Source organism: Rhodococcus sp. M8 (genome assembly GCF_015654185.1).
Taxonomy (GTDB): Bacteria; Actinomycetota; Actinomycetes; order Mycobacteriales; family Mycobacteriaceae; genus Rhodococcus; species Rhodococcus aetherivorans.
Genome location: NZ_CP064065.1, coordinates 3,946,432 through 4,059,205, shown reverse-complemented (window position 1 = coordinate 4,059,205; position 112,774 = coordinate 3,946,432). Strand labels below are relative to the sequence as shown.

Annotated in this window: 109 protein-coding genes and 9 pseudogenes (2 of these 118 running past the window's edge); 61 read left to right on the top strand and 57 right to left on the bottom strand. The window is 70.8% G+C overall.

Annotated features, from left to right (window positions below):
* The 3 genes from ISO16_RS18430 to ISO16_RS18420 all read left to right on the top strand — a co-directional run.
* Positions 1-1,134, top strand: partial view of a cation:proton antiporter gene (locus ISO16_RS18430; RefSeq protein WP_072633926.1) — the 3' portion only. Its footprint begins 102 nt before the window's first position; only the last 1,134 of its 1,236 coding nucleotides appear in the window; its start codon lies off the left edge, out of view; it ends in the stop codon at positions 1,132-1,134.
* Between the two features lie 310 nt (positions 1,135-1,444).
* Positions 1,445-1,915, top strand: a complete 471-nt coding sequence (locus ISO16_RS18425; RefSeq protein WP_072633925.1) for a DUF6325 family protein — start codon at positions 1,445-1,447, stop codon at positions 1,913-1,915.
* A gap of 350 nt (positions 1,916-2,265) precedes the next feature.
* Positions 2,266-2,538, top strand: a complete 273-nt coding sequence (locus ISO16_RS18420; RefSeq protein ID WP_006940466.1) for a hypothetical protein — start codon at positions 2,266-2,268, stop codon at positions 2,536-2,538.
* 30 nt (positions 2,539-2,568) lie between these two features.
* Here the strand turns inward: ISO16_RS18420 and ISO16_RS18415 are convergent, their stop codons facing one another.
* The 3 genes from ISO16_RS18415 to ISO16_RS18405 are packed head-to-tail and all read right to left on the bottom strand — an operon-like array spanning position 2,569 to position 4,972.
* Positions 2,569-3,987 (bottom strand): DUF2252 domain-containing protein, encoded by a 1,419-nt coding sequence (locus ISO16_RS18415; protein WP_072633924.1) that lies wholly within the window; start codon positions 3,985-3,987, stop codon positions 2,569-2,571.
* Between the two features lie 13 nt (positions 3,988-4,000).
* On the bottom strand, positions 4,001-4,540 hold the full coding sequence (locus ISO16_RS18410) for a potassium channel family protein (protein WP_072633923.1): 540 nt from the start codon (positions 4,538-4,540) through the stop codon (positions 4,001-4,003).
* Positions 4,541-4,570: 30 nt separating this feature from the next.
* Entirely contained in the window at positions 4,571-4,972 is a 402-nt protein-coding gene (locus tag ISO16_RS18405) for a DUF7144 family membrane protein (protein ID WP_006940472.1), read from the bottom strand.
* Positions 4,973-5,260: 288 nt separating this feature from the next.
* Here ISO16_RS18405 and ISO16_RS18400 point away from each other — a divergent pair, with 288 nt between their 5' ends.
* Positions 5,261-5,710: a DUF6325 family protein gene (locus ISO16_RS18400; RefSeq protein ID WP_072633922.1), complete on the top strand. Its 450-nt coding sequence runs from the start codon at positions 5,261-5,263 to the stop codon at positions 5,708-5,710.
* Between the two features lie 60 nt (positions 5,711-5,770).
* Positions 5,771-6,049 carry an SHOCT domain-containing protein gene (locus tag ISO16_RS18395; RefSeq protein ID WP_072633921.1) on the top strand — a complete coding sequence of 93 codons (279 nt, stop codon included), beginning with the start codon at positions 5,771-5,773 and terminating at the stop codon, positions 6,047-6,049.
* Positions 6,050-6,064: 15 nt separating this feature from the next.
* Here ISO16_RS18395 and ISO16_RS18390 read toward each other — a convergent pair whose 3' ends face one another.
* Complete coding sequence (locus ISO16_RS18390; RefSeq protein WP_006940476.1) at positions 6,065-6,826, bottom strand: crotonase/enoyl-CoA hydratase family protein; 762 nt, start codon at positions 6,824-6,826, stop codon at positions 6,065-6,067.
* Between the two features lie 534 nt (positions 6,827-7,360).
* Between ISO16_RS18390 and ISO16_RS18385 the strand changes: the two genes are divergently transcribed.
* The 4 genes from ISO16_RS18385 to ISO16_RS18370 all read left to right on the top strand — a co-directional run bounded on the left by ISO16_RS18385 (position 7,361) and on the right by ISO16_RS18370 (position 10,141).
* Complete coding sequence (locus ISO16_RS18385) at positions 7,361-7,609, top strand: WhiB family transcriptional regulator (RefSeq protein WP_006940478.1); 249 nt, start codon at positions 7,361-7,363, stop codon at positions 7,607-7,609.
* Positions 7,610-7,724: 115 nt separating this feature from the next.
* Positions 7,725-8,672: a crotonase/enoyl-CoA hydratase family protein gene (locus tag ISO16_RS18380; protein WP_170914010.1), complete on the top strand. Its 948-nt coding sequence runs from the start codon at positions 7,725-7,727 to the stop codon at positions 8,670-8,672.
* Positions 8,673-8,739: 67 nt separating this feature from the next.
* A complete protein-coding gene (locus ISO16_RS18375) occupies positions 8,740-9,138 on the top strand; it encodes a nuclear transport factor 2 family protein (protein WP_029546954.1) in 399 nt (132 codons plus the stop codon).
* 25 nt (positions 9,139-9,163) lie between these two features.
* Complete coding sequence (locus tag ISO16_RS18370; RefSeq protein ID WP_072633919.1) at positions 9,164-10,141, top strand: NAD(P)H-dependent flavin oxidoreductase; 978 nt, start codon at positions 9,164-9,166, stop codon at positions 10,139-10,141.
* 48 nt (positions 10,142-10,189) lie between these two features.
* Here ISO16_RS18370 and ISO16_RS18365 read toward each other — a convergent pair.
* The 11 genes and pseudogenes from ISO16_RS18365 to ISO16_RS18315 all read right to left on the bottom strand — a co-directional run.
* A pseudogene (locus tag ISO16_RS18365) lies at positions 10,190-11,335 on the bottom strand (MFS transporter); the annotation flags it as partial.
* A gap of 6 nt (positions 11,336-11,341) precedes the next feature.
* Positions 11,342-12,415 (bottom strand): SagB/ThcOx family dehydrogenase, encoded by a 1,074-nt coding sequence (locus ISO16_RS18360; protein ID WP_006944594.1) that lies wholly within the window; start codon positions 12,413-12,415, stop codon positions 11,342-11,344.
* Positions 12,412-13,479: an ATP-grasp domain-containing protein gene (locus ISO16_RS18355; RefSeq protein WP_072633917.1), complete on the bottom strand. Its 1,068-nt coding sequence runs from the start codon at positions 13,477-13,479 to the stop codon at positions 12,412-12,414. The genes ISO16_RS18360 and ISO16_RS18355 overlap by 4 nt, the downstream gene beginning before the upstream one ends.
* A gap of 78 nt (positions 13,480-13,557) precedes the next feature.
* The gene (locus tag ISO16_RS18350; RefSeq protein ID WP_006944596.1) at positions 13,558-13,722 is read right to left on the bottom strand and encodes a hypothetical protein; all 165 of its coding nucleotides are present in this window, start codon (positions 13,720-13,722) and stop codon (positions 13,558-13,560) included.
* Between the two features lie 134 nt (positions 13,723-13,856).
* Positions 13,857-14,144, bottom strand: coding sequence for a putative quinol monooxygenase (locus ISO16_RS18345; RefSeq protein WP_029546949.1), 288 nt, complete (start codon positions 14,142-14,144; stop codon positions 13,857-13,859).
* Positions 14,145-14,190: 46 nt separating this feature from the next.
* The gene (locus tag ISO16_RS18340; protein ID WP_029546948.1) at positions 14,191-14,949 is read right to left on the bottom strand and encodes an SDR family NAD(P)-dependent oxidoreductase; all 759 of its coding nucleotides are present in this window, start codon (positions 14,947-14,949) and stop codon (positions 14,191-14,193) included.
* Between the two features lie 28 nt (positions 14,950-14,977).
* The gene (locus ISO16_RS18335; RefSeq protein ID WP_072633916.1) at positions 14,978-16,135 is read right to left on the bottom strand and encodes an acyl-CoA dehydrogenase family protein; all 1,158 of its coding nucleotides are present in this window, start codon (positions 16,133-16,135) and stop codon (positions 14,978-14,980) included.
* 52 nt (positions 16,136-16,187) lie between these two features.
* Positions 16,188-16,850, bottom strand: coding sequence for a TetR/AcrR family transcriptional regulator (locus ISO16_RS18330; RefSeq protein WP_043798285.1), 663 nt, complete (start codon positions 16,848-16,850; stop codon positions 16,188-16,190).
* Positions 16,851-16,890: 40 nt separating this feature from the next.
* Complete coding sequence (locus ISO16_RS18325) at positions 16,891-17,652, bottom strand: 3-hydroxyacyl-CoA dehydrogenase (RefSeq protein WP_072633915.1); 762 nt, start codon at positions 17,650-17,652, stop codon at positions 16,891-16,893.
* A gap of 27 nt (positions 17,653-17,679) precedes the next feature.
* Positions 17,680-18,873 carry a thiolase family protein gene (locus ISO16_RS18320; protein ID WP_029546945.1) on the bottom strand — a complete coding sequence of 398 codons (1,194 nt, stop codon included), beginning with the start codon at positions 18,871-18,873 and terminating at the stop codon, positions 17,680-17,682.
* 78 nt (positions 18,874-18,951) lie between these two features.
* Complete coding sequence (locus tag ISO16_RS18315; protein WP_006944628.1) at positions 18,952-19,752, bottom strand: crotonase/enoyl-CoA hydratase family protein; 801 nt, start codon at positions 19,750-19,752, stop codon at positions 18,952-18,954.
* Between the two features lie 221 nt (positions 19,753-19,973).
* On the opposite strand from ISO16_RS18315, the gene ISO16_RS18310 reads away from it, so the two are divergent.
* Both ISO16_RS18310 and ISO16_RS18305 read left to right on the top strand, forming a co-directional pair.
* Positions 19,974-20,942 (top strand): NADPH:quinone oxidoreductase family protein, encoded by a 969-nt coding sequence (locus ISO16_RS18310; RefSeq protein WP_006944629.1) that lies wholly within the window; start codon positions 19,974-19,976, stop codon positions 20,940-20,942.
* Between the two features lie 49 nt (positions 20,943-20,991).
* Complete coding sequence (locus tag ISO16_RS18305) at positions 20,992-21,774, top strand: enoyl-CoA hydratase (protein WP_072633914.1); 783 nt, start codon at positions 20,992-20,994, stop codon at positions 21,772-21,774.
* A gap of 9 nt (positions 21,775-21,783) precedes the next feature.
* Here the strand turns inward: ISO16_RS18305 and ISO16_RS18300 are convergent, their stop codons facing one another.
* From ISO16_RS18300 to ISO16_RS18285, 4 genes are all read right to left on the bottom strand, one after another.
* On the bottom strand, positions 21,784-22,431 hold the full coding sequence (locus ISO16_RS18300) for a TetR/AcrR family transcriptional regulator (protein ID WP_072633913.1): 648 nt from the start codon (positions 22,429-22,431) through the stop codon (positions 21,784-21,786).
* 150 nt (positions 22,432-22,581) lie between these two features.
* Positions 22,582-23,244, bottom strand: coding sequence for a histidine phosphatase family protein (locus ISO16_RS18295; RefSeq protein WP_006944632.1), 663 nt, complete (start codon positions 23,242-23,244; stop codon positions 22,582-22,584).
* A complete protein-coding gene (gene pheA / locus ISO16_RS18290) occupies positions 23,241-24,155 on the bottom strand; it encodes a prephenate dehydratase (RefSeq protein WP_072633912.1) in 915 nt (304 codons plus the stop codon). The genes ISO16_RS18295 and pheA overlap by 4 nt, the downstream gene beginning before the upstream one ends.
* A 71-nt stretch (positions 24,156-24,226) precedes the next feature.
* Positions 24,227-24,931 carry a hypothetical protein gene (locus ISO16_RS18285; protein WP_170914009.1) on the bottom strand — a complete coding sequence of 235 codons (705 nt, stop codon included), beginning with the start codon at positions 24,929-24,931 and terminating at the stop codon, positions 24,227-24,229.
* A gap of 82 nt (positions 24,932-25,013) precedes the next feature.
* On the opposite strand from ISO16_RS18285, the gene ISO16_RS18280 reads away from it, so the two are divergent.
* Positions 25,014-25,841, top strand: a complete 828-nt coding sequence (locus ISO16_RS18280) for a DUF2470 domain-containing protein (protein ID WP_075288585.1) — start codon at positions 25,014-25,016, stop codon at positions 25,839-25,841.
* A 74-nt stretch (positions 25,842-25,915) separates the two neighbouring features.
* The gene (locus tag ISO16_RS18275) at positions 25,916-28,879 is read left to right on the top strand and encodes a serine/threonine-protein kinase (protein ID WP_072633910.1); all 2,964 of its coding nucleotides are present in this window, start codon (positions 25,916-25,918) and stop codon (positions 28,877-28,879) included.
* Between the two features lie 224 nt (positions 28,880-29,103).
* On the opposite strand, the gene ISO16_RS18270 is transcribed toward ISO16_RS18275, so the two are convergent.
* A complete protein-coding gene (locus ISO16_RS18270) occupies positions 29,104-29,373 on the bottom strand; it encodes a hypothetical protein (protein WP_006944638.1) in 270 nt (89 codons plus the stop codon).
* 72 nt (positions 29,374-29,445) lie between these two features.
* Between ISO16_RS18270 and ISO16_RS18265 the strand changes: the two genes are divergently transcribed.
* The 4 genes from ISO16_RS18265 to ISO16_RS18250 all read left to right on the top strand — a co-directional run bounded on the left by ISO16_RS18265 (position 29,446) and on the right by ISO16_RS18250 (position 32,309).
* Complete coding sequence (locus ISO16_RS18265) at positions 29,446-29,742, top strand: hypothetical protein (protein ID WP_072633909.1); 297 nt, start codon at positions 29,446-29,448, stop codon at positions 29,740-29,742.
* A gap of 155 nt (positions 29,743-29,897) precedes the next feature.
* Complete coding sequence (locus tag ISO16_RS18260; protein WP_072633908.1) at positions 29,898-30,068, top strand: response regulator transcription factor; 171 nt, start codon at positions 29,898-29,900, stop codon at positions 30,066-30,068.
* 38 nt (positions 30,069-30,106) lie between these two features.
* On the top strand, positions 30,107-30,904 hold the full coding sequence (locus ISO16_RS18255; protein WP_442800831.1) for a CPBP family intramembrane glutamic endopeptidase: 798 nt from the start codon (positions 30,107-30,109) through the stop codon (positions 30,902-30,904).
* A gap of 85 nt (positions 30,905-30,989) precedes the next feature.
* Positions 30,990-32,309 carry an LCP family protein gene (locus tag ISO16_RS18250; RefSeq protein ID WP_442800800.1) on the top strand — a complete coding sequence of 440 codons (1,320 nt, stop codon included), beginning with the start codon at positions 30,990-30,992 and terminating at the stop codon, positions 32,307-32,309.
* Positions 32,310-32,414: 105 nt separating this feature from the next.
* On the opposite strand, the gene ISO16_RS18245 is transcribed toward ISO16_RS18250, so the two are convergent.
* Genes ISO16_RS18245 through ISO16_RS18230 form a run of 4 tightly spaced genes read right to left on the bottom strand, consistent with a single transcriptional unit; the run spans position 32,415 to position 35,232 of the window.
* A complete protein-coding gene (locus tag ISO16_RS18245) occupies positions 32,415-33,329 on the bottom strand; it encodes a DUF5926 family protein (protein WP_072633906.1) in 915 nt (304 codons plus the stop codon).
* A 9-nt stretch (positions 33,330-33,338) separates the two neighbouring features.
* Entirely contained in the window at positions 33,339-34,112 is a 774-nt protein-coding gene (locus ISO16_RS18240) for a glycerophosphodiester phosphodiesterase (protein WP_065923220.1), read from the bottom strand.
* Positions 34,109-35,095 carry a DUF4328 domain-containing protein gene (locus ISO16_RS18235; protein WP_072633905.1) on the bottom strand — a complete coding sequence of 329 codons (987 nt, stop codon included), beginning with the start codon at positions 35,093-35,095 and terminating at the stop codon, positions 34,109-34,111. The genes ISO16_RS18240 and ISO16_RS18235 overlap by 4 nt, the downstream gene beginning before the upstream one ends.
* Entirely contained in the window at positions 35,095-35,232 is a 138-nt protein-coding gene (locus tag ISO16_RS18230) for a hypothetical protein (protein ID WP_206531166.1), read from the bottom strand. Before ISO16_RS18230 ends, ISO16_RS18235 begins: the two co-directional genes overlap by 1 nt.
* A gap of 370 nt (positions 35,233-35,602) precedes the next feature.
* Here ISO16_RS18230 and ISO16_RS18225 point away from each other — a divergent pair, with 370 nt between their 5' ends.
* Positions 35,603-36,529 carry an LLM class F420-dependent oxidoreductase gene (locus ISO16_RS18225; protein WP_029546935.1) on the top strand — a complete coding sequence of 309 codons (927 nt, stop codon included), beginning with the start codon at positions 35,603-35,605 and terminating at the stop codon, positions 36,527-36,529.
* 13 nt (positions 36,530-36,542) lie between these two features.
* Here ISO16_RS18225 and ISO16_RS18220 read toward each other — a convergent pair whose 3' ends face one another.
* From ISO16_RS18220 to ISO16_RS18210, 3 genes are all read right to left on the bottom strand, one after another.
* On the bottom strand, positions 36,543-37,139 hold the full coding sequence (locus ISO16_RS18220; protein ID WP_006944648.1) for an Rv1733c family protein: 597 nt from the start codon (positions 37,137-37,139) through the stop codon (positions 36,543-36,545).
* A 150-nt stretch (positions 37,140-37,289) separates the two neighbouring features.
* The gene (msrA, locus tag ISO16_RS18215; RefSeq protein WP_006944650.1) at positions 37,290-37,958 is read right to left on the bottom strand and encodes a peptide-methionine (S)-S-oxide reductase MsrA; all 669 of its coding nucleotides are present in this window, start codon (positions 37,956-37,958) and stop codon (positions 37,290-37,292) included.
* Between the two features lie 9 nt (positions 37,959-37,967).
* Positions 37,968-39,071: an acyltransferase family protein gene (locus ISO16_RS18210; RefSeq protein ID WP_072633904.1), complete on the bottom strand. Its 1,104-nt coding sequence runs from the start codon at positions 39,069-39,071 to the stop codon at positions 37,968-37,970.
* 285 nt (positions 39,072-39,356) lie between these two features.
* Here ISO16_RS18210 and ISO16_RS18205 point away from each other — a divergent pair, with 285 nt between their 5' ends.
* From ISO16_RS18205 to ISO16_RS18185, 5 genes are all read left to right on the top strand, one after another.
* Positions 39,357-39,980 carry a superoxide dismutase gene (locus ISO16_RS18205; RefSeq protein WP_006944654.1) on the top strand — a complete coding sequence of 208 codons (624 nt, stop codon included), beginning with the start codon at positions 39,357-39,359 and terminating at the stop codon, positions 39,978-39,980.
* A gap of 181 nt (positions 39,981-40,161) precedes the next feature.
* On the top strand, positions 40,162-40,689 hold the full coding sequence (locus tag ISO16_RS18200; RefSeq protein WP_006944656.1) for a hypothetical protein: 528 nt from the start codon (positions 40,162-40,164) through the stop codon (positions 40,687-40,689).
* 258 nt (positions 40,690-40,947) lie between these two features.
* On the top strand, positions 40,948-41,655 hold the full coding sequence (locus ISO16_RS18195) for a TMEM165/GDT1 family protein (protein ID WP_006944658.1): 708 nt from the start codon (positions 40,948-40,950) through the stop codon (positions 41,653-41,655).
* 125 nt (positions 41,656-41,780) lie between these two features.
* Positions 41,781-42,200 (top strand): MarR family winged helix-turn-helix transcriptional regulator, encoded by a 420-nt coding sequence (locus ISO16_RS18190; RefSeq protein WP_029546932.1) that lies wholly within the window; start codon positions 41,781-41,783, stop codon positions 42,198-42,200.
* Positions 42,197-43,423: an MFS transporter gene (locus tag ISO16_RS18185; RefSeq protein ID WP_072633903.1), complete on the top strand. Its 1,227-nt coding sequence runs from the start codon at positions 42,197-42,199 to the stop codon at positions 43,421-43,423. Before ISO16_RS18190 ends, ISO16_RS18185 begins: the two co-directional genes overlap by 4 nt.
* A gap of 41 nt (positions 43,424-43,464) precedes the next feature.
* Here ISO16_RS18185 and ISO16_RS18180 read toward each other — a convergent pair whose 3' ends face one another.
* Together ISO16_RS18180 and ISO16_RS18175 are read right to left on the bottom strand one after the other, a co-directional pair.
* Entirely contained in the window at positions 43,465-44,247 is a 783-nt protein-coding gene (locus tag ISO16_RS18180; RefSeq protein WP_006944669.1) for a class II aldolase/adducin family protein, read from the bottom strand.
* 109 nt (positions 44,248-44,356) lie between these two features.
* Positions 44,357-45,490, bottom strand: a complete 1,134-nt coding sequence (locus ISO16_RS18175; protein WP_029546930.1) for a PucR family transcriptional regulator — start codon at positions 45,488-45,490, stop codon at positions 44,357-44,359.
* Positions 45,491-45,663: 173 nt separating this feature from the next.
* On the opposite strand from ISO16_RS18175, the gene ISO16_RS18170 reads away from it, so the two are divergent.
* Together ISO16_RS18170 and ISO16_RS18165 are read left to right on the top strand one after the other, a co-directional pair.
* Complete coding sequence (locus ISO16_RS18170) at positions 45,664-46,431, top strand: SDR family NAD(P)-dependent oxidoreductase (RefSeq protein WP_006944673.1); 768 nt, start codon at positions 45,664-45,666, stop codon at positions 46,429-46,431.
* A 70-nt stretch (positions 46,432-46,501) separates the two neighbouring features.
* Positions 46,502-47,317 (top strand): alpha/beta hydrolase, encoded by an 816-nt coding sequence (locus ISO16_RS18165; protein ID WP_072633902.1) that lies wholly within the window; start codon positions 46,502-46,504, stop codon positions 47,315-47,317.
* A gap of 1 nt (position 47,318) precedes the next feature.
* Here the strand turns inward: ISO16_RS18165 and ISO16_RS18160 are convergent, their stop codons facing one another.
* Positions 47,319-48,911: a TM0106 family RecB-like putative nuclease gene (locus tag ISO16_RS18160; protein WP_044476388.1), complete on the bottom strand. Its 1,593-nt coding sequence runs from the start codon at positions 48,909-48,911 to the stop codon at positions 47,319-47,321.
* Positions 48,912-49,018: 107 nt separating this feature from the next.
* Here ISO16_RS18160 and ISO16_RS18155 point away from each other — a divergent pair, with 107 nt between their 5' ends.
* From ISO16_RS18155 to ISO16_RS18135, 5 genes are all read left to right on the top strand, one after another.
* Positions 49,019-49,693, top strand: coding sequence for a DUF6474 family protein (locus ISO16_RS18155; RefSeq protein ID WP_006944681.1), 675 nt, complete (start codon positions 49,019-49,021; stop codon positions 49,691-49,693).
* 7 nt (positions 49,694-49,700) lie between these two features.
* Positions 49,701-50,186, top strand: coding sequence for a hypothetical protein (locus ISO16_RS18150; protein ID WP_029546928.1), 486 nt, complete (start codon positions 49,701-49,703; stop codon positions 50,184-50,186).
* A gap of 31 nt (positions 50,187-50,217) precedes the next feature.
* Positions 50,218-50,820: a copper resistance CopC family protein gene (locus tag ISO16_RS18145; RefSeq protein WP_029546927.1), complete on the top strand. Its 603-nt coding sequence runs from the start codon at positions 50,218-50,220 to the stop codon at positions 50,818-50,820.
* Positions 50,821-50,836: 16 nt separating this feature from the next.
* A complete protein-coding gene (locus ISO16_RS18140; RefSeq protein ID WP_072633901.1) occupies positions 50,837-51,784 on the top strand; it encodes a CopD family protein in 948 nt (315 codons plus the stop codon).
* Between the two features lie 169 nt (positions 51,785-51,953).
* Entirely contained in the window at positions 51,954-52,682 is a 729-nt protein-coding gene (locus tag ISO16_RS18135) for an ABC transporter substrate-binding protein (protein ID WP_072633900.1), read from the top strand.
* Here the strand turns inward: ISO16_RS18135 and ISO16_RS18130 are convergent.
* Entirely contained in the window at positions 52,635-53,393 is a 759-nt protein-coding gene (locus ISO16_RS18130) for a DUF998 domain-containing protein (RefSeq protein ID WP_230304384.1), read from the bottom strand. The genes ISO16_RS18135 and ISO16_RS18130 overlap by 48 nt on opposite strands.
* Before the next feature lie 204 nt (positions 53,394-53,597).
* Here ISO16_RS18130 and ISO16_RS18125 point away from each other — a divergent pair, with 204 nt between their 5' ends.
* From ISO16_RS18125 to ISO16_RS18110, 4 genes and pseudogenes are all read left to right on the top strand, one after another.
* Positions 53,598-54,515 (top strand): helix-turn-helix transcriptional regulator, encoded by a 918-nt coding sequence (locus ISO16_RS18125; protein ID WP_072633899.1) that lies wholly within the window; start codon positions 53,598-53,600, stop codon positions 54,513-54,515.
* A 280-nt stretch (positions 54,516-54,795) separates the two neighbouring features.
* Positions 54,796-56,108 (top strand): annotated as a pseudogene (locus ISO16_RS18120) (ISL3 family transposase).
* A gap of 56 nt (positions 56,109-56,164) precedes the next feature.
* Positions 56,165-56,545: a PLDc N-terminal domain-containing protein gene (locus ISO16_RS18115; protein WP_029546925.1), complete on the top strand. Its 381-nt coding sequence runs from the start codon at positions 56,165-56,167 to the stop codon at positions 56,543-56,545.
* A gap of 29 nt (positions 56,546-56,574) precedes the next feature.
* Positions 56,575-58,236: an alpha/beta hydrolase gene (locus ISO16_RS18110; RefSeq protein ID WP_195886170.1), complete on the top strand. Its 1,662-nt coding sequence runs from the start codon at positions 56,575-56,577 to the stop codon at positions 58,234-58,236.
* 47 nt (positions 58,237-58,283) lie between these two features.
* Here the strand turns inward: ISO16_RS18110 and ISO16_RS18105 are convergent, their stop codons facing one another.
* From ISO16_RS18105 to ISO16_RS29095, 4 genes are all read right to left on the bottom strand, one after another.
* Positions 58,284-58,928 carry a UdgX family uracil-DNA binding protein gene (locus ISO16_RS18105; RefSeq protein WP_139310930.1) on the bottom strand — a complete coding sequence of 215 codons (645 nt, stop codon included), beginning with the start codon at positions 58,926-58,928 and terminating at the stop codon, positions 58,284-58,286.
* A gap of 40 nt (positions 58,929-58,968) precedes the next feature.
* Positions 58,969-62,157: an acetyl-CoA carboxylase family protein gene (locus ISO16_RS18100; protein WP_072633895.1), complete on the bottom strand. Its 3,189-nt coding sequence runs from the start codon at positions 62,155-62,157 to the stop codon at positions 58,969-58,971.
* Positions 62,158-62,188: 31 nt separating this feature from the next.
* Positions 62,189-62,815, bottom strand: coding sequence for a TetR/AcrR family transcriptional regulator (locus ISO16_RS18095; protein ID WP_072633894.1), 627 nt, complete (start codon positions 62,813-62,815; stop codon positions 62,189-62,191).
* A 77-nt stretch (positions 62,816-62,892) separates the two neighbouring features.
* On the bottom strand, positions 62,893-63,051 hold the full coding sequence (locus ISO16_RS29095) for a hypothetical protein (protein WP_442800799.1): 159 nt from the start codon (positions 63,049-63,051) through the stop codon (positions 62,893-62,895).
* Positions 63,052-63,167: 116 nt separating this feature from the next.
* Between ISO16_RS29095 and ISO16_RS18090 the strand changes: the two are divergent.
* Both ISO16_RS18090 and ISO16_RS18085 read left to right on the top strand, forming a co-directional pair.
* Positions 63,168-63,840: pseudogene (locus ISO16_RS18090) on the top strand (MFS transporter); the annotation flags it as partial.
* A 148-nt stretch (positions 63,841-63,988) separates the two neighbouring features.
* Positions 63,989-64,294: a DUF1540 domain-containing protein gene (locus ISO16_RS18085; protein WP_006935328.1), complete on the top strand. Its 306-nt coding sequence runs from the start codon at positions 63,989-63,991 to the stop codon at positions 64,292-64,294.
* Between the two features lie 12 nt (positions 64,295-64,306).
* Here the strand turns inward: ISO16_RS18085 and ISO16_RS18080 are convergent, their stop codons facing one another.
* Complete coding sequence (locus tag ISO16_RS18080) at positions 64,307-64,900, bottom strand: TetR/AcrR family transcriptional regulator (RefSeq protein ID WP_072633893.1); 594 nt, start codon at positions 64,898-64,900, stop codon at positions 64,307-64,309.
* A gap of 98 nt (positions 64,901-64,998) precedes the next feature.
* Between ISO16_RS18080 and ISO16_RS18075 the strand changes: the two genes are divergently transcribed.
* A complete protein-coding gene (locus ISO16_RS18075; protein ID WP_072633892.1) occupies positions 64,999-66,474 on the top strand; it encodes a flavin-containing monooxygenase in 1,476 nt (491 codons plus the stop codon).
* A gap of 86 nt (positions 66,475-66,560) precedes the next feature.
* On the top strand, positions 66,561-67,331 hold the full coding sequence (locus ISO16_RS18070; RefSeq protein ID WP_029546918.1) for a DUF427 domain-containing protein: 771 nt from the start codon (positions 66,561-66,563) through the stop codon (positions 67,329-67,331).
* 10 nt (positions 67,332-67,341) lie between these two features.
* Here the strand turns inward: ISO16_RS18070 and ISO16_RS18065 are convergent, their stop codons facing one another.
* Genes ISO16_RS18065 through ISO16_RS18055 form a run of 3 tightly spaced genes read right to left on the bottom strand, consistent with a single transcriptional unit; the run spans position 67,342 to position 71,448 of the window.
* The gene (locus ISO16_RS18065; RefSeq protein ID WP_083662364.1) at positions 67,342-68,451 is read right to left on the bottom strand and encodes a CapA family protein; all 1,110 of its coding nucleotides are present in this window, start codon (positions 68,449-68,451) and stop codon (positions 67,342-67,344) included.
* A 54-nt stretch (positions 68,452-68,505) separates the two neighbouring features.
* The gene (locus ISO16_RS18060) at positions 68,506-69,837 is read right to left on the bottom strand and encodes a diguanylate cyclase domain-containing protein (protein ID WP_006935339.1); all 1,332 of its coding nucleotides are present in this window, start codon (positions 69,835-69,837) and stop codon (positions 68,506-68,508) included.
* Between the two features lie 57 nt (positions 69,838-69,894).
* Positions 69,895-71,448 carry a succinic semialdehyde dehydrogenase gene (locus tag ISO16_RS18055; RefSeq protein WP_072633890.1) on the bottom strand — a complete coding sequence of 518 codons (1,554 nt, stop codon included), beginning with the start codon at positions 71,446-71,448 and terminating at the stop codon, positions 69,895-69,897.
* 112 nt (positions 71,449-71,560) lie between these two features.
* Between ISO16_RS18055 and ISO16_RS18050 the strand changes: the two genes are divergently transcribed.
* Positions 71,561-73,045, top strand: coding sequence for an adenylate/guanylate cyclase domain-containing protein (locus tag ISO16_RS18050; protein ID WP_072633889.1), 1,485 nt, complete (start codon positions 71,561-71,563; stop codon positions 73,043-73,045).
* Positions 73,046-73,202: 157 nt separating this feature from the next.
* Here the strand turns inward: ISO16_RS18050 and ISO16_RS18045 are convergent.
* Positions 73,203-73,441: pseudogene (locus ISO16_RS18045) on the bottom strand (type II toxin-antitoxin system Phd/YefM family antitoxin).
* A 409-nt stretch (positions 73,442-73,850) separates the two neighbouring features.
* Between ISO16_RS18045 and ISO16_RS28750 the strand changes: the two are divergent.
* A complete protein-coding gene (locus tag ISO16_RS28750; RefSeq protein WP_230304383.1) occupies positions 73,851-74,258 on the top strand; it encodes a hypothetical protein in 408 nt (135 codons plus the stop codon).
* A 575-nt stretch (positions 74,259-74,833) separates the two neighbouring features.
* Here the strand turns inward: ISO16_RS28750 and ISO16_RS18030 are convergent.
* Positions 74,834-75,448: a TetR/AcrR family transcriptional regulator gene (locus tag ISO16_RS18030; RefSeq protein ID WP_072633888.1), complete on the bottom strand. Its 615-nt coding sequence runs from the start codon at positions 75,446-75,448 to the stop codon at positions 74,834-74,836.
* A gap of 165 nt (positions 75,449-75,613) precedes the next feature.
* Between ISO16_RS18030 and ISO16_RS18025 the strand changes: the two genes are divergently transcribed.
* The 3 genes from ISO16_RS18025 to ISO16_RS18015 all read left to right on the top strand — a co-directional run bounded on the left by ISO16_RS18025 (position 75,614) and on the right by ISO16_RS18015 (position 79,205).
* Entirely contained in the window at positions 75,614-77,380 is a 1,767-nt protein-coding gene (locus ISO16_RS18025) for a CocE/NonD family hydrolase (RefSeq protein ID WP_072633887.1), read from the top strand.
* A gap of 98 nt (positions 77,381-77,478) precedes the next feature.
* Positions 77,479-78,261: a cyclase family protein gene (locus ISO16_RS18020; protein WP_072633886.1), complete on the top strand. Its 783-nt coding sequence runs from the start codon at positions 77,479-77,481 to the stop codon at positions 78,259-78,261.
* Positions 78,258-79,205: a fumarylacetoacetate hydrolase family protein gene (locus ISO16_RS18015; protein WP_072633885.1), complete on the top strand. Its 948-nt coding sequence runs from the start codon at positions 78,258-78,260 to the stop codon at positions 79,203-79,205. Before ISO16_RS18020 ends, ISO16_RS18015 begins: the two co-directional genes overlap by 4 nt.
* A gap of 36 nt (positions 79,206-79,241) precedes the next feature.
* Here the strand turns inward: ISO16_RS18015 and ISO16_RS28745 are convergent.
* The 6 genes and pseudogenes from ISO16_RS28745 to ISO16_RS29090 form a co-directional block, all read right to left on the bottom strand.
* Positions 79,242-79,400, bottom strand: a pseudogene (locus ISO16_RS28745) (type II toxin-antitoxin system Phd/YefM family antitoxin); the annotation flags it as partial.
* Between the two features lie 324 nt (positions 79,401-79,724).
* Positions 79,725-79,910 carry a hypothetical protein gene (locus ISO16_RS18005; protein WP_072633884.1) on the bottom strand — a complete coding sequence of 62 codons (186 nt, stop codon included), beginning with the start codon at positions 79,908-79,910 and terminating at the stop codon, positions 79,725-79,727.
* 264 nt (positions 79,911-80,174) lie between these two features.
* A complete protein-coding gene (locus tag ISO16_RS18000) occupies positions 80,175-80,504 on the bottom strand; it encodes a type II toxin-antitoxin system PemK/MazF family toxin (RefSeq protein WP_072633883.1) in 330 nt (109 codons plus the stop codon).
* On the bottom strand, positions 80,501-80,722 hold the full coding sequence (locus ISO16_RS17995) for an antitoxin MazE family protein (RefSeq protein WP_040780843.1): 222 nt from the start codon (positions 80,720-80,722) through the stop codon (positions 80,501-80,503). Before ISO16_RS17995 ends, ISO16_RS18000 begins: the two co-directional genes overlap by 4 nt.
* Positions 80,723-80,832: 110 nt before the next feature.
* On the bottom strand, positions 80,833-81,030 hold the full coding sequence (locus ISO16_RS17990) for a hypothetical protein (RefSeq protein WP_195886169.1): 198 nt from the start codon (positions 81,028-81,030) through the stop codon (positions 80,833-80,835).
* A 747-nt stretch (positions 81,031-81,777) separates the two neighbouring features.
* Positions 81,778-82,209, bottom strand: a complete 432-nt coding sequence (locus ISO16_RS29090; protein ID WP_083662426.1) for a substrate-binding domain-containing protein — start codon at positions 82,207-82,209, stop codon at positions 81,778-81,780.
* Positions 82,210-82,496: 287 nt separating this feature from the next.
* Here ISO16_RS29090 and ISO16_RS17980 point away from each other — a divergent pair, with 287 nt between their 5' ends.
* The 6 genes and pseudogenes from ISO16_RS17980 to ISO16_RS17955 form a co-directional block, all read left to right on the top strand.
* Positions 82,497-83,927 (top strand): Mu transposase C-terminal domain-containing protein, encoded by a 1,431-nt coding sequence (locus ISO16_RS17980; RefSeq protein ID WP_170914008.1) that lies wholly within the window; start codon positions 82,497-82,499, stop codon positions 83,925-83,927.
* Between the two features lie 505 nt (positions 83,928-84,432).
* Entirely contained in the window at positions 84,433-85,599 is a 1,167-nt protein-coding gene (locus ISO16_RS17975) for an integrase (protein ID WP_442800798.1), read from the top strand.
* Positions 85,600-85,779: 180 nt separating this feature from the next.
* Positions 85,780-86,907 carry a tyrosine-type recombinase/integrase gene (locus ISO16_RS17970; RefSeq protein ID WP_072636903.1) on the top strand — a complete coding sequence of 376 codons (1,128 nt, stop codon included), beginning with the start codon at positions 85,780-85,782 and terminating at the stop codon, positions 86,905-86,907.
* The gene (locus ISO16_RS17965; RefSeq protein ID WP_072636904.1) at positions 86,904-87,230 is read left to right on the top strand and encodes a helix-turn-helix domain-containing protein; all 327 of its coding nucleotides are present in this window, start codon (positions 86,904-86,906) and stop codon (positions 87,228-87,230) included. The genes ISO16_RS17970 and ISO16_RS17965 overlap by 4 nt, the downstream gene beginning before the upstream one ends.
* Positions 87,227-89,347, top strand: coding sequence for a hypothetical protein (locus ISO16_RS17960; protein WP_072636905.1), 2,121 nt, complete (start codon positions 87,227-87,229; stop codon positions 89,345-89,347). Before ISO16_RS17965 ends, ISO16_RS17960 begins: the two co-directional genes overlap by 4 nt.
* Before the next feature lie 78 nt (positions 89,348-89,425).
* Positions 89,426-90,097: pseudogene (locus tag ISO16_RS17955) on the top strand (hypothetical protein); the annotation flags it as partial.
* An 89-nt stretch (positions 90,098-90,186) separates the two neighbouring features.
* On the opposite strand, the pseudogene ISO16_RS17950 reads toward ISO16_RS17955, so the two are convergent.
* The 4 genes and pseudogenes from ISO16_RS17950 to ISO16_RS28740 all read right to left on the bottom strand — a co-directional run.
* Positions 90,187-91,896 (bottom strand): annotated as a pseudogene (locus ISO16_RS17950) (acyl-CoA dehydrogenase); the annotation flags it as partial.
* A 518-nt stretch (positions 91,897-92,414) separates the two neighbouring features.
* Complete coding sequence (locus ISO16_RS17945; RefSeq protein ID WP_072633873.1) at positions 92,415-92,720, bottom strand: XRE family transcriptional regulator; 306 nt, start codon at positions 92,718-92,720, stop codon at positions 92,415-92,417.
* 5 nt (positions 92,721-92,725) lie between these two features.
* Positions 92,726-93,079, bottom strand: a complete 354-nt coding sequence (locus ISO16_RS17940) for a type II toxin-antitoxin system RelE/ParE family toxin (RefSeq protein WP_072633872.1) — start codon at positions 93,077-93,079, stop codon at positions 92,726-92,728.
* 565 nt (positions 93,080-93,644) lie between these two features.
* Positions 93,645-93,806 carry a hypothetical protein gene (locus tag ISO16_RS28740; RefSeq protein WP_230304382.1) on the bottom strand — a complete coding sequence of 54 codons (162 nt, stop codon included), beginning with the start codon at positions 93,804-93,806 and terminating at the stop codon, positions 93,645-93,647.
* Positions 93,807-94,500: 694 nt separating this feature from the next.
* Here ISO16_RS28740 and ISO16_RS17930 point away from each other — a divergent pair.
* From ISO16_RS17930 to ISO16_RS17915, 3 genes and pseudogenes are all read left to right on the top strand, one after another.
* Positions 94,501-95,976 carry a glyceraldehyde-3-phosphate dehydrogenase gene (locus ISO16_RS17930; RefSeq protein ID WP_072633870.1) on the top strand — a complete coding sequence of 492 codons (1,476 nt, stop codon included), beginning with the start codon at positions 94,501-94,503 and terminating at the stop codon, positions 95,974-95,976.
* A 222-nt stretch (positions 95,977-96,198) separates the two neighbouring features.
* A complete protein-coding gene (locus tag ISO16_RS17920; protein ID WP_230304381.1) occupies positions 96,199-96,456 on the top strand; it encodes a hypothetical protein in 258 nt (85 codons plus the stop codon).
* A gap of 29 nt (positions 96,457-96,485) precedes the next feature.
* Positions 96,486-98,428, top strand: a pseudogene (locus tag ISO16_RS17915) (indolepyruvate ferredoxin oxidoreductase family protein); the annotation flags it as partial.
* A 19-nt stretch (positions 98,429-98,447) separates the two neighbouring features.
* On the opposite strand, the pseudogene ISO16_RS17910 reads toward ISO16_RS17915, so the two are convergent.
* A pseudogene (locus ISO16_RS17910) lies at positions 98,448-98,744 on the bottom strand (transposase); the annotation flags it as partial.
* A 342-nt stretch (positions 98,745-99,086) separates the two neighbouring features.
* On the opposite strand from ISO16_RS17910, the gene ISO16_RS17905 reads away from it, so the two are divergent.
* Complete coding sequence (locus ISO16_RS17905; RefSeq protein ID WP_072633869.1) at positions 99,087-100,925, top strand: AMP-dependent synthetase/ligase; 1,839 nt, start codon at positions 99,087-99,089, stop codon at positions 100,923-100,925.
* A 19-nt stretch (positions 100,926-100,944) separates the two neighbouring features.
* Entirely contained in the window at positions 100,945-101,322 is a 378-nt protein-coding gene (locus tag ISO16_RS17900; RefSeq protein ID WP_006931544.1) for a DUF5313 family protein, read from the top strand.
* Positions 101,323-101,459: 137 nt separating this feature from the next.
* Here the strand turns inward: ISO16_RS17900 and ISO16_RS17895 are convergent, their stop codons facing one another.
* Positions 101,460-102,212 (bottom strand): FadR/GntR family transcriptional regulator, encoded by a 753-nt coding sequence (locus ISO16_RS17895; RefSeq protein ID WP_006931543.1) that lies wholly within the window; start codon positions 102,210-102,212, stop codon positions 101,460-101,462.
* Positions 102,213-102,358: 146 nt separating this feature from the next.
* On the opposite strand from ISO16_RS17895, the gene rraA reads away from it, so the two are divergent.
* From rraA to ISO16_RS17880, 3 genes are all read left to right on the top strand, one after another.
* Entirely contained in the window at positions 102,359-102,856 is a 498-nt protein-coding gene (rraA, locus tag ISO16_RS17890; RefSeq protein WP_029546851.1) for a ribonuclease E activity regulator RraA, read from the top strand.
* Between the two features lie 199 nt (positions 102,857-103,055).
* Entirely contained in the window at positions 103,056-103,460 is a 405-nt protein-coding gene (locus ISO16_RS17885) for a hypothetical protein (RefSeq protein ID WP_072633868.1), read from the top strand.
* Between the two features lie 131 nt (positions 103,461-103,591).
* On the top strand, positions 103,592-103,798 hold the full coding sequence (locus ISO16_RS17880) for a hypothetical protein (protein ID WP_006931527.1): 207 nt from the start codon (positions 103,592-103,594) through the stop codon (positions 103,796-103,798).
* Between the two features lie 74 nt (positions 103,799-103,872).
* Here the strand turns inward: ISO16_RS17880 and ISO16_RS17875 are convergent, their stop codons facing one another.
* Positions 103,873-104,097 (bottom strand): RNA-binding S4 domain-containing protein, encoded by a 225-nt coding sequence (locus ISO16_RS17875; protein ID WP_006931525.1) that lies wholly within the window; start codon positions 104,095-104,097, stop codon positions 103,873-103,875.
* A gap of 95 nt (positions 104,098-104,192) precedes the next feature.
* Here ISO16_RS17875 and ISO16_RS17870 point away from each other — a divergent pair, with 95 nt between their 5' ends.
* The 3 genes from ISO16_RS17870 (at position 104,193) to ISO16_RS17860 (ending at position 108,680) form a co-directional block, all read left to right on the top strand.
* Positions 104,193-105,557 (top strand): cryptochrome/photolyase family protein, encoded by a 1,365-nt coding sequence (locus ISO16_RS17870; RefSeq protein WP_072633867.1) that lies wholly within the window; start codon positions 104,193-104,195, stop codon positions 105,555-105,557.
* Between the two features lie 241 nt (positions 105,558-105,798).
* A complete protein-coding gene (locus tag ISO16_RS17865; RefSeq protein WP_006931521.1) occupies positions 105,799-107,163 on the top strand; it encodes a TIGR01777 family oxidoreductase in 1,365 nt (454 codons plus the stop codon).
* Positions 107,164-107,174: 11 nt separating this feature from the next.
* Positions 107,175-108,680, top strand: coding sequence for an SDR family oxidoreductase (locus tag ISO16_RS17860; protein ID WP_083662362.1), 1,506 nt, complete (start codon positions 107,175-107,177; stop codon positions 108,678-108,680).
* Between the two features lie 50 nt (positions 108,681-108,730).
* On the opposite strand, the gene ISO16_RS17855 is transcribed toward ISO16_RS17860, so the two are convergent.
* From ISO16_RS17855 to ISO16_RS17845, 3 genes are all read right to left on the bottom strand, one after another.
* Positions 108,731-110,590 (bottom strand): BCCT family transporter, encoded by a 1,860-nt coding sequence (locus tag ISO16_RS17855; protein ID WP_050036230.1) that lies wholly within the window; start codon positions 110,588-110,590, stop codon positions 108,731-108,733.
* Positions 110,591-110,820: 230 nt separating this feature from the next.
* Positions 110,821-111,402 (bottom strand): lipocalin family protein, encoded by a 582-nt coding sequence (locus ISO16_RS17850; RefSeq protein ID WP_072633865.1) that lies wholly within the window; start codon positions 111,400-111,402, stop codon positions 110,821-110,823.
* Between the two features lie 29 nt (positions 111,403-111,431).
* Positions 111,432-112,103: a fasciclin domain-containing protein gene (locus ISO16_RS17845; protein ID WP_072633864.1), complete on the bottom strand. Its 672-nt coding sequence runs from the start codon at positions 112,101-112,103 to the stop codon at positions 111,432-111,434.
* Positions 112,104-112,250: 147 nt separating this feature from the next.
* On the opposite strand from ISO16_RS17845, the gene ISO16_RS17840 reads away from it, so the two are divergent.
* A protein-coding gene (locus ISO16_RS17840) for a dienelactone hydrolase family protein (protein ID WP_072633863.1) crosses the window boundary here: on the top strand, positions 112,251-112,774 show its 5' portion. Its footprint extends 106 nt past the window's final position; 524 of the gene's 630 nt are visible here — the first part of the coding sequence; it begins with the start codon at positions 112,251-112,253; its stop codon lies off the right edge, out of view.

Here is a 112,774-nt window from a genome sequence, read left to right as displayed (position 1 = left end):
GTCGGCGGCCTCGTGCTGGGCGCACAGGCTGCCGGGCTGATCGACGTCGAGGCCACCAGCGAAACGGTGAAACTTCTCGCCGAGGTCACCCTCGCCCTCGTGCTGTTCTCCGACGCCGCCCGCGTGGACCCGACCGCTCTACGAGCCGAAATCTCACTTCCTGCACGCCTTCTCGGTATAGGACTACCGCTGACCATCGCGGCCGGGTTCGGCGCCGCGGTGCTCGTGCTGGGCGACCTCTCCTGGCCCGAGGCGCTGCTGCTCGCCGTGCTCCTCGCGCCCACCGACGCCGCTCTCGGGCAGGCGGTGGTCACCCTGCCGATCCTGCCGTCGCGGGTGCGCCAGGGACTCAACGTCGAAAACGGCCTCAACGACGGCATCTGCGTACCGCTGTTCCTGATCGTGCTGGCGATCGCACGCGCCGAGTCCGGGGCAATCGGCGGCGGTGCAGCCGTACGGCTGGTCACCGAGCAGATCGGCTACGGCATCGTCGCCGGGGTAGGTGCCGGGGCGATCGCGGCGGCGGTGCTGATCCTCGCCGGGCGGCACCGCACGATCGACCCGTTGTGGGTTCAGATCGTGCCGGTGGCCGCCGCCACGCTGGCCTACACCGTCGCCGTGCCCCTCGGCGGCTCGGGATTCATCGCCGCGTTCGTCGGCGGGCTGACCTTCGGGGCGATCCGGCGCCGCGCCGAGGGGGAGGTCTCCCACCTGACCGACGAGGCCGGGGATGTGTTCAACGCCGTCACGTTCATCGTCTTCGGGGCGGTGTTGCTCAGCCCGGCCCTCCGGCACCTGTCGTGGCCGGTGCTCGCCTACGCCGTGCTGAGCCTGACCGTCGTCCGCATGGTCCCCGTCGCACTGTCGCTGCTCGGCACCCACGCCCGCACCCCGACCCTTGCCTTCCTCGGTTGGTTCGGCCCCCGCGGACTGGCCACCATCGTCTTCGTCATCCTGATTCTCGAAGAACCCGGTACCCTGCCCCACGAGGACCTGCTGCTGCTCACCGCCGTCGTCACCGTGGGCCTGTCGGTCCTCGCCCACGGGGTCACCGCCGCCCCCCTCGCCGACCGGTACGCCGCATGGTTCCGCCGTCACCCCCGTCCCGAACAGCAGCCGGCACACGAGGCGTAGACGGCGCGGCACCGGATCTGTGTCCGGAACATCCGATCTGCCTTGCTCGGGTCCATTTCCGGCACGGTAGGTCATCGGATCGAGCGGCCTTCACCGGATCCCCTTTCCGGGCGCAGCCATCAGGTCTAGCGTCGACTCTGTCGGAAAACACCGGCAGACCGACTTGCCAGGTCGTCATCGGACTCTCCGACAAGCCGGCCATCCGAGACGAGGCGGCTCGTAGAAGAACCGCCCGTCGGACGTGGGACCCACGAACGATCTGTCGCCCTTGGTATTCCACGGACGGCAGCTCGGCAGAGGAGATGACGAGATGACCGAACAAGTCCAACAACAACTCGGCGACGACATCGACGAACTCGGTCCGGTGGACTGGATCGTGGTGGAGTTCCCGGGCAGCAGGTTCAGGGGCGAGATCGCACCCGCGCTCGACGACCTCGTCGAACGCGGAACAGTACGCGTACTGGATCTGCTGTTGCTGAAGAAGGACGCCGACGGATCGCTCGAAGCATTCGAGCTCGCCGACCTGGACGAGAGCGAGATCGGCGCGCTCCGCTCCTACGAAGCCGAGCTGGCGATGTTGCTCAGCGAGGAGGACGTCGAAGCGGTCGCCGCGGCCGTCGATCCCGGCAGCACCGCGGCCCTGCTGGTGTGGGAGAACCTGTGGGCCGCGCCGTTCGCATCGGCGGTACGCAGGGCCGGCGGACAGCTGGTGGCCAGCGGCCGCATCCCCGTACAAGCCCTGCTGGCCGCAATCGAGGCCGACGAACAAGAAGGAGACTGACATGCCCCTCGCAGCCAGGCGTATGCGTCGCGCCGCGGTGATCGGACCCGCGCCCGTGGCTCGTACGGCCACGACCGTCGCGACGGCGGCGGTGGTCGCTCACGGTGTCCGCCGTCGTTCCGACCGCCGGGAAGATCGACGAGAGGACCGCAGAGACCGGCGCTGACCCTGCGGCCGAAACACGAATCGGCTCCCCGACGGCGTGCGCACCGTCGGGGAGCCGCCCGGACCGCAGAGGGCCGATCGCGCCACTCCGGCCCCACCGATCCGGCAGTGACATGGCAGCAGAATCCGCAAGTACGGACGGGGAGGGAACGTCGTCCGTAGAACCGACAGTGAAAGAGGCTCCCATGACTGCCACGACGTCAGCTGCGACAGCGCCTCGGCCCGCCCTCGAACGGCTGCGCGAAGCCGAACACCTCGTCCTGGACCTGCCGATCATGGGCCGCATCAGCATTCCGCCACCCGAGCAGCTCGCCTACCTCGCGGGTATCGGCACCTTGGTTGCCCTCGAGCTCCTCGAATGGCCGGTTGCAGTTGCTCTCACCGCGGGTCACCTTCTGGCCGAGGCGCATCACCACCGCCTCCTCCAGGGAATCGGCGAGGCATTGGAAGAGGCATGACCTCCCGTTCGGTGAGGGGGCCCGTCAGGATCAGATACCTCGCCGGGCAGTGATCCGCCCCTCGGAGATCGCACCGAGGAGGGCGGCGTGGTCGCGTGTGTTCTGTTCGGCGTAGGCGATCGCGAATGCCGTGATGGCGTCGTCGAATTCGGTGCCGGAACCGAGATACTCGGCGATCGCGATGCGGTCGCCGGATCGGGCGTGCCCATACGCCAGTACCCGTCCGCACAGCCGCCCGTACAGCGTCATTCCGGTGGGAGTCATCGCCTCGACGACCGCCGAGCCCTTGCCGTCCCGCAACTGACGCAGGTAGAAGTCTCGCCGGACCCCGTCCGGTCCGGGGCCCTGCTGCCAGCCGAGGAAGATGTCGCTGGCCGCCTGCATCAAACGTTGGCCGTTGACCACACGTTCACCCTCGTTGGCAAACGTGGGGCCGTCCACGTAGTACGAGAGAACGGACCGTTGGGCCTCCTTGGCCTGCAGGAAGAGCGGGTCGTCGTCACCCGTGCCGCGCAACAGGAAGATCCAGGCCCGGGTTCCGACGCTGCCGACGCCGACCACCTTGCGCGCCGCCTGCACGAACTCGAACTGTTCGAGCAGCACCCGACGGTCCCATTGGAGCGTCGACCGATAGTCACGCAGGCGCTGATGCAGTTCCTGGTACAGCTGTTCGAGGTCCGCGGCAGCGAAGACCTCCTCGATGGGGACGATGAGCGGCGGGGTGCTGATGATCCGGCGACGGCCGTCGACCACCTCGGTCAACTTGGACAGCGCTTGGACGCTGTCCCGGTGGCGCGACTTCTCGAGCGTCTTGCGCAGGCGCTTCTTCATGGACGAGTCGAGTTCGTCGCGCAGTTCCGTGAGTTCGGTGCTGGGCTCGATGTGCGAATACCACACCGCCAGATTTCCCCGCTCCGCCTGCCGGGCAATCGTCTCGCGATACTCAGCTGCGCAGGCGCGGGCGATGCGCGCCTGCTGCTTGCCCGTGAAAGTGTTGTCCCGCGCGGCGATCACGAGGCTGGTGACCAGTCGCTTGACGTCCCACTCGAACGGGCCGGGGTAGGTCTCGTCGAAGTCGTTGATGTCGAAGGTCAGCTTGCGTTCCGGGGTGGCGAAGATTCCGAAATTGCTCATGTGCGCGTCCCCGCACAGCTGGGTGAGGACGGTCGTGGTCGGCCCGCGGGACAGATCGTCCGCCATCACCAGAGCCGCACCCCGGTAGAAGGAGAACGGCGTTTCTGCCATGCGGCCGTAGCGCACCGGAACCAGCTCCGGCACCCGGGACGTCGCCTGCCGCTCCAACAGGTCGAGCGGATCGGGGCGACGGCTCGTATCGAACTCGGCGAGTGCGGACAGCGGGGTCCCGCTGCGGGCGGCCCGCCCACGTTCCGCCCGCTCCTCCCTGGTGGGGTGTTCGACCACTCGCTCGCTTCTCGAGGTCTCGGTCATCCGGTTCTCCCTCTCACGTCTTCTTCTGCTGTTGGCGCCACTTCACGGCGGCGGTCAGGAAACGGAGGCCGAGCGCGAGGAGGACGAGGTTGCCGACCATCTGCGCCGTGACGAGCGCGCGCGCGGCCTCGGTGGTGGCGACGATGTCTCCGAAACCCACCGTCGCGAAAACGGTCACGCAGAAATACAGGGCATCGATCCGCGAGAGCGGCACGTCGAACGATTCCGGAACGTTGTAGGACAGGACGTGATACACGGTCGCGTACCCGACCAGGTAGACGGCGACCGTCAGCAACAGGGCCTGGATCGCCTGCACCGCAGGGTACGGCGACCGTAGCACCTGCCGGATCTGCCATGCGCACACGGCGCACACCACCAGGGATCCACCGACCAGCAGTGCCACGGCGGAGATATCGTCGAAATCCTCGAGCGGCAGCACGAAGTACGCGATCAACAACACGATCGTGGTGAGCGCCGGCCGCAGCACAGCCAGCCACAGCAACCGGCGGCCACCCACCCCCGGCAGGCTCGGCCCGGCCTCACCGTCGGTCATCGGCGACGTCCCAACCCGGCGGTGCCGCGGTCAGTAGTCCCGTCGGGGGTTCCACGTGGCCACCGCCCAGATGACGACCACATCGAGCGCAATGATGAGCACCGACCACCACGGGTAGTACGGCAGCCACATGAAGTTGGCGAGAATCGACAGCGACGCAAGCACGATGGCCGCCACCCTCGACCAGGTCGCGCCGGTGAACAGCGCGAAACCCACCAGAGCGATCACCGCACCGAGCACGATGTGGATCCATCCCCAGGTGGTGAAGTCGAACTTGTAGGTGTACTCGATCCCGACGACGAACAACTCGTCCTCCGCCACGGCGGCGATCCCCTGGAAGACCTGGAGGATGCCGATCGTGACGAGAATGATCGCGGCGCCCATGGAGGTACCGGCCGCCACATCGTGTTTGACACTCGTGTCCTGGGACATGCCAATCGCCTTCCCTTCGATTCGGCCCGACGTACGGTATTGTGCGCGCGCCACCGGCCGCCTCGCATAGAGTTGATGATCTTCGCCGGACCTCGACCGCCCGACGACCGGCATTCCAGGGATGCGAGAGGCCTTTGGTCACCACATCGACCGAAGCGAGGGCATTCCGGGACCGAGCGGAGCAGGATGGTGGCTGCCGGGGTCGGTCGCGTGCACCAGCCACCGAGTCGACGCGGGTGGACACGACCCGACGGCCCCGTTCCCGGTACAGCGAAAAGAGGTAAACCCGTGAACGATGCCGACATCGACGAAATAGGTCCCATCGACTATCTCGTCGTCGAGTTCCCGGCAGACCGTCAGCCCGACGGCTCGGCCCTGCCGCTGCTGCGTGACCTCGTCGCGCGCGGGATCATCCGCGTGCTCGACCTCGCCTTCGTCCGCAAGGACACCGACGGCTCGCTGAGCGGGATCGACATCTCCGAGGTCGGACTCGAGGGCGACATCGACGTGACCCTCTTCGCCGAGGCGGCCACCGGCCTGCTCGACGACACCGACCTCGGTGAGGCCGGTGCGGCTCTCGAACCGGGATGCTCAGCGGCGATCGTCGTCTACGAGAACACCTGGGCCGCACCCTTCGCGTCCGCCCTGCGCCGCAACGGAGCCCAACTCGTCGCCTCCGGCCGCATCCCGGTTCAGAGCATCCTCGCATCACTCGAGGCGCTCGAAGCCCAGACCTGAACCACCGCAGCAGGATCCGATTCCGACTACGCCGAACGCCCACCCGAGGAGAACACTGTCATGCCCGGACTGATTCGCGGGGTCGCCCGCACCGCCGTGGTGGCCGGAACCGCCACCGCTGTTTCCAACCGGGTCTCCCGGCGCCAGGGCCGGCGCTGGGCGGCGGAGGAACAGCCCCAGTACGCGCCACCACCGCCGGCCGCCGCTCCCCCCGCAGAGAGCGGCGCCGGCGGCATGGACCGGATCACCGCCCTGAAGGAACTCGCCGAACTGAAGACGCAGGGTGTGCTGACCGAGGCCGAGTTCGAGGCCGAGAAGGCCCGGATCCTCGCGTCGTAGCGGTTCCCGGAGCCGTCACTCCGCGCGCCACACCGGCGCGCGCTTCTCGGCGAACGCGCGGGCCCCTTCCTGCGCGTCCGCGGAGGCGAACACCGGCTCGACGAGTGCACGCTGCGACGCGAACGCCTCCGCGTCGGTGTACTGCACGGCCGACGCCATGATCTGCTTGGAGGCACGGACGGCGAGCGGTCCGTTGCCGCTGATGCGGGCGGCGAGCGCCCGCGCGCCGTCGAGGGCCGCGCCCGGCTCGGTGAGGGTGTTGACCAGGCCGTGCGCGTGCGCCACCTCGGCGGTGAGGGGGTCACCGGTGAGCACGATCTCCATGGCGAGCTGGTAGGGCAGCACCTTGGGCAGGCGCAGCAGACCGCCGGCCGCGGCGACGAGCCCGCGTTTGACCTCGGGCAGGCCGAACTTGGCGCCCCGGGCGGCGACGACGAGGTCCGCCGAGAGGGCGAGCTCGCACCCGCCGGCGAGTGCCCAGCCCTCGACCGCGGCGATCAGCGGCTTGGTCGGCGGCCGCTCCGTGAGCCCGGCGAATCCCCGTCCGGGCAGCGAGGGCCGCTCGCCCCGGGTGAACGCCTTGAGGTCCATGCCGGCGCAGAAGGTGCCGCCGGCGCCGGTGATGATCCCGACGACCAGGTCCGGTCGCGCCTCGAACTCGTCGACGGCGGCGGCGAGCGCCTTGGCGACCTCGAGATCGACGGCGTTGCGCGCCTCGGGCCGGTTGATGGTCATGACGGCGATGCCGTCGCCGAACTCGGTCAGTACAGCGCTCACGTGGTGTCTCCTCGGGGTCCTCGGGGTTCCGGCCGGGCACGGGGCGGAACGTCCCGTCGAGTCGATCACCGGACCGGCGCCCGAGACAAAGTCCGAACGGGGTATCGACCCATAGCCGAAACCTATGTAGGGAGGCCGGGGTCATGAGGTACCCGTCACTGTTCGCGCACGGACGGGAAGAACCCGGCCGCGGGGCGTGTTGGACCCGACCGATCGACGACGGCCACGACACGGAAGGAGGCATGCGATGTGCACATCACCCCCGGCTGCGCCGGTGCGGCATCACGTCGCGGGCATCCTTCCGCCGACCGGGCCCCGACATGCGGGGCCGCCGGCGGCACCACCCGGCAGCTGCTGACCGCCGGGCGGACACCCCTCGTCCGGTGACCGCCGCTCCGACTTCGTTTACGGCACCGAGAACCCATCTGCCACAATCGGATTCGAGACACCGCACTGGGTGGCTGCGACTCCGTCGCGAGTCCTGCGCCGCCCCGACCAGACCTGCATCCCCATCCTCGGAAGGAGGACCTGCCCGTGACCACGATGCTCACCGACCTGCTCGCCCCGTCGGACGCCACGCCGGACTGGGACCTGGCCGCGTGCCGCGGCGACGCGACGCCGGACGCCTGGTTCCCGGACCCGTCGGAGTCGTTCGACTACGCCCGCAACGTGTGCGCCCGCTGCCCCCTTGCCACCGCGTGCGCCACCTACGCCACCGAGACCCGGCAGTCCGGCATCTGGGGCGGCCGGGAGTTCCGCCGCGGCCGCGTGACCCGCGGATAAGCCCGCACGCCACGCCCTGCGCCCCCGTCGCCGACTCCCGTGGTGACGGGGGCGCCGCGTTGTGCACGGCCCTGGCACCTACCGATCGTTCAGTAAACATGTCATGCTGGCCGGCGTGGAACACATCGCACTCGCCGTGGCCGACGGCATCGCCACCATCACCCTCGACCGCCCCGACCGGCTCAACGCCTTCACCACCACGATGGAGCACGAGCTGATCGCGGCCTACGACCGCTGCGACGCCGACGATTCCGTGCGCGCCGTCGTACTCACCGGCGCCGGGCGCGCATTCTGCGCCGGCGCCGACCTCTCCGGCGGTGCCGACACGTTCGCGCAGCGACTCGACGAGCCGAGCGACGACGCGACCGCCGACGTCCGGCGCGATGACACGGCCGCCGACGTCCGGCGCGATGACACGGCCGCCGACGTCCGGCGCGACGACGCGACCGCCGACGTCCGGCGCGACGGTGGCGGCCGCGTCGTGCTGCGCATGTTCGAATGCCGCAAGCCGATCATCGCGGCGATCAACGGCCCGGCCGTCGGCGTCGGCATCACCATGACGCTCGCGGCGGATTTCCGCCTCGCCGCCGACGACGCCCGCATCGGCTTCGTGTTCAACCGCCGCGGCCTCGTCCCCGAGTCGTGCTCCACCTGGTTCCTGCCCCGCCTGGTTCCGCTGCAGACTGCCCTGGACTGGGTGTATTCGGGACGGATCCTCGACGCGGCCGAGGCCCACACGGCCGGGCTCGTCTATGCGCTGTATCCCGGGGCCGAACTGCTCGAGCGGGCGTATGCGCTGGCCCGCAGCCTCACCGAGCACTCGGCCCCGGTGTCGGTGGCGCTCTCGCGGCAGATGATGTGGCGCACGCTGGGCGCCGAGCACCCCATGGTCGCGCACCGCATCGAGACGCGCGGCATCAACCTCCGCGGCGTCGGACGCGACGCCCGCGAGGGCATCTCTGCGTTTCTCGAGAAGCGTCCCGCAGCGTTCCCGGACAGCGTGTCCGCCGACCTGCCGGACCTGTTCCGCGACGATCTGCCCGTACCGCCGTTCCACGCATGAACGGTCACCATTGACTGTTTAGTGGCGCGGCCCCTACGCTCGAAGCGACGAACACAGAGAGGGAACCATGACCACTCGTACCCGGCCCCCCGTCGTCGAACGCTGGCATCACATCGTCGAGCACGAGGACATGGCCGCCCTCGAGGACCTGATCGCCGACGACGCCGTATTCTCCTCCCCCGCGGTGTTCACACCGCAGGAAGGCAAGGCCAAGACCGTCGCCTACCTGCGGGCGGCGCTCACCGTATTCTCAGGTACGGGATTCCGCTACGTCGACGAGTGGTACAACGACGACTCGGCGGTTCTCGAGTTCACCGCCGATCTCGACGGCATCCACGTCAACGGCATCGACCTGATCCGCTGGGACGACCGCGGCCGGATCATCTCGTTCAAGGTCATGGCCCGTCCGCTGAAGGGCCTGCAGGCCCTCATCCCGCTCATGGCCGCCCAGCTCGGGCAGTCGTAACACCGAATTTACCAAGGAGATTCGCATGGCCCTGCCTTCGATCCTGCAAGACCGGCTGCGCCTGCCCGTCGTGGCGTCGCCGATGTTCATCGTCTCCGGTCCGGACCTGGTGATCGCCCAGTGCACCTCCGGCGTCGTCGGCTCCTTCCCCTCGCTCAACGCCCGCCCCCAGGCGATGCTGCGCGAGTGGCTCACCCGCATCACCGAGGCCCTCGCCAAGCACGACGCCAACCACCCCGAGGCGCCGTCCGCGCCCTACGCGGTCAACCTCATCGTGCACCGCTCCAACGACCGCCTCGAAGAAGACCTCGCCACGATCGTCGAGTTCGAGGTCCCGGTCGTCATCACCTCCCTCGGCGCCCGCACCGACGTCAACGACGCCATCCACTCCTACGGCGGCATCGTCCTGCACGACGTCATCAACAACACCTTCGCCCGCAAGGCCGTCGACAAGGGCGCCGACGGCCTCATCGCCGTGGCCGCCGGCGCCGGCGGCCACGCCGGCGCCCAGTCACCGTTCGCGCTGATCCAGGAGATCCGCGAGTGGTTCGACGGCCCGCTGCTGCTGTCGGGCTCGATCGCGCACGGCCGTTCGATCCTCGCGGCCCAGGCCGCCGGCGCCGATCTCGCCTACGTCGGTTCGGCGTTCATCGCCACCGCCGAGGCCAACGCCGACTCCGCGTACAAGCAGATGATCGTCGACTCCGGCGCCACGGACATCGTCTACTCCAACCTGTTCACCGGCGTGCACGGCAACTACCTGCGCGGCAGCATCGAAGCCGCGGGGCTCGACCCCGACAACCTTCCCCAGTCCGACCCCTCGGCCATGGACTTCGGCACCGGCGAGAAATCCGGGTCAGCTCCGAAGGCGAAGGCCTGGCGCGACATCTGGGGTTCCGGGCAGGGTGTCGGCGCGGTCGACGCCGTCGTCCCCGCCGCCGAGCTCGTCGACCGGCTCGCCACCGAGTACCGCGCGGCGCGGGAGCGGCTCGCCGGCCTGTAGGCGCACCGTCCGGCTGACCGCGGTCGCCACGACCACCCCGCCGAGGAGCGCGGCGAGCATCCACGCGGTGCTCGCCGCGCCGACGGCCGTCGTCAGCACGCCCACCGTCAGCGGGGCGAACATCGCCGGCAACGAGGTGACCAGCCCGGTCGCCGCGCCGACCCGGCCCCGCACCTCGTCGGGCACCAGTTCGGCACAGCGTGCGGTCACCACCACCGACCACGACGGGGTCACCGCCAGCAGGGCGGCATAACCGGCGGCGGCGACGACCGGCGACCCCGTGGCCGCCGCGAGGACCGCCAGGACACCGAGGCCCGCCGAGAGCACGAGCAGACGGTGCGCCGGGATCCAACGGCGGAGCCGCGGCACCGCCAGCGCCCCGAGCATGCCCCCGCCGTAGGCGACGGCGAGCGCGATCCCGACTGTCGAGGACGGCGCGCCGCTGCCGGCCAGGAGCACGACCACCACCAGACCACAGCCGTTGACCACGAACTCGGCGACGGCCGTCAGCGCCGCGGTGGTGCGAACGAACGGGTGGGATGCGAACCACCGCAACCCGTCCCGGATGGCGGCCCACGGCCGTTCCGCGGCGGAACCGGGGACGCGCGGCGCCTGCAGCGGGGTGCGCACCCGGGCCGCGGCCGCTCCCGCCACCACGAACGACACGGCATGGCCCGCGAAGGGCAGCGCGGCGCCGAGACCGTAGAGGGTCGCCGCGAGCGGCGGGCCGGCCACCCCGGTCGCGTACCCCCGCGCCTCGAAAAGCCCGTACGCCGTGCCGATCTGCTCGCGCTCGACCACCTGCGGCACAGCCGCGTCCTCGGCGAGTCCGCGCACCGCCCACCCCGCCCCGAGCACCGACACCGCGACGAGGACGGGCACCGGATGGAACAGACCGCGCCACGCGCAGCCCGCGAGCACCGCGGCGGCGGCCGCCGAGCAGGCGTCGACGGTGATCATGACGCGACGGCGATCGAAGCGGTCGACGATCCAGCCGGCCGGGACCGTCGCGGCCGTGAAGGCACCCATCGTCACGGTCGAGACCAGCCCGACCGTCGCGGCCGAACCGCTGACCGCGAGCACCCACAACATGATCGCGACGCCGTAGCCGCGGCTGCCGAGCTGCGCGACCGCCTGACCGGCGCACAGCCGCGCGAAGTCGGGGTTGCGGAGCGCACCACCGCCGGCGGACAACGGGCGTCACCCGAGTCCGGCGGCGGGGCGGCCCAGCGCGGTGACCGCCAGGGCCGGCTCGGCGGTGGGATCGCAGCCGAGCAGGTCCTCGAGCTCGCGGTCGCGCATCGCCGTCGCCGTCACCGCGCCCAGGCCCAGCGCGGTGGCGGTGAGCAGGACGGTCTGACTGACGTGGCCGAGTTCGATGAGGATGTCGCGGTAGGCGCGGGAACGTTCGTACCGCCACCGGGTCCGGGCCGGTACCGCCGTGTAGATCAGCAACGCCGCGCAGTCCGACAGCCACGGCTGCTCGCCGAGCGCCGCGCCCAGCACGGAGCCGGGCACGCTGTCGCCGATCCGTTCCAGCCCGCCGCGCAGCGGCGCGTAGTGGAAGAACCCCGGCGCGAGCCCGTCGACGCGGTTCGCGTAGAGGTACAGCTCGATGGGGGTGCGGGCGCCGGCGGACGGGCTGGTCTTCAACAGCACCTGCCCCACCTGCGGATGGTCGATCACTTCGACGGGTCCCGTCGCAACGCGGGCGACGGTGCCCACCGCGTCCAGGGACACGGGGTCGGCGGTGAACTGCCGGACCGAGCGGCGCTCGAACAGGGCGTCGACGAGTCCCGGGCGCCGCCACGCGGACGAGTCCGGCCGGTCGCCGGGCACGGGAATCATCGGATGCTGCGGGTAGGACTTGGCCGGCGCAGGGGCGGGCTGCTCGCTCGCCTTGGCCGCCGACCGCAGCTCGTCGTCGAGCACGTCGGCGAACCGGACGTCGGAGCCGGTGCGGGCCGCGAAGTGCAGGTAGCGGGCCGAGGGGCCCCACGTGCCCCACTCGGCGAGCATCTGCTGTTGTTCGACGTGCTCGGCCGACCCCTCGGCGACGAGGACCTGCGCCTCGAGCAGCCGGCGAGCGATTCCGAGCGGCAGCTCCCCCAGTTCGGCGATGCTGTCGAGTTCGCGCCACGACGCGAACCAGCGCAGCACCCGCTCGCTGTCGGGGGTGAGCGCGAACTGCCGGTGGTGCAGGTAGTCGTCCCACACCAGCGTGCCGTCACGCCAGAACAGCACCGCATACTCGGCAACGGCGACGCGGGTCATCGGTTCTCTCCTCGGGGGGCGGGGGCGGGGGCGGTCGCGGCGGCGATCAGGGCGCGCACCGCGTTCGTGGTGTCGGTGTCACCGGCGCCGTGTTCGGTCCAGCGCCAGTCGAATTCGGGGTTGACCTCGAGAAACACCGGGCCGCCGGGCGTGTCGAGCAGGTCGAAGGCGGCGAGGTCGAGCCGGAACCGGTCGAGGAGCGTCCGCAGCGATGCGGCCACGTCGTCGGGAATGTCGCAGCGCCGCACGGTGATCGACTCCGGCCGGGTCCACAGCGACTCGGGGGTGGGCCGGGTGACCGCGTAGCCGATCAGCGTTCCGCCCACGGCGTGGATCCGCAGCTCCCGGTCGGCGGCCACATACTCCTGCACGAGCACCGGTGCGCCCGTGCGGTGTTCGCCGTCGAGCGACGCGCGGCTGACGCGCTGCGGGTAGACGCCCCGCAGGCGGCCGGGTTGCGGTTCGACGCAGTGCCGGCCGAGGCTCTTGACCAGCAGGTCGCCGGGCCCCGGCAGGGCCCGGGCCGCGACGTCGAGCCGCGTGGTCACGAGGGTGGCGGGCACACGCAGCCCGGCCGCGCGGGCGGCGGCGAGCTGGGTCAGGCGGTCGGGGGTTCCGGGCCGGGCCCCGGAGTTGAGCGTGTGCAGGCCGGGGTGCGCGGCAAGGGCGGCGACGAGCGCCTGCCACTGGTCGCGCACGTGCTGCACTGCGTCGGGGGTGGTCTGCGCGGTGCGCAGTGCGTCGACGTCGAAGTAGCGCAGCCAGCACACCCGGGGCCGGAACGTCTGGCCGTCGCGGGTGAGCAGGCCGGCGAACGGATCCCACTGCACGTCCGTGTCGGCACACCGGTCGCTGTCGAGACGCACCAGCGCGATGCCGCGGGCGGCGAGCCACAGCGACAGCTCGTCGATCTCGCGGTCGGCGGCCCGGGTGAGGACGAGGACACACGGCGCCGGATCCGTCGCCGCGGGATGCCCGACGCGGGCCTGGAAGTCCCGGGATTCGGCGGAGGCGGTGGTGAGGTGGGGGTGCGAGCGCAGCAGCAACGGCAGCGCAGCGGTCATGAGGGGTTCCTTCGGTGGCGGTCGTCGGGACGGTACGGCCGGGGCACCGTGGTGCCCCGGCCGTTGCACGCCCGCCGATCAGCCGCCGTGGCAGCCCTTGCAGCCGGGCCGCGTCATGGCCTCGACGTAGTCGCTCGCGTAGGCCGCGAAGGTGGCGTCCTCGATCGCCGCGACGCTGCGCAGCGCGGCTTCGTCACCGGCGTCGAGGGTGAGCAGGGTCCGGGCCATCTCTTCGATGTTCATGGCGTCCGCCTTTTCTGGGAGGTTCCGCCGTTCCCGGGACCGGGTAGGCGGGCGTCGATCCGACGTATCGATCGTCGGCGACGGCGCCGCCCCCGGCCAGGCACCCCAGGGCGGGATCTGCCCACCCCTGCCGGTCAGACCTCGTTGTAATAGGTCAGCTTCGGCGCACCCGCGAGCAGCGGACCGAGATCGGTGATCGCACCGGGCCCGGCCCGGAACTCGCGGTACGCGGCGTCGTGCTGCTCCGACTCCCACTTCTCCACGACCACCCAGCGGGCCTCGTTCGAACGGTCGGCGAGCACCTCGAGGCCCAGGCAGCCGTCGAACGCGCGGGTTTCCTTCAGAACACGATCCATCAGCGCGCGGGCCTCCCCGAGCACGTCGGGCTTGAACTCGAGCTCCAGGAATGCGGTCAGTGCCATAGCTTCTCCTCGTGGACGAACTTGCGGGACAACACTTCCGGCGACGTCAGAAGATCGAGTAGCCGCCGTCGATCAGGGTGGACGATCCGGTCTGGAACGCGGACGCGTCGCTCGCGAGGTACACGGCGATGCCGGCGAAGTCCTCGGGAGTTCCCCACCGGCCCAACGGTACCCGGGAAATGACGTGCGTGGTGAACGATTCGGAGCCCTGGAGCGGTCCGGTCATGTCGGTGGCGATCCAGCCGGGCAGCACGCTGTTGACGCGGATGCGGTGCCGGGCGAGTTCCACCGCGCACCCGTTGGCCAGGGCCAGGACCCCTGCCTTGGTGGCGGCGTAGGCCTGATTGCGCCCGGCGCCCTGGATCGCACCCAGGCTGGAGGTGACGATCACCGATCCGCCGGTGCCCTGGTCGACGAGCACCCTGGCCGTCTCGCGCAGGGTGAAGTACGCCCCGTCGAGGTTGGCGGCCGTCACCTTCCGGTAGTCCTCGGTACTCGACTCGACGAACTTGACGAGGGGCACGCCGATTCCGGCGTTGACCACGACGACGTCGAGGCCGCCGAGCTCCGCGACCGTCGCGGCGACACCGTCGCGCACGGCCTCCTCGTCGGACACGTCCACCGATCGGGTCACCACGCGGGCCCCGGTCGTCGCGAGATCGGCCGCCGCCTTCTCGAGGCGTTCGGCGCCACGGCCCCACAGCGCCACGTCGGCACCTGCGGAGGCGAGCCCGCGCGCCATGCCCAGCCCGATTCCGGCCGAGCCGCCGGTGACCAGTGCCCGCTTGCCGGACAGATCGAACATGGTGTCTCTCCTTCGGATACGGGGTGGATCAGGCGTGTTCGGCGGCGATGTCGCGTCCGATGATCTCCTTCATGATCTCGGTGGTGCCACCGTAGATGGTCTGGATGCGGGTGTCGACGTAGGCGCGGCCGATGGGGTACTCCATCATGTAGCCGTAGCCGCCGTGCAACTGCACGCACCGGTCGACGACGCGCTTCTGCAGCTCGCTGGCCCACCATTTGGCCTTGGCGGCGTCGACCGCGGTCAGCTCGCCCGCGTTGAGCGCCAGGACGCACCGGTCGATGTGCGAGCCGGTGACCTCGATCTCGGTGAGCATCTCGGCGAGGGCGAAGCGGGTGTTCTGCAGGTCGCCGATCGGCTTGCCGAACGCCCTGCGTTCGAACACGTAGTCCTTGGTCCACTCGTACGCCGCCCGCGCGGCCGCGATCGCGGCGACGGCGATGGAGAGGCGCTCGAGGGGCAGGTGCTCCATCAGGTGGAAGAATCCCTGCCCTTCGGTGCCGAGCAGGTTCGCGGCCGGCACCCGCACGCCCTCGAAGGACAGTTCGGCGGTGTCCTGCCCGGCCAGGCCCACCTTGTGCAGCTTGCGGCCGCGGGAAAAGCCCGGCATGTCGCGTTCGACGACGAGCAGGGAGAATCCGCGGGCACCGGCGTGCGGGTCGGTGCGGGCGACGACGATGACCAGATCGGAGTGGATACCGTTGGTGATGAACGTCTTCTGCCCGGTCAGGATCCAGTCGTCGCCGTCGCGCACGGCGGTGGTCTTGACGGCTTGCAGGTCCGAGCCGGTGCCGGGTTCGGTCATGGCGATCGCGCCGATCAGCTCCCCGGCGGCCATGCCGGGCAGCCAGCGCCGCTTCTGGTCCTCGGTGCCGAGGTCGGCGACATAGGGGATGGCGATGTCGTCCTGCAGGCTCATGCCGGAGCCGAAGGAGGTTGTGCCGGTGCGGGCGATCTCCTCGGCGACGACGCAGCGGAACCGGTAGTCGGTCACCCCGGAGCCGCCGTATTCTTCGGGGACGCCGAGGCCGACGATGCCGGACTTGCCGGCGGCGAGCCAGGCGGAGCGGTCGATGAGCCGCTCGGTCTCCCACCGTTCGTAGTGCGGTTCGACCTCGCGGGCGAGGAATTCGCGCACGGTGTCCCGGTACGCCTCGTGGTCGGCTTCGAAAAGGTTGCGGTGCATCGGTTCTCTCCCAGGAGGGCGAAGGACGGTCGGGTCGGCGGGCGATCGGCGCTCAGTTCCTCCGCACCGGCGACGAGCCGCTGGGCGGGTCCGGCGCGGCCCGGTATCCCACGATGCGCAGGGCGATGACGGTGTAGCGGGCGGTGACTTGGTCGGGGGTGAGCGGGCCGCCGAGCCGGAACCAGCGGGCGATGGACTGGCACATGCCGAGCAGGGCACGCACGGATTCGGCGATGTCGTCGACGGCGAAGACGCCGCGCTCGACCCCGTCGTCGACGAGGTCGAGGGCCATGAGCTCGAGGCGCTTCCGGGTCGCGGCGTAGTTGCGGCGGTTCTGCGGGGACACGTGCCGCAGTTCGGAGTCGAGTGCGGACTGCGGGGCGCGGTGCGTCGAGTTCAGCACGATCGCCTCGACGAAGTTGGTGAAGCGCCGGACGGGGTCGTCACCACCCTCGCCGACGGCGGCGAGGGCGCGTTCGATCAGGTCCCGGACGGCGGTGTCGAGCAGGGTGACGAGAACGGCTTCCTTGTTCTCGTGGTGGTAGTACAGCGCGGGCACCGTCACCCCGACCCGGCGGGCCAGGTCGCGGACGGTGGTTCCGTGGAAACCGTTCTCTCCGAAGGCTTCCAGCGCGTGATCGAGGATGGGGCCGAGCTGCAGGGGCTCGAACTCCCGCCAGTTCGCGAACCTGGGGGGTGCGGGCTCCACAGTCATCGGCCCCGTCCTCTCATGCGTCGATCAGCTCACGCGGCGCTCAGCGCGGGGCCATGCGGATGGCGCCGTCGAGGCGGATGACCTCGCCGTTGAGCATCGGGTTGGAGACGATGTGCGCGGCCAGGGCGCCGTACTCGGACGGGTCGCCGAGGCGGGCCGGGTGGGGCACCTGCTGGCCGAGCGAGGCCTGCGCCTCCTCCGGCAGGGAGCCGAGGAGCGGGGTCTTGAACAGGCCGGGGGCGATGGTGACGACGCGGATCAGCAGCGCCGCGAGATCGCGGGCGATCGGCAGGGTCATGCCGACGACGCCGCCCTTGGACGCGGAGTAGGCGGCCTGGCCGATCTGGCCGTCGAACGCGGCGACGGAGGCGGTGTTGATGATGACGCCGCGCTCGCCGTCGATCGGCTCGGTCCTGGCGATGCGCTCGGCGGCCAGGCGGATCACGTTGAACGTGCCGACGAGATTCACGTTGATGATCTTGGTGAAGTCGGCGAGCGGGAACGCGCCCTTCTTGCTCACGGTCTTGATGGCGTTGCCGATGCCGGCGCAGTTGACCGCGACGCGCAGCGGGCCGAGCGATTCGGCGAGGTCGAGGGCCTCGACGACGGCGGCCTCGTCGGTGACGTCGGCGGCGGCGAAGCGGACGCGGTCGCCGAGCTCCTTGGCGACGGTCTCACCGTTGGAGGAGGGCAGGTCGATGATGACGACCTGCGCGCCGTCGGCGAGCAGGGCCTTGACGGTGGCCAGGCCGAGGCCGGATGCACCGCCGGTGACGACGGCAACGCTGTCGTTGACGATCATGAGATTCCTTTCGGATGTGGTTGCGGGTCAGAGACGTTCGATGATGGTGGCATTGGCCATGCCGGCACCCTCGCACATGGTCTGCAGGCCGTACCGGCCGCCGGTGGCCTCGAGGTGGTTGACCAGCGTGGTCAGCAGCCGGGTGCCCGACGAGCCGAGGGCGTGTCCGAGGGCGATCGCGCCGCCGCGCGGGTTGAGCCGGGCCGGATCCGCCCCGAACTCGTGCGCCCACATCAGCGGCACCGGGGCGAACGCCTCGTTGACCTCGTAGGCGTCGATGTCGTCGATGCCCAGACCCGAGCGGGCCAGGATCTTCTTCGTCGCGGGGATGGGGGCGGTGAGCATGAACATCGGATCGTCGCCGGCGACGGCGAAGGAATGGAACCGCGCCCGCGGGGTCAGGCCCAGCTTGGCCGCGGCCTCCTCGCTCATGATCAGCACCGCCGACGCCCCGTCGGTCAGCGGCGACGAGTTGCCCGGGGTGATGTGCCAGCCGGCCTCCGGGAAGCGCGCGGCGTACGCCTCGGTGTAGAACGACGGCTTCAGCCCGGCCAGGGCCTCGGCGGTGGTGGCGGCGCGCACCGTCTCGTCGACGGTGTGCCGGACCTGCTCACCGGCGGCATTGGTGACCGTGATCGGGACGATCTCCTTGTCGAAGAAGCCGGCGGCGATCGCCTCGGCGGCCCGCTGGTGCGACTGCGCCGAGAACGCGTCGAGGGCCTCGCGGTCGAACTTCCACTTCGCGGCGATCAGCTCGGCGGAGATGCCCTGGTTGACCAGGCCCTCGGGGTAGCGGGCGGCGATACCCGGGCCGGAGGCGTCCTGCCCCATCGACGACGTACCCATCGGCACCCGGCTCATCGACTCCACACCGCACGCGATGACGATGTCGTAGGCGCCGGCGATGATGCCCTGGGCGGCGAAGTGGGCGGCCTGCTGGCTCGAGCCGCACTGCCGGTCGATGGTGGTGGCCGGCACCGACTCGGGGAAGCCGGCCGACAGCAGGGCGGTGCGGGAGATGTTCAGGGCCTGCTCGCCCGCCTGGTTGACGCAGCCGCCGATGACGTCGTCGACGAGGGCGGGGTCGAGGTCGTTGCGCGAGGTGATCTCACGCAGCACGTGGGCGAGCAGCTCGACGGGATGGGTGCCGGACAGGGCGCCGCCGGGCTTGCCCTTGCCGACCGCGGTGCGGACCACGTCGACGATGACAGCGTTGGTCATGAGGAGTTCCTTTCGAGGGTTGGAGCGGCCCGGGTGCCCCGGAGGGGATCGACGAGACCCCGGGCCGAGATCAGGGGGTCAGCGACCCTTCCAGACCGGCTGCCGCTTCTGCGCGAACGCGGTCGGGCCTTCCTTGGCGTCGTCGCTGGTGAACACCACCTTCACCGCGGCGGCGTTGGCCTCCCACACACCCGGCTCCCAGTCGGCGCCGTGCGCGGTCCGGTGGATCATCGACTTCGATTCGCGTACCGAGAGCGGAGCGTTCGCGGCGATGGTCTCGGCCAGCCCGAGCGCCATCTCGAGCGCCGTGCCGTGCGGTGCGACCCGGTTGACCAGGCCCAGTTCCTTGCCCTGCGCAGCGGAGATCGGCTCACCGGTCAGCGCCAGTTCCAGCGCGACCTTGCGGGGGATCTGCTGTTGGAGCCGGATCACCCCGCCCGCGGCGGCGAAGAGACCTCGCTTGACCTCGGGCAGGCCCAGCTGGGCCTCCTCGTCGACGACGGCGAGGTCGGACGCGAGCACCAGCTCGGTGCCGCCACCGAGCGCGAACCCGTTGACCGCGGCGATGGTCGGCTTGCTGATCCAGTGCTGGGCATAGCCGGCGAAACCCCATTCGGGGTGCCCGTCGGCGGCGATGCTCTCGCCCGTGGCCAGGGCCTTGAGGTCGGCGCCCGCGCAGAACGCGCGGCCCGCACCGGTGAGCACAACGACGCGCACGTCGTCGTCCGCCTCCGCCTGCTCGAGCAGCGTGCCGACCGCCGTCGCCAGCGCTGCGTTCACGGCGTTGAGCGCCCGGGGGCGGTTGAGCGTGATGACGGCGATGCCGCCACGCCGCTCGTACTGTGCGGCAGGTTCGGTAACGGTGGACTCGTCGGCCATGTGCGCCCCTATCGGATACAGTCGGCGTTACTTATCGATCGCTAAAGGACTATCACGGATCGATCGATCGGTCAATGGCCTGATCTAACTAGCGTCCGATCAGACGGTTCTGGTATGGATGAGGCCGTACGCGTGAGCCGCGACACGGATTCCCGAAGACACGGGCCCCCGAGACACGGAGCCCCGAGACAGGCTCGGCCACCAGGACGGCAGGAGAACTCATGCAGGCGGTACAACTGACCGAAGCAACCGGGCCCGACGGCGTACGACTCGTGGACCTTCCCGAGCCCGACGCGGACGGCCTCGTCGTCGTCGATCTGCACGCGGCCGGAGTCTCGTTCCCAGACCTGCTGCAGACCACAGCGAGCTACCAGGTCGTGCGCCCCCTGCCGTCCGTGCTCGGCGTCGAAGGCGCCGGCACCGTGCGCACCGCCCCGGCCGGCAGCGGCCTGAGCCCGGGGCAGCGCGTCGCCGTCCTCGCCACCGGCGGCGCCTGGCAGCAGACCGTCGCGGTGGATCCGAAATCCGTCTTTCCGCTTCCCGATTCGGTGTCCCTGACGGCCGGAGCCGGATTCCTCATGAACTACCTGACCGTCCACTTCGCCCTCGACGAACGAGCCCGCTACCGCGCCGGCGAGACGGTGCTCGTGCACGGCGCCGCAGGCGGGGTCGGCGTCGCCGCCCTGCAGGTCGCGGCCGCGCTCGGACTCGAGACCATCGCGGTGGTGAGCACCGAGGAGAAGGCCGCGGTCGCGAAGGCCAACCGCGCCACCCACACCGTCGCCGTGGAGGGCTTCAAGGACCGGGTCCTCGAGCTCACCGGCGGACGCGGCGTCGACATCGTTCTCGATCCCGTCGGCGGCGACCGGTTCACCGACAGCCTGCGCAGCCTGGCACCGAACGGACGGGTCGTGGTCCTCGGCTTCACCGGCGGTGAGATTCCCACCGTCAAAGTGAATCGTCTTCTGCTCAAGAACATCTCGGTCCTCGGCGCCGGATGGGGCGAATACGTGCGTACCTTCCCCGGCTACACCGCCCAGCAATGGGCGCAGCTCGAGCCGCTGCTGCGCTCCGGGGCACTGCAGATCCCCGAACCCACCGTCCACCCGATGACGCACGCCGCCGAGGCGCTGCGGTCGCTCGCACATCGCTCCGCCACCGGCAAGGTCGCCCTGGCGCTGCGCCCCTGACGTCCCGAGAGACCCTGACCGTCCCGAGAACCCCACCCCCGGAGGACCCATGACCATCGATCCCGTCGGCGTCGACGTCACCGTCGACGACGGCATCCTGCGCGTCACCCTCAACCGGCCCGCACGGATGAACGCCGTCACCACCGCCACCCTCGAGACCGTCGCCGACGCCTTCGAGAAGCACGCCGGCGACGACGCCGTGCGCGTCGCGGTCCTCACCGGCACCGGTCGCGCCTTCTGCACCGGCGCCGACCTCGCCGGCAAGGACCTGTCCGCTCCGCCGTCGGCCGGGACCATCGACGCCGCCAACCGCACCGTCGCCGCGATCCGCGCCTTCCCTCGCCCGGTCATCGGCGCCGTCAACGGTCCCGCCGCCGGCGTCGGCGTGTCCCTCGCCCTGGGCTGCGACCTCACCGTCGCGGCCGAGTCCGCCTACCTGCTGCTCGCCTTCACCCGCATCGGCCTCATGCCCGACGGCGGCGCGACCGCACTCGTCGCCGCGTCGATCGGCCGTGCCCGTGCCCTGAAGATGGCGCTGCTCGCCGAACGGCTGCCCGTCACCGAGGCACTCGCGGCCGGGCTGATCGCCGAGGTGCACCCCGACGACGACTTCGCCGCCGCCGTCGACGCGCTCGCCACCCGGCTCGCCGCCGGACCGGTCGAGGCCTTCCACGCCACCAAGGACGCGATCAACGACGCGACCCTCGGCGAGCTCGACAGCGCGTTCACCCGCGAGCGCGCCGGGCAGCTCGAGCTGCTGGCGTCCGCGGACTTCCACGAGGGCGTGAGCGCCTTCCAGGAGAAGCGGACGGCGGTGTTCGGCCGGGGCTGAGCCCGCCCGTCAGGGCTTCGAGGGAGGGGTGGCGCCGACCGTCTTGAGGGCGATCGCGACGTACTTGCGCGCCACCTCCTCCGGGCTCAGGGAGCCCTCGCGGTGGTACCACCGCGGGATGGACTGGCACATGCCGAGCAGCGCACGGGTCGTCTCGGCCGGATCCTCGACGTCGAACGCCCCGCGCCGGGTCCCGTCCTCGACGATCTCGAAGACGAGCTTTTCGATCTCCTTGCGCACCGCGCGGTAGCGCTGCCGGTTCTCGGGGCTGAGGTAGCGCACCTCGCCCTCGAGGGCGGCGAGGCGGGGACGGTTCGTCATGCGCAGCACGATCGCCTCGATGGCGTTGGAGAGCCGCTGCACCGGATCGTCGCCGCCGTCGGCGTCGGCGGCGTAGGCCCGGGTCATCACGTCGCTGGTCGAGAGCTCGAGCAGCGCGATGAGCAGGCCTTCCTTGTTCTCGTGGTGGTAGTACAGCGCGGGAACGGTGACGCCGACCCGGCGGGCGATCTCCCGTACCGAGGTGCCGTGGAACCCGGTCTCGTAGAAGGCGTCGAGCGCCGCGGAGAGAATGGGAGTCAGCTCCATCGGCTCGAGGCGACGCCAGTCCGGCGCAGCGACACCGTCCGCGACGGTGTCGTCGGTGGAAGTTCCCATTGCCGTACCCAACCTATCGATCGCTACATTCGGACGGCTCGAGGATACCTGTGCGCCGGCCCCGGCCGGGACGCCTGCGCACTCGGGGGCTCCCCGCGAGCGATGGACGCGCGCAGGAAGCACCACGGCGCGGGGACGACGAGGTGGGGGCTAACCCATCGGATCGTCGGCGCCGGCGCGTCCGGTGTCGTGGAACGGCGCCTGGAAGGTGCCCCAGCGCACGCACTCCCAGCCGCCGCCGGGCAGCGGGACCAGTTCGACGCTCTGGGTGTTGGCGAGGTGGTTGCTGGTCGCGAAGCTGCCCGGCACCCGGCCGAGGTGCGCGGCGACGAGGCGGATGGCGGCGCCGTGGCTGACCACGACGACGTCCCCCGAGCCGTCGTCGAGGTAGTCGGTGCGCAGCGACTCGACCACCGGCAGGTACCGGTCCAGGACGTCGAGGCCGGATTCGCCGCCGGGCACCCGGTCGCGCAGGTCGCCGGTGTGCCAGGACTCGTACACCTTCATGAACAGCGCGTGGGATTCCTCGTCGCTGCGGTCCTCGAGCTCACCGACCTGCACCTCGTGCAGGCCTTCGCGGACGACGGTGGTCACACGGGCGGCGAGCTCGACGTGCTCGGCGGTCTGCCGGGCGCGCAGGGCCTGCGAGGCGAACAGGGCTGTCGGCGGCTGCTGCGCGAAGCCCTGTCCGAGGGTGCGGGCCTGCGCAACGCCGAGGTCGGTCAGTTCGGCGCCCGGCAGCTTGGTGTCCAGGCGACGTGCGACATTCGCCACCGTCTGCCCGTGCCGGACCAGGATCAATCGGCCGCTCAACGCTCTTCCTCCCCGCGCCGCAGCCGTTGCAGCCACTGCGCATCCTCTTCGTCCGATACCGGGGCCACACCGTGCTGGGACACCGCCGCCCAGGAGCCGAGGAACCGCACCTGCGCGAAGCGGTGCAGCGCCTTGAGCGCCTCGGCGACGAGCGCGTCGTCGATGTGGCCGACACAGTCCAAGTGGAAAAAGTAGGTCCCGTATTCCTGGCGGGTAGGGCGGGACTCGATGCGGGTGAGGTCGATGCCGCGGGTGGCGAACTCGGTCATGGCCCGCACGAGGGAGCCCGGTTCGTTCGGCAGCTGCAGGATCACGGAGGTGCGGTCGATGCCGGTGCGCGCCGGCGTGGGGGCGGGCCGGGTGGCGAGCACGAACCGGGTGCGGGCGCCGGCGTGGTCGGCGACGCCGTCGGCGAGGACCGGCAGGCCGAGCCGCTGCCCGGCCAGGGCGGTGGACACGCCGGCGTCGGCCTTGCCGGCGGCGACGTCCTCGGCGGCGCCGGCATTGGACGAGGCGGCCACCACGTCGGCCTTCGGCATGTGGTCGACGATCCACTGGCGCACCTGCGCGGCGGCCACCGGATAGGCGTGCACGGTGCGGACCTCGTCGAGCGTGATGCCCGGCCGGGCCACGACGGTGAAGGCGACGTCCAGCTCGGTTTCGGCCACGATCTGCAGGCGCGGGCCGACCGCGAGGGCGTCCATCGTGGGGGGCACCGAGCCCTCCACCGAGCTCTCGATGGGCACCACTGCGCCGTCGACCGCGCCGTCGCGCACGAGTTGCAGCGCCGCGGGCGGGCTGGCGGCCGACACCCGCTCGACCGGGCCGCCGAAGGTGCCGGCGTCCTCGAACCGGGCGAGGGCCATCTCCGTGAAGGTTCCGGTGGGGCCGAAGTAGGCGATGCGGGGCACGCCTAGAAGGGTACGCATCGAACGTGTCCGGGCCCTGTCATCGCGGCAACGGGGTCATCGCGGCAACGGGGTCATCGCGCCGCCAGGCCGAGGGCTGCGAGGTCGCGCGCGACGCCGGCCGGGTCGTCGACCTCGACGGCGAGCAGGATCTCGCGCACGGCCGCGGCCGCCTCGGGGATCAGGGCGGTCAGCCGGCCGGGGTCGGGCGCGGCGAGGGCGGCGCGCACGTCGTCGCCGCGCAGGGCCGCGACGGTGGCGGCGAGCAGGGCGAGCACCTCGTCGGCGTCGCGGGCTCGGGCGACGTAACCGGTGCCGGCGTGGGCGAGGACGGACAGGAAGTCGGCGATCTCCCCCACGTCGCGTCCGGTGGGCAGGCCGGGGCTGTGTCCGGCGCCGACGAGTGCGCGGGCCGTCACGGGCAGGTCACCGGCGTCGACGTAGACGGTCAGAGGGGCGGGTACCGCGACGGCGAGCGCGTCGTCGAGGTCCGCCGCGGTGCAGTCGAGCTGGTAGCGGACCGGGACCGGGCGCAGGCCGGCCAGGCGCTCCGCGTCGGGGGCGACGTCGAGTTCACCGACGATCCGCACCGCGCCGGTGGTCTCCCCGAGGGCCTCGGTCAGCGTGGACACCGGCACCACGAGGTCGCCGATCGCGTCGAGCGCGGGGGCGGCGAGCGCGTCGGCGAGGGTCGGATGCCGGCGGGTGAGCAGGGCGGTGAGCAGGCCGCGGGGCTCCTCGCGGGACGGCGGCATTCCGAGGGTGAGCGGGATCGGCACGTCTCCAGGCTAGTCGCCGGGGTGTTGCGACCCCGCTCACCATGACTTAGGTTTGCCTCACCTACCATTCGAGGAGGATTCGATGCCGGCCACCACCGCCCGTTCCGCGCCCACGACCGCCGAAGCGGTCCGCACCGCCGTCGCCCGCACCGGCTCCGCCGCAGTTGTCACCGGCTCCGCCGCAGTTGTCACCGGCTCCGCCGCAGTTGTCACCGGCTCCGCCGTACTCGCCACCGACGGGGCCGCGCCCGTCACCGCGGTGCTGCACCACCTGCACAGCGACGGCGACCTGCTCGTCGTCGTCCCCGACGACTGTGCCGCCGTTGCGCTGACCTGGCAGCGCGGCGCCGCGGGCCTGCACTCCGTGCTGGAACTGACCGACCACTCGCCGCTGCGGCTGCGCAACCCCGTCCGCTCGCTCATCTGGCTCAGCGGCACCGCCCACGCCGTCGCCGAACCCCGCCGGCTCGCCGCCGACATCGCCGCGACCGTGCCCCACCCCGCGCTGCTCGACGTCGGGCACCGCTCCGAACTGCTGCGCCTACGGCTCACGTCCGTCGTCGCCGCCGACACCACCGGCGCCGAGTCCGTGGAGGTCGCCGACGTCCTCGCGGCCGCGCCGGACCCGTTCGCGGCCGTCGAGTCCGCATGGTTGCAGCACCTCGAGCAGGACCACGGCGACCTCGTCCACCGCATCGCCCGGCACATCCCCGTCAACGACCGGCGCGGCCGCATCCGGCCTCTCGGCCTGGACCGTTACGGCCTGCGCCTGCGACTCGAGTCCGGCCGCGGCGACCACGACGTCCGGATTCCGTTCCCCGAACCCGCCGACGACGTCGAGTCCCTGAGCCGCGCCCTGCGCCGCCTCGTGGGCTGCCCGTTTGCCAACGGGCTGCGCGCGAGGCACTGATCGGGCCCCGCGCTTCGGCGGTATCCTCGAGTCAGCACTCTCCCGAGCGCGTCGCACGCCGAAAGCCGGGAACCATGGCCGATTTCGATCCGGAAGCCACCCGCCCCGCGGGGCAGGGGATCGCGGCGGAACTCGCCGCGGCGGGGTTCGACGACGCCCTCGTCGTCGGCCGGGGCGGCTTCGGCGTCGTCTATCGGTGCCGGCAACGCTCCCTCGGGCGCACCGTCGCGATCAAGGTGCTCTCCTCCGACCTCGACGCCGAGAACCGCGAACGGTTCCTGCGCGAGGGGTTCGCGATGGGCGGGCTGTCCGGCCACCCGAACATCGTCAACATCCTCCAGGTGGGCGTCACCTCCACCGGCCGGCCGTACATCGTGATGCCCTACCACCCCAACGACTCGCTGGCGGTGCGGGTGCGCCGGGACGGGCCGATGCCGTGGTGGGACGTCGTCCGCGTCGGGGTCAAGCTCGCCGGCGCCCTCGAGACCGCCCACCGCGCCGGCACCCTGCACCGCGACGTCAAGCCCGCCAACATCCTCGTCACCGAGTACGGCGAGCCGCAGCTCACCGACTTCGGCATCGCCCGCATCGCCGGCGGCTTCGAAACCGCCACCGGCGCCTTCACCGGATCCCTCGCCTTCACCGCACCCGAGGTGCTCGAGGGCAAGCCGCCCACCCCGGCCTCGGACATCTACGGTCTCGGCGCGGCCATGTTCGCCCTCATCACCGGCCGCGCCGCGTTCGAGCGACGCACGGGCGAGGAGATCATCGCGCAGTTCCTGCGCATCACCAGCCAGCCCATCCCGGACCTGCGCCCCCACGGCATCCCCGACGACGTGTGCGCCGCCATCGAGCACGCCATGTCCGTCGACCCGGCCCGCCGGCCCGCGACCGCGGCCGACTTCGGCCGCGAGCTGCAGCAGACCCAGGCCCGGCACGGCCGCCACGTCGACGACATGGCCCTGCCCGGCGAGCTGCGGTTCCACGACCAGCCGACGGGCCGGCACCCCCTCGCGAAACCCGTCACGGCCACACCCGTCACGGCCACCGCGGCACCCGTCAAACCCGCACCGCCGGGACCGAACGGTCCCCCACCGCCACCGCCGCCCGGCCCACCCCGCCCGAGCGAACCCCCCGCGCGACGAACCGTGCGGCTGCCGGTGCTGCTCGCCGTGCTCGCCGTCGCGCTGCTCGCCGTCGCGGCCACGGCGGTCTACGTGGCGACACGGCAGGCCGGCGACGCCGGGACCGCCGCGGCCGGCGAGACCACCGAGGTCGCCCCGACCGCCGCGTGGCGCCCGCTGCGCGACGCGCCCACCGCCCGCCAGCAGACCGCCGCCACCGTCGCCGACGGCACCGTGTGGGTGTTCGGCGGCTTGGACGACTCCGGCTCCTCCCTCGCCCACGAGGGCTACGACCCGGCCATCGACACCTGGAAGGCCGGGCCCGACCTGCCGATCCCGCTCAACCACGCGACGGCCGTCACGTGGGACGGCGTGCCCGTCGTCCTCGGCGGCTGGATCCCGGACGGCCCCGACCTCACCGCCACCGCATCGAACCGGGTCTTCGCCGTCCGCAACGGTGAATGGGTGGAGATGCCACCGATGCCCCGGGCCCGTGCCGCCGGCGCCGCCGTCACCATCGGAAACAAGATCTACGTGTTCGGCGGCCAGGCCGACGACACCCTGATCCGCCCCACCGACGTGTTCGACGGCACCGCCTGGACCACGGTCGCCGACCTGCCGACCCCGCGCGAGCACCTCGCCGCCACCACCGACGGCACCTACGCCTACGCCGTCGGCGGCCGGGACCTGTCCGCCGACAAGAACGTCGCCACCGTCGAGCGCTACGACCCCGCCACCGGCGCGTGGACCGCCCTGCCCGACATGCCCACCCCGCGCGGCGGGCTCGGCGCCACCTACATCGACGGCCGCATCGTCGCCGCCGGCGGCGAGGAACCCACCCGCGTCCTCGCCGACGTCGAGGCGTTCGACCTGACCACCGGCACGTGGTCCGAGCTGCCGGACCTGCGGACCCCGCGGCACGGTCTGGTCCTCGGCGCGGTCGGCGACACCGTCTACGCCATCGACGGCGCCACCGGCCCCACCCACGCCGAGTCGACCTCCGTCACCGAGGCGCTGCAGATCCCGCCGCGCCGCGTCCAGCCCGGGCCGGCGTGGCGGCAGCTGCGTGACGCCCCCACCGCCCGCCAGCAGACCGCCGCCACCGTCGCCGACGGCACCGTGTGGGTGTTCGGCGGACTCGACAACAACGGGTCCACCGCCCGGGTGGAGGGCTACGACCCGGCCATCGACACCTGGAAGGTCGGACCCGATCTCCCCCTCCCGCTCAACCACGCGATGGCCGTCGAGTACGCGGACGAGCTGGTGGTGCTCGGCGGCTGGGTGCCCGAGGGCGCCGACCTCACCGCCCGACCGTCGGATCGGGTGTTCGCGCTGCGCGACGGGCAGTGGACCGAACTACCGGCCATGCCGCAGGCGCGTGCCGCCGCGGCCGCCGTCACCATCGGGGACAGGATCTACGTGTTCGGCGGTCAGGCCGACGACACCCTCCTCGCCGCGACCGACGTCTTCGACGGCAGCGGCTGGAGCACGGTCGCCGACCTGCCGACCCCGCGCGAGCACCTCGCCGCCACCACCGACGGCACCTACGCCTACGCCGTCGGCGGCCGGGACTTGGCCGCCGACAAGAACGTCGCCACCGTCGAGCGCTACGACCCCGCCACCGACACCTGGACGCAGCTTCCCGACATGCCCACCCCCCGCGGCGGGCTCGGTGTCACCCACCTCGACGGCCGCATCGTCGCCGTCGGCGGCGAGGAACCCACCCGCGTCCTCGCCGACGTCGAGGCGTTCGACCTGACCACCGGCACCTGGTCCGAGCTGCCACCGATGGGCGTCGCCCGGCACGGTCTCGTCGTCGCGACCGTGGGCACCACCGTCTACGCCGTCGACGGCGCGCAGCGGCCCACCCACGCGCAGTCCACCGCGTTGGCGGAGGCACTGGACTTCTGGTGAGGAAAGGCCGCTTCGCGGCCGGTGTGTCCTTCGGGTTGCCCCAGCCGCCCGAAGAACACACCGCGGCCCTACCTCCTCCGCGCCACATGACGCGGCCGACTGGAGGTCATCGTGGTCGGCCCACCGACGACCCGCCAGGCATGGACGGGAATGTCATCTCCGACGAACGACCGACGAGGACCCGTTCGAAGCTTGCACACCGCTCCGCGCCCGCACTCCGAGGGTCAGGGCTTCGGCGTGGCGGAACGTGCCCGCCACCAGCCCACCGCACCGGTGACGAGCAGCGCCCCCACGAGCGAGCCGATGATCCCGCTCGGCCGTAGCGACAGTCCGTCGCCGGCCAGAAGACTGACGAGTAGCCCGCCTACGAAGGACCCGGCGAGCCCGGCAGCGAAGGCGAGGGTCCAATCGATCCGCCCCGCCGACCTGCCCAGCAGCAACTGGGCCGCGGCGCCGACGACCATGCCGAACACGAGGATTCCGATGAGCAACATGGCGACAGCATAGACGCTGAGCCCGAATGCGAATGATTATCGGGGCGAACGTCTTTCGGGACTCTCGCCGCTGTGGTGTTCACCGCGGCCGACCGGAGGGACCCCGGACAGCGCACGTCGAGTGCGGCCCACCCGTTCGCCTCGACTGTCGCTGCGCTGGGAGACGTCCGTGAACTCACCCGTGCGCGGGAACTGCTCGACGGTGTGCCCGCGAGCGACGAGCACGGGGTCCCCTGGCCGGTCTACACGCGTATGGCGCACGCCCTGCTCGTGGAGAGGTCGGTCGGGTCCGCCCGTGCGCTCGACCTGGCCGATCCGCTGCGGCACACCACGAACGTCCCCGTCGTCACGGCACTGACGGCGAAGTGATATCGCCGTGCTCGTCACCCGAAGCGCGCTGTCGAGGTGTCGGCAACCTCTCCGGCGTGCAGGCTCTCGCGTTCGTCTAGGCGAGCCGCCTTGTCACCGCACGTCTCGTCCGGGCCGACGAGACGCTCGCGACTGCTGGGGTCCCCGCCGCTCGGCTGTCCGCCCGGGAGCGGGAGATACTCGCCTACCTCCGCACCCCGATGACAGCGGAGGAGATCGCCGCCGCGCTGTTCGTGTCCGTGAACACCGTGCGAACCCACCAGCGCTCGATCTACCGCAAGCTGGGCGTCAACTCCCGTCGGGACGCGATCAAGATCAGGATGTGAGAGGCACGCCACGACGCGGCACAATCGCGACCGTGACGATCCGTACCTGGCTGACGCCACCGCCCCGGCCACCCGCCGAGCACCTCGACCCGACGGCCCGCCGCGCCCTGTGGGTCGAGGTCACCATCGTCCTGCTCGTCACCTTCGGCCTGAGCGGGCTGTCGTCGATGCTGTCGCTGCTCGAATCCGCACTCGCACCGGAGCCGCTGTCCGACCAGACCGTCGCGCTGAACGTCCCCCGCTCGTCGCAGCAGTTCATCGACCTGGCCCGGCAGGTGCTCGGCATCGTCCGGTTGCTGGCATGGGCTGCGCTCGGGGTGTACCTGCTGTGGCGCAGCGGCATCGGCCCGAAGGCGATCGGCTTCGCCCGGGACCAGCTGCGCCGCGGCCTGCTCCCCGGCGTGGGGCTGGCCGCGCTCATAGGAATCCCCGGGCTCGGCCTGTACCTGGTGGCACGGGCGGCGGGCATCAACCTCACCGTCGCGCCCAGCACCCTCGAGGACTATTGGTGGCGGCTGCCGGCGCTGGTGCTGTGGGCGATCGCGAACTCCGCCGCCGAGGAGGTTCTCGTCGTTGCGTACCTGATCACCCGACTGCGGCAGCTCGGCTGGTCGGAGAACTCCTCGCTGCTCGCCTCGTCGCTGCTGCGCGGCAGCTACCACCTCTACCAGGGCCTCGGCGGCGGGCTCGGCAACGTCGTCATGGGTCTGGTGTTCGGCCGGTACTGGCAGCGCACGTCGCAGCTGTGGCCGCTGGTGGTGGCGCACGCGCTGATCGACAGCGTCGCATTCGTCGGCTACCAGGCGCTGCGCGGGCACGTGTCCTGGCTGCCCTAGCCCGGGCTGCGTACATTGGGAGGTCGTGAACGGCGACCATCCCGACCCCCGGCCCCGGCCCCGGCCGCCGCATCAGCCTCCGCAGATGCCGCCGCCGCGCCGCCCGGCACCGATGGGCCGGCCGGCGCCGCCGTCGTCGCCGTCGCCGGAGGGACCGCAGATCATCCGTCGCGACGGACGTCCCCCCGCCCCGCAGCAGGCCTGGTCGCAGGCGCCCACACCGCAGTACCGGCCGCCGGCACCCCCGCCGCGGCAGCCGCGGCCGGCCCCGCCGCCACACGAACCTCCGAGGCAGCAACCGCCGAGGCAGCAGCGCGACTGGGCGCCCAGACAGACCCCCGAACCGTACGACGAGCCGCGCCGCGCCGCGGCGCCCCCACCGCCGGCCCCGCCGCCGCGGCGTCGGCCCACCCCGCCCGCGCCCGAACCGGCCCCGCGCCGTCGCCCCGTCGGCGCCCGTCGCCTGCTGCGCCGCACCGCGATCGTCGTGCTGGTGCTGATCGCCCTCGTCGGCGCCGGTGCCGTCTACCTCGACGGCAAGCTCACCCGCGTCGACGCGCTCGCCGACTACGACGACCGCGTCGGCGACACCCCGGGCACCAACTGGCTGCTTGTGGGGTCCGACAGCCGCACCGGCCTCAGCACCGAGCAGGAGCAGGAACTCGCGACGGGTGGGGAGACCGGCCCGGACCGCACCGACACCGTCATGCTGATCCACGTGCCCAGCGGCGGCGGGGCCACCACGATGGTGTCCCTCCCCCGCGACTCGTACGTCCCGATCCCGGGCCACGGCCAGGACAAGCTGAACGCGTCGTTCGCGCTGGGTGGTCCGGCGCTGCTGGTGCAGACCGTCGAGGGCGCCACCGGCGTGCACATCGACCACTACGCCGAGATCGGGTTCGGCGGCTTCGCCTCGATCGTCGACGACCTCGGGGGTGTGGACGTCTGCCTGCCGCAGGCCATCGACGATCCGCTGGCGGGGATCTCCCTGCCGGCCGGCTGCCAGGAACTCACCGGTCCGCAGGCCCTCGGCTTCGTGCGCACCCGCGCGACGGCGCTGGCCGACCTCGACCGGATGAACAATCAGCGGCTGTTCATGTCCGCCCTGCTCAGCAAGGCCACCGGCCTGAGCACGCTGCTGAACCCGGTGCGGATGTGGTCGCTGGCCTCCGGGGTCGCCGGCTCGTTGCGGGTCGACGAGAGCGACCACATGTGGCACCTGGCCCGGCTCGGGTGGGCGATGCGCGGCGAGACGGTGACCGCCACCGTCCCGGTCGGCGGCTTCGAGGACGTCTCCGGGATCGGCAATGTGCTGCTGTGGGATCGGTCGCGGGCCGTGCCGTTCTTCGACGCGTTGGCCCAGGACCAGCAGATTCCGCCGGAACTGCTGACGCCGCCGTCGTGAGCCCGCTCGCCCCGAGCCGAGCGAATGTATCGCTCATCTCCGTAGGCCGACGGAACGATACATTCGCTCGGCCCGGGGTCGGGCCGGGGTCGGCGACGGGACGGGTCAGCGCAGAGTGACCTGACGACTGCGCAGGCCGTCGCGCGAGCGCCGCTCGGCGGCGGTGAGCGGCGCGTCGACCGCCAAGGCATCGGCGAGCCGGGCACCGAACTCGGCGGTCGGGCCGACCCACTCGTTGGGGTGCCGCTCGGGGTCGAGATCGAACACCGGCACGAGCAGGCCGTGGGTGCGGAACGACCCGGCGAACCGCGAGCCCTCCCCCAGGTGCAGTCCGCCCGCGGCGTGCACCCGCGACAACGCGGACATCAGGGTGTCCTCGTCCTCCGGACGCACCCAGCGCAGGTGCGCCTTCTCACCGGCATCCACCCACCAGGCGGCGACGACGCCCTCGCCCTCGAGCCGTGCGGACGGCATGATCGCGTCGTTGGCGTGCTTGACGGTGTGCGCGACGTCGGGTGAGACCTCGACGCCCTCGGGGATCCACCAGTCGAAGTCCTGGTGCACGGTGATCTCCGGGACGACGTCGACGTCGATCAGATCGTGCAGGCGCGGCTCGTCCGGTCCGGGTTCGGCGACGGCGAGCGACGAGCCGGCCTCCGCCTCCCGGGCCCACGCGATCGCCGCGCCGAGCTCGGCGGCCGGGTCGGGGCCGGCGGCGGCGAGCTGCAGCCCGACGTACGCGGTGGTCTCGTCGCGCTCCTCGCGGGCGAGCGCGGCGACGGCGCCGGGCAGCACGGTGGCCGCGCGGACGGCCCGGCCGGGCGTGGTCAACGGCAACGTGAACACCGCCGACGGAACGAACTCGCGCAAGGCCACCAGGTCGCACTCGAGGGCGAGACCCTCGAACGGCCGGGTGACCGTGGCAGCCTCGGCCTCCCGGGCGAGCCGGCGCTGCTCGAGCTTCGCGGCACGGTTGCTGCCGGGCTTGGGTCCGCTGTTTCTCTTACTCTTCTTGGCCACGGCGCAAAACTACACGCCGCGCGAAGCGCCGAGCAGAAGCTTGGTGCGCCCCGGATGATTGGTGGCCACCCAGCCGACGCCGAGGTCGCGGCACAGTTCGACGTCGGCGGGATCGTCGACGGTCCAGCAGTAGGTGGCGCGGCCCGCGGCAGCCGCCTTGTCGACGAGCTCGGGGTGCTGGCGCAGCGTGAGGATCGAGGGGCCGATCGCGGTGGCCCCGACGGTGGTGGCGGCGCTGCCCCCGAGATAGCGGGAGGTGTCGCCGAGGAGCACCGTCGGCAGCAGCGGCGCCGACCGCCGCACCCGCCACACCGCGGCCGCCGAGAACGACATCACGACGACGCGGGAGAAGTCCGCGGAGGCGGGGGTGGCGAGCCGGAAGCGGGCCAGCTCGGCGAGGAGTTTGGCCTCGACGAGCCCGCCGTAGCGCACGGGGTGCTTGGTCTCGACGAACAGCTTGACGGGCCGGCTGGTCCAGTCGAGGGTCAGCTCGATCAGCTGCCGCAGCGTCAGCAGGCGCGCCGGCTCGCCGGGGGTGCCGTAGTCGAGCTCCCCGAGCTGGGCGAGGGTCATCTCGCTGACCAGGCCACTGCCGGTGGAGGTCCGGTCGACGGTGCGGTCGTGGATGCACACGAGATGCCCGTCGCGGGTGAGCCGCACGTCGCATTCGAGGCCGTCGGCGCCTTCCTGCAGCGCGAGTTCGTAGGCGGCGAGGGTGTGCTCGGCCCTGGCGGCGGAGGCCCCGCGGTGCGCGACGACGCGGGGTTCGCCGGCCGCCGTCACGAGGCCACCGCCTCGTCGGTGCGCGCGCCGACCGGTTCGATCGGCGCGATGGGTTCGTACTTGGGGCCGGTCGCCACGGTGCGGCGGGGCAGGCGGCGGGGACGGCCCCGCAGGTCCTCGTCGTCGAACAGCCGCACCACATGCAGTGCCGCGACGGCGACGGCCGCGGCGAGGGCGGCGGTCACCGCGGCGAGCAGCACCCCGTCCGCCTGCGCCTGCAGGGTGTCCCTCTGCCGCCACAGCACGTTGACGACGAACAGCACGCCGCCGAGCACCCACAGCACCCACCACGTGCGCACTGCTCGCCGTAGCCGCGGGTCGTCGGGACCGGTGATCTCGGTGAGGAAGACGCCGGGCATCGCGAGGTTCACGCCGGGCACGAGGCACCCGAGCAGCAGCGAGATCCGGCCGCGCGGGTCGGCGGCACCGCGGGCGGCGAACAGCCGTCGCCGCACGCGGATCAGCCGCAGCGTCGCCGCGACCCCGGCGGCGAGGGCGACGGCAGGGCCGCACAACTGGGTGGCCCACACCAGGGCGTCGGACGCCGCGAGAGCGAGCGGGTCGACGAGGCGTGTGCGGTTGTACAGCAGCAGCCCGTAGCGGACGGCCTCTGCGACGGCGGCGAGGCCGAATACGACGGCGGTTCCGGCGAGCAGGGTCGGGGCGAGATCCGCGAGGGTTTCCTCACGCGACGGGGTCGACGGCTCGCCGGCCGGGCGAGGATCGGCAAGGCCCCAGCGCGGCACCTCGTGGTAGCGCGGAGCCGGGCCCGCCGGCCGCCGTCGCGGCCGGGGACCGTCCTGGCCGGAGCGGGCCTGCGGCGGCCGTGCCACCCAGCGGAAGTTGCGGCGCCCCGGTGGAACGGGGGCCGCGGTGTCGTCGGGGGACAGCAGCAGCCCGCGGCAGCCCGGGCACCACTGCCGGGGCTGCCAGGACACGGGCCAGCGGTGTCCGCAGCGGACGCAGATCTGGTAGGCGGCCATCAACAGATCTTCGCCGAGGCGTCGCCGTCGTGCCCGAGATCCCGTTCGCCGGCCTTGCGCACGTCGAGCAGCACGACCTCGGGACCGATCGGCGGCACGTCGGCGACCGTGACGGTGGGCACGTCGGGGAAGCTCACACCGTCAATACTGGCACGCCGCTGCGGCGCATGCAGCGACCACCGGGGATCCCGCCCGCCCCATGGAGAAGGGCCGCCCGCCCGATTCGCCCCGTCCCGGCGGGGTCGGGTGAAAACGCCTCCGCCCGGGAGTTATCCACAGTTTCCACAGCTTCATCCACAGAGGGCTCAGTTTCCACAGCGGCACATCGCCTCACTCCGGGAACATTTCGGCGGTGAGCGGCCGGGCTGCTCGCGTCATTCGTTGCCCCACAGGCATCTTCTGCACCACCACCGCGCACGGTTCACGGCTTCCGGCGCACCGTCGGCGGCGAGTGCGTGCTTCGACGCAGACCGACGCGGTCTCCGGCGAACTGAAATGATCGACGGCATGGAACTACGGATCTTCACCGAACCTCAGCAGGGTGCCACCTACGACGACCTGCTCGCCGTCGCGCAGACGGCCGAGCGGCTCGGCTACGGCGCCTTCTTCCGTTCCGACCACTATCTCGCGATGAACTCCGCCGGCCTGCCCGGCCCGACAGACGCCTGGATCACGCTGGCCGGCCTGGCCCGGGAGACCTCCACGATCCGGCTGGGCACCCTGGTGACCTCCGCGACGTTCCGCCACCCCGGCCCCCTCGCGATCACCGTCGCCCAGGTCGATGCCATGAGCGGCGGCCGGGTCGACTTCGGGCTCGGGGCAGGCTGGTACGAGGAGGAGCACCTCGCCTACGGCATCCCCTTCCCGTCGCTGAAGGAGCGCTTCGACAAGTTCGAGGAGTCGCTCGCCGTGATCACCGGGCTGTGGCAGACGCCGGTCGGGGAGACCTTCTCGTACGAGGGTGCGCACCACCGCATCGTCGATTCACCGGCGCTGCCCAAACCGCACCAGCGCTCCGGTCCGCCGATCGTGATCGGCGGCGGGGGCAAGCGCCGTACTCCGGCCCTCGCGGCCCGGTACGCGGACGAATTCAACATCCCGTTCCAGTCGGTGGAGGCCACCGCGGCCCAGTTCGCCCGCGTGCAGGACGCGTGCCGCGCGGCCGGCCGCGACCCTTCCGAGCTGACGTACTCGAACGCGCTCGTGCTGTGCTGCGGTAGCGACGAGGCGGAGATCGCCCGCCGCGCCGCCCGGATCGGGCGCGAGGTGGACGAGCTGCGGGAGAACGGTCTCGCCGGCACGCCCGCCGAGGTGGTCGACAAGATCGCCCGCTACGCCGAGGCCGGGTCGCAGCGCATCTACCTGCAGGTGCTGGATCTGGCCGACCTCGACCACCTCGAACTGGTGGCGCGGGAGGTCATGCCGGAAGTGTGACGACGAGGCGCGGTCAGTGGCTGCTGGTGGAACCGAGGAAGGCCGCGATTTCGCGGCTCCATTCCCGGTTGCGGGTGCGATCCAGCCGCCACCGGCCGTAGCCGAACACCGCGGCGGCGAGCAGGGCCGCGGCGAACCAGAGCGAAAGCCCGACCAGGACCGAGGAGATCTTCGCGCTCGTCGCGCTCAGCGGCGCGAGCGCCTGTTCGCCGTTCGGATCGACCCAGATCTGCACGTCGGCGCCGGCGGGTGTGCCGTAGTCCACCGTGACGTCACCCCGGCGCTTCTCGTCGCCCCAGGCCCAGGTGGCGGGCGCGGACGCGGAGGCCACCATCGTGAGCTCGCCGGCAGTGGCGTCCGTGGTCTCGGCCGCAGCCTGCGTCTTCGCCGTCACGAGGGTGCGTTCGGCGGTCTGCTGCACGGCGAGGGCCGACTGGGTGTCCCAGGTGCGGGCGCCGACCCAGCCGGCGAGGGGGATCGTCGCCAGGACCAGGAGCAGCACCGCCACGGCGAGTCGCGCCTCGGCACGGTCGGTGCGCCGGATCAGCGGGTGGCGGCCGCGCAGCCCCCGCCGCAGGACCCGCAGGTATCCGCTCGTGTTCCGCATCATCTCGGCCTCGATCCTCTCCCCCGTGACAACTCCCTCTTTCCAGAGTGATACGCACAGCTAACGACGGCAAGGCGTTCCGGCCAACGTCACACAACCCGGAAGTCGCCGATGCCGATCCGTTCGGGACCGAGCGCGGCGCGGGGCGTGGCGTCAGGCGCCGAGGCCGACCGGGCAGCTCACCCCGGTGGCGTGGACGGGGCAGTAGCCGTTCGGGTTCTTCGCCAGGTACTGCTGGTGGTAGTCCTCGGCGTAGTAGAACTGCGTGAGCGGCGCGATCTCGGTCGTCACGGCGCCGTAGCCGGCCGCGGCGAGCCGGGCGCCGAAGTTCTCGGCGGTGGCCTCGGCGATCTCGATCTGCCCCTCGTCGAACGTGTAGATCGCCGAGCGGTACTGGGTGCCGTGGTCGTTGCCCTGCCGCATGCCCTGCGTGGGGTCGTGGTTCTCCCAGAACTGCTTGAGGACGCCCTCGTAGGAGATCACCTTCGGATCGAACACGACCAGCACCACCTCGGTGTGCCCGGTCCGGCCCGAGCACACCTCCTCGTAGGTGGGATTCGGGGTGTATCCCCCGGCATATCCCGCGGCCGTGGAGTACACGCCCTCGAGCCCCCAGAACTCCTTCTCCGCACCCCAGAAACAGCCCATGCCGAGAACGGCGGTCTGCATCCCTTCGGGAAACGGCGGCATGATGCGGTGCCCGTTGACGTAATGGGTGTCGGGAACGGGCAGCGGCTCGGCGCGGCCGGGCAGCGCCTGCTCCTGCGTGACCATCACCGACTTCGAACCCGCACGGGCGAGGATGTCGTCGAACCAGGACATGCCTCGATGCTACGCGCGCGGCTTCTCCACGGGTTCCGTCTCGGCCGCCACCTGGGGCGACGGGCGTGGCGACAACCACCGGGCGGTGATCCAGCGGGCGGCCGGCACCTCGACGCCGCGGTAGAGCAGTTCGGCGACGGCCGCGCACACCACCACGAAGGCGAGCACGGCACCGGTGCGGCCGAGGTGGGCGACCGTGTTCTCGTACACCCGGTAGAGCACCAGCGTGTGCACCAGATAGATCGCGTAGCTGCGGGTGGCGGTCCAGTGCAGCACCCGCGAGCGGGCGAACCGGCCGTCGATGCGGGAGAGCAGGACCACGCACGCGGTGACCACGACGATGGTCCACAGGTAGCGGCTGCCGGCCCAGTAGACCTGGTAGTCGGTGGCCAGGTGCACCACCTGGACCTGGGCGAGCAGCGCGACGATCAGCCACCGCCGGGACGTCAGCCGCGCCCAGCCGAGGTACACGATCTGGCCGAGGAACACGGTCGGCATCGTGGCCGCGACCTTGGACAGGAACGGCACCGTGTACGGCTCGGGCAGGTACAGGTTGTACAGCAGCACCAGCATGCACACCACGGCGCCGAGGACGGGCACCACGATGGGCCGGGTCCGCAGGAGCGGCCGGGCGGCGACGCAGTACAGATAGAACGTGATCTGCACGGCGAGGGTCCAGGCGACCCCGAGGACCGCGACCTCGGGCTTCAGGAAGAACCCGCCCAGGAAGAAGCTGAGCACGGCCTCGACGCCGGAGACGCCGGTCTGGCCGCTGAACATCCCGTTGATCCCGAGCCGCACCAGCAGGATCGCGGCGAGGATCGCAACCCAGAACGCCGGCAGCAGCCGCGCGCTGCGGGCGACGAGGAAGCGCCGCGGTTCGTCGCGGATCGCGGAGCGGGTGATGAGCAACCCGGTCAGGGTCATGAACATCGCGACCCCGAGGAAGGACAGGTGCTGATTGAGGCCGGCGCCCTCGACGAGCACCCGGTACACGACGTCGATGACCCACCAGCCGGTGCCGAGGTCGTCGATGAGATAGAAGGAGATGTGCGAGTACAGCACCGCCAGGACGGCGACGGTGCGGAGCAGGTTCACACCGGGCAGGTCCACACGTGGCGCCGGGGCGTCGTGCGTCCCGTCGCTCGCGAGGGGCCGAAACACCCGACGATGTTAAGGGCCCGTTCACCCGCCGGCCGAATTGTCCGGCGTTTCCGCAGGTAGGTCGTCGGTCCCTTTTCGGACGCCGCCGCGACGCCCTCCGCCGCCACCGCCGCCCCGCACAACCGGCTGCGCGGGCGGTATTGCAGAGGGTGTACTTATGGGTTTGGGTGGAAACCCAGAAGTACTTGAAAATCACGCACGGGCCCCGCCGGGCCCGAAGAGAAGGGATCCTTCGTGGCTGAGTACACGCTTCCGGACCTGCCCTACGACTACGCCGCGCTCGAGCCGCACATCTCGGCGAAGATCATGGAGCTGCACCACAGCAAGCATCACGCGACCTACGTTGCCGGCGCCAACACCGCCCTCGAGAAGATGGCGGAGGCGCGGGAGAACGGCACGATGGCGGCGCAGGCCACCAAGCTGGAGAAGGACCTGGCCTTCCACCTCGGTGGCCACACCAACCACTCCGTCTTCTGGAAGAACCTGTCGCCGGAGGGTGGCGACAAGCCGGACGGCGAGCTCGGTGCCGCGATCGACGATGCGTTCGGTTCGTTCGACGCGTTCCGCGACCACTTCTCGGCGAACGCGAACTCGATCCAGGGCTCCGGCTGGTCCATCCTGGCCTGGGACTCCATCGGCCAGCGGCTGATCATCGTCCAGCTGTACGACCAGCAGGGCAACATCCCGATCGGCCTGACCCCGCTGCTCATGCTCGACATGTGGGAGCACGCCTTCTACCTGCAGTACCAGAACGTCAAGGCCGACTACGTCAAGGCCTTCTGGAACATCGTGAACTGGGCGGACGTGCAGGCCCGCTTCGACCGCGCCCGCACCCAGACCGCCGGTCTGCTGGTCTAGTCGCGTCGCACTTCGCGAAGGGGATGCCGGATTCCGGCATCCCCTTCGCGGGTTCCGGAGGGGCGCGCGACGGGGCTGGCACTCGGGGGCTCTTGTGTGCCAGCGGACGAAACGGTCATTCTTCACCTACCCAACGGCGTGTATCGGTCATCGACTGTCGTCACACCGAGGAGGTAGCGGGATGAGTGGGAACGAACAGATCGGCCTCGCCGCCTTCCACACCGGAGGATCCCTGCGGGGATTCGTGGTTTCGGGGCGGTGGCCGGAGAGCACGCGGGAATGGGCGCAGCTGCTCGCGGTGACGGTGCGGGTGGCGTCGCTGCCCGGCCTGCTGACCACGTCGACGGTGTTCGGGGTACGGGAGGAACTGCCCGACGACCCCGCGCCGGGCACGGTGGGCCTGGTGCTCGCGGAGGGTCCGGTGATCGGCGACGAGGCGGTGGAACCGGGCCGGTTCGCTGCGCACCAGCCGCCCGCCCTGATCATGCTGCACCCGCCGTCGGAGACGCGGCCGTCGCTGCCGGAGTGCACGGGCGCGGCGTCGGGGTGCGTGCTGCTGCCGGGGCTGCCGCACCTGGGCCTCGAGCACCGGGCCGCGTGGGTGGAGGCGGAGGCCGACGGGACGGTGACGTCGCTGGTCAGCCGGGTCGGAGTCGATCCCAACAGCGATCCCGACACCGCGGTTCTGGCCATGCTGCTCGCCGCCTGACCGGAACCCGCACCTCGAAGTTCGGGTTTCCAAACTTATTGCCGCCTTTGCCTTTTCGTGCAGCCCACGTTATGGTTGCCTAAGCGAAGGGGAGTAGCCCACAATCGCCCGGTCGACATACTGGCGTTCAGCCCGGCCCGGCGAACCGGATTCCGCACCGGTGGGCGAGACCTTCGGCCGCGACGCACCCGCGTCGCCCGGCCGGAGGAAGGTCCCCACCTCCTCCACACCGACACGCGAGGAGGAGGAACCCCCGGTATGTGGTCCGCCCTGGTCCTGAGTTTCGCCGTCGTGTTCGTCGCCGAACTCGGCGACAAGTCGCAGCTCATGGCGATGACGTTCGCCTTGCGCTACCGCTGGTGGGTGGTCCTGTCCGGCATCCTCGCGGCCACGACCGCGGTGCACCTCGTGTCCGTCGCCGTGGGCCACTACCTGGGCCTCGCGATCCCCACCTCGGCAATGGCGATCGTCGGCGGCCTGGCCTTCCTGTTCTTCGGCCTGTGGACGCTGCGCGGCGACTCCCTCGACGAGGACGAGCAGGGCAAGGCCGCCCGCGTCACCCGTTCGGCCTTCCTCGCCGTCCTGTCGGCCTTCTTCCTCGCCGAACTCGGCGACAAGACCATGCTCGCCACCATCGCCCTGGCCGCGGACAACGACTGGGCCGGCGTGTGGGTCGGCTCGACGATCGGCATGGTCGCCGCCGACGCGCTGGCCATCGTCGTCGGCGCCGTCCTCGGCAAGCACCTGCCCGAGAACGCGATCCGGCTGGCGGCGGCGGCGCTGTTCTTCGGGTTCGGCGCCTGGATGCTCGGCGAAGGCCTGGCCCCCGGCACGCCCGCCGGCCCGGTCGCGGGCGGGGTGACCCTCGCCGTCGCGCTCGCCGTCGTGACCGGCCGGGCGCTGCTGCGCCGCCGGACCGAGGTCGCACGGGTCCCCGTCGCCGTCGAGGAACCCGCCGAGCGGTAGAGCACCGCGCGAGCGCACCTGCGTCCGCCTCCCCAGGAGTATGCTTGCCGATAGGCAAGTAAATGGAGGTGGGCATCACGACCGCACACGACCGCTTCGACGAGGAAGACGTCAACCGCCTGCGCGTGGCGCTCGGCCGCATCGCGCGCCGCGTCGACCGCCGCACCGCCGGCGCAGGTGGACTCACCCGGTCCCAGTTCTCGATCCTCGCCACCGTCGCCCGGCGCGAGACCGTCGGCGTGCGCGAGCTCGCCGAGATCGAGGGCCTCAATCCGACCATGCTCTCGCGGATGCTCGGCAAGCTCGAGGACGCCGGACTCCTGACCCGTTCCCCGGACCCGGACGACAAGCGCGTCGTCCGCGCCCACATCACCGAGGCCGGTGCCCGTACGTTCGCCGACCTGCGTCGCATGCGCACCGCAGTGTTCACCGAGCACCTCGCGGAACTGTCCCCCGAGCGGCTCCACGCCCTGCACGACGCCCTGCCGGCGCTCGAAGCGCTCGCCGAGCAGATGTGCCGTCGCTCCGCGGAGGAGCGCCGATGACCGTCCTCACCGACCTGCGCGGCCAGACCTTCGCCGCCTTCCGCGGCGCCAACTTCCGGCGCTACATCAGCGGCCAGGCGGTCTCCCTGATCGGCACGTGGATGCAGACGGTCGCCCAGTCGTGGCTGGTGCTCGAGCTCACCGGCTCCGGCACCGCGATCGGCCTCGTCCTGGCCCTACAGACCGTGCCGATGCTGCTGCTCGGCCCCTACGGCGGGGTGGTCGCCGACCGCGTCGACAAGCGCCGGCTCATGATCGGCCTGCAGTCCGCGATGGGTGTGCAGGCCCTGATCCTGGGCCTGCTCACCGTCACCGGTGCCGTCCAGCTGTGGCACGTGTACGTCCTCGCCGTGGTGCTCGGACTCAACCAGTGCTTCGAGAACCCCGCCCGCCAGTCGTTCATGCTCGAACTCGTCGGACCGGAGGACCTGCGCAATGCCGTGAGCCTGCAGTCGGTGCTGGCGTCCGTCGCGCGCCTGATCGGCCCGGCCGTCGCGGGCCTGATCATCGCCGTCGGCGGTCTCGGCGTGTGCTTCCTGCTCAACGCGCTCAGCTTCGTCGCCGTCGTCGCCTCCCTGGCGAGCCTGGACCTGTCCCTGCTGCGCCCGTCGCCACCCGCCGCCCGCGCCCGCGGCCAGCTCCGCGAGGGGCTCACGCACGTGCGGCAGACCCCGGCACTCGCGGTGCCGCTGCTGACGATGGCGCTGGTGGGCTGCCTGGCGTACGAGTTCCAGGTGGTGCTGCCCGTGGTCGCGCAGCAGACCTTCGGTGCCGGCGCCGAGACCTACGGCTTCCTCACCGCCGCGATGGGCGCCGGCGCCGTCGTGGGCGGGCTCGCCGTCGCCACGTGGGGTCGCACCGGCACGACCGCCGTGGTGGCCACCTCCGCGGTGTTCGGCGTGGTGCTGCTCGCGGCCGCGGTGGCGCCCACGCTCGAGCTCATGCTCGCCGCGATGGTGCTGGTCGGCGTCCTCAGCGTCGCGTTCACCGCCACCACCAACAGCTCCCTGCAGCTCGCCGCGGCCCCCGGCATGCGCGGGCGCGTGATGGCGCTGTTCGCGGTGGCCTTCCTCGGCTCCACCGCGATCGGCGGCCCGATCGCCGGGTGGGTCAGCGAACAGTGGGGCGGCCGGGCCGGACTGCTGCTCGGCGCCGCCGCGTGCCTCGTCGCCGCGGGCGTCGGCGCGACGCGCCTCGGACGCGACGGCGGGCCGGAGTCGTGACCCCGGCCGCCCGGTGCCGGGCGGCCGCGCCAGGGCCCGCTTCAGTCGAGCAGATCGGGCTGGGCGGCGACGATGCGTTGATACAGCGGCTGGAACTGGAACCATCCGGCGTACTCGAGTCCGACCTGGTCGTACGTCAACTTCGCGGTGGCGGCGTCGAGGGGGCGGGGGGTGCCGGCGGCCATGGCGATCAGTTGGGCCTGGCACGACCGTTCCATGGTGATGAACCACCACGCGGCCGAGTCGACCGTCTGACCCACGGTGAGCAGCCCGTGATTGGCGAGCACGACGGCCTTGTTGTCGCCGAGGGCGGTGGCGATACGTCGGCCCTCCTCGACGTCGAGCACCACACCGGTGTAGTCGTCGAACACTGCGTGATCGTCGTAGAAGGCACAGGCGTCCTGCGTCAGCGGCTCGAGTCCGATCTTCAGGCTCGACAGCGATTTGCCGTAGAGGGAGTGCGCGTGCGCGGCGGCCACCGCGTCCGGACGCGCAGCATGGACCTGGGAATGGATGGCGAAGGCCGCCCGATTGACGGGCCGGTTCCCCTCGACGATCTCGCCCTCGTGGTTGACCAGGATCAGATCGCTCGCCCGGATCAGGCTGAAGTGCACTCCGAAGGGGTTGACCCAGAAGTGGTCGGAATGCTCGGGATCGCGAGCTGTGATGTGGCCGGCGACGCCTTCGTCGAAGCCGCATGCACTGAACAGCCGGAACGCTGCGGCCAGGCGCTGCTTGCGGTGCAGGCGCTCCTCGTCGGCCGAGCCGAACGTCGGTGGCCGTGGCACCTCGATCCCCGGACCTGTCTGCGCTGCGTCGGTCATGAGCATTCCTTCCCGAGGGCCGATCTTGTGTCCCGGTTCATACTCGGCCTTCGCTTCGCCCGTGACCATCGGCAACAGAGCCGAACTTCGGGCATCCTGTTCGGCAATTTCACGAGAGCGCCGGCGCGACCATCGACCGGACGAGCCCGTCGACCGTGCGCAGATCCCACCCGGTCAACTGCTGCCAGCGTTCGAGCCGGTACGCGAGCGAATTGGGATGCAGGTGCAGTCTCCGGGCGGCCGCGCTGGCAGAGAACCCGCTCTGGGCGAACGCCGAGACGGCTTCGGCCAGGTGCGGGTGCCGGGCCGCGATCTCCGCGCCCTTCGCCAACATCGGCGCCAGCTCTTCCCGGTGTTCGAAGAGGATCGCCGGCAGCCAGCACTCGTCGAAGTCGGCGGTCTGTGCCCGGCCCCGCACCAGCGCGAGCGCGCGCCGGGCGTCACCGATGCTCGTTGTCGCCCCCTCCAGGCCCCGACGGGCGAGCCCCAATCCCACCGACATGTCGGGGCGCACGTGCCGGATCGCGTCGACGACCACCGAACTCGCGACCGTCTGGAAGACGGTGACGACCGTGGTGCCGCGTCGGCTGCACAGCGCCGGCGCCGGTCCGTCGTCCAGCGCGTGCTGCAGTCCCTGCAGCTGCACATCGGACCACGCCTCGGACGGCGTGCATGCGGCTCGGAACATCCCGTCCGGGTCCAGCCCCAGCGCAGCGGCCAGCGTTCGGGCCTCCTCCGTCGGGTGTCCCTGCTCGAGCAGTTCGAACAGCAGCGCGCGGCGATTGGCCCGTACCGCCTGCGCCGTGCGGGTGGCGTCGTCGTGTCCCATCGCCACCGCGGTCGTCCCCGCATGGACGAGGTCCCACAGCAGCCCCCCGGCGTGCAGCAGTTCCGTGGTGGGCTCCGGCGCGTGCTCGACGAGAGCGCGCCACAGTTCTCGCGACCCGATGTGGAAGGACTCGATCACATTCGCAAGGGTCAACCCCTGCAGTGCCCGTTGCCTGCCGAGTTGCCGGGCACGCTCGAACTCGGGGCCGGCCGGGTGCGTGTCTGCGGGACGATCCGCGAGCAACCGGAGGGTGACGAGGAACTGTTGCCGGGTCGATTCGCGGTGTTCGTCCGGCGGCACCACCAGGTAGGTCGGCAGACGTTCGCGGATCCGGTCGACCGCCTCGGCCGACAACGCGTCGAGGTCGGCGATCACCGCGTCACACAACCCGGCAATCGAACTGTCGGATTCCACGGTGCCCCTCCTCCGCTACCGGGCGTTACCGTGGTCGACGCTAGTCGCCGCACGACAGCTCCGGCGCGGGGCGGCCCGACCACCGCTGCCGATCCGCACGAGCTAACGCGCGCTAAGGTGCGAGCGTCGACAAGGCGCACGCCGGACGGTGGCGCCACGAAAGGAGCACGGCAGTGGAAATTCAGGGAACCGCCGCACTGGTCACCGGCGCGGCCTCCGGTCTCGGCGCAGCCACCGCCCAGCGTCTCGCCGACGCCGGCGCGACCGTCTTCGGCCTCGACCTCGCGCAGTCCATCGAGCGCGTCGGCGACAAGGCGCCCGCCGGCGTCACCCTCATCGCCACCGACGTCACCAGCGCCGACGACGTGCAGGCCGCCGTCGATCAGATCGTCGCCTCGGGCCTGCCGCTGCGCCTCGTCGTCAACTGCGCCGGCGTCGGCTGGGCCGGCCGGGTGCTGTCGAAGAACGGCCCGCACGACCTCGAGCTGTTCCGCACCGTCATCACCGTGAACCTGCTCGGCACGTTCAACGTCCTGCGCCTGGCCGCCGACGCGATGTCCAAGACCGAGCCCGTCGACGAGTACGGCCAGCGCGGCGTCATCATCAACACGGCCTCCGTCGCCGCGTTCGAGGGCCAGATCGGCCAGATCGCCTACTCCGCCTCCAAGGGCGGCGTCCACGGCATGACCGTCCCCGCGGCCCGCGACCTGGCCCAGTACGGCATCCGGGTCAACACCATCGCCCCCGGCATCGTCGACACCCCGATGCTCGCCGGCGTCACCGACGAATACCGCAAGGGCCTCGAGGCGGGCGTGCCCTTCCCGTCCCGCCTCGCCCAGCCGTCCGAGTATGCCCAGCTCGTGCAGATGATCGCCGAGCACGACTACCTCAACGGCGAGACCATCCGCATGGACGGCGCGCTGCGCATGGCGCCGCGATAGGCGGCTCCGCCGCCGTGGTGTCCTTTCGGATCCGCCCGGATCCGAAAGGACACCACGGCACACTGGTGCCATGCGCCTGGTGTGGCTCGTGGTCGCGGTCGTCGCGGTGCTCGCGTCGGCCCTGTGGTTCGGGCAGCGCCGGCTGATCTACCTGCCCGACAGGTCCCCGCCGCCAACGGCGCAGTCGCTGCTGCCCGGCGCCCGCGACGTGCTGCTGACCACCTCCGACGGGCTCGAACTCGGCGCCTGGTACGTCCCGCCCCGCGGCACGGCGCGGGGCTTCACGGTGCTGCTCGCCTCGGGCAACGGCGGCAACCGCGTCGACCGCGCGCCGCTGGCGTCGGCGCTCGCCGAGGCCGGCTTCGCCACTCTGCTCTTCGACTACCGCGGCTACGGCGGCAACCCCGGCCGCCCGAGCGAGGACGGCCTCGCCCGCGACGTGCGCGCCGCCCGGCAGTACCTCCTCGAGCACGAGAACGTCCGACCGGACCGGCTGCTCTACCTCGGGGAGAGCCTGGGCACCGGGGTGACGACGGGGCTCGCCGCCGAGTATCCGCCCGCCGGCATGCTGCTGCGCTCGCCGTTCGTCGATCTGCCCACCGTCGGCCGGCACCACTACCCGCTGCTGCCCACGGGGCTGATGTGGGACCGCTTCCCGGTCGCCGAGACCGTCGCGCGTCTCGACGTGCCGATCACCGTCGTCTACGGGACCGCGGACACGATCGTCCCGCCCGGGCAGAGCGAGGCCGTCGCCGGCGCCGCCCGCCGGCTCGTCGAGAAGGTGGCCCTGCCGGGCGCCGAGCACAACGATCCCGTGATGTTCGGCCCGCCGGTGGTCGACGCCCTGATCCGGCTCGCCGAGGCGGTGACGCCCCCGCAGGAGTGATCTACAGGTCGGAGATGTGCGGGATCTCGTGCACCGCACGCTCGCTCATCCACTCGCGGAGCACCTTCGTGGCGATCACGTCGTCCTCGTTGTACTCGAGCAGGCGACGTCGCTGCTGCGGGTCGGGGTCCCCGTCGTAGCCGACGGCCTCGCGGTACCAGCTCATCGACGCCTCCCCACCGGCCTCCTCGTCCCGCCAGCGGTGCCCGGCGATCGGCGCGATCTTCTTGAGTCCCTTGCCGTTCGGGCACACGAACTGATCGGTGACGACCTGGTAGATGTCCACCCACTGCGGCGAGTCGATGAACTCGCGCACCTCGTCCTCGCTCGGTACCCCCGGGAAACCGGCGAACCGGCGGGCCGAGCCGAGCAGCCACTTGTCCTCCGCGGTACGCGAATAGCAATAAGCGGCAAAGGTTTTCCCACTCGCGGCGGCGGCGGCCCGTTCCGCGGACAGCCACGTCCAGAACTCGGCGAAGGAGCGGGCCTCGTCGTCGGTGGGCACCGGATCCCAGCTGACGAACGCCCGGTACGCGGAGATCCCGCCGACGTTGAGCAGCGTGCCCCACAGGTACGCGCCGTGCTCGTGGTAGCTCTCCATGTCGATGTCGATCTCGATGTCCGCACGCCGCACGTGCACGTGGTCGTGCCGCCGCACCAGCGGCGCACCCGCCAGCCACGCCTTGGCCACCACGACGGTGTCCTCGAACGAGCCCTGCGGCCAGGTCTCGGGCGGGTCCCCCTCCCAGCGGGCCAGCTGGTCGATCGTGTGCACGCCCAGCTCGCGCAGCACCGCCGCGCGCTGCCCCGGCGCGACCAGCGACACGTCGTGCGTCGCACTCAGCTGCTCACGGCACCGCGGCCACCACGGGCAGGTCTTGCACTCCCCGATCTGCAACGGTTCCGTCGGCGTCTCGCCCCGGGCGATCGCGAGCCGGTCGGCCAGCCGCGCGTCGTAGTCCTCGAGGACCGCACTCAGGTCGTGCACCAGGATGCAGTCCCCGCCGTACCCGATGGCGCCGCCGACCTGCGCCGGGCTGGCCAGACCGTGACGCTCGAGCATCCGGTACAGGTGGGCCACCCGCATCTGGTCGCGCACCTGGCTGCGCACCTTGCGGGTCTCGTCGACCACCGGCTCCCACGCGAACAGCCCCGACGTCGTCGCGCCCCGGCCCGGGTCGGTGACCTTGTGATTGACCACGATCACCGGGATGTAGCCACCGCGTTCGACGTCGCGCAGCAGGATCTCGGCCCGGCCCCGCCGGCCCGAGTCCGGCTCCGACGGCAGGACCGCGCCCCAGATCCGGTTCGCGCCGCGACGGCATGCGTCGAGGGTGGCTTCGGCGCGCCGCCACGCCGGCCCCTCGGGGTCGATCCGCGCCCAGTCGCCGGGGTTCGCGTCGAACAGCCGCTGCCGCACGGCCTCGCGGTGGGTGGCCGCCGCCTCCTGCCGCTGCTTGGCTCCCGGGTGCTCCGGGGCCGCGGCCAACTCGTCCGGAAAGGCCGCGTCCAGATGGACCCGGTGCCGGCAGCGGGTCAGCGCGCTCGCCTCGATCAGGACCGGCGAGGTCCGTCTCTCGCTGGATACGTTCACAGTGAAGAACAGTATTCGTCCACCTAGGGTCAACCGGAAACCCCCGTCACGGATAGGCTGACCCGTGGCGCCGTGGGCGCCGTACACCGAATGGAGGGTCCTGTTCGATGGCGTTGTTCAAGAGGCGGAAGCGCCGCGCCACCCGCAAGGCGGAGGCGAAGGCTCTCAAGCACAAGGCGAGGCTCGAGGCCAAACTCAACGCGAAGAATCAGCGCAAACGCGACAGCCGCCTGACGAAGGCCGAGATCAAGGCGGCCAAGGCCCAGCTCAAGGCCGACAAGGCGCTGATCGAATCGCAGACCCGGGTCGAGAAGCAGCAGCTCGCCACGCTCAAGGCCCAGGAGAAGGCCGCCGCCCAGAAGGGCTTCACCGCGGCGAAGGTGCGGCGCTACCTCGCCGTCGTGCGGCTGCTCGCGCCGGTGCTCGTGCCGCTGGTGTACCAGGGCGTGACCGCGCTGCGCGGTCAGCTCGACGCCGCGCGCGCCCAGCGCATGGGGGTCGCCGTCGACCAGCTCGGCGAGTACACCGGTCACGGCGCGCACCTGAGCGCCCGCATCGCCGGGGCCGAGAAGTCGCTCGGCGAGATCCTCGAGCGCCATCCCAAGGACGCCGAGACCCAGAAGTTCGCCGACGCCATCCGGGGCCGGCTCTCCGACCTGACGGCCGCGGTGCACGCCGCCGAGCAGATGCCGGCACCGCGCCGCAAGGCCGCGCACGCCGGCATCTCGCGGGAGCTGGACGGCATCGAGGCCGACCTGCTCGCCCGCCTCGGCGTGCGCTGACACCAGCGTGACGCCCGGCTCGACCCTGCGCGGCGCCGCCGCGGGAGCGCTGACCGCCGCCCTGGCGGTCGCCGCGCACGGCGGCGCCGGCGGCGGCGTGCCCGGCAACGCGGCGGTGGCGTTGCTGCTCGCCGTCGCGGCCGGGGTCGGGCTCGTCGCCGCCCACCTCCGCGCGGTGCCCACCGCGGTGCTGCTCGCGGCCGGGCAGGGGGCGACGCACCTGGTGCTGGCCGCGGTCACGACCGGCCACCTGCACGCGTCGGCGCCGATGCTCGTCGCACACACCGTCGCGGTCGTTGCGTGCGCGGCCCTGCTCGAGGCGGCGCAACGCCTGTACGGGCCGCTGACCCGGGCGGTGCGGGCGGCATGGACCGCGGCGCCCCCACGCATCGAGGCAGCCCGGACGGTGCTGCCGGTCGTGGCGGGCCGGACCGTCGCGTCGGCCCGGCCGGCACCGTGCATCTCCCGGCGGGGGCCGCCCGTCGCGGCGTGACCGCGACCCACCCCACCGGAGAGAGAAACCCATGAACATCCCGAACACCGTCGCCGCACGCCGGCGACAGACCCCACTCGTTCTCGCCCGGCTCGCCGGGCTCCTCGGCCTCGCCCGGCTCGCCGGGCTCCTCGGCGCGGTCGCGGCGGCATTGCTGTTCGCGGCCGGCCCGGCCGCCGCGCACTCGGTCGTCATCGCCAGCACACCCGCGCCGGGCGAGCAGATCGCGCAGGGCCCCGAGCGCGTGAGCCTGACCTTCAACGAGGCTCTGCAGGAGTCCTTCGCCGCGCTGACCGTCGTCGGCCCGGACGGCAACCTGTGGTCCAAGGGTGATCCCCTCGTCGAGGACGCCACGGTCTCCGTGGCCGTCGGCGATCTCGGCCCGGCCGGCGAGTACACCATCGCCTACCGCGTGACCTCGGCGGACGGCCATCCGGTCACCGGCACCCAGGTCTTCACCCTCACGCAGGACGGTCCGGGCGCACCCGGCGCGGCGGCCGCCGCCGGTGCCGCGGCGCCCGCGGCGGACAGCGACGAGGACAGCGGCCCGGCCGTGTGGGTCTTCGTCGTCGTGGGCGTCGCCGTCCTCGCCGGCGTGCTGTGGTTCGTGCTGCGCAAGCCGAAGAAGGCCTGACGCCGGTGGCGGGGCGTTGACGACGAGCGGCACCGGCACCGCCGCGCACCGGGCGTGGCTGCTCACCGCCGGCGTCGGCGCCACCGCGGGCGTCGCCGCCGGATGGCTGCTGGCGAACCCGGCCGCGTCGAGCTGGGTGCGGGCGCTGTCGCTGTGCGTCGGCGCGACGGTGCTCGGCCTGGCCACGCTCGGTGTCATGGTGCGCGACGAGCGGCGGCCCCCCGTCGCCCCCGGCGACGTCTGGCGTGCGATCGCCGGTCTCGGCGGGCTCTGGGTGCTGACGGAGGTCGTGCAGCTCGTGCTGCAGGCCGCGGACATCACGAACGTCCCCGTGTCGCGGCTCGGGGTGTCGCGCTTCGCGGAGTACCTCGGCAGTGCGGGCGCCGGCCGGATCGGCGTGGCCGCGCTGCTGTGCGTGCTGGTGTGCACCCTCGTCGCCGCCCTCGCGTATCGCCGGTCGGCGGCGTGGCCCACGGTCCCGGTCCTCGTCGCCGCGGCGCTGGCGCTCATCGCCCGGCCGGTCACCGGCCACATGTCCCAGCAGGCCCTCGGATCGCTGCTCGACGCGGCGCACGCCCTGGCGGCGGCGCTGTGGTTCGGCACGCTCGTCGCGCTGGCCCTGACCGTCCGGTCCCGCGGCGCGTGGGCCCGGCTGCTCCCCCGGTACTCGGTGCTCGCGGTGCGATGCGTCGCCGTGCTCGCCGCGACGGGCGTCGTCGACGCGGCGGTACGGCTCGGCTCGGTCACGGCGCTCGTCGACACCGGATACGGCCGCATCGTGCTGGCCAAGACGCTGACCCTGACGGCACTGCTGGTGCTGGCGTGGTGGTGGCGGCGGACGTGGGTGCCGGCCGCGGCCGCGCACCGGGTCACCGCGGAGGCGTCGCTGCGCAACGCGGTACTCGAGGTCGCCGCGACGTCCGTCGCGTTCGGGCTCGCTGCGGCGCTGGCCACCAGCGCCTGAGCTGGCCCCGCGGCGTCCCGGCGGCTGGATTGCGGGAGTGTGACCGCGCACAATGGGAGGTGTCGAGAAGAGTGCGACGAAACGGACAGGCACAACGGACGGGACGGTTGCCGATGTCCGAAACCGGTGCTGTGACGACCCGCGTCCGGCCGCACCCGGGCCGCCAGTGATGACCACCCGGACCTCCGCACTGCGGGTGGGATCGGCGATGCCCGATCCGCCGTTCGAGTTCTACGAGCGTGGCGGGCCCGTGGGGTTCGACGTCGACCTCACCCGGGCCCTCGCCGGGCACCTCGGGCTGCTGTGGGAATTCGTCCCGCACGAGGGCGACGACTTCGAGACGATCTTCGACGAGCTGGCGGCGGGGCGCTTCGACGTCGTCGCCTCCGGCACCACCGTCACCGAGCCGCGCCGCGAGCGGGCCTCGTTCTGCGCGCCGTACTTCGTGTCCGGGCAGTCCCTGGCAGTCGACACCGCCCGTCACCCCGCGGTGCAGGGGGTGGCAGACCTGACGGGCCTGACCGTCGGGGTGCAGCAGGGGAACACCAGCGAACCGGTGGTGAAACGCCTTCTCGCCGAGGGACGGATCGGCGGGATCCGGGTGTACGCGTACCACGAGATCGACCGTGCCCTGGACGAGCTGTCGACCGGCGGGTGCGACGCCTTCATGAAGCTCGGTCCCGTCCTGACGTGGCTGACCCGCGACCGGACACACGTCGACGTCGTCGAGTACGACATCACCCGCGAGGAGATCGCCCTGGCGGTGCGCCTCGGCGATGCCGCGCTGCGCGCCGATCTCGAGGAGGCGCAGCGCGCCCTCACCGCGGACGGCACGCTCGGCGCGCTGGTCTCACGATGGCTCTCCCCCGCTCGGGGCGACGGCACGTCGTCCTCCTGACGCACCGCGAAGCGATGCCGGCCGGGTGCGGCGGACGAGCAGAACGACCGCCAGCACCGCGACCCACAGCACGAACGCACCGAACATCACGCGTTCGACCGCGCCCATACCAGGGGTCGGCTCGGCGGCGGCGACCGCCGGCACGTACCGGCCCGTCCATGCTCCGAACGCCAGGATCGTCGCGACCGTGACCGCCGAGTACACCCGGAACCAGGTTCCGAAGGCAGCGGCCGCGAACCCGATCATCGCGCACCACAGCGAGACCGTCACCGCGCTGAGAACCAGGTGCATGGTGTCGGCGAGCGGCATGGCGGCCCCGGCCTCGATGTCCTCACGTCCGGTCATCGGAAACGGCAGCCACAGGGGTCCCACGAATCCGTAGGCCACCAGGAGAACTCCCGCGATGCGCAGGGGGCGGACGCCGCGGCCCGTCCGCCACACGCCGATCCCGAAGGCGACGATCAGCACGTCGTACACGAATCCCACAGCGGTCAGGGGCGCCCGGGTCGGCGCACCGACCGACGTCAGCTCGCTGATCGCCTGATCGAACCGGCTGTAGCCGTCGTAGAGCGCAGCCGCGAGTATCTCGTGCGCAACCACGTACAACAGCGACGACACGACCCCGCAGGCGAGCAGCACCGTCGACGCGGTGCTCGGACGGTGCGACCCGTCGCGCCGGGCCTGGGATGTGTGCGGAGCAGGGGTGGACACCGTCGACCTCCCCGGACGCCGACTCGGCGGTGCGGGCGCCCGATGGGTCCAGCATGATCCGGCCGGGGAGGCGACGCCAGAGACCTTCGGCCCCGATCCCCGCGGAATGTGAGCTATCCGTCGCCCGTATCCCCCGCCACGGCCGGTGCAGCATGCCACGCTGACGCACCGAGCCACGGACGCGCCGGGGCGGAAGGGACGAGGGTGTATCGGAAGATCGAACTGCGGGGCCGGCAGGGCTTCGAGGCGATGGCCTCCGATGCCGGGAGCCGCACCGAGCTGTCCGTCCCCGACGTGACGCAGTTCCGGTTCCGGATGGAGATCTGCAACGTCGGGGCGATCAGTGTCGGCCGGGTGCAGATGTCACCGCATTGTGCTCTGGCCGGCGTCGTCGAGGACGGCGAGGTCGCGAACCTGTTCCTGATGCTCACCGGCGAGCGGGTGGTCGACGACGGCACCACCCGGGTACACGTCAAGAGCGGCCGGATCGTCCTGCAGGTCGGGTGGAATCGATACGAGGCCGCGGATGCGGACGGCTCGGACCTGCTCCTGGTGCGCATTCCCCGCCACCGGCTCGAGGAACGCGGACTCGATCTCGAGGAGACGGCCGTGACGTTCGGGCCGGCCAAGCCCACCCTGTCGACGCACGCGCTCAACGCGGTGGGAATGGCCATGCTCCGCGAACGCGGTCGTCACAACACCACCGCGGCCCCGCGCGGCGTAGAGAACGCCCTGATCGAGCTCGTGGTGGGGCTGCACCACGAATCGCTCGGCTACGGCGCCGATTCCGGCGAACTGTGCGGCAGCGCGTACACCCGCGCCCTCACCCTCGTCCGGGCCCATCACAGCGACCCGAGGCTGACCCCGACCGTGATCGCGGAGCGGCTGCAGATGTCGTTGCGGAGCCTGCAGCGCGCCTTCACGGCCCACGACACTACGGTCGCGTCCCAGATCCGGCGACTGCGCGCGCACCGCGCCGCCGTGCTCCTCCAGGAACCCGCCTATGCCCGCACCACGGTCGCCGAGATCTCGGCGATCGCCGGTTTCGCGTCCAGCGCCGAGCTGCGTCGCGCCCTTCGCGCGGTGCGCGGCGTGAGCCCGAGTGAGCTGCGACCGCACTGAGCTCGACCGCACCGGGCTCGACCGCACCGGGCTGCGACCACGCTGGGCCTCGACCCGCACCCCGGAACGATCGTGGTGCATTTCGCGTCACCACGGTGCATTCTGCGCCGCCGTGTTCCGGTGCCCGGCGAAGACCGTGTACCTGTTTGCGTCCGGGTGTCCTTTCCGGCTCTACTGACGTAACCGTGGGTGGGGTCCGGCCGTGGTGGAAGCGCACGCCGTTGCCGCAGTAGCGTTCTGGCTTGTCTAGGGTCAGTTCGCTACAGGTGCGGAGAACGGCGTGCGCGCAGCCAGGATATGGCGTCGGGTGTTGGGTGTCGACCACACGGTCATCGACGCGGTCGGTTTCGACGAGCAGGCCGGGGCGGTGGTGGTCTCGGTGCGGCCGCAGGCCCGCGCCCGTCACCGGTGCGGGGTGTGCCGGCGCCGTTGCCCGCGCTACGACGGAGGAGCCGGACGGCGCCGGTGGCGGGCCCCGGACTGGGGTGCGGTGCCGGTGTTCGTCGAAGCCCCGCTCCGCGGGTGCGGTGCGCCGAACACGCGGTGGTGGTGGCGGCGGTGCCGTGGGCCCGGCACGGCGCCGGGCACACCTATGGTTTCGATGCGACGGTGGCGTGGCTGGCCACGCAGACCTCCCAGACGGCGGTGTGCGCGTTGATGCGGATCGCCTGGCGCACGGTCGGGGCGATCGTGGCGCGGGTGTTCGCCGACGGCGACGCCGGCGCCGACCGGCTGGCCGGGGTGCGGCGGATCGGGATCGACGAGGTGTCCTACAAGAAGGGCCACAAGTACCTGACCGTGGTCGTCGACCACGACACCGGGCGGTTGGTGTGGGCCGCTCCCGGTCACGGCGCCGCGGTGCTCGCCGGGTTCTTCACCGCGCTCGGGCCGGACCGTTGCGCCGAGATCACGCATGTGACCTCGGATGCGGCCGGCTGGATCGCGGCGACGGTGGCCCGGTGGTGCCCGGCCGCGGTGCGCTGCGCCGACCCGTTCCACATCGTGGCGTGGGCGACCGGTGCCCTCGACGTGGAGCGGCGGGCGGCGTGGAACCGGGCCCGGGGCCCGCGTCCGGCGGCCCGTCCCTGGGCCGGGGCGGGATACAAATCGCGCACCCGCTCGGCCGGGGATCCGGCCACCGCGGCGGTGAAGAACAGCCGCTGGGCGTTGCTGAAGAATCCCGAACACCTGACCGCGGCCCAGCGTGATCAGCTGGCCTGGATCGAGGCTCACGACGCCCGGTTGTTCCGGGCCTGGCAGCTCAAGGAACAGCTACGGCTGATCTTGAAGCTGCCGTCTGCGGTGGCCCCCGATGCGCTCGATGCGTGGATCGAGGACGCCGCCGCCAGTGGCCTGCCGGCGTTCGTCGGCCTGGCCCGCAGTATCACCGCCCAACGCCCGGCGATCCTGGCCACGATCGAACACCGGTTGTCGAACGGGCGGGTCGAATCGGTCAACACCAAGATCCGGCTCATCGTCCGCCGCGGCTTCGGGTTCCACACCCCCGAGGCTGTCATCGCCCTGGCGATGCTCAGCCTCGGAGGCGACCGACCCCGACTACCCGGTAGAACAAACCCACGGATCAGTCAGTAGAGCCTCCTTTCCGTCCGTTTCCCGGGCACCTCCGAACCGTGAAAGGCGTGTGCGTGATGCTGGATTCGTTGTGGGACCTGTTGTGGTACACCCTGGTCGTCTTCGCGTTCGTCGCGTACCTGCTGATCCTGTTCCAGGTGCTGACGGACCTGTTCCGTGACCGTTCCACGTCCGCCGTGGTCAAGGTCGTGTGGATCATCTTCCTGGTCGTCCTCCCGTACCTGACCGCCTTCGTCTACCTGCTGGTGCGGGGCCGCGGCATGTCCGAGCGGCACGCGGCCGCCCACGAGGCGGCCCAGCACGCGGCCGACGACTACATCCGCAAGGTGGCCGGACGATCCCCGGCGGCCGAGATCGCCGAGGCCCAGGCACTGCTCGAGGCCGGGACGATCACCGGCGACGAGTTCGACCGGCTCAAGGCCAAGGCCCTGCGCTGACTACCACCGCTGACGTCGAGCCCGGCCGGGTGGTCACGCCGCGCGCTCGGCTGCTCGGCTACGGGCGCCGGTTCCACCCGATCGGTCTGGGCTTCGCGCTGGTGTTCTTCGTCTGGTCGATGACGCCGTCGTTGCTGCCGCGGGTGTGGTATCTACAGGGCGTGGCGTCGGGGCTGAGCCTGGTGACCGGCTACGGGATCGGCTGCCTGCTCGCCTGGGTGGTCCGGCGCTGCGGCGTCGATCCGCAGTGGTCGGAGCGGACCCGCCGGGTCGGCTGGTGGATTCTGGCCGGGGCGGCGCTGGTGCTGGTGCCGGTGTTCCTCGTGCTGGGGTCGTGGTGGCAGCAGATCATCCGGGACCTGGTGGGGGTGCCGCGGGCCCAGCGCTCGTTCTATCTGCTGGTGCTGCTGATCGCCCTGGTCGTCGCGCTGGCGCTACTGGCGATCGGCCGGGGCCTGCGTGCGGGCACGAACCGGTTGACCCGGCTGGGCCGGCGGTACGTGCCCGGGCCCGTCGCCCGGCTCGGGGCGGTGACCCTCGTGGTGCTCCTGAGCGTGTTCGTGCTCGACGGCGCCGTCCACCGGGGTGTGCTGGGCGTGGCGGAACGCTCGTCCGAGGTGGCCGATCAGGGCACCGCACCGGGTGTGGTGCAGCCCGGGCTGCCGGAACGGTCCGGATCGCCGGCCTCGAACGAGGCGTGGGACACCCTGGGCCGGGAGGGCCGCACCTTCGTCGCGGGCGGGCCGAGCGCCGAGCAGATCGAGACCGTCACCGGGGCGCCGGCGCGCACCCCGATCCGGGTCTATGCCGGCCGCGAATCCGCCGACACGGTCGAGGGCATCGCGGACCGGGTCGTCGCCGAGCTCGAGCGCACCGACGCATTCGACCGCCGGGTGCTGGCGGTGGTGACCACCACCGGCCGCGGCTGGGTCAACGCGAACGTCGCCGGGGCCTTCGAATACGTCGCCGGCGGGGATTCGGCGATCGCGGCCATGCAGTACTCGTTCCTGCCCAGCGCGTTGTCGTTCGTCGCCGGCCGGGAGACGCCCCGGCTGGCGGGGCGGGCGCTGTTCGAGGCGGTGTATGCGGCGTGGTCGGCGCGGCCCGAGCCGGAGCGGCCGACGCTGGTGGTGTTCGGCGAGAGCCTGGGCTCGTACGGCGGTCAGGCGGCGTTCGCGTCGGGGCCGGACCTGGTCGCCCGGACCGACGGGGCGCTGCTGGTGGGTACCCCGAACTTCGCGCAGCCGTGGGGGGAGATCACCGCGGACCGCGACCCGGGGTCGCTCGAGCGGCTGCCGGTGGTCGACGCCGGCCGCCACATCCGGTTCGCGTCCCGCCCGGACGATGCGGACCTGCCCGGGCCGTGGCAGTTTCCGCGGGTGGTGTTCTGGCAGCATGCGAGCGATCCGATCACCTGGTGGTCGTTCGAGCTGTTGCTGCGGGAGCCGGACTGGTTGCGGGAGCCGCTCGGCCCGGATGTGGATCCGGGCATGCGGTGGCTGCCGTTCGTCACGTTCTGGCAGGTCACGCTCGACATGGTGTTCTCCGCCGACGTCCCGTCCGGGTTCGGCCACGCGTACGGGCCGGAGGCCGCGCAGTTGTGGGCGGACATCCTCGCCCCCGACGGCTGGGACGCCGCGGCCACCCACCGGGTGCAGAACGCCCTCGCCGGGACGGCGTCCGACGACTGAACCGCTGTGGGTACCGAACCGCTGTGGGTATTGGACATCTGTAGGTACTACAGCACCCCGGCGGCCACCCGCAGATCGGCGACCAGCCCGGCGAGGGCCTCGTCCCGCTGCTCCGCCGGTCCGCGCAGGATCGCCGAGGGGTGGATCGTGGCGACGACGGCCGGAGCGGACGGAATCTGCACCTCCCCGTCGAGGTGCAGGATCTCCCCCCGGTGCGCGGTCACCCGGAACGACGGGCCGAGCAGCGACTGGGCCGCGGTGGCGCCGAGGCACACGAGCACGTCGGGCTGCACGGCCCGCAGCTCGGCGACCAACCAGGGCCGGCACGCGACGACCTCGCCGCGTGCCGGTTTCTTGTGGATGCGACGCCCGCCGGCGGCGGCCCGCTCGAACTTGAAGTGCTTGACCGCGTTGGTCACGTAGACCTCGCCGCGGTCGATCCCCGCCTCCTCGAGGGCCCGGTCGAGCAGCCGCCCGGCCGGGCCGACGAACGGCTCCCCGGCCCGGTCCTCCTGATCGCCGGGCTGCTCGCCGACGAGCACGAGCCGGGCCGTGGCCGGGCCGGCGCCGAACACGATGCGTTCGGCGTTCCGGTACAGCTCGCATCCGCGGCAGCCGCCCGCCGCGGCCGCGAGCTCGGCCAGGTCGGTGGTCTCCGGCACGAATTCCTCGGCTCCCGGTTGCCTGCTCACCGCCACCTCCCTTCGGTGACGGACGGGTACCCACCGGCGCTCAGGACATGCGCAGCCGCGACACCCAGGCCCGTGTGTCGGCGGGATCGATGACGTCGTCGAGTTCGAAGATCGTCGCGGCCTGCAGGGCCTTGCCGTGCTGGTAGGCGGCGGCGACGAGCTGCGCGAACAGCTCGTCGCGCGCGGCCCGGTCGGGTGCGGCCTCGAGTTCCTTGCGGAAGCCGAGCCGCACCGCGCCCTCGAGCCCCATCCCGCCGATCTCGCCGGTGGGCCACGCCACGGTGAACTCGGGTGCGTGGAAGGACCCGCCGGCCATGGCCATGGCGCCGAGGCCGTAACCCTTGCGCAGGATGATCGTGCCGAACGGGACGGTCAGGCGCGCACCGGCGACGAACAGCCGGCCGAACCGGCGCACCGTGGCCTCCTTCTCCGACTCGGGTCCGACCATGAATCCCGGTGTGTCGCAGAGGCTCACGACGGGCAGGCGGTGCGCCTGGCACAGCTCGAGGAAGTCGGCGGCCTTGTCCGCGGCCTCGGCGTCGATCGCGCCGCCGAGGTGGTGGCTGCTGTTGGCGAGCACCCCGTACGCCGCGCCCTCGACGCGGACGAGGGCGGTGACGATGCCGACACCGTAGTCGCCACGCAGTTCGAGCACGGAACCGACGTCGGCGATCGCATCGATCGCCGCGCGCACGTCGTAGGCGCGCAACCGGTTCTCGGGAACGACGTGGCGCGCCAGCCGCGGGTCCGGGGCCGCCCACTCGCCGGCGGCGGCGGTGAAGTAGCCGAGGTACTGCCGGGCCAGTTCGACGGCGTGCGCCTCGTCGCGTGCGGCGAGATGCACGACGCCGTTGCGGCGCTGCACGTCGATCGGGCCGATGTCCTCGGGCCGGTACACGCCGAGCCCGCCGCCCTCGATCATCGCGGGCCCGCCCATGCCGATGTTGGTGTCGGGAGTGGCGATCAGCACGTCGCACACGCCGGCGAGGGCGGCGTTGCCGGCGAAGCACCGCCCGGAGACCACCGCGACGGTGGGGACGCGCCCGCGCAGGGCGGCCATCGCGCGGAACGTCGACAGCTCCAAGCCCTGTCCGGGTCCGGCGTCGACGTCCCCGGGCCGTCCGCCGCCGCCCTCGGCGAACAATACGAGCGGCACCTCGCGGCGGGCGGCGAGGGCGAGCAGCCGGTCGGTCTTGCTGTGGTTGCGCATGCCCTGTGTGCCGGCGAGGACGGTGTAGTCGTAGGAGAGCACCACCGATTCGGCACCGTCGATGCGGGCGAGACCGCCGACGAGCCCGTCGGCGGGGGTGTTGGCGATCAGGTCCTCCTCGCTGCGCCGGCTGCGCTGCGCGGCGAGCACGAGCGGCCCGTACTCGACGAAGGTGCCGTCGTCGACGAGGTCGGCGATGTTCTCCCGCGCGGTGCGACGGCCCGTCCGGTGCCGCTTGGCGACCGCGTCGGGCCGGGCGGCGTCGAGGGTGCGGGCGTGCCGGTCCCGGATCTCGGTGAGGTCGTCGCGCACGGCGTCGAGGTCCCGCTCACCCCCGTCGCCGGTGGCCGCGTCGCCGGACCCGGCGCGCACCACGGCGAGCACCTCCCCCGGCTGCACGGTCTGCCCCGGCCGCACCAGCAGGCGCACCACGGTCGCCGGTCCGGAGGCGGACACCACGTGCTGCATCTTCATCGCCTCGAGTACCGCGACGGGTGCGCCCGGCGCGAGCGCGTCGCCGTCGGCGGCGGTCTCGACGACGGTGCCGACCATGTCGGCGCGCACCGCCTCCTCCCCCGCGTGCAGTTCCGGCGCGACGGCCGGTGCGCCGTCGGGGCCGGCGACGGCGAGGTCGGCGATCCGTTCGTCCAGCCACGACGTGTGCACGTCGGATGCCGCGAAGTCCTTGTCGCGCAGGATGTTCTGCAGAAACTCGGCATTGGTGGCGACACCCTCGACGAGCAGGTCGCCGAGCGCCGCGTCCGTCTTGCGCAGCGCTGCCGCGAAGTCGTCGATGCGGGTGTGGGTGATCACCTTGGCCAGCAACGAGTCGTAGCGCGGGCTGGTCGTCAGCCCGGGACGGCCGTAGGTGTCGACGCGGACGCCCGGCCCGGTGGGCGGCGTGAACACGGTGAGCGTGCCGGAGGCGGGTACGGCCCGGCCGTCGGGGCGCATCGTCTCGGTGTTGACGCGAGCCTGGACGGCGATGCCCTTCGCGGCGGCGGGCTCGCCGCGCACGCCGGCGCCGTCGGCGGTGACGCCGCCGGGCAGGCCGAGTTCGTCGAACCGGGCACCGCGGGCGATCGCGATCTGCGTCGCGGCCAGGTCGACGCCGGTGACCTCCTCGGTGACCGTGTGCTCCACCTGGATCCGGGGGTTCACCTCGAGGAACACCGCGTCGTCGCCGGCGACGAGGAACTCGACGGTGGCCAGACCCCGATAGCCCACCGATGCGCACAGCCGCGCCGCGGCCTCGTGCAGCGTGCGGCGCACCGTCGCGCCGAGCCGTTGCGCCGGAGCGATTTCCACGAGCTTCTGGTGGCGTCGCTGCACGCTGCAGTCCCGGTCACCGAGCGCGAGGGCCCGCACCCCGCCCGCGCCGTCGGGGGCCGCGACGACCTGCACCTCGATGTGCCGGGCCCGAGCGCACAGGGCCTCGGCGAACAGCGCGCCGTTGCCGAAACCCAACTCCGCCTCGGCCGTACACGCGCGGAAGGCGTCGTCGAGGTCCGCGGCGTCGTGCACGATCCGCATGCCGCGGCCGCCCCCGCCGGCGAGCGCCTTCAGGACGATGCCGCCGGGGTGGGCGGCGAGGAAGTCGCGGGCCGCGCCGGGCGTGACGCCCCCGTCGGTGGCGGGCAGCACGGGCACCTGTGCGGCGACGGCGGTGCGGCGGGCGGCGGCCTTGTCACCGAAGATCCGCAGCACCTGCGGCTCGGGTCCGACGAACGTCATCCCGGCCGCGGCGCACGCTTCGGCGAATTCGGCGTTCTCGCTGAGGAATCCGTATCCGGGATGGACGAGGGTGCAGCCGGTCTCGGCGGCGGCGCGCAGCAGCGCCTGCCCGTCGAGGTAGGCGGCCGGTCCGGCACCGGTCAGCGCGACGGCGCGGGTGGCGGCGGCGACGTGTGGGCTGTCCGCGTCGTCCTCGGCATACACGGCGACGGTGTCGAGGCCGAGTTCGGTGGCGGAACGGATGACCCGCAGGGCGATCTCGCCGCGGTTGGCTACGAGCAGCATGGGTGTCGGGGGTCCTGTCGGTCGGGGCCGGTCAGCGGAAGCCGATGAGCCGTTCGGACATCGCGATCATGTCGTCGATGTAGGACTGCTGTTCCTGTCTCGGGGCGCCGAGCAGGCGCAGGGCGCCGGCGCGTTGCGCGTCGGCGAGGGTGCGGGCGATGCGTTCGGGTGGCGCGCACGGGAGCACCTCGCCGGTGGCGTTGATGCGTTCGACGAACCGCACGTAGCGGCCCACCAGGCGTTCGCGCACGCTCTCCCACTCGGCGCCGACCTCGTCGTCGAGGCGGGCGCGGTGTTCGATCAGCTCGAGGATGCGGCCGTTGACGTAGACGGACTCGATGAAGGCGCGGGTGGTGGTGCGCAGCACCCGGCGCAGGTCGTCCACCGCCTGCCCCTCCATGTGCTGGGCGTCGAGGAACTGCCGGCACACGAGGGTGGCGAGCGCGCGGAACACCTCCTCCTTGGAGGAGAAGTACGCGTAGAAGGTGGCGCGGGAGACGTCGGCGCGGCCGGTGATCACCGCGACGGTGGTGCGCTCGTAGCCGAGTTCGCCGAAGCAGTCGCGGGCGGTCTCGAGCAGGGCCCGCCGGCGCGGGCCGTCGCTGTCCCGCCGCGCGGACCGGGCCCGTTCCTGGGCATCGCTCGTCGTCACCCGCACAGCATGCGTTGACGTTGACGTCAATGTCAACGGCGGACGCCGCGCTCGTGTCGCTCCGCGCCGCCGGGTGGGCGGGCTCAGGACCCGCTGCGGCCCTCGGGGTGGGACGGGGACGATCCGGGCGAGCTCACCGGCCGCGGCCAGGGGTGCCCCGCCAGACGCTCGAGGTCGGTGTTGAATCGTTCGAGCCAGCGGGCGAACTCGGCGACCTCGGCGGGATCCCAGTCGACCAGCACCCGCTCGAGCCCGGCGACGGAGCGGGCGCGTTCGTCGTCGAGGTGACGGACACCCTCCGCGGTGATGCGGAACTTGCGCGCGATGCCCCCCTCGGGGTCGGGGATGCGCTCGGCGAGAGCCGCGCCGGCCGCATCCGCTCGTGGACCTGCGGGCCGACCAACGCCGCCTCGGTCGTGGTGGGGTTCGGGATGTACGCGCAGTCGCTCATCGTGCCGCAGCTGCTGCAGCTGCCCGCCGAGACCGGCTACGGCCTGGGCCAGTCGATGCCGGCCATGGGACTGTGGATGGCACCGGGCGGCCTGGTGATGATGGCCGTCTCACCGATCGGCGGAAAATTGCACGCGACCCGCGGCCCGAAGGTCACCCTGTTGATCGGATGCCTGGTCATCGCCGCCGGCTACGGGGTGTCCCTGCTGCTCATGGGCTCGACTTGGGGCTTGATGCTCGTCGTCTGCATCTGCAGCGCCGGTGTCGGCTTCGTCTACGGGGCCATGCACGCGCTGATCATGGGTGCGGTGCCGCAGTCCGCCACGGCGTCGGCGAACAGCGTCAACTCCCTGATGCGCGCAGTGGGCACCTCGGTGTCGGCGGCGGTGGTCGGCGTGGTCCTGTCGCAGATGAGCGTGCAGGTCGGCGGCTACAGCCTGCCGACCGAGGGCGGGTTCCGCACCGGGATGCTCATCGGCTGCGGTGTCGCCCCCGTCGCCGCCGCCGTCACCCTCGCCATCCCCGTCGCCCGGCGGCCGAGCCTCGAACCGGTGCGCGAGCCCGCTGCGGCCCGGGTGTGAGCCGACCCGGTTTACGCAACACGGGTGTTCTCGAAATACACCGCATACCAACGAAATCCGCTCGGCCACTACCCTGTTCGCACACCCGCCGCACCACTACCATGGTCTGCATCCCATAGTGGACAACCGTCCTCCGGAAGGATCGATCATGACCACGATGGAAATGCCGCACGTCACCGAGTGCAGCGTCGGCACCTGCTCCTACAACCACGACGGCTGCCACGCCTACGCCATCAACGTCGCCGGGCACAACGGCAGCGCCGACTGCGAGACGTTCATCCCGCTGTCGACCAAGGGCGGCCTGGACACCGTCACCAGCAGCATGGTCGGCGCCTGCCAGCGCGCCGACTGCGTGCACAACCAGGATCTCGAGTGCACCGCGAGCGAGATCCGCGTGGGCGGCACCGGCAGCGGAGAGCACGCGGCCAACTGCCTGACCTACCGAGCCCGGTAGGTTCCGCCGAACTCACCGCCGCGGCCGCATCAACGTGCGCACCGCGTCCGTCAACGCGGCCGCCGACAGCTCGGGACTGATCGCGCGCTGCAGGCCCAGGCCGATGCCGAGCCCGAGCAGCATGGCCGACGCCTGCCCGGGATCCATCGTGGGCGTGACGTCGTACCGGTCGGCGAGCGAGCGGATCAGCTCGGCGATGAGCGTGCGCACCCCTTCGGCACCCGCCGCGATGCGGGACCGGATCTCCTCGTTGTGCCGGGAGCGCACCGAGAACTCGATCTCGAGCAGGGTCCAGCGCCGGTCGCCGATGGTGCGCTCGGCCCACACCCCGAACGCGGTCACCACGTCGTCGAGCGTCGCACCGGCCGCGAGCGTCGCGGCGATCTCGCCCATGCGCTCGGCCCGGATCCGATCGAGCACCGCGAAGCACAACTCGTCCTTGTTGCGGAAGTTGGAGTACACCGCACCCTTGGAATAACCGGCGTCCTCGGCGATCTGGTCGAGGGACGCCGCGGCGTAGCCGCGGTCGAGGAAGTGCTCGGCCGCCGTGGCGAGCAGATCCTCACGGGTGCGTGCCTGAGTCTCCTGGCGGGTCGGTCGTGCCACGACTCGACGGTACCGGAGCGGCCGAAGTTCGGATACTGTGGTTATCCGGATACCGACGGTATTCGAATGGGGATCACGGGAGACGAGGGGACGACGCGATGGACGAATACCGGGTGGTGGTGATCGGCGCCGGGATCTCCGGCATCGGCGCGGCGATCGCGCTGCGACGGCGCGGGATCACCGACTTCGTCGTCCTCGAGAAGGCCGGGACCCTCGGCGGCACGTGGCGCGCCAACACGTACCCCGGATGCGCCTGCGACGTGCCCTCGCTGCTGTACTCGTACTCCTTCGCCCGGAACCGGGACTGGAGCCGAATCTTCGCCGGACAGAACGAGATCCGCGACTACATCGAGAACACCGCCGACGCCCGCGGCGTGAGGTCCCACGTCCGGTTCGGGATCGAGATGCTGCGCGCGGACTGGGACCCGATCGACGCGCGCTGGACCCTCGAGACCACCGGCGGGACCGTGCGGGCGCGGTTCCTCGTCGCCGCCGCGGGACCGTGGAACGAACCGCTCGTACCCGACATCCCCGGGCTGTCGCAGTTCCCCGGCGAGGTGTTCCACTCGGCGCGCTGGAACCACGACTACGACCTGCGCGGCAAGCGCGTGGCCGTCGTCGGCACCGGAGCCTCGGCCGTCCAGTTCGTCCCCGAGATCGCGCCGGACGTCGCGCGGCTGCACCTGTACCAGCGGACGGCGCAGTGGGTGCTGCCCAAGCCCGACCGCCGGCTGTCGCGGTTCGAGCGCCGGCTGCTCGCCCGCGTCCCGGGCGCGCGACGACTCGTCGAGGCGACCGAGTACGCGCTCATGGAGGCCCTCGGCCTCGGCTTCCGGCACCCGTGGCTCATGCGGCAACTGCAGTGGATCGGCCGCGCCCAGCTGCGGGCGCAGGTCCGCGACCCGCGGCTGCGCCGCGCCCTGACCCCCGACTACACCCTGGGCTGCAAGCGGCTGCTCATGTCGAACACCTACTACCCCGCCCTCACCCGCCCCCACGTCGAGGTCCACCCGAGCGCGGTGCGCGAGATCCGCGGCTCCACCGTGATCGCCCAGGACGGCAGCGAAGCCGAGGTCGACGCCGTCGTCTTCGGCACCGGCTTCCACATCCTCGACATGCCGATCGCCGGCCGGATGTTCGACGGACAGGGACGCAGCCTCGACGAGCACTGGCAGGGCAGCCCGCAGGCGTTCCTGGGGTCGTCCGTCGCGGGCTTTCCCAACGCGTTCGTCCTGCTCGGCCCCAGCCTCGGCACCGGCCACACGTCGGCGTTCCTCATCCTCGAAGCCCAGCTCGAGCACGTCGCGACCGCGATCGACACGGCGGTGCGCCGCGGCTGGCGCACCCTCGAGGTGCGGCGCGACGTCCAGGACGCCTTCAACGACGAGGTCCAGGCCGCCCTTCCGGGCACGGTCTACAACTCCGGCGGATGCCGCAGCTACTTCTTCGACGTCAACGGCCGCAACAGCTTCAACTGGCCGTGGTCGTCGGCCGCGCTCCGTCGCCGGGTGTCGGCGTTCGACCCGGGCGTCTACGCCGTCACGCGCGACGACGAACCCGTGCCCGCCGGGTGAGCGGTGTCCGCCGGTGATCCGTGTCCGCCGGTGATCCGTGCGCCCGGCGGTCCTCGGTGCCCGGATGGCCGGCGTACCGTCGGGTCATGGCCCGCAGGTCCGCCACCCGCCGCCGTCCGCCCCCGTCGGACGGCTACCTGTACGAACCCAGCGAGCGGCGGGTCCGCGGAACCTGGGCCGGTCACACCGTGGTCGACACCATCCGCGCGCTGCTCGTGTGGCCGCCCGGCCATCCCGTCCCCTTCTACCTGTTCCCCCGCGACGACGTGCGCACCGATCTCCTCGCGCCCGCCCCGGCACCGGGCGACAGGAACGACGTCGCGCGGTGGTTCGACCTGACCGACGACGAGACCCGGGCGCCCGCCGCGGCGTTCGTGCTCGACGTCGCGGGACTCGAGGAGTACATCGGCTTCGAATGGTTCGGCCGCCGGGGAGCGGGCATCGAAAACTGGTACGAGGAGGACACGGAGATCTTCGTTCATCCCCGCGACCCGCACCACCGGGTCGATGCGCTGCCCAGCAGCCGGCACGTGCAGGTGTCCATCGCCGGCACGGTCGTCGCCGAGACCCGGAACCCGGTGCTGCTGTTCGAGACCCACCTGCCCGTGCGGTACTACATCCCGCCCGCCGACGTCGACTTCTCGGTACTCGAGGAGACGGAACTGCACACGTCGTGCCCCTACAAGGGCACGGCCCGGTACTGGAGCTTCACCGGAACGCCGCGGGCCGAGAACGTCGCCTGGTCGTACCCGGATCCCCTCCCCGCCGTCGCACCGATCGCCGGCCACGTCGCGTTCTACAACGAGGCGGTGGACCTCGTCGTCGACGGCGTGCCCGTCGCGCGTCCGGGCGGCTGACCGCGCCGGCTCACCGCTCGAGCCGGATCCACGGGCCGCCGTCCCCCGCGGCCCGCAACCGGGTGCCGAAGATCGCCGACGACTCCTCGAGCGCCGCGCGCAGCCAGCGCTCCTGCGACTGCGTGACGTGTTCGAGCCGCATCCGCCGCGCCCGCACCGGCATCATCCGCAACTCCCGCAGTTCCCGCGAGTCCGCGTCGAACGAGACGACATACAGCAGGCGCAACTCGTCGCGGAAGCGCTCGTAGCCGCCGATGCCCTCGTAGTCGTTGATCAGGTCGCCGCACCCGTACAGCACCGGCTTGCCGCGGTAGACCTCCAGCGGCCGCGGGTGATGGGACGAATGCCCGTGCACCACATCGACGCCGCCGTCGATCAGACGGTGCGCGAACCGCACGTGCTCGTCCGGCACCGCGTAGCCCCAGTTGGACCCCCAGTGCACCGACACCACCACCACATCGCCGGCCGCGCGGTCGGCGTCGATCCGGGCGAGCAGCCCGTCGGCTCCCGCCTCCGACACCTCCGGCAACAGCGCCACCCCGGGCCGCGTCGCCGTCGCGGCCCACCACGGGGCGATCCCGCTCGACACCGCACCCACCGACCACACCCGCACCCGGCCCGCCCCGACCGGGACCGTCGCCGGCCGCCACGCCAGCCGATCGTCGCCGCCCGCGCCGGCGAGCCGCAGTCCCGCCGCCGTGAGGACCTCGACGGTCTCGCGCAGACCACGGACGCCGAAGTCGAGCACGTGATTGTTGGCCAGGGTGCACACGTCGACCCGTGCGACGGTGACCACCTCGACGTTCGCCGGATTCATCCGGTAGTGGATGCCCTTCTCCGGCGCGTAGTCCCGTGACGTGGTCACGGACGTCTCGAGGTTGACGATCCGAATGTCCGGGGCGCACTCGTCGAGCACGGACAGCGCGATACCCCACGGCCAGTCGTATCCCGCGGGCCGCGGAATCGCGCCGCTGCGGGTCTCGGCGAGTTCGACGTAGTCCCGGGCGTCCTTCACGTAGGACTCCCGCAGCGTGGGACCTCCGGGATGTGGGAGGATCTGGTCCACACCCCGGCCGGTCATCACGTCTCCGGCGAGGAAGAGCGTCACCGTGCCCGGCACACCTGCGACAGTAATCCCCGGCACCCGGATCCGTCGTGCGTCCACGGGCACAGGTCAGCCCGACGCGTAGCTCGGCTGCTCGGTGACGTCGCCGAGCACGACCAGCGTCGCGAGGGTGTTCTCCCACCGGATCCGGACGGCGCCGACCGTCGCCTGCACGACGGTCCCGTCCGGGCGGCCGAACTCGCACAGTTGCCCGGTCCGGTCGTGCAGCGAGCGGACGGTGACGGAACCGTCGGGCCACGTGCCGCCGGTGAAGATCTCGTGCAGCGCCCGGTTCTCCACGTCCCGGGCGTCGACGCCGAGCAGCGCCGCAAAGGTGGGATTGGCGTAGGCGATGGCGCCGCCGTCGCGCACGGCGATGATGGGGACGGGCAGCAGATCGAGGACGGCGGGCAGGGGCAGCGGCGCCAACCGATCCGGCAGGTGCGCCCAGGTCGCGGCCTTGGCCCGATACAGATCCATGTCGGCGTCGTGGTAGAGGTCCATGGGGTCGCTGACGACGCCCGCCGCGACCCCGAAGCTGACCGGCACGGGATTCGCGCGGACCATGTCCTCGAGCACCGCGCGCCCCTCCTCTTCGTCCGTGTCCGGGAGCACGACGAGGAATTCGTCGCCGCCGAGACGCGCCAGGATCCCGCCGCGCGGCACCTGCTGCGCCCACGCCCCGGCGGCGTCGCGGAGCAGTGCGTCACCCGCGGGATGCCCGTGCTCGTCGTTGAACGCCTTGAATCCGTCGACGTCGAGCAGGCCCAGGCAGACCCGGGTACCGCGGTCGCGCGGCCGCGAGCGCAGTTCGAGGTCGAGACCCGCGCGGTTGCGCAGGCCGGTGAGCGGATCGCGGGTCGCCGCGTTCACCAGCAGCCGTCCGACGGCCCCGAAGATCGCCCCGGACCCGAGCAGGGCGGCGGCGACGATCACGTAACCGACCCACAGCAGGCGCGTCGGGGCGACGGCCGCGGCGCCGAGGGTCGCCGCGGTGAGCGCCCCGATCCACAGGACGGCCTGCCGCGGTGGCCAGAACGCCGAGAGATACATCGACAGGAACATCGATCCCATGACGCTGATGAGGATGCGGGAGGGATCGACGTGGAACGCGATCACCGCGGGCATCGCGACGACCGCGCACGCGGTGGCGGCGACGATGGGGGTGCGTCCCGGACGCCGTGGCGCCCACCGCAGGATCCCCAGCCCGGCGATGCCCAGCGCCAGCGCCGAGGCCATGCCGGCGAAGCTACCGGATCGGGCGATGGCCGGATCGAGCAGGGCCGCAACGATTCCTACCGCGACGAGCCCGGTGCTGACCGCCAGGTACCACACGAGCAGACGGCGCCGCTGGACCCGGAGGTTCTCCGTCGCACCGTGCAGCACCTGGCGATCGCCCACAGCCGGATTATCGCGTTCGTCGCACCGCGTGTTTCCGGCTCTGCGAAATGCCGGCCGTCACCGGCCCGGCAGCCACTGCATCGCCTTGACGAAGGGCGGCATCACCTTCGACCACAGCTTCGGCGGAACCCCACGGGGCCCACCGAGATTCATCACCCGGGTCGTCGCGATCGTCTGCGGCTCGGTGTACTTGATCAGGCCCTCGGCGCCGTGCCGGCGGCCCATACCCGAGATGCCCATGCCGCCCATCGGCGCGTCGGTGCTGCCCCACGCCGGCGCGTAGCCCTCGTCGACGTTGACGGTGCCCGCCCGCACCCGCGCCGCGATGGCCTCGCCCTGCGCCTTGGTGCCCGCCCACACGCTGGCATTGAGCCCGTACTCGGTGTCGTTGGCGCGACGGATCGCCTCCTCGACGTTGTCCACCGGGTACACCGACACGAGCGGACCGAACGTCTCCTCCCGGTAGCACTCGGCGTCCTCGGGGACGTCGGTGAGCACCGTCGGCTCGTAGAACAGGGGGCCGAGATCGGGCCGGGCCCGGCCGCCGGCAACGACGGTGGCGCCCTTGGCGACGGCATCGTCGACGTGCCCGGAGACGGCCTTGACCTGGGTCTCGTTGACCATGCTGCCCATTTCGACGCCGTACTCGTAACCCGGCCCGAGGGTCATGTTCCGCACCCGCTCGCCGAGCATGCGGAGGAACTCGGGGGCGACGGACTTCTCCACGTAGATCCGTTCGATGGAGATGCACAGCTGCCCGGAGTTGGAGAAGCACGCCCGCACGGCCGCGTCGGTGACCTCACGCAGGTTCGCGCCGGCGGTGACGATCATCGGGTTCTTGCCGCCGAGTTCGGCGGAGAAGCCGATGAGGCGGCGGCCCGCCTGCTCGGCGAGGAGGCTGCCGGTCTGCGAGGAGCCGGTGAACATGAGGTAGTCGGCGTTCTCGACGAGGGCGGTGCCCACGACGGAGCCGGGCCCGGGCACCACGGCGAACAGGTCGCGCGGCAGCCCGGCCCGATAGAGCAGTTCGACGACGGCCAGCGCGCAGTAGGGGGTCTGGCTGTCGGGCTTGAGGACGACGGCGTTACCGGCGAGCAGGGCGGCGATCGCGTCGGAGACGGCGAGGGTCATCGGGTAGTTCCACGGGGCGATGACCCCGACGACACCCTTCGGGTGGTAGCGCACGGTGGTCTTCGTCAGGCCGGGAAGCATGCCCGTGGCGCGGCGGGGACGCAGCAGCCGGGGCGCGGTGCGCGCGTAGTAGCGCGCGGTGAGGGCGATGTCGAGGACCTCCTCCTGCGCCGACGCGCGGGCCTTGCCGGTCTCGGCCTGGGCCATGTCCATCAGCTCTTCGCGGTGGGCCAGTACCAGGTCGTGGTAGCGGTGGAAGATCTCGGCGCGTTGCTCGACGGAGCGGCGTGCCCAGTCGGCCTGCGCGACGCGGGCCCGCTCGAGGGCGGCCCTGGCGTCGTCGGCGGTGCCGATGGGAACCGTCGCGAGTTCACGACCGGTGAAAGCCTCCACGACCGAGCGGGTGGGACGGCTCGCTGCGTCCGGGATGGCGATGAGCTCGGCCAACCGTACGAAGGTGGCGGCGCTGGGAGCAGGCATGTCGTACCCCTACTGGTGAGTAGTTCTTGCAGTTACACCAACCTACCGCGCGGCGTGGTGCTTGTCACAGAGCGGTCTGTTCGCCGCCCGGCAGCCCCGCTAGCCTGAGGAGATGGACCCACCGGTCACCCGGTATCTTCCGCGCGACGGCCACGGCCTCGCGTACCAGGTGGTGGGTGAAGGCCCGGTGGACGTCGTGTGGTTCCTCGAGATCCAGACCCACCTGGACCTGATGTGGACCGACCCCCACCTGCACTACCTGATCGAACGCAACGGCACCTTCGGCCGCTCGGTGTACTTCCAGCGCCGCGGGATCGGGCTGTCCGATCCGCTGGACCGGGTGCCCAGCCTCGAGGAGCAGGCCGACGACGTGCTGGCCGTGATGGACGAGGTGGGGATGCGCCGGGCCACCCTCGTCGGCGTCGCCAGCACCTGCGGACCGCAGTGCCTCGTCGCCGCCCGCGCCCCGGACCGCGTCGCCGGCCTGGTCCTCGTCCAGCCGTTCGCCGAGCGTCTCCTCGGCGGCGACGGTGAGCCGCACGGATGGACGCCGGTGCGGCGGGCGGAGTTCGTCGACAACTGGCGGACCGTGGGCCGGGAGTGGGGTTCCGGGGCCTCGGTCCGGATGTGGGAGCACCACGCCGACAACCCCTACAACCGGCGGCTGATGGCGATGCTCGAACGCTGCTCCGCGACACCGACCACGACGCAGGCGCACCTCGAGTGGATCTTCCGGCTCGACTACTCCAGCGCCCTGCCGTCGATCCAGTGCCCGGCCCGGGTGCTGCTCCCGGCCGCCAGCCCCGTGCCCCGCGCCGCCGCCGAGTTCGTCGCGCGGCAGATCCCCCGCGGTTCGTTCCACCTGTTGCCGAACGCCCTGCCCGGCGCCTCGCTCGGGGAGGCGTGGCGGCCGATCCTCGACCACGTCGAGGAACTCGCCACCGGGATGCAGCATCCCGTCGACGCCGACCGCAGCCTCGCGTCGCTGCTGTTCACCGACATTGTCGGCTCGACGAAACTGCTCGCCCGTATCGGTGACGGCGCCTACCGCGACCTGCGCGCCGCCCACGAACGACGGGTCCGGGCCGAGGTGGAGCAGGCCGGCGGCCGGCTCGTGAAGGTCACGGGCGACGGGACGCTGAGCCTCTTCGACGGCCCGGCCGCGGCCGTGCGCTGTGCCGCGCGGATCCGCGACGACGCCCGCGGCCTCGGCATCGAGATCCGGGCCGGCGTCCACACCGGCACCGTCGAGCACGCCGGACCCGAGCTGACCGGATTGACCGTGCACATCGGGGCGCGCATCGGCGCGACCGCCGGTCCCGGCGAGATCCTGGTCTCCCGCACCGCCCGCGACCTCGGCACCGGCTCGGGTCTGAGGTTCGCCGACCGGGGCCGGCACCGGCTCGCCGGGGTGCCCGGCCGGTGGCAGCTGTACGCGCTCACCGACGCGATCACGGACCCGCCCCCGATCGCGCACCGGTCCCTCGACCTGTCCGTGCTCGACCGGGCCGTGCTCCGCACCGCCCGGCGCGCACCGCAGGTGCTGCGGGCGGCCGCGGCTCTCGCCCACGCCCGGCAGCACCGGCAGGCGCGGTGATCGTGGACCGGAAGACCACGATCACCCCTGCGTGACCCTCGTGTGAATCAGCAGGCGAGGTCTCGGTGGCGGGCTCGGCCTGCCAGGCTTCGGTTGTGATGAGGCCGGAACGGGGACGGCGCTACCGATCCGGTTCCCCAAGATCCGGCCCTGCGAGTCAGCACTGAGCAGGATCGCCGTCGGCGGCCGCGAGCGACTCGGCGGTGCCGGGCGAGACAGCCAGTAGATCGTTTCCTGCAGTGATTCCAGATCGTCGACCGACATCAGGACCGCGGCCGGTTTGCCGTGCCGGGTGATCGTGATGATGTCGTGCGTGGCTTCGTCGCTGTCGACCAGCGCCGAGAGCTTGCCCTCGGCTTCGCCGAGCGGCACCTCGTGCCCGAATATTGCCCTCATGCGCACCCGGTAGCAGGATGGCGGCGACACCGCGCCCCGCCGCCGCCCAACGGCTGGTCCCCGAACGCCGAACCGTACGGAGCCGTTGTCGTGCGTTATTCAACGAAGACCATCGGTCAGTTCCGGACGGTCTCGACGACCTCGCCCCACTCGGACGCACCCTGCACCGACGCAGAGCCGACGGGCTCGCCTGCGTCGACCACCGCGCCTCGAACGGACCCACCGCGGCGATCAACGCCCGACTCGAAGCACTGCCCCGTCACGCCCTCCGATTCGGCAACCCGACCCCCACCGGATCCCGTCACTGCCGCACTGCGGCAACCTCACCCGCGCGATCGAGGCACTCCAGGACCGGAAGAGCCCGTACAGCGGCACCATGGGGCCATGGACACCGCGCCGGAACCCGCTTATGCCCGACACTCGCGACTGGACCTTCGTGCTCGACGGAGGGTGCCCCGAGTGCGGGTACACGCTGCACGATCCGGCCACGACCGGTCAACGCTTGCGCGCCGGCGTGCCACGCTGGCAGGCCGTGCTGCGACGGCCGAACGTCGCCGAGCGTCCCGCTCCGAGGGTGTGGTCGACGCTCGAGTACGCCTCCCACGCGCGCGACCTCATCGCCTCCTCTGAAGACTACCGCGGGCGGTTGGCGTTCCTGCTGGAGGACCTGACCGCCCCTGCGGGCAAACTCCAGGCGATAGACACTCTTTCGGCGACCCCGGGCCGGATGACGGCCCGGCACGGCATCCACACGACCCGCGTCCGGCTCGACTGGGTGGACGAAGCGCAAACGACGCTCGGCGAGGAGCAGTCATGAACGCCACCGTATTCGTCACCGGTGGCACCGGAATGCTTGGGCAGCCGGTCGTCCGCCGCCTGCTCCGAGACGGGGTCCCCTACGGGATTGCCAACTCACTCCTGAGGTGGGTTTCCTGGGCGTCCTGATCGCCCGTCGCCCCGGGCATCGGCATGGCCTGTCTCGCTTCGCTGAGGAAATGCCAGGGAGTTGAGACAGTTTGCTGTGGCCGTGAGACACGCAACAACGTGCAGGTCGCAGCGTCCCACCCGGTAGCGAGGCCCTACACGATATCGGGGTCTCGAGATCTGTGGCGGTATCTCACGGCGAGTGGCGGGCCGGGGGCGGATCCGCCATCGTTGTGAGACCCGCCCGAATCGGGGGTCACGACCCGCCGAGGACCGCCGCGAATGCCCGGCTCCGGATCGTTCGGGATGTCCCGACGGAGGCCGCCGACCGTCGGATCATCCCCGCACCGAGTGAAAAGAAGACGTGCCGTTCAGGGAGTCGCGGTCGACGCCCCGCGTCCGGAGACGTGCCGATCGACGTTCTGTTCCCCGAGGACGGCCGCGTCGCGACTGTGTTTCGGGGAGTGATCAGGGTGGCGGGGCCGGCTTGTGGTTGTCGGTGGCGGTGAGCCCGTACAGAAGTGAGTCGACGAGCCGTCCGGCACAGTCCGGTTCGAGCGGTTCGCGGGTGAGCACGACCTTGAAATGCAGTGGTGCGACGAGCATTTCCACGGCGAGGCGGGGGTCGACGGTCTCGGGCAGTTCGCCGCGGTCGATGGCCCGGGTGAGCATCTCGCCGGAGCGCGCATAGCGAGTGTCCCAATACTGCTTGCGTGCTTCGCCGGCTGCCGGGTCGTCGCCGGCGGCGGCGAGCGCTCGATCGAAGGCGTTGCCCTGGGGGGTGTTCAGGTAGGCCGTCAAGGCGGTGAGGTAGGTGATCAGGTCCTCGCGGAGGGAGCCGGTGTCGGGGACCGGGAGCAGTTCTTCGGCTTCCTCGAGCAGGGCGTCGATCATCAGGTTCTCGCGGGTGCCCCAGCGGCGGTAGATCGAGGTTTCGTGCACGCCGGCGCGGGTCGAGACGTCGGCCACGGTCAGCCCGTCCATGCCGTGGGTGTGCAGCAGATCGAGGGTGGCGTCGAGCACGGCGCGGCGGACCCGGGCGGATCTGCCGCCGGGGCGTGGCCGGGTCGCGGGTGCGGTCATACCCCACCTTAACGCAAGGCTCTTGCGTTTACGGTGTGACGCGGCGCATACTGCTAACGCAGGTAACTTGCGTTTAGAGGAGGCAGTGATGGGTGCACCACGATCGACCAACCCCGAGGTTCGGGGCGCCGCGCCCGATCAGCGGCCGGTCACCGGGACCGTGGCATGACCGGGCAGGGCGGGGACGGGATCACCGAGCGCAGCGAGACGGCGAACGGGATGCGGATCGACTGGGATGTGCCGGTTCCGATGTCGGATGGTGCGGTGCTGCGGGCCGATGTCTTCCGCCCGCCCGGCCCGGGGGTGTACCCGGTGCTGATGACCCTCGGGCCGTACGGCAAGGGGTTGGCGTTCCAGGAGGGGTTCGCCCCGATGTGGCACCGGCTGGCCACCGCGTATCCCGATGCGGTGGCAGGCTCGACCAACGCCTATCAGGTGTGGGAAACGGTCGATCCGGAGAAGTGGGTTCCGGACGGATACGTCTGCATCCGGGTCGACTCCCGCGGCGCCGGCCGCTCCGCCGGGCTGCTGGACATGCTCGGCGAGCAGGAGGCCCGCGACTACTACGAGGCGATCGAGTGGGCCGGCACCCAGGGCTGGTCCAACGGGCGGGTCGGCCTGCTCGGGATCTCGTATTATGCCGCCAACCAGTGGCTGGTGGCGGCGCTGCGGCCGCCGCACCTGACGGCGATCTGCCCGTGGGAGGGGTTCACCGACTTCTACCGGGACCTGAACCGGCACGGCGGCATCTTGAGCCGGTTCGGGCAGGCCTGGCAGGACCACCAGATCTTCACTGTGCAACACGGGGTGGGTGAGCGGGGCCGGCGCAATCCCAACAATGGCGAACTCGTCGCCGGACCCCCGACACTGTCGGAGGACGAACTCGCTGCGAACCGAGTCGAGACGATCGCCGAAGGCAAGCGCCGAGAGTTGGTCGACGAATTCAGTCGGGCCCGCACCCCGGACCTGACCCGCATCGACGTGCCGGTGCTGTCGGCGGCGAACTGGGCGCACCACCTGCACACCCGCGGCAATTTCGACGGCTACGCCAAGGTGTCGTCCCCGCAGAAGTGGCTCGAAGTGCACGGGCACGAGCACTACGCCGAGTTCTACACCGACTACGGTGTCGATCTGCAGAAGCGGTTCTTCGGCCACTTCCTCAAGGACGAGGCCACGGGCTGGGAGCACCAGCCGCCGGTGCGGCTGAACGTGCGCCACCTCGACGGATCCTTCGAGGGCCGCGACGAACACGAGTGGCCGCTGGCCCGGACCCGGTGGACACGGTTCCATCTCGACGCCGCGTCCGGGTCGTTGAGCACGACCGCACCCGCCGCCGAGCGAACGATCGAGTTCCCGGCGCTGGGACCGGGGGTGGACTTCTGGACCGAACCGCTGACCGAGCCGCTGGAGATCACCGGACCGGCCTCGGCCCGGGTCCGACTCGCGTCCTCCACCACCGATGCCGACCTGTTCGTCACCCTCCGCGTGCGAGACCCCGACGGAAACGAGGTCTCGCTGGTCTCCGCCATCGACGAACACGGTGTGCTCGCGGTGGGCTGGCTGCGGGCCTCCCACCGCGAACTCGACGAGGCGCGCAGCCTGCCCCACCAGCCGTGGCATCCGCACACCCGCACCCTGCCCCTCACCCCTGGCGAGGCCGTCGACCTCGACGTCGAGATCTGGCCCACCTCCCTCGTCGTCCCGCCCGGCTACCGGCTCGGGGTCACCCTGTCGGGCCGCGACTTCCAGATGCCCGGCGACGGTCCGTGGCCGGTGATCTACGGCATCGAGCAACGCGGCAACGGGGTCTTCGTCCACGACGACCCGGATGACCGCCCCACCGGGATCTTCGACGGCATCACCACCGTGCACACCGGTCCCGACGCCCGCACCTCCCTGCTCCTGCCGGTCATACCGATCACGGCTCAGTAGCACCGGCTCGGTACGTGCCCGGCCGGCCGGGTCCTGACGGGGCCCGACGCAGACCAATGCATCCAATTATGTTGCTTCCCAGTCTATTAGGAATTTCTATGCGACGAATCGTCGACCTGTCCGTGTCGTTGCAGGCAGGTATCGCCTCCGACCCGCCCGGTCATCTACCCGAGATCGACTACTTCGACCACGAACACACGCGCGGCGACCTGCTGCGGTTCTTCCCCGGCGCCCGGGCCGAGGACCTCCCCGACAGGGAAGGGTGGGCCATCGAACGAGTGCGCCTGTCCACCCACAACGGCACCCACCTCGACGCCCCCTACCACTACGCATCCACCATGGACGGCGGCCAGCGCGCCCTCACCATCGACGAGGTCCCGCTCGACTGGTGCTTCGGACGCGGCGTCAAACTCGATTTCCGGCACTTCGGCGACGGTTACGTCGTGACTGCCGACGACATCGACTGCGAACTGGACCGCATCGGCTTCACCCTCGCCCCGTTCGACATCGTCCTGGTCAACACCCGCGCCGGCGCCCGCTACGGCCACGACGACTTCGTGAACAGCGGGTGCGGCATGGGACGGGAGGCGACACTGCACCTGCTCCGTCAGGGCGTGCGGGTGACCGGCACCGACGCCTGGAGCTGGGATGCACCTTTCCTGCACACCGCCCGCCGTTATGCGGCCGACCACGATCCCAGCATCATCTGGGAAGGCCACCGAGCCGGACGGGAGATCGGCTACTGCCACCTCGAGAAACTCGGCCATCTCGACACGATCCCGTCCTCGGGGTTTCAGGTGGCGTGTTTCCCGGTGAAGATCCATCAGGCCTCGGCCGGATGGACCCGCGCCGTCGCGATCTTCGACGAGGAGCAGGCATGAGAATCGGGTCCCTACAGGTCGACGGAGTCCAGCGCTACGGCGTCGTCGACAACCACCGCATCACTCTGCTACCGGAGTCCGCCGATGTCTTCGACGTGCTCGCCGCCGGAAACCCCAACCCGGCGTTGACCGGTCACCGGGTGCCCTGGGATCCGGCCGCCGAACTGGCCGTGCCGGTGCCGGTCGCCAGCATCCGGGACTTCATCACCTTCGAGCAACACACCCTCGGCTCACTGCGCGCGGTCACCGGCGCCGACGAGATCCCGGAGGACTGGTACGACGCCCCCGCGTTCTACTTCACCAACCCGCACGCCGCGATCGGCTCGGGCACACCGGTGCCGATGCCACCCGGCTGCGAAATGCTCGACTTCGAGCTGGAAGTCGCGGTCGTGATCGGCAAGGCCGGCTACAACCTGTCCGTGGACGAGGCGTTCGATCACGTGGCCGGGTTCACCATCCTCAACGACTGGTCGGCCCGGGATCTGCAGGGTCGTGAAATGCGGGTGGGTCTGGGACCGGCGAAAGGCAAGGACACCGCCACCACCCTCGGGCCGGTGCTGGTCAGTGTGGACGAGTTCGTCGACTACGAGGTCGAGGGTCGTTTCGACCTCGCCATGGAGGTCTTCGTCAACGACATCCGCATCGGCGGTGACACCCTGGCGAGCATGGCGTGGACCTTCGCCGAGTTGATTTCCTACGCCAGTCGCGGCACGTGGGTGCGGCCCGGTGACGTGCTCGGCTCCGGAACCTGCGGTGGTGGCTGTCTCGCCGAACTGTGGGGATGGCACGGAGATCGACGACCCCCGCCCCTGCGAATCGGGGACACGGTCACCATGACCGTGGAAGGCATCGGCACGATCCACAACACCGTGGTCGCCGGCCCACCCCTGCACCCGGTTCGACCGGCCGACCGGAAAGTCACCCGCTCCACTACGCGTCGTTGAGGGTCGTGCCGCCCGAGGATCCGCCGCGAGTCGCCCGGGCGTGTCGGGGTCGGACAGGATCGCAATCGTCTCCTCGAGGGACTCGAGGTCCCTAGGGGCGATGAGCACAGCCGAAGGCTGGCCGTGCCCGGCGACCGTGATGCGCTCGTGCTGGGTGTGGACCCGCCCGACCAGCTCCGACAGGTGCGCTTTCACCGCGGCCTTGTCGGTCCACGGTGCGGAGACGGGCTCGGGCTGCGCATCGACGAGGGCGCGGGACGACCGCCGAAGAACCGGCAGGAATCGGCCGCACGACGGCGGTTCCGTCGCTCCTGCGTTGCTGGGACAGTGCGCCGCGGGCGACGTCGACGGCGCGGGTGAGCGCGTTGGCGCGGCCGACGGCTGCCCAGATCTGCGGTTCGGGAGTGCCGGTATTACGCAGGTGTGTGTCGTCGTAGCGCCGCCCCGCGATTCGAGCCGCCCCGGTGAGGGTCCGGGCGTCTTCGGTGGCGCGGTCTCGGGCGTCGTCGAGGGCTGCGATCAGCGCGTCGGGGTGGTGTCGATGCGGGTGGTCAGCGCCAGAGCCGCGTGCAGGCCCTCGGCCGAGCCGGCCCAGTGGGGGTAGTTCTGCGAGGCACGAACCACCTCACCGCCCGGGACCTGTCCTGTTCGGGTCGCGTCGATCAGCATGGTGAGGCCGGCGGGCAGCCTGTCGATGGCGCTCATCTCGCGTGACGCTCCTGGTGGTCGAGGCACGGAAAACGATAGTCATCCCGTGCGGTTGCGTGCGCGCTTCCCGGTAGGGCTTGTTCCCGGCTCTGTGAACGGGCCGGTCCGCCCGTGGGGCACCCGCTTGCTGCATTCCGGGGCTGGACCGGGCACTCCGCACAGCGCCGCGAGCTCTGCTAACCGGGTGGCGCTTCGACAGATCAGGGCCGAGGTGTGTCGATAGGGATCCGCTGGCGACCTTGCGCCGCCGAGCGAGTCGGTTCAATCGGCAAGCCCGAGAAATACCACAAGAGCGCGGTCCAGCCGCACCAGATCGGCATCGGCGAGTCGGCCGAGGCGGTCGCGCACATTTGCCCGCGGCATCGTCGTGACCTTGTCGACCATGATCTGACTCGGCTTCTCGATCCCGGTGCCGGCGGTCGGCTCCACGGCGATCCGGACCAGTGGCGCCTCGACCGGATTGGTCGTCAGCGGGCACACAGTCACCGAAGCGGTGGAATCGAACCGATCGTCCTGGACGATGACCACGGGTCTCGGCTTGCCGGTGTAGGCACCACGCGCCGCAGCGATATAGATCTCGCCCCGCCTCACTCGCCGGGCTCCGCCTCGTCCCAATCGACCGAGATGGCATCAACGAATGCCTGATCCTCGGCTTCGTGCTCGCTCGCCGCGACGGCAGCCGACTGGCGGTGAGCTTCCGCGACAAACTCCGGAGCCCGTACATCGGGCACCCAGATCTGAACAGGCCTGAGGCCCTGCGCGCGCAAACGCCGGCGATGCTCGCGCACCCGCTCTCGTGTGCTTGCCATGCGGCAATGTTACATGTAACGAGGTCGGTCGACAACCGGCAGTGCCCCTCGGTCGGCTCGACCTGTCCGCCGACGGGGTGGCGCCTCTGCGCGTCGGCGGAAGAAAGATCTCACCGACGGGAATGATGACTGGGCGCACCGAGTGCACAAGCGAGGTACGGCGAACCGCATCTGATCACAGCTACAGAACCGATCGACGCACCGGCGTCGCAGAGCATCGACACCAGCAGGTGATCGATGCCGCAAAGATTGTCGGCGTTGCGGGTGACAAGTTTGGCGTTGTTCGCGGGCGCGGTGGCGGCGATCATCAGATCGAGTGCTCCGGGCTGAGGTCTGCCGCCGTAGGCGCGGTGCTGGTGCGAGACTTCAACGGATTCGCCTTCCGGGTCATCACCGAATCCACGGCGGTACTGGCCGGCGGTGCCCGAACCAGAGCTGACTCACCGATAGACGGGCGCCTCGTCATCTGCAGCTGGCGCACAACGTGTGCCCCCGCGAGGAAGCGGTCGAAGGTGGTCAGCTACCGAAAGGAAGCTTCCAACAGAAAAGCGCTGTAGCGGCTGGTGGCCTCGGTGGCTCGGTTCCTCGACCCCGTCGGCCGTCCCTGCCATGAGGTTGCCCATGAACGCGGACACTGGATTCCTGCGCGGGGCGAGCGCACATGCACCGGTCCAGGCGGCAGTGCCGGCGCAGCCCCGGCACTGTTCGCTGCCGCCGACGCTGCCGGATTGATCGACTGGCGCGGCCCCGGACCTGAACTTGTGTTCCTGCACGAAGTGCGGCACCGGCGCCATGACATCGCGCTCGACCCGGCGTTCTGTTCAAACCTGCTGCAACGAAACATGGTTCATAAGTAGTCGCGCTTGTCCACCAAATTTGTTGACATGTCTGTTTCGGAACGATACGGCGTAGCCGGGGATGCGCAGGCCGGTCCCCGGCCCCGCAGTGGTGACGTGACAACACCATCGAACCGGCCGACGTCCTCGTTGACACCGACACGGATGCAGCTCATGGGTGGCGGTCCGCACCGAGCGCCGGACCGGTGGAACTTCCGATCACCAACTGTTCCGATGCCCTGAGTTGGGGGGTCGAGGTCTGGCTGGCTCGCTGCAGCGCCGCCCGCACCGACTCCACCACAGGGCGCCCGATCGCATCGAGGGTCCGGACGGCGTCGTGAGCGGCGGGGTGCAGAAGTCGGCCCCGAAGATGTCGTCGACGCCGATCCCGCTGACGTCGAACCGAACCCGGAGGCCGCGTGCGGAGAATCTGCGCAGTGCGTCTATCGCCAGCATGTCGTTGTGGGCGATCACGGAGCAGCACACCGACTCCACAACCTCTAGGCTCGACTTTCGACACCGAGTGCCGTAACTGTGGTTGAAGGTTGCACGACCGTCCCTATCGACTCGGAAATCGGCCAGCCACAACCGATCCAACTCCAACCGGCTCTCGTAGAGGACATGACCACCGTTGGTGGCCGACCAGAACATCCCCGCATTGTGCCGCCGACGCCGGTGACTGCGCACCCGCCGCACCGGCCGCCCCCGGATCATCCGCCGCGGATCCGCCGCAGCGATCGTCGTCGCGGATCCGCCGCAGCGATCGTCGTCGCGACAGGAGCACCGGTGTCCTGCACGTACCTGACCTCGACCTCGCTGGTCCGTGAGACTTCCCAGCGGGATGTCAGTAGCGATTCCCGTTTCGATGTCAGTGCCGCCTTCTTCGTGATCGAATACGTATGTTCGAGTACCCAGCACGGTGTTGGGGAGGTCGGCTGGTGGTCGATGCGAGCGCGCGGGCGCTGCGGCAGGCTGCGGCGGACCGGCTGGCCGCCTTGGATGAGCGTGGTGAGCTGACGAGCGATCATGTCCGGTTGAGCGCGCAGACGTTGGCCGTCGCTGAGCGGACGGTGTGGCGGTGGTTGGCGGCGCGCCGGGCCGGGATCGGGCCGGTGCCGCGGCGCCGGTTCCGGCTCGATGACGGCCTGCGGGTCCGGCTGGCGTACTGGCGCGGCAATGTGATGGCGCTGCACCGGGAGTTGCTGGCGGCCGAGAAGGTGGGTGGCGCGCCGGCGCCGAGCAAGTCCGCGTTGTATCGGGCGGTGGCGGCCGATATCAGCGCGGGCGATCGTGCCGGGCTGCGCGCCGGGGAGCGGGCACGCCGGCGGTTCGACGTGTTCTTGCAGCGGCCCCCGTCGCACCGGAACGCGGCGTGGGAGGCCGACCACGTCGAGGCGCCGGTCCAGGTCGAGGCGGACGGGCGGCTGGTCAAGCCGTGGGTGACGTGGTTCGTCGATGCCGCCCACGACGTGATCCTCGGGGTGGCGGTGACGCCGCGGACGCCGAACCGGGAGAGTGTGCTGGCGGCGTTGCGGGCGGCGGTGATGCGGCGGGAGCCGTACGGGCCGGCCGGGGGCCTGCCCGCGGTGGTGCGCATCGACCGGGGCAAGGACTTTCTGTCCCGCACCGTCGCCGACGCGCTGGGCGCGTTGGCGGTGCGGGTGGACGATCTGCCCGCCTACGGGGCGCACCTGAAGGGCACGGTGGAGACGATCAACGGTGCGGCCGAGAGGATGCTGTTCGCGGGCCTGCCGCGCTACACCCACCGGCAGACCCGCGTCAGCGGCGGCCCGGTCGATCCCGACCAGCCGCCGCTGTCGTTCGAGGCGTTCACCGCCGAGGTGCTGAGCTGGGTGCGGTGGTGGAACACCGAACACATCCTCACCGACCTCGGTGACCGGTCCCCGCTGCAGTCCTGGTCCGACGATCCGACCCCGATCCACGACGCCGACGAGACCCGACTGTGGATGTTCACCCTCGACGACGACCGCCGCCACCGCACGATCACCACCAAGGGCGTCGCGTTCGGCCGCGGCCGCCACTACATCGCGGACTGGATGGTCGGACTGGTCGGGACGCAGGTGCGGATCCGGTACATGCCGCACCACACCGGCGAGATCGAGGTGTTCGACGCCGGCACCGGTGTGCATCTGGGCACCGCGGTCCTCGCCGATGCCGCCCCGCCGCAGACCCGTGCCCGGGTGCAGCAGGCCCGCGCCCGCAAGGCGCGGGCCCAGCGGCGGCGAGGCCTCTGCTGCACGCCGCCGTCGTCTTCCAGGAAACCCGCGCCGTTCCTGCTGACCGGCTGTTCGCCGACGCGATCGGGAGGGCCGGCAGACTGCACCGCACCGCCCGCAACTGCGGGCTGATGCTCCCGGCCCTGCACCCCTGGCGCGACGGCTGGCTCCGCCGGACCGGCATCCTCAACTTTCCCGGGATCTTCCCCGACGCCGCGTCCTGATCCCGCCCGTTCAGCCTGGTCGCACCGGGCCCCTACCGACATCGAGTCGAAGCCCACTGCCGTGGGATAGAAACCCCAGTTCACCGCCCTGACATCCCAGCGGAGCTCTCTCCACGGCCACTGACATTCTCGTGACGAGAGCCACTGACATGCACTGACGAATCCCAGGTCGCACCACTGAAATTCTCGTGCAGAGTCTCAAGATCAAATGGCAATGGACAACTGACACCGAAAATGACCTACGCGAAAGGTGTATATCGGGCGCTTTTGCGACCTGGAGGTTTGTCACTCACGGTTGGTACGAGGTCGGTGACGAAAAATGCCGTTTACGCAGCTATCCCCCGGAACCCCCAGGTGAGCACGTTTTCCCACGCAGAGCAGAGTGTCGGGGCCGTCCGGTAACGTCTCCGACCGTGCACACCGGCCCGGAGACCCCCGACGAGCAGCCCACCACCGTGCCCGACGTCCCGGCGGGGCCCGCGCTGCCGGACCTGCCGCCGGGCACCGCCGCGAAGATCGCCGCGGCGGTGGGTGCCGCCCGCGCCGCCGGCACCCGCCGCACCTACGCCTCGGCCTGGCGCGCCTTCACCACCTGGTGCGCCGGCGAAGGACACAGTGCGCTGCCGGCGCACCCGGTCACCGTCGCCGCCTTCCTCATCGCCTGCGCCGACACCGTCACCGAGACCGGCACCCGCGCCTACTCCCCGGCCACCCTCGCCCACCGGCTCGCCGCGATCGCCCACCACCACCGCCAGCACGGGCACCCCAGCCCCACCGGCGACGACCTGGTCAAAGCGACGCTGTCCGGGATCCGCCGCGACTACGCCACCGCGGGCGACCGGCCCCGCAGCCCGCGGGCGCCGCTGCTCACCGCCGATGTCCTCGCCATCGTCGAGAAATCCCGAGCGGCCTGTCAGGGGTGGGCGGACGAGGTGGTCGAACGCCGCGACACCGCGATCCTGCTGCTCGGCTTCGCCGGGGCGTTCCGACGCAGCGAACTCGTCGCCCTCACCTGCAGCGACGTGGCGCTGCACCGGCTCGACGGCCTGCATATCAAGCTCCGTCGCTCGAAGACGGATCAGGAGGGCCGCGGCACCGTCCGGGCCCTGCCGTTCACGCACAGTCACACCAGTTGCCCGCCGTGCGCGTGGATGCGGTGGGCGCAGGTCGTCGCCGCCCACGATGCGGGCGGTCGGCCCGCGGTGATCCGGCTGCTCCGGAATGCGGAGCCGTTCGCGGCGCACGTGTGCCGCGGCCCCCGCCCCCGCACCGTGCCTGCCTCGCCGTTGCTGCGCGCGATCCGCCGCAACGGCAACCTTTCCACCACGGCGCTGTCGGGGGCGGCGGTCCATGCGGCGATCCGCCGCCGCGCCGCCCACGCCGGCTACGACCCGGAGATCGTGACGCAGTTGGGTGGGCACTCGCTGCGGGCCGGGTTCGTCACCCAAGCCTTCCGCAACGGCGCCTCCGCGCACGCCATCATGCGCCAGACCGGGCACACCACCCCGGCCATGCTCGAGGTCTACGCCCGCGAACACGCCCCGCTGCTCGGCAACGCCGTGACGAACCTGGGTTTGTAGGGTGAGTAACCGGGCGGAATTGCATCGGATGCAACACTGCGCAAGCGGGGGGAGAAGTGCTCGACGTGCGGCGAAGGGGGGCGTGCCCGTGCGTCGAGTATCCGGCGTGCGTGGGCCGTGACCTGGCAGAACACCTCGTTTCGGCCACGCAATTCAACAATGTTGTGTTCAATGCAACATATGGATTCGGTGGTGGACCCGCCCGGTGCGGCGCATCTGGTGTTGGCCGATGCGGTGGTGCACCTGGATCCGGAGGAGGCGGTATTCGAGGCGATGCTCGCCGGGTGGCAGCGGCAGCAGCGCACCCGGTTTCTGAGCGAGTCCGGCACGATCGGTCCGCGGGTGGCGGTGGTGCGGCGAATGGCCGAGTTCACCAATTCCTATCCGTGGCAGTGGGAACCGGCCGATGGGGAGGATTTCATCACGTATCTGCGCTCGCAGACGCGGGCGCGACCGATCGTGGTGTCCACAGCGCGCAGCTATGAGATGGCGATCGCGTTGTTCGTCGAGTACGTCACCGATCGTCGGTACGGATGGCCCGCGGTGTGCGAGCAGCGGTTCTCGCGGGTGCCGCAACGAATCTTCCACGAAGGCAATACCATCGCGCATGTCGCCGACGTCGAGGGGCAGCCGGGACGGCGCCCGTTGACCTACGACGAGGTCCAAGCGCTGTTCGACGCCGCCGACGCCCGGGTGGAACAGATCCGCGGCCGGGGCCGCAAGGGAGCGCTCACCGCGCTGCGGGACGCGGCGCTGCTCAAGACCGTGTACGCCTACGGTCTACGCCGCCGTGAGGTGCACGGGCTGGACCTGGCGGATCGGCGGCACAGCCCCGCCGCGGCGCAGTACGGCCGTTACGGGGCGTGGTTCGTGCGCTGGGGTAAGGCGTCGAAGGGCAGCCCACCCAAGCGTCGCACCGTGCTCACGGTGCCGGAGATGGACTGGATCGTCGAGGTGCTCGAGCACTGGGTCACCGAGGTCCGTCCACTGCTGCGTCCGGGTCCGCTGGCAGCGGTATGGGTCAGCGAACGGGCCGGACGGATGTCGATGCGCAGCATCAACGAGGCGTTCGTCGCGGCCCGGCAGACGGCCGGGTTGCCGACCGAGCTCGACCTGCACTGCCTGCGTCATTCCTATGTCACCCATCTGATCGAGTTCGATTACCCCGAGCGGTTCGTCTCCGAGCAGGTCGGGCACCGCTACGCGTCGACCACGGCGCTCTACACCGGGGTTTCGGACGAGTACCGGCGCCGGCTGATCCGCCGCGCCCTGCACAGCCGTACCGAACTGTGGGAGCAACGCCGATGATCAGGAAGATGGGCTACCGCTGGAATCTGCGCCGACGCATGGCCGAACAGGACATGTTCGCCACCACCGACCTGGTGCCGCTGCTGGCCGACCGTGGCATCCACCTCTCCCGCGAGCAGGTCTACCGGCTGGTCACCGCACCGCCGCAACGACTGTCGATGGATACCCTCGCCGCCCTGTGCGACATCCTCGCCTGCACCCCGAACGACCTGATCGAGATCGATGTGGTCAACACCCCCGTCGCCAAGACCGTCGGCCCCGCCGAACGAATCGTCCCCCCACAGGCCCGGCGCACCACCATTCGCCGGCCGCGGGCCACATGACCGCCGCCCGGGCCGGTCGGGAACCGCGGCAGACGGTGCTCGACCGCGCCGCCGCCCGGGTCTGCGCGGTGGTGCCCGGCCTCGATCCCACCGCCGCCGCAAGATTCGTCGAGCGCGCCACCGTCGCGCACACCCTGCGCCGCCTCGAGGCGCACCTGGCCCACCATCCGGACGCGCTGACCAGCGGTTCCTCGGACGCGCCGATCACGCTGCAGCGGCTGGCCGGGTTGCTGGCCGACGCCGGCCACCCCACCGTCGTCGTCCCCGGCTGCCTGCGCTGCGGTAAGCCCGCGCTGTTGCCGCACCTCGTCGACGGCGGCCGAGTCTGCGACCACTGCCGCCGCTTCTACCATCGCGCACCCTGTGGGCGGTGCCGCCGCGACCGCCCGATCGCTACCCACACCGACCGCGGTGATCCCCTGTGCCACTCGTGCATCCCCCGCAGGCGCGAACCCTGCGGCACCTGCGGACGGGTGTTGCGGGTGCAGACCCGGCGCGCCGACGGCGCCGCGGTGTGCCCGAACTGTTATCGCACTCCGCAGCGGCGTTGTTGCCGCTGCGAGCACATCACTCCGACCTACGCCCACACCGACCACGGACCGATCTGCAAGTCCTGCTACCGCCGGCCCCTGCGCCGTTGCGGCGCCTGTGGTGAGCAGCGACGCATCGACCGCCGCGCCACGGCAACCACCCCGGACATCTGCATCCGCTGCCGAACCCGACGCCTGCGATCGTGCACCGTCTGCGGCACCGCGTATCCGGCCCATCCGCGTGCGCAGCATCCGGTGTGCCTGCCGTGCCGGGACGCCGGCCATGTCCTCGAACCCGAGCTCACCGAATCACCCGACCGGATCCGTCGGCGCCGACACGAAACCAGCCACGACGCACTGATCACCACACTGCACGCTGTGATCACCGATCCGCACCGCGGCATCGCCGCCCCACTCACCGCGCTCGACGAGGTCTTCCGCACGGTGCCCAACCCCGAGATCATCCGGTACTGGCTGCACCGCCGGCGCGGCGGCGCGGCACTGCTGCACCAGATAGCCCTACGCGCTCACGACGAACCGATCACCCACCAACTGCTCGACAGCTACCCCCACAGCGCTGCACTGCCCCGGCTCCGCGCTCTGTTCGTCTACGCCGGGATCCTGCCCGAACGCACCGACCTGCTCGAACGGATCGGACCCTGGCTCGACGAGATCCTCGAGGGCCGCCCCGCCCACCACGGAGCACTGGTGTGTCCCTTCGCGCATTGGCACGTGCTACGCCGAGCTCGCCGCCGCGCCCGCAGCCGCCCCGTCACGGACAATGCCGCCGCTTACGCCCGCAGCCAGATCACCCTCGCCCTGGACTTTCTGTCCTGGCTCGACGAACACGACACCACCTTGGCCACCGCCACCCAGGCAGACCTCGACCGCTGGCTCGACGGCGGCAGCCGCTACCGATATTTCCTGACCAACTTCATCGCCTGGGCTGCCGCCCACCAACAGTGCACCGACCTGGTCGTGCCGCAACCGCACAGCGGCGAACCCTCACACATCATCACCGATGACGACCGTTGGGCAATGCTCGCTCGCTGCCTGCACGACGAGACGCTGCCAATACAGGTGCGAGCGAGCGGCGCGCTGGTACTGCTCTACGGACGCACCATCACCAGCATCGCCGATCTCACCACCGACGACATCGCCGGCGCCGTCGCCGACGCCGACGCCGACACCTACCTCCGCATCGGCGACAGCACGGTCCTGCTACCCCCTGCCCTCGCCACGCTCCTGCAGACCCTCTCCGATGACGCCGCCGGCCGTGCTGCCTTCCAGAGCCTCGATCCCACCACCCGATTCCTTTTCCAGGGACGAGGAATCGGTAAGCCGACCACACCGAAAGTGCTGGCGCGCAACCTTCGAGCGCACGGAATCGACCCGCGACCCGCCCGCCACGCAGCCCGAGCGGCCTGGGCCAGCGAGATTCCCGCCCCCATCGCCGCGGACGTGCTCGGCATCAACATCACCACCGCCACCCGATGGGCCGGCCGCACCCGACGAGACTGGACCACCTACCTTGCCGCCCGAACCGACACCGCAGGACACACCCATGACAACCCCGGAAAGACATGACGAATACCGCACCCACCGAATACCGTCACTCCGCCAGTCCTCCCGACTGAGCGACTCGGTGATTCTGCGGGAACGACAGTGGGGCTGCGGATCCCGGCGCGGTACCGGCACGACTGGGCGCTGTTCGTCGACTGGTGCACCGCCACCGACCAGCCATCCATCCCCGCGAGTCCGGAGGCGCTCGCGCTGTTCCTCCGGGAGCATCCCGCCGCCCCCACCACCCAGCGCCGCCGCGTGTCGGCGGTCAACACCGTCCACACCCGCCACGGCCACCCGTCGCCCGGCCGCAGCGAAACCGTCCGCCGCCGCCTCGATGCAGCCCGCGCCGACCGGCTCGACCGACTCGCCCCCCTCCTGCTACGAAAGGCAGTGGAGCTGCCCACCACCGGCTGGCCCGGCGGGCTGTTCGGCCGCCGCGACGCGCTGCTGTTGACCCTGGCCGCGATTGGGATGCCGTTCACCCAGCTCACCCGATTGCGCCGCGGCGACATCACCGTCGACGCCGGCACCCTCGGCGCCACCACCGAGAGCGGGGAACGGTTCTCTCTGGCACCGGAGTCCGCCGCCGGCGCGAGTCCGGCGGTGGGGGTGTATTACAGGTGGATCGAGGTCCAAGCCTTCCTGGACGCGTATCCGAACACCGACCTGCTCGCCCAGCACTTGACCGACCCGGTCGAGGTCGAGGTCGAGCAGGGCGTGCTCACCGAGCGGCAGGCCCGGCAACCCCTGTTGTCTCCGATCGACCAGTTTTCCGGGAAATGAACGTAGCTTGCGCCGACCGATCGTGCCTCGCCTATCGAAGGACAGGAGCGCACGGTCGGTCGGCGGCCGGGTTACGGTCAGAACGCGGCTTCGTCGAGCTCCATGATGTCGAGGTCGACGTTCGCGACGATGCCGCGCACGGCGGTCAGCTCGGGCAGGACGTTCTTGGCGAAGAAGCCGGCGATGGCGACCTTGCCTTCGTAGAACGCCTTGTCCTTGGCGTCCGGGCCGGCGTCGAGGGCCGCGAGGGCGATCTCGGCCTGCTCGAGCAGGCGCCAGCCGATGAGCAGGTCACCGAAGGCGAGCAGGAACCGCACCGAGCCCAGACCCACCTTGTACAGCTCGGTCGGCTGTTCCTGGGCGCCCATGAGGAAGCCGGTCAGGGTGGCGGTCATGGCCTGGACGTCCTCGAGGGCCGTGGCGAGCAGGGCCCGCTCGGACTTGAGGCGCTCGTCGGCGCTGTCGGAGGCGAGGAACTTCTGGATCTGGCCGGTGAGGTGGGCGAGGGCGACGCCGCGGTCGCGGGCGATCTTGCGGAAGAAGAAGTCCTGCGCCTGGATGGCGGTGGTGCCCTCGTAGAGGGAGTCGATCTTCGCGTCGCGGATGTACTGCTCGATCGGGTAGTCCTGCAGGAAGCCGGAACCGCCGAGGGTCTGCAGCGAGTCGGTCAGGTACTGGTAGGCGCGCTCGGAGCCGACGCCCTTGACGATGGGCAGCAGCAGGTCGTTGACGCGGTGCGCCAGCTCGCGGTCGGCGCCGGAGATCTGCTCGGCGACGACGTCGTCCTGGTGGGCGGCGGTGTAGAGGTAGACCGCGCGCAGACCCTCGGCGTAGGCCTTCTGCATGGCCAGCGAGCGCCGCACGTCCGGGTGGTGGGTGATGGTGACCCGGGGGGCGGTCTTGTCGGTCATCTGGGTCAGATCGGCGCCCTGCACGCGTTCCTTGGCGTAGGCCAGGGCGTTGAGGTAGCCGGTCGACAACGTTGCGATGGCCTTGGTGCCCACCATCATGCGGGCGTGCTCGATGACGTCGAACATCTGGGCGATGCCGTTGTGGACCTCGCCGACGAGCCAGCCCTGGGCGGGCACGCCGTGGCCGCCGAAGGTGACCTCGCAGGTGGCGGACGCCTTCAGGCCCATCTTGTGCTCGACGTTGGTGACGAACACGCCGTTGCGCTCGCCCATCTCGTTCTTCTCGAAGTCGAAGTGGAACTTCGGGACGAAGAACAGCGACAGGCCCTTGGTGCCGGGGCCGGCGCCCTCGGGGCGGGCGAGGACGAGGTGGAAGATGTTTTCGAACAGATCGTCGGAGTCGGCGGAGGTGATGAACCGCTTGACGCCCTCGATGTGCCAGGAGCCGTCGTCCTGCTTGATCGCCTTGGTGCGGCCGGCGCCGACGTCGGAACCGGCATCGGGCTCGGTCAGCACCATGGTGGCGCCCCAGCCGCGTTCGACGATGGTCGCGGCCCACTTCTTCTGCTCTTCGGTGCCGTTGGCGTGGAGCACGCCGGCGAAGGACGGACCGGCGGCGTACATGAAGGCGGCCGGCTGGGCGCCGAGGATCATCTCGTTGACGGCCCACCTCACGGCTTGCGGGACAGCGATACCACCGATCGCCTCGTGCTCACCCATGCGGTTCCACTGAGCAACCCACAACGCACGGAACGATTTCTTGAAGGTCTCCGGCAGCGTGACTGCATGTCGTTGAGGGTCGAAAGTCGGGGGGTGTCGATCGGTTTCGGAGAACCCCTCGCTGAGCGGGCCCTCCGCAAGACGGGCCACCTCGGCGGACCATCACCCGGCGCGGCCGCAGGAGTGCCGACCCCCTGGCGACGAGAGAGTTTCCTGCGCCACCTGCCGGCGATGTCGGGCATCGGGTCGATCCGGATCCGGCGATCGAACTCACGGAGCAGATCGACGTCCATCGGCTCGTCGGTGACGTGGCCGAAGGCCACCTCGTCGAGCCGCTGGCGCAGTGGCTCGGCGATCGGATCGGCGGCGCGCTGGTGGGTCGTCGTGCCGAACAGCGTCTCGAACCGGCGGGGGCTGCCGGTCTCGACCGGCTACGGGCCACTCGACCCATGGAAGGTGATCGCCGCCGCCACCACCCGACGCGCCCCCCACCGGCCACGGGGCCGGCTCACCCACCGGTCCACTGCTGCTGCGCGGGTTTGTGCGTGCACCCTCCGGGTGCGCCGGACCGGATACGGATCGCTGTGCGCCGGCGCCTGCGACGGGGAGAGGACGCCGAATGATCGCTCCCCGTCCGAGGGAAGGCAGGAACACCTTTCCCCGGCTCTACGGTGCTACGCGATCTGGAATCGGTCGTCGCCGAGTTCGACTTCGATGCGCAACGTGCCGCCGACCGCATCGACGTAACGGCGCAGGGTGTCGAGCTGGATACGATCGAGCTCACCGCGCTCGATGGTCGAGACCCGGTTCTGCCCCACCTCCAGCCGCTCGGCCACCTGCTTCTGGGTCAGGTGCTGTGCCTTGCGCAACTCTTTGAGTCGGTAGGCGCGGACCTGGTCGAGCATCCGCGCCTTGTGCGCCTCGACCGCGTTCCGTCGCACCGGGCGCTTGGCGAGCAGGTCTTCGAGGCTGATGCCCATCGATTTCACTTCCCTTCGAGTCGGTTCAGGTGATCGTCGAAGCGATCGTCGGCACGTGGGATATTCACCCGGTACCACTTGTCCCACTTCCCCGCCTTGTCGCCGGCCACCAGAAAGATCGCCCTGCGCTGCGGGTCGAACGCGAACAGCACGCGCAACTCCGATCGGCCACTGGATCCCGGTCGCAGTTCCTTCATGTTCTTGTGGCGGGACGATTTGACGGTGTCAACCAGGGGTCGGCCGAGTTGCGGACCTCGCTCTGCGAGCAGTTCGATCGCGGCCACGACCTGCTCGTATGTGTCCTGATCCAAGTCGATCAGCCAGTCTTCGATGTATTCGAGGTCCACGTCCCATGTCATCGTTCCTCAATGTATCACACTACTATGATATCACCTGTGAGTGATATGCGGGAACGATCGGTTCGGCGAACCACGCGACGTGTTCCTCCAGATCGCGGTACCGCGGTCACCGTCTCCGCGGACCCGGTACGGGCGGGCGCCGATGATGCTGCCCATTCCCGTGTGCATTGGTGGATAACCGACATTATCCACCACTAATGTTGCGGTGCAGCAGAGTTGGACGGAACGACGAGCGAGGAAGGTGCCATGGCGCCTGTGCCCGCTTCGCGTTGGAACACGGGTTCAGGACCGGGACCGTCCCAGCCGATCAATCCGGCCGGATCGGCGGCAGCGAACAGCGCCACGACGGCATCTTTGCTGGTGCCGTCCGGCGACCGACCGGCGATCGGATCGAGGTGGTGTTCGTGCTGGAGGTGCGAGACGTGGCGACCGTACGCGCCCGGTTGTGCTGGACGCGGTAGTGGTGGCGCCCACGTCATTCCGGCTCGTGCCGGAACGACGTTCCTACGCCACGGGCGAGGCCCCCGGAACCAGGGATTCCGGGAGCCTCGCCTGTGTTGCGCTGTCAGAGGCAGTCGTTGCCGGGCGCGGGCAACTCGACCCCGAAGTCGCGTCGCATGATCCCGACTCCCGTGCCGGACAGGGTGCGCAGCTTCGTCGGGTGCAAGCCGACCTCGAGTGCCTGCTCGACAAGGCCGAGCAGGCGCGTGTCGGACAGCGGATGCAACGCCGCTTCCTCGCGGGCGGCGTCGAACGCGCACCCTGCGTCCGGTCCCTGGACGTCGACGTAGGCGAAGACCCGGTAACCGTCAACGCTGCCACTCGCTCCGCTCCGTGCAGGCTCCGAGCCACTGCGGCCATCGCCTCGGACGCGGCGGCCGGGTCTAGCACTCCACTGCCCCGCACGCGATCGACGGACAGACCGGGACGGCTACGGCCGACATGAGCCCATGCGTCGAGCCTGAGCCCCGCTCTTCTTCGCCATGGTCGCGGAGGGCGCGCACATGCGCCTTCCCGCGTGCGCCCGCTGGAACGTGACCGAATCCGATCCACCAGGATGTGACCTGCGTCCGCACCGCAGCGAGGGGGGTATCGGCCTCTGCTTGCTTGCTGCTGTGCGCCGCCGCCGCTCACTCACACGAAGAAGCCTCCTCCTGCTGCTACTGATGGATAGGACAGCAGGTTGTCCGTGGCATTCTTCGCGTGAGGCGGCAGGTCCACGCCCCGGGACGGTTTCGGCCACCGGCTTGTCGATCCGAGGGAGCGCTTCCATATGCTTGGTGTTGCGCACGTCCTGATCGGCGTCGGTCGTGAACTGTTCCACCGATCCGGAACGCTGACCGGCGAGTGACGTGCGTCTCGTCCGGGCCGGCATCCAACCACCGGACGTGTCCCACGAGCCGGAAAGGCAGAGGAGCACAGTGAGCACAGCAGAATTGGCACAGTGGAACTCCGAGGAGGCTCTTGCGGAAGCGATGATCCCGGTCATCGGTGGCTTACACCGCACGCGTTCGGTGACCATTCTGCTTCACAGTCGCTCCCTGGTGAACAAGTCGGTCATCAGCATCCTGCGAACCCATCGTTTCGCCCGACAGATCAGCGGCGACGAGCTGTCCGTCGAAGAGACGTTCCCTTTCCTCGAGGCACTGACGCATCTCGACCTCCGGCCCTCCAAGATCGATCTCGGACTGTTGGTGATGAACTACCGGGCGAACGGCGACGGAGTGTCGATCCCTGAGTTCGTTGCACGCAGTCTTGCCGAACTGGCCGGTGCCGCTCCGACGTCTCCGCAGCCGCAGGATGTGATCCTGTACGGATTCGGGCGCATCGGTCGACTGGTGGCTCGACTGCTGATCGAAAAGGCCGGCTCGGGAAATGGGTTGAACTTGCGCGCCGTGGTGGTCCGAAAGGGCGGTAGTGACGACCTGACCAAGCGCGCCTCGCTGCTGCGTCGCGACTCGGTCCACGGGCAGTTCAACGGCACGATCAAGGTCGACCCAGAGAACAACACCCTGATCGCCAACGGCAACGTCATCAAGTTCATCTACAGCAACGATCCGACGAGCGTCGACTACACCGAGTACGGCATCGACAACGCCATCCTGATCGACAACACCGGGATCTGGCGTGACCGCGACGGGCTGTCGCAGCATCTCCGCCCGGGTGTGGCCAAGGTGGTGCTCACCGCGCCCGGCAAGGGCGACGTGCCCAATATTGTGCACGGCGTCAATCACCGCGACCTCGACCCGACCGAGAACATCGTCTCGTGCGCATCGTGCACCACCAATGCCATTGTCCCGCCCCTGAAGGCCATGGACGACGAGTTCGGTGTCGCGCGAGGCCACGTCGAGACCGTGCACTCCTTCACCAATGACCAAAACCTGCTGGACAACTACCACAAGGCCGATCGGCGCGGCCGATCGGCGCCCTTCAACCTCGTGCTCACCGAAACAGGTGCCGCGTCGGCCGTGGCGAAGGCACTTCCCGGCCTTCAGGCAAGGATCACCGGCAACTCGATCCGCGTACCCACCCCAGACGTCTCCGTCGCCATCCTTCACCTTCAGCTGGGGCGTGAGACCACCAAAGATGAAGTGCTCGAACATCTTCGTCAGGAATCGCTGACAGGCGCACTGAGTCGGAATCTCGACTACACCGCGGCAACCGACGCCGTGTCCAGCGACTTCATCGGTTCACGCGCGGCGTGCATCATTGACGCCAACGCGGCAATCGTCGACGGTGACACCGCCATTCTCTACGTCTGGTACGACAACGAGTTCGGTTACTCATGCCAGGTGGTGCGTACCGTCCAGTACCTCTCGGGCGTGGAGTACGCCGTCTATCCCGTAACGGGCAGCGCTGCCGTGGAGCCGGTCGGTTCGCCTGCCACTGCCCAGTGACCTCGCACCTGCGAGGGGTCGTCTGCGGGGTGAATGCCGTGGCAGCAGCGGTATGGGACCGAATCGTGGAGAGTTCTTCTACGGCACCACGAACGTCTACCGGGCTGAATCGGGCAGGCCCGTCCTGACAGACGAACTGTCGCCTGTCACGTACTGGCGATTCACGGTTCCGGAAGGCGAACCGCCGAAGGACTCCCACGCCACGGTCGAGCTGCGCTGCACGTGCATCCGTTCGAGGACTTCAACGGCCGAGCGGTCCGGGTGAGGGTCGCCGAATCGATGCGGCGGGTCCATCCCGGCGACTACCTCGTCGCCGACCGCGACGGCATCTGCATGATCCCGTTCTTCGACGTCCCCCAGGTGGTCGAGCACTGCGAACGCGCTCACCTCGCCGAAACCGCGTTCATCGACCGCATCGATGCGGCCCCCTCTGTCGAAGACCTTGTCGCCGGGCTCAGCTCGGGCGCCACCCCGGCCTGATCGGGCGACCCATCCTCGAAGGAATCACCTTGTCTACCACCGTGCACACTCCCGTGTCCGACTTCTCGCTCGACGATCGCTACGTTCTCGACGACGGCACGGTCTACCTGACCGGCATCCAGGCCCTGGTGCGGACCTTGCGCGACCGGGCGATCCTCGACCGCCGCCACGGTCGGCGCACCGCCTCGTTCGTCTCCGGCTACGAGGGCTCTCCGCTGGCCGGCTACGACCTCGAGATCGCCCGCAAGAAGAAGATCCTGGACGGTTTCGACATCGTGCACCGGCCGGCGGTCAACGAAGAGCTCGCCGCCACCTCCGTGCTCGGCACCCAGATGGCCCCGCAGGTGGGCCGGATGCGCACCGACGCGGTGACCGGCTACTGGTACGGCAAATCGCCCCGCCTCGACCGTGCCTCGGACGCCATCCGTCACGCCAACCTCGTCGGCACGGATCCGCGTGGCGGCGCCGTCGCCTTGGTCGGCGACGACCCCGGTGGGAAGTCCTCGAGCCTGGCCTGCGCCTCCGAGGTAGCCATGGCCGATCTGCTGATCCCCACCTTGTACCCGGCCGATCCGCAGGAGTCCTCGACTACGGACTGCACGCACCGTTCCTGTCCCGCTTCACCGGGCTGTGGTCGGGGCTGAAGATCGTCACCGCCGTGGCCGACGGGGCCGGCACCGCCGTGGTGCACCCGGACCGGATCGACCCCAGTTTCGGCGACCTGGGCCCGAGCACCTACACCCCCAGCGCCCACCTGGTCGGACCGAACCTGCTGCCCCTCGAACGCAGCCAACTGCACGATCGACTACCGCGGGCCCTCGAGTACGCGCGCATCAACCACCTCAACCGCATCGTGCGCTCCGGACCGGACGATCGCATCGGCCTGGTCACCTCCGGCAAGACGTACCTCGACCTGCGCGAAGCGCTCACCGTCCTCGGACTCGACGAAACCGACCTGCGCCGCTTCGGTATCCGCATCCTCAAACTCGGGATGATCTATCCCGTCGATCCGCAGATCGTGCACACCTTCGCCGACGGCCTGACCGAGATCATCGTCGTCGAGGAAAAACGTGCGTTCCTCGAAACCGCCCTTCGCGACATCCTCTACCGTCGCCCCGACGCGCCGCTGGTGCTCGGCAGGACCGACCCGACCGGAAAGTCGCTGGTCAACGCCTTCGGGGGGCTCGACACCGATCTGATCGCCGGCGCTCTGGCGCGCCGTCTCGGCGGCGAATACGAGATCGAACCGGTCCAGCGCTGGCGCGAACGACCCCAACGGTCGCGGATCGTGTTGCCCCTGCTGGCCCGCACCCCCTACTTCTGCTCCGGCTGCCCGCACAACTCCTCGACCAAAGTGGCCCCGGACACCCTCATCGGCGGCGGCATCGGCTGCCACGCGATGGTGATGATGATGGACGACAAGCAGGTCGGCGACGTCATCGGCCTGACACAGATGGGCGGGGAAGGCGCCCAGTGGATCGGTATGGCCCCGTTCCTCGAAGAGGATCACTTCGTGCAGAACGTCGGCGACGGCACGTTCATGCACTCCGGCGGCCTCGCGCTGCGCGCCGCCGTCGCCTCGGGCGAGAACATCACCTACAGACTGCTCTACAACGCCACCGTCGCCATGACCGGCGGACAGGGCCCGGTGGGCGCCATGCCGCTCGACCGGATCACCCGCCTGCTGCTCGCCGAAGGCGTGCGCAAGATCGTCGTCACCACCGAGGACCGCACCCGGATCAAGGCCCTGCGTCTGCCCCGCGGGGTCGACGTGCGTGACCGCGACGAGCTCGTGCAGGTCCAGCAGGAACTGGCCACCGTGCCCGGTGTGACCGTGCTGATCCATGACCAGGAATGCGCCGCCGAAAAGCGGCGCAAGCGCAAGCGCGGCACGATCGACACCCCCACCACCCGGGTGATGATCAACGAACGCATCTGCGAAGGCTGCGGCGACTGCGGCGAGAAGTCGAATTTTCAGCACCATCCGGTTAGTCGTAGACCGAATGCAGCAGTGTCTTCATCGTCCCCGCAAGCGGGCGGTATCCCCAGGCCACGACGACCTCGGCGTGACAGCCGCGAAGTTCGTCGCGCAGAGGTGCGGCACCTCTGCCACAAGTCGCCGGGCAGGGTCGCTCCGATCGCCGACGTCAGCCTGCGAGGGCATCGGAGGTCACCCCCTTCACCCCGGTCAGCCCGCGGTCGACCAGGGATCGGGAAGGTCGGCAGCCAGCCCCGTCCTCGGCGGAAGTGGCATCCAAACCCAGGATCTCGCGGTAGCCGTTGACGTTGCCTGGACGTTCTGGCTCGTCCCCGCAACGACAAGCCCGCCGAGACCGTCACCGACCCTGCCGAGGAGGTGAGACTGGCCTTGACTGCATGACCCATCGAGGAGTCACGCGACGACGTCGCACAGCGGCACCGGCTCGCCGGGGTGCCCGGCCGATGGCAGCTGTACGCGCTCACCGACGCGATCACGGACGCGTCCCCGATCGCGCACCGCAGGTACTGCGGGCGGCCGCGGCTCGCCCCACGCCCGGCAGCACCGGCAGGCGCGGTGAGGGTGGACCGGACACCGGAACGAACAGGCGAAACCCTCCCCACGGTTCGTGCGGCCTTCCTAGACTCGGGGTATGACAGCGCTGCGAATCTCCGACGAACCCGTCGACCACTCGAAGATCGAGAAGCGGGCACCGTCGGTGGCTCGGCTCTTCCTCGATCGTGTCGCGGCCAGCCCCGGCACGGAGGCGTTCCGGTTCCCGAAGGACGACGGCTGGGAGAGCGTGACGTGGCAGCAGGTCGGTGACCGTGTCCGCCTGCTCACGGCCGGGCTGATCGCGCTCGGCGTCGAGCCCGAGGACCGTATCGCGCTGGCGTCGTCGACCCGGTACGAGTGGGTGATCGTCGACCTCGCGGTGATGTGCGCGGGCGCCGCGACCACGACGGTCTACCCCACCACCAAGGCTCCCGACGTGGGGTTCATCGTGTCCAACTCGGGCAGCCGCGTGGTCGTCGCCGAGGACAGGACGCAGGTCGACAAGCTCGTCGAGCAGCGCGCACAGCTGCCGCACGTGCAGCAGGTGGTGGTGATCGACGGCCCCGGGGACGGGGACTGGGTGATCACCCTGGCCGACCTCGAGGAGCGGGGCAGGCAGCTGATCGCGGAGTCGCCGAACGTCGTCGAGGATCGGGTCCGGGAGATCCGGCCGGAGCACCTCGCCACTCTCATCTACACGTCGGGCACCACCGGCAAGCCCAAGGGCGTTCGGCTGCCGCACTCGGCGTGGACGTACACCGCCGCCGCCGTCGATGCCCTCGGCATTCTCGGCCCGGACGATCTGCAGTACCTGTGGTTGCCCCTGTCGCACGTGTTCGGCAAGGTGCTGCTGAGCCTGCCCCTGCAGGTGGGCATGCCCACCGCCATCGACGGCCGGGTCGAGAAGATCGTCGAGAACCTCGCCGTCGTGCGGCCGACCTTCATGGGCGCGGCCCCACGCGTCTTCGAGAAGGCTCACGCGCGCATCGAGGCGATGATGGCGGAGGAGGGCGGCATCAAGAAGAAGATCTTCGACTGGGCCGTCGGGGTCGGAACGCGGGTCTCGAAGGCCAAGCAGGAGGGCCGCAACCCGTCGCTGCTGGACCGGTTGCAGTACAAGGTCGCCGACAAGCTCGTCTTCTCCAAGATCCGGGAGCGGTTCGGCGGCCGGCTGAGGTTCTTCGTCTCCGGGTCCGCGCCGCTGGACCGCGACGTCGCACAGTGGTTCGATGCCGTCGGCATCATCGTCCTCGAGGGGTACGGGCTGTCGGAGACCTCCGCCGCGACGTTCCTCAACCGGCCGCTCGCCTACCGCTTCGGCACGGTCGGCTGGCCCTTCCCGGAGACCGAGGTCAAGATCGCCGAGGACGGGGAGATCCTCATCAAGGGTCCCGGTGTGATGAGCGGTTACCACGATCGTCCCGACGCGGACGCCGAGGCGTTCGAGGACGACGGCTGGTTCCACACCGGCGACATCGGCGAGGTGGACTCCGACGGGTTCCTGCGGATCACCGACCGCAAGAAGGACATGTTCAAGACCTCGCAGGGCAAGTACGTCGCGCCGTCCGCCATCGCCGCGACCTTCAAGGGCCTGTGCCCGTACGCGAGCGAGATCATCGTCCACGGCGAGGGCCGGCCGTACTGCGTGGCGCTGGTGGGCCTCGATCCGGAGGCGATCCACGAGTGGGCCCAGAAGAACGGCATGGGCGACAAGTCGTTCGCGGAGATCGCCCGGGACGAGAAGACCCGTGAGCTGATCGCCGGGTACATCGACCAGCTCAACGAGCAGCTCAACCGATGGGAGGAGGTCAAGAAGTTCACCATCATCGACCGCGAGCTGTCGGTCGAGGCCGGGGACCTCACGCCGAGCATGAAACTGCGCCGCAAGATCGTCATCGACAACTTCTCCGACCGGCTCACCGGGCTGTACGGATAGGCGGCCTATCCTCGGATACATGACGAGTAGTGCGCGACCGAGTTTTACCCAGTACGTCGGATACCTGTTCGGCCGCACGCTCCCCGACTCGCTCCAGGACTGGGTCCGCAACGACCTCGTCGGGCCCGGCGCGACGATGCGTTACCTCGTGCGGTTCACCCTGCCGATCGTGCCGTTCCTGGCGCTGTTCCTGCTCATCCCCGGGCCGGTGTGGATTCCGCTGGCGATGATGGCGCTGCTCTTCATCCCGCTGGTGTACTTCGCGATCGCCCTGATGCAGATCTGGCGGCGGCACCGCCTGGAGCAGCACGGCCTCGACCCCAACCTGCTCGGCGAGAAGGCACGGGTGCGGGCCGACCGCGAACGCAACGAGTACGAGCGGCGATTCGGGCGCTGAGCCGAGCGGGAGTTTCCTGCGCCGAGGGGGCTGCTACGTAGCGCCCCTCTCGCATGTCGGCGCGGCAACGTCCCCCTCGACGCGGTGCCCTGGGAGCACGGTGCCCTGGGAGCACGGTGCCCTGGGAGCTCGGGGTCCTAGGACAGCACCTCGACGAGCGTGGTCGCCGAGTCACCCGTCATGTACCGCTCGACGCTGTCGAGGTGCCTGCGCCAGAACGCTTGCGCCGCCTCGGCATCGTCTCCTCGCAGCAACGTGACGAGCTTGCGGTTGGCACGCAACGCCGCGGACGCCCCGGGGCGTTCCGCCGAATCGGCGCGCGTGGACAGGTACAGCGCGTTGTGTGCGTCCATGATGTCGAGCAGCATCCCCGCGAGCGCCGCCATCGTCTGGTTCCCGGCGAGTTCCATCACCGCCCGGTGCACCTCGGTGTCGTACTTGGCGAAGGCGGCGGGGTCGTCGAGGAGTTCCTCGCCCCGCTCGACCAGTTCGGCGAGCGTGTCGATGCGCCCGGCGGGGGCGGCGGCGAGCAGGCCGACGGCGTCCACCTCGAGTTCGGTGCGGGCGCGGTAGACGTCGGCCAACGGGACACCCCGGTACTGCAGCAGCAGCCCGGTGTAGCGGGCGGCGGTCGAGCCGTCCGGCGCCTGCACGCGGGCGCCGCCGTGGGCGCCGCGCAGGACGGTGATGATGCCTTCCGACTCGAGGATGCGGAACGCCTCCCGCAACGTGGGCCGGGAAACGCCGAAGCGTTCCATCAGTGCGGCCTCGTTCGGCAACGGCTCGCCGGCGTGCAGTTCCCCGGTGATGATCTGGCGGCGCAGGCTCGCGGCGATCAGTTCACCTGCCTTGGGCACGCGAACGACCGTCGAGCTTCCGTCGAGTGGCATTTCACCGTCCTGTGTGCGTCATCCATCCCAGCCCCGATGGCACTTAGGATACAAGAATCTACCGGTTTGAAATCTAAAGAGGCAGATGATCTGTCTCTATCCGTCCCACGCCGAGTGGACGCCGTCACCCCACTACTCTCGGCGGTATGAGCGAACCCTCCACCAACGACGTTCCGGCCACCGCCGACCTCGCCGACGAGATCGGCCCCGACATCCGCAGTTGCGACACGCAGTTCGTCCAGTTCGGCGGCCGCGAGGTCTTCGCCGGCCGGATCACCACCATCCGCTGCTTCCAGGACAACCTGCTCGTCAAGCAGACCCTGGGCGAGCCCGGCAACGGCGGCGTCCTCGTCGTCGACGGCGATGCCAGCGTGCACACCGCCCTCGTCGGCGACATCATCGCCGGCCGCGGCGTCGACAACGGCTGGGCCGGTGTCGTCGTCAACGGCGCCGTCCGCGACTCGGCCATCCTGCGCACCCTCGAGATCGGCATCAAGGCGCTCGGCACCAACCCGCGCAAGAGCACCCAGACCGGGTCCGGCGAGAAGAACGTGCCGGTGGAGTTCGGCGGCGTCACGTTCAACCCGGGCGAGATGCTCTACAGCGACCACGACGGGATCGTCGTCCGCGCCGAGGACCGATAGGGAACCGGCACGCTCGTGGCGCTGCGAACGGCGCGGACCTCCCTGCGTGCCGCAAGGCGGAACCGGTCCGGCCGCACGAATACGCCTCCTGACGTCGCGGGCCGCCGTCCTCTCAGCCGATGGTGGCGAGGTTCGGCGGCAGTGCCCACACTGGAGGGATCACGGCCGCACGTGCGGCCCGCGACGTCAGGAGGCCCTCATGGGCGACAACAACCCGTTCGGATTCGACCCGGAAGACCTCGACCGCGTCTTCCGCGACGCCGGGGAAGGGTTGCGGGACCTGGCCGCCAAGATCGGCCGGTTCGTCGAGCAACCGGACGCCGGGATTCCGTGGTCGAGCATCTTCCCCGACCTCGGCGGTACGCCGCGCACCCGCCCGGCACCGCCCACCGCCGGCGAGACCGGCGACGGCGTGTGGGTGATCTACACGCTCGACGGCGACGGAACCGCCCGCGTCGAGCAGGTTTTCCCCACCGAACTCGAGGCGCTGCGCGCCCACAAGAACAACACCGACCCGCTCCGGTCGGTGCGCTTCCTGCCCTACGGCGTCACCGCCGGCATCCTGGACCGGCGCGAGGACAAGGACCCGGACGAAACCGACTGACAGCACCTCCGAGACAGCCTTCGCCTCCCGCACCCGGGCATCACCTGCGGGCCGAGCCGGTGTGGGGAGGTCGACCGAAAACGAGTGCGCCCCGGCCCGTATGCGCGCAAACTGGTAACCAGGAGGTCATCATGCGAGCGCTAAAGGGCCTGCTCAATGCGGTGCTGGGGATCCTCACGGCCGTGCTCGGGGCGGTGGTGGGGATCCTTGCGGCGGTGGTATGGCTCGTCGGTGGGCTGCTGTGCGTAACGATCATCCTGATTCCGCTGGGTATTCCCGTCATGAGGCTCGCCCGCCGTCTGTTCGCCCTCGGCAAACAGGTGCGGCGTCTCCCCTGAACGTCGCAGGGGATCGAGGATTTCGGAGACTGCAGCTGTGGTCGCATCGGCGCTGCAGGCCGTCACCTCGAGGCTCACGCCCCGGCCGTCACGCGTGCGGCGGCAGCCCCGATCTCCACGATGTCCCCGACGTGCAGCTGCCGCCCGCGCCGCACCTCCACCTCCCCGTTGACGCTGACGAGTCCCTCGGCGATCACTTCCTTCGCCTCGGCGCCGGATTCGATCAGGCTCGCCAGCTTGAGGAATTGACCGAGCCGGATGGACTCGTCGCGGATGGGCACTTCGAACACGTCGGACATGAGGCCAGTCTCTCACCCGCAGTGCTTTCGACCCGCCCGACCTCGACCCGCCCGCCCGGCCCACGCCGGGCCCCGTTCTCACGCACACTGGACGAGTGAGCCGACCCGGTATCGTCTGGTTCCGCCGTGATCTGCGGCTGCGGGACCTGCCCACCCTGTTGTCCGTCGCCGACACCTCCGACCGGGCACTCGCGCTGTTCGTGCTCGACGAGTCGCTGCTGCGCCCGTCCGGATCCCCGCGCCGCACCTTCCTGATGCGGTGCCTGCGCGCCCTCGACGAGGACCTGGGCGGACGGCTGCTCGTCACCCACGGCGACCCCGTCACCGTCGTCCCGGCACTCGCCCGGGAACTCGACGCCGACGCGGTGCACATCAGTTCCGACCACGGCCCCTACGGCACCCGCCGCGACGAGGCCGTCGAGCGAGCGCTCGGCGATGTCCCGCTGGTGCGCACCGGCTCGCCCTACGCCGTCGCGCCCGGCCGCGTCCGTAAGCCCGACGACACCCCCTACAAGGTGTTCACCCCCTTCCAGCGGGCGTGGCACGAACACGGCTGGCGAGCCCCGGCCGCCACCGACGCCGGCACCGTCGACTGGATCGACCCCGGCAATCTCGACGCGCGGGTGCCGATCCCCGGCGACGACGACCTCGACGGGGTCACGCTGCCAGCCGCCGGGGAAGCCGCCGCGCTGCACCGCTGGCACGAGTTCCGCGACGACGACCTGCCGCACTACGACACCGAGCGGGACCGACCGGACCTCGACCGCACCAGCCGGCTCTCCCCCTACCTGAAGTTCGGGTGCATCCACCCGCGCACCCTGCTGCACGACGTGCGATCCGACCACGGCGGCGCGGCGAACCGGCTGCGCAGCGAACTGGCCTGGCGCGACTTCTATGCGGACGTGCTGTACCACCGGCCCGACACGGCCCGCCGCAACTACAACCGCCGCTTCGACGACATCACCTACGACAGCGGCCCCGACGCCGAACGTGCCTTCGCCGCATGGAAGGAGGGCCGTACCGGCTTCCCCATCGTGGACGCGGGCATGCGGCAGCTGCTCGCCGAGGGCTGGATGCACAACCGGCTCCGCATGATCGTCGCGTCCTTCCTCGCCAAGGATCTGCACCTGCCCTGGTGGTGGGGCGCCTGGCATTTCATGGACCGGCTCGTCGACGGCGACCTGGCCTCGAACCAGCACGGGTGGCAGTGGACCGCCGGCAGCGGCACCGACGCCGCGCCCTACTTCCGGGTGTTCAACCCGATCACGCAGGGGGAGAAGTTCGATCCGACGGGTGAATACGTGCGCCGTTGGGTACCCGAGCTGCGGGGCGTGAACGGCAAACGCGTGCACCGGCTCCCGGACGGTCCGCCGGACGGGTACCCGGCGCCGATCGTCGACCACGCCCACGAACGGCAGGTGGCACTCGACCGGTACGGGCGGATCAGCGGAAAAGGCTGACCCATCCGGGCCGCGCACCGCTCCGAATGCCGATGGGACGGACCACCCCCGTCCCGGACGGACAACCGAGAGGAACACGACAATGCGAGAACTCGTCGAAACGGCGTTCATGGCGATCCACACTCCTCTGGTGAACGCATACACCATTCTCATCAACATGATTCCCAGCTGATTCCACGGCGGCGCCGGGAGTTCTCCCGGCGCCGCTCCCGCACACCCGGACCAGGCCGAGGAAGGCACGATGGGCATCACGTACTCGAGCGTCGTCGACGCGCCACGCCGCGACGTCTTCGATTGGCACAGCCGACCGGGTGCGGTCAGGCGCCTGCTCCCCCCGTGGCAGCCGCTGCGGGTGATCACCGAATCCGACTCCCTCGAGTCGGGCCGGGCCGTCCTCGGTCTGCCGGGCGGATTGCGCTGGATCGCCGATCACCAGCCCGACGCCTACGACCCGCCCGCACGGTTCGTCGACAGCGTCGGCCGCGACGGGCTCACGTCGCTGCCCGCGGGGATCGCCGTGTCGTGGCGGCACGAGCACACCTTCGAGGCCCTCGGCGACCGGCGCACCCGCGTCACCGACCGGGTCGACACGCCCGTCCCGGAGCAGCTGCTGAAGCAGACCTTCCTCTACCGGCACCGCCAGCTCGCCGACGACCTCGCCGCCCACCAGTGGTCACACGAGCAGGGGGTGCGGCCCGCCACGGTCGCCGTCACCGGGACGTCGGGCCTGGTCGGCACCGCACTGACCGCTTACCTGAGCACCGGCGGTTATCACGTCGTCAGCCTCGTACGCGGCGAACCGCGCGGCGACGACGAACGTCGCTGGGATCCGAACGACCCCGCACCCGACCTGCTCGAGGGGATCGACGCCGTCGTCCACCTCGCCGGCGCCTCGATCTCCGGGCGCTTCAGCGACGCCCACAAGACCGCGATCCGGGACAGCAGGATCGAACCCACCCGGCTGCTGGCAGATCTCGCGGCACGCACTCCGAACGGACCCGCGACGTTCGTGTCCGCGTCGGCGATCGGGTTCTACGGCTACGACCGCGGCGACGAGCCGCTCACCGAGGATGCGCAGCGCGGCACCGGGTTCCTCGCCGACGTCGTCGCCGACTGGGAGGCCGCCACCGCGCCCGCCGCCGCGGGCGGGCTGCGCGTGGTACTGGTGCGGACCGGGATCGTGCAGACACCGCGCGGCGGGCCGCTGCAGTTGCAGCGACCCCTGTTCGAGGCCGGGCTCGGCGGCCGGCTCGGCACCGGCCGGCAGTGGCTGTCGTGGATCGACCTCGACGACCTGCTCGACGTCTACCACCGGGCCCTCGCCGACCCTCGCATCGCGGGCCCCATCAATGCCGTTGCGCCGGAGCCGGTTCGCAACGACGAATACACCCGCACCCTGGCGCGGGTGCTGCACCGGCCGGCGCTGCTGCCGGTGCCCGGGTTCGGACCGCGGCTGTTGCTCGGCGAGGAAGGCGCGCGTGAGGTCGCCACGGCCGACCAGTGCGTCGTACCGCGGTGCCTGGTCGACCACGGGCACCGCTTCCGCCGGCCGAAGCTCGAGGCCTGCCTGCGGCACCAACTCGGCCACATCGTGGAGAACGGATGAGTGGAGAACGGATGAGCGCCCCTCCGCTGCGCATCCTCGTCACCGGGGCGACCGGCTACATCGGGGGCCGGCTCGCCCCGCTGCTGATCGACGCGGGCCACCGGGTGCGGGTACTGGCCCGAACCCCCGACAAGTTGCGGGACGTGCCGTGGGCCGGCGACGTCGAGATCGTGCGCGGCGACTTGACCGACCCGGAGTCCCTGGCCGTCGCCTGCCGGGACATCGACGTCCTGTACTACCTGGTGCATTCGATGGGCGGGCGCGGCGAATTCATCGACACCGAACGCGCGGAGGCCGAGAACGTCGCCGCCGCGGCCCGGGCGGCCGGGGTGCAGCGCATCGTGTATCTCGGTGGGCTGCACCCGGACACGGCCGAGCTCTCCACGCACCTGCGTTCCCGGGAGCAGGTGGGCCGGATCCTCGTGGAGTCCGGCGTGCCCACCCTGGTGCTGCAGGCCGGGGTGGTGATCGGTTCGGGCTCCGCGTCGTTCGAGATGATCCGGCACCTGAGCAACCGTCTGCCCCTGATGACCACCCCGAAGTGGGTGAACAACAAGATCCAGCCCATCGCGGTGCGCGACGTGCTGCACTACCTGGTGGGCGCGGCCACCGCTCCCCTCCACCGCAGCCGCACCTACGACATCGGCGGCCCGGACGTGCTGCGCTACGGCGAGATGATGCAGGTGTACGCCGAGGTCGCGGGCCTGCGCCGGCGCCGCATCCTGGTGCTGCCCGTTCTCACCCCGAAGCTCGCGGGCCTGTGGATCGGACTGGTCACCCCGATCCCGCCGTCGCTGGGCCGGGCGCTGATCGAGTCGCTGAGCAACGACGCGGTGGTCGCCGAACACGATATCGACGAGGTGATCCCGCCGCCGCCCGGCGGACTGACCGGCTACCGCGAGGCGGTCCGTCTGGCCCTGCACAAGATCGAGCGCGGCGACGTCGAAACCACCTGGGCGAGTGCGTCGCCCGTCGGCGCCCCCGCCGAACCGCTGCCGTCCGACCCGCACTGGGCGGGGGAGGCGGTCTTCGTCGACGAGCGCGTTATCGACAGCGGCACCGACGCCGGCACGGTGTGGGAGGTGGTCGAGAGCATCGGCGGCGAGAACGGCTGGTACTCCTTCCCGCTCGCCTGGACGATCCGCGGGTGGCTCGACCGGTTCGCCGGCGGCGTCGGTCTGTCCCGGGGCCGCCGGAACCCGCGCACCCTGCACACCGGGGACGCGCTCGACTTCTGGCGCGTCGAGCGCCTCGAACGTCCCACTCTGCTGCGGCTGCGGGCCGAGATGCGGGCGCCGGGCGGGGCGTGGCTCGAGTGGCGCATCGAGCCGCTCGATCCCGGCCGGGCCCGGCTGCACCAGCGGGCGATCTTCTTTCCGAAAGGGCTTGCGGGACGGATCTACTGGTACGCGCTCGTGCCGTTCCACGGCATCATCTTCAAGGGCATGCTCGAGAACATCGCCGGCACCGCGCACCGCACGGCGGGGCCGAATGTCACATACGGTCACGTGAAGTGATGCGGTGTGACATTCGGCCCGCGGAAGGACGGCAGTAGCCGCCGCGGCCGTCAGTTCGGCGCGGGCTGCCGCCCGTGTTCGGCCTCGCGCTGGGCCACACCCTCGGCGGACTCGGCGAAGTGCGGCGTGTCGAACACCTCGCCGCCCAGCGGATCCTCCGGGTGGGCGTCGTCTGCGATTGCGACCTGCCCGGTCTGCGCGTCGACGCTGACGGAATTCGCGGGCACCTCGTGCACGGCGACGACGAGGCGGGCGGGCGCACCGGGCTCCACGACTCCGTTCCGGCTCGGATCCAGGCCGGCGAACGTGGCGGAGATTCCCGGCCGGTGGCCGGCCTTGTGCCCACCCGGGGCGGCGGCCGGTTCCCGCACGGCCACCTGCAGGTACCGGGGGGCGGTGGCGACCTCGTACCGGAACGCCTTCAGCATCGACACGCACGCCAGCACCATGACGATCGAGAACGGGACCGCCGTCACGATCGACGCCGTCTGCAGGGCGGTCAGCGACCCGCTGCCGCCGACGATCAGCAGCACCGCGGCGGCCACACCCTCGAGCACCGACCAGTAGACACGGGTGATCTTCGGTGTCTCGAGGTTACCGCCGGTGGAGAGGATGTCGATCACCAGCGACCCGGAGTCCGACGACGTGACGAAGAAGAACACGACGACGACGATCGCGAGCAGACTGGTCAGGACGGACAGGGGCAGACCGTCGAGCAGCACGAACAGCGACGTGTTGGTGTCGACCGTGCCGTCGGCGGCGAGCATGTCGCCGTCGTTGCGCTGCCGCAGGATCCCGGCGTTGCCGAAGATGGTGAACCACAGCGACGCGACGAGGGTGGGGGCGAGCAGGACACCGAAGACGAACTCGCGGATCGTGCGACCGCGGGAGATGCGGGCGATGAACATACCGACGAACGGCGCCCAGCTCATCCACCAGCCCCAGTAGAAGACGGTCCACGCCCCCGACCAGCCGTCCTCGGCGAACGGCGCGGTGCGCAGCATCAGTTCGGGCAGGGCCTGCACGTAGCCGCCGAGGTTCTGCACCCACGACTGCAACAGGAACAGCGTCGGCCCGAGCAGCAGGACGAAGACCGCGAGTCCCGCCGCGAGTGCCATGTTGATGTTGGACAGCCACTTGAGGCCGCGCGAGACGCCGGACACCACCGAGAAGGTTGCCAGCCCCGTCACCCCGACGATCAGCGCGACGGTGAGCCAGTTTCCGGTCTCCACCCAGCCCAGGTAGTCGAGACCCGCGGAGATCTGCTGGACGCCGAAGCCCAGCGACGTCGCGACACCGAAAAGGGTTCCCACGATGGCGATCGCGTCGATCGCGTGCCCGATCGGACCCTCCACACGGGCGCGCCCGAGCAGCGGTTCGAGGAGCCAGCGCACGGACAGCGGACGGCCCTTGCGGTACGTCATGTACGCCAGGCCGAGGCCGACGACGACGTAGATCGCCCACGCGTGCAGGCCCCAGTGGAACAGGGTCAGCTCCATCGCCTGGTTCGCGGCGGCGTCCGTGGAGCCGGGGATGCGTCCCGCCTGCGGGGGATCCACGTAGTGCGACAGGGGTTCCGCGACACCGTAGAACACCAGTCCGATACCCATGCCGGCGCTGAAGAGCATCGCGAACCACGAGAAGGTTCCGAACTCGGGTTGCTCGTCGTCGCGGCCGAGCTTGATGTTGCCGATGCGGCTGATCCCGCAGTACAGCGCGAAGATCACGAATCCGGTGGCGATCAGGATGTACCACCAGCCGACGCCGTCGGTGACGGCGCGGTTGAGCGAATCGAACGCCCCCTCGGCCGACCCTGCGTAGACGACCGCGAAGGCGATCAGCCCCAGGATCACCAGCGAGGCGGGGACGAACACGGGCTTGCGCAAGCCTCGCCATGCGTCGCGAATCATCTTCACCAGCTCCTCGTGTCGCGGCGAGCCGGATCCGGCGCTCGGAGGGCTCACCCACGTCGCGAATCGAACCTAACAGAGCCGGCGCGCGCCCGCGGGAAACGCAGCCGAGCACCCGCGCCACCCCCGCCGGGGGCCGAATGTCACATGCGATCGATCGAGCTGATGCACTGTGACATTCGGCCGGGCGGGGCGGCACCGGTACGAGTCCGGTACGCGCAGAAGGCGGTTCACACGGTGCAGAGCGGTTTGATCTCCTGCAGGCCCTCCGTGGTGGGCGAGGTGAGCATGAGGCAGCTGTTGTAGCCCTGCTGCTCGACCACGGTCCGGATCTGCTGCCACGCAGCGTCGTCCACGACGGGCGAACGCGACAGTACGAACCCGGAGATCCGGGTCGGATCCCCCACGAACGCCCACGAGTAGTCGTCCGCGAGGTAGCTCACGATGTAGTTGCTCGGACCGTCCAGCGAATCCTGGGACGGCACACCGGGGAAGCTCACATGCAGCGACGCGGTGTCGTTGACCCGCGCGTTGCCGACGATCCCCCGTCGCTCACCGGTGACGGTGGTGCACGAGTTCTCCACCCGCACGTTGCGCTCGTCGAGCAGGGTGTAGTTCGCCGTGGTGTCGCGCACGCAGTCGAGATTGAACGGCGCGGGATTGGCGGCCAGCTGATACCAGGTGCCCATGTACCGGTTCACGTCCAGCTCCGCCACCGGGGTGAGCGGGGCTGCCTGCGCCGGTGCCGCCATGAGGGCGGCGCCCGCGGCGGCCAGGACGGCCGCCGCGAGGCCTCGGATCGTTCGTCTCACGTCGCTCCTCGGGAGTTACCGGGTCCGGGTCACTGCTGCGGCGCCGGCGGCAGCAGGACGGTGTCGATGAGGTAGACGGTCGCGTTGGCCGTCTTCACGCCGCCACAGATGACGTTGGCGTCGTTCACCTTCCATTCCTCGCCTTCACCGGTCACCTCGACGGTACCGCCCTGAACGGTGGTCTGGGTACCTTCGATGTCCGACGGCGCGATCTGGCCGGGCACGACATGGTAGGTGAGAATGGTGGTGAGGGTGGCCGTATCGGTCTTCAGGCTCTCGATGGTTGCCGGATCGACCTTGGCGAAGGCGTCGTCGACCGGCGCGAACACGGTGAACTCGCCGCTGTTGAGCGTGTCGACGAGATTCACCTGCGGGTTGAGCTGCCCGCTGATCGCCGCGTTCAACTGGGTCAGAATCGGAATGTCGGCGACGGCAGTCCCGACGGGTTGCTGCGCGATGGCCTCCAGCGAACCCGGCCCGCTGGGAACCTGCTCGGCGTACGCGGCGCAACCCGGACCCACCGGGGCCGACGCCATGGCCTCGGTGGTGGGCGACATCGCCGACGTGGCGCTCTCCATCGCCGACGTAGCCGACGTAGCCGACGACGAACCCGAGTCGTCGGACGAGCACGCCGCGACACCCATCATCGCCATTGCGCCGATTCCGACTGCCGCCAAGCTCTTTCGCGTGTTGATAACCATGGCCCCAATTCCCTTCGGTGTCGTGGTCCTTGCGACCACGTCGGTCAGGTGTGTCATCTGCCATTCGGCGCGGACGGAAGGGCGGATGGGTGGATCTGCAAGATTTTTTCGACCCATCCGATTCCGGCCGCGCTCCGAACACCCGGCATGGAGATTGCATCGAACCGGCCCCGCGCACACGTGCTGGTTCTTCCGGGTGGCAAGCCGGCCAGCACGGCCGCCGCCCGGCCGTGGCACCTGTCCGCGCTGCGGATGACCTTGCTGACCGAATCCCTGCGCTCCCGGCTGAGCATGTACGACATCACCGTCGGGCAGGTGCGCTACACCCACCGCGGATGGAACGGGGACCGGATGAGTCCCGTCCACGACGCCCTGCGCGCCCTCGACGAGGTGCACCGGCGGCGCGGCGACGTCCGGATCGGGCTCGTGGGCCACTCCATGGGCGGAAGGGTGGCGGCCCACCTCGCAGCACAGCCCGGCGTCGAGGCCGTCGTCGCGCTGGCACCGTGGTGGCCCGACAACGACGGCGCTCTCGTCCCCCCCGAGCGACGGCTGCTGGTGGTGCACGGTACCGCCGACACGAGGTGCGATCCGCGCCTGAGCGCGGTCCAGGCGGCCCAGGCCCGCGGACGCGGCGTCGATGCCCAGTTCCGGCCGCTCGCGGGGGCCGG

Excerpts from the sequence above, each read along its gene's own strand:
- ISO16_RS18345 (WP_029546949.1), bottom strand. The coding sequence starts at position 14,144 with ATGGCACTGACCGCATTCCTGGAGCTCGAGTTCAAGCCCGACGTGCTC.
- ISO16_RS17960 (WP_072636905.1), top strand. The coding sequence starts at position 87,227 with ATGACCGCCGCCCGGGCCGGTCGGGAACCGCGGCAGACGGTGCTCGAC.
- ISO16_RS18070 (WP_029546918.1), top strand. The coding sequence starts at position 66,561 with ATGGCCCGCAGGTCCGCCACCCGCCGCCGTCCGCCCCCGTCGGACGGC.
- ISO16_RS18410 (WP_072633923.1), bottom strand. The coding sequence starts at position 4,540 with ATGACCGACGGTGAGGCCGGGCCGAGCCTGCCGGGGGTGGGTGGCCGC.
- ISO16_RS18370 (WP_072633919.1), top strand. The coding sequence starts at position 9,164 with ATGGCCCTGCCTTCGATCCTGCAAGACCGGCTGCGCCTGCCCGTCGTG.
- ISO16_RS18275 (WP_072633910.1), top strand. The coding sequence starts at position 25,916 with ATGGCCGATTTCGATCCGGAAGCCACCCGCCCCGCGGGGCAGGGGATC.
- ISO16_RS17875 (WP_006931525.1), bottom strand. The coding sequence starts at position 104,097 with ATGTCCGACGTGTTCGAAGTGCCCATCCGCGACGAGTCCATCCGGCTC.
- ISO16_RS18185 (WP_072633903.1), top strand. The coding sequence starts at position 42,197 with ATGACCGTCCTCACCGACCTGCGCGGCCAGACCTTCGCCGCCTTCCGC.
- ISO16_RS17965 (WP_072636904.1), top strand. The coding sequence starts at position 86,904 with ATGATCAGGAAGATGGGCTACCGCTGGAATCTGCGCCGACGCATGGCC.
- ISO16_RS18340 (WP_029546948.1), bottom strand. The coding sequence starts at position 14,949 with ATGTTCGATCTGTCCGGCAAGCGGGCACTGGTCACCGGCGGCTCGGCC.
- ISO16_RS17940 (WP_072633872.1), bottom strand. The coding sequence starts at position 93,079 with ATGACATGGGACGTGGACCTCGAATACATCGAAGACTGGCTGATCGAC.
- ISO16_RS18320 (WP_029546945.1), bottom strand. The coding sequence starts at position 18,873 with ATGACCAACGCTGTCATCGTCGACGTGGTCCGCACCGCGGTCGGCAAG.
- ISO16_RS17905 (WP_072633869.1), top strand. The coding sequence starts at position 99,087 with ATGACAGCGCTGCGAATCTCCGACGAACCCGTCGACCACTCGAAGATC.
- ISO16_RS17865 (WP_006931521.1), top strand. The coding sequence starts at position 105,799 with ATGGGCATCACGTACTCGAGCGTCGTCGACGCGCCACGCCGCGACGTC.
- ISO16_RS18415 (WP_072633924.1), bottom strand. The coding sequence starts at position 3,987 with ATGACCGAGACCTCGAGAAGCGAGCGAGTGGTCGAACACCCCACCAGG.
- ISO16_RS18100 (WP_072633895.1), bottom strand. The coding sequence starts at position 62,157 with ATGCTGCTCGTAGCCAACCGCGGCGAGATCGCCCTGCGGGTCATCCGT.
- ISO16_RS18165 (WP_072633902.1), top strand. The coding sequence starts at position 46,502 with ATGCGCCTGGTGTGGCTCGTGGTCGCGGTCGTCGCGGTGCTCGCGTCG.
- msrA (WP_006944650.1), bottom strand. The coding sequence starts at position 37,958 with ATGTCCTGGTTCGACGACATCCTCGCCCGTGCGGGTTCGAAGTCGGTG.
- ISO16_RS18335 (WP_072633916.1), bottom strand. The coding sequence starts at position 16,135 with ATGCACCGCAACCTTTTCGAAGCCGACCACGAGGCGTACCGGGACACC.
- ISO16_RS18355 (WP_072633917.1), bottom strand. The coding sequence starts at position 13,479 with ATGACCGCTGCGCTGCCGTTGCTGCTGCGCTCGCACCCCCACCTCACC.
- ISO16_RS18310 (WP_006944629.1), top strand. The coding sequence starts at position 19,974 with ATGCAGGCGGTACAACTGACCGAAGCAACCGGGCCCGACGGCGTACGA.
- ISO16_RS17860 (WP_083662362.1), top strand. The coding sequence starts at position 107,175 with ATGAGCGCCCCTCCGCTGCGCATCCTCGTCACCGGGGCGACCGGCTAC.
- ISO16_RS18235 (WP_072633905.1), bottom strand. The coding sequence starts at position 35,095 with ATGGCCGCCTACCAGATCTGCGTCCGCTGCGGACACCGCTGGCCCGTG.
- rraA (WP_029546851.1), top strand. The coding sequence starts at position 102,359 with ATGAGCGAACCCTCCACCAACGACGTTCCGGCCACCGCCGACCTCGCC.
- ISO16_RS18280 (WP_075288585.1), top strand. The coding sequence starts at position 25,014 with ATGCCGGCCACCACCGCCCGTTCCGCGCCCACGACCGCCGAAGCGGTC.
- ISO16_RS18075 (WP_072633892.1), top strand. The coding sequence starts at position 64,999 with ATGGACGAATACCGGGTGGTGGTGATCGGCGCCGGGATCTCCGGCATC.
- ISO16_RS17990 (WP_195886169.1), bottom strand. The coding sequence starts at position 81,030 with ATGATCGCCGCCACCGCGCCCGCGAACAACGCCAAACTTGTCACCCGC.
- ISO16_RS18200 (WP_006944656.1), top strand. The coding sequence starts at position 40,162 with ATGAGTGGGAACGAACAGATCGGCCTCGCCGCCTTCCACACCGGAGGA.
- ISO16_RS18270 (WP_006944638.1), bottom strand. The coding sequence starts at position 29,373 with ATGTTGCTCATCGGAATCCTCGTGTTCGGCATGGTCGTCGGCGCCGCG.
- ISO16_RS18180 (WP_006944669.1), bottom strand. The coding sequence starts at position 44,247 with ATGACCGACGCAGCGCAGACAGGTCCGGGGATCGAGGTGCCACGGCCA.
- ISO16_RS18305 (WP_072633914.1), top strand. The coding sequence starts at position 20,992 with ATGACCATCGATCCCGTCGGCGTCGACGTCACCGTCGACGACGGCATC.
- ISO16_RS18050 (WP_072633889.1), top strand. The coding sequence starts at position 71,561 with ATGGACCCACCGGTCACCCGGTATCTTCCGCGCGACGGCCACGGCCTC.
- ISO16_RS18395 (WP_072633921.1), top strand. The coding sequence starts at position 5,771 with ATGCCCGGACTGATTCGCGGGGTCGCCCGCACCGCCGTGGTGGCCGGA.
- ISO16_RS17885 (WP_072633868.1), top strand. The coding sequence starts at position 103,056 with ATGGGCGACAACAACCCGTTCGGATTCGACCCGGAAGACCTCGACCGC.
- ISO16_RS18225 (WP_029546935.1), top strand. The coding sequence starts at position 35,603 with ATGGAACTACGGATCTTCACCGAACCTCAGCAGGGTGCCACCTACGAC.
- ISO16_RS17995 (WP_040780843.1), bottom strand. The coding sequence starts at position 80,722 with ATGGCAAGCACACGAGAGCGGGTGCGCGAGCATCGCCGGCGTTTGCGC.
- ISO16_RS18030 (WP_072633888.1), bottom strand. The coding sequence starts at position 75,448 with ATGACCGCACCCGCGACCCGGCCACGCCCCGGCGGCAGATCCGCCCGG.
- ISO16_RS18145 (WP_029546927.1), top strand. The coding sequence starts at position 50,218 with ATGAACATCCCGAACACCGTCGCCGCACGCCGGCGACAGACCCCACTC.
- ISO16_RS29090 (WP_083662426.1), bottom strand. The coding sequence starts at position 82,209 with ATGTTCTGGTCGGCCACCAACGGTGGTCATGTCCTCTACGAGAGCCGG.
- ISO16_RS18300 (WP_072633913.1), bottom strand. The coding sequence starts at position 22,431 with ATGGGAACTTCCACCGACGACACCGTCGCGGACGGTGTCGCTGCGCCG.
- ISO16_RS18420 (WP_006940466.1), top strand. The coding sequence starts at position 2,266 with ATGACTGCCACGACGTCAGCTGCGACAGCGCCTCGGCCCGCCCTCGAA.
- ISO16_RS18350 (WP_006944596.1), bottom strand. The coding sequence starts at position 13,722 with ATGAACATCGAAGAGATGGCCCGGACCCTGCTCACCCTCGACGCCGGT.
- ISO16_RS18375 (WP_029546954.1), top strand. The coding sequence starts at position 8,740 with ATGACCACTCGTACCCGGCCCCCCGTCGTCGAACGCTGGCATCACATC.
- ISO16_RS18015 (WP_072633885.1), top strand. The coding sequence starts at position 78,258 with ATGAGAATCGGGTCCCTACAGGTCGACGGAGTCCAGCGCTACGGCGTC.
- ISO16_RS17845 (WP_072633864.1), bottom strand. The coding sequence starts at position 112,103 with ATGGTTATCAACACGCGAAAGAGCTTGGCGGCAGTCGGAATCGGCGCA.
- ISO16_RS17970 (WP_072636903.1), top strand. The coding sequence starts at position 85,780 with ATGGATTCGGTGGTGGACCCGCCCGGTGCGGCGCATCTGGTGTTGGCC.
- ISO16_RS18315 (WP_006944628.1), bottom strand. The coding sequence starts at position 19,752 with ATGGCCGACGAGTCCACCGTTACCGAACCTGCCGCACAGTACGAGCGG.
- ISO16_RS18055 (WP_072633890.1), bottom strand. The coding sequence starts at position 71,448 with ATGCCTGCTCCCAGCGCCGCCACCTTCGTACGGTTGGCCGAGCTCATC.
- ISO16_RS18115 (WP_029546925.1), top strand. The coding sequence starts at position 56,165 with ATGCTGGATTCGTTGTGGGACCTGTTGTGGTACACCCTGGTCGTCTTC.
- ISO16_RS18195 (WP_006944658.1), top strand. The coding sequence starts at position 40,948 with ATGTGGTCCGCCCTGGTCCTGAGTTTCGCCGTCGTGTTCGTCGCCGAA.
- ISO16_RS17945 (WP_072633873.1), bottom strand. The coding sequence starts at position 92,720 with ATGGGCATCAGCCTCGAAGACCTGCTCGCCAAGCGCCCGGTGCGACGG.
- ISO16_RS17855 (WP_050036230.1), bottom strand. The coding sequence starts at position 110,590 with ATGATTCGCGACGCATGGCGAGGCTTGCGCAAGCCCGTGTTCGTCCCC.
- ISO16_RS18025 (WP_072633887.1), top strand. The coding sequence starts at position 75,614 with ATGACCGGGCAGGGCGGGGACGGGATCACCGAGCGCAGCGAGACGGCG.
- ISO16_RS18220 (WP_006944648.1), bottom strand. The coding sequence starts at position 37,139 with ATGATGCGGAACACGAGCGGATACCTGCGGGTCCTGCGGCGGGGGCTG.
- ISO16_RS18155 (WP_006944681.1), top strand. The coding sequence starts at position 49,019 with ATGGCGTTGTTCAAGAGGCGGAAGCGCCGCGCCACCCGCAAGGCGGAG.
- ISO16_RS18405 (WP_006940472.1), bottom strand. The coding sequence starts at position 4,972 with ATGTCCCAGGACACGAGTGTCAAACACGATGTGGCGGCCGGTACCTCC.
- ISO16_RS18325 (WP_072633915.1), bottom strand. The coding sequence starts at position 17,652 with ATGATCGTCAACGACAGCGTTGCCGTCGTCACCGGCGGTGCATCCGGC.
- ISO16_RS18005 (WP_072633884.1), bottom strand. The coding sequence starts at position 79,910 with ATGAGCGCCATCGACAGGCTGCCCGCCGGCCTCACCATGCTGATCGAC.
- ISO16_RS18085 (WP_006935328.1), top strand. The coding sequence starts at position 63,989 with ATGACCACGATGGAAATGCCGCACGTCACCGAGTGCAGCGTCGGCACC.
- ISO16_RS18250 (WP_442800800.1), top strand. The coding sequence starts at position 30,990 with ATGCCGCCGCCGCGCCGCCCGGCACCGATGGGCCGGCCGGCGCCGCCG.
- ISO16_RS17895 (WP_006931543.1), bottom strand. The coding sequence starts at position 102,212 with ATGCCACTCGACGGAAGCTCGACGGTCGTTCGCGTGCCCAAGGCAGGT.
- ISO16_RS18020 (WP_072633886.1), top strand. The coding sequence starts at position 77,479 with ATGCGACGAATCGTCGACCTGTCCGTGTCGTTGCAGGCAGGTATCGCC.
- ISO16_RS18135 (WP_072633900.1), top strand. The coding sequence starts at position 51,954 with ATGACCACCCGGACCTCCGCACTGCGGGTGGGATCGGCGATGCCCGAT.
- ISO16_RS17900 (WP_006931544.1), top strand. The coding sequence starts at position 100,945 with ATGACGAGTAGTGCGCGACCGAGTTTTACCCAGTACGTCGGATACCTG.
- ISO16_RS17880 (WP_006931527.1), top strand. The coding sequence starts at position 103,592 with ATGCGAGCGCTAAAGGGCCTGCTCAATGCGGTGCTGGGGATCCTCACG.
- ISO16_RS18360 (WP_006944594.1), bottom strand. The coding sequence starts at position 12,415 with ATGACCCGCGTCGCCGTTGCCGAGTATGCGGTGCTGTTCTGGCGTGAC.
- ISO16_RS28750 (WP_230304383.1), top strand. The coding sequence starts at position 73,851 with ATGCCCGACACTCGCGACTGGACCTTCGTGCTCGACGGAGGGTGCCCC.
- ISO16_RS18330 (WP_043798285.1), bottom strand. The coding sequence starts at position 16,850 with ATGACTGTGGAGCCCGCACCCCCCAGGTTCGCGAACTGGCGGGAGTTC.
- ISO16_RS18425 (WP_072633925.1), top strand. The coding sequence starts at position 1,445 with ATGACCGAACAAGTCCAACAACAACTCGGCGACGACATCGACGAACTC.